Below are 115,343 nucleotides of genomic sequence, written 5' to 3'. Positions count from 1 at the left end.
TGATAGTGAAAGATACTGCCCAAAACGGTGCGGTTGTAAATCTTACCTGCGAAGTTCAACAATTATTAGGTGAAAACAGAGTGCGTTCTGTCGCAATGTCAAGTACAGACGGATTATCAAGAGGGATGAAGGTTATAAACACAGGCAACCCTATCAAAGTTCCCGTAGGAAACGCTACATTAGGTCGTATTTTAAACGTATTGGGCGAGCCTGTTGATGAAGCGGGTGAAGTTAATGCAGAATTGAGGCTTCCTATTCACAGAGAAGCACCAAAACTGGTTGACCAAAATACAGATACACAAATTTTTGAAACGGGAATAAAAGTTATAGACTTGCTGCAGCCATACCAAAAAGGCGGTAAAATAGGGCTATTCGGCGGCGCCGGTGTAGGCAAAACCGTACTAATTATGGAGTTAATTCACAATATTGCAAAAGAGCATGGCGGAGTATCCGTATTTGGCGGCGTAGGCGAAAGAACAAGAGAAGGCAACGACCTTTGGGAAGAAATGAAACAGTCCAAGGTTATAGACAAAGTTGCCCTTGTATACGGTCAAATGAATGAGCCTCCGGGAGCAAGGATGCGCGTAGGACTAAGCGCTCTTACCGTTGCAGAATACTTTAGAGATTATTCAAAACAGGACGTATTGTTATTTATTGATAATATCTTCAGATTTACCCAGGCGGGTTCTGAAGTATCTGCGCTTTTAGGCAGAATGCCAAGTGCTGTAGGATACCAACCCACATTGGCAACTGAAATGGGCGAATTACAAGAGCGTATCACAAGTACAACAGACGGTTCCATTACTTCCGTACAGGCAATTTACGTTCCGGCGGATGACTTAACCGACCCGGCTCCTGCTACAACCTTCTCTCACCTTGATGCTTCAACCGTACTTTCAAGACAAATTACGGAACTTGGTATCTACCCCGCGGTTGACCCTCTTGCTTCAACTTCAAGAGTGTTAGACCCCAACGTTATTGGAGAAGAACACTACAATACAGCACGTGAAGTTCAAAGAATTTTGCAAAAATATAAAGACTTGCAGGATATTATCGCTATTCTGGGTATGGATGAACTTTCCGATGAAGATAAAATGACAGTTAACCGTGCAAGAAGAATTCAAAAGTTCTTAAGCCAGCCGTTCTTCGTTGCTGCTGAATTTACCGGTTCTGACGGCAGATATGTTAAACTTGAAGATACTATAAGAAGCTTTAAAGAAATTTGTGAAGGCAAATATGATGACTTACCTGAACAAGCCTTCTATATGGCGGGTTCCATAGATGAAGTCGTAGAAAAAGCCAGAAAAATGGAGCAAGACGCTAAATAATGGAAGCTAAAAAATTAAGATTAAAAGTTATTACACCTGTCGGTATAACACTTGAGGAAGAATGTGATGCCGTATATTCTCAAGGGGTAGGCGGAGCTTTCGGAATTTTGCCGGGACATATTCCTATGACAACCTCTCTTGATTATGGTGTAACCAAATATATTAAAAATGGTGAAGAACATTACCTTACAACCCTCGGCGGGATTTTTCAGGTAGAAAACAATGAAGTAACCATCCTGTCTGATGCGGCAGAACGAGGTGAAGATATTGATGTAGCAATGGCTAATGCCGAAAAAGAACGTGCAGAAGCTATGCTTACGCAAAACCTACAAGATGATATCGTTATGGATGCAGCTCAGGCTTCTTTGGCAAAGGCTCTTGCAAGACTTAAAGTAGCGACAAAAATCAACAGCAAAAATAAATACAGATAGACTATGTTAACTCATCAAAAATTTTCCATAAACGACTGTCTATAGGCTGTTTTATAGAAAACGGGATAATTTTGTCCTGCAAAATATTTTCTGCTTCGGCTATAGTTTGTTTGGCTTGTGATTGCTTTAAATAGTCCATTTTAGTCAAAACCGTATAAGTTTTTATCCCATGGTAGTCTAACCATTCCCGCATTTGCAGGTCGTTATTCTGAACATCATGCCTGCCGTCTATAAACTGGATAACAAATGCAAGCTCGCTACGGTTAAGAATATAACTTTCAAGCTCTCTGCGCCATTTTTCCTGCTCTGTTTTGGAAACTTTTGCATAGCCGTAACCGGGCAAATCCACTATCGCAAATTCATCGTTAATAACAAAATAATTCATTAACCTTGTTTTTCCGGGGGTATTACTGGTTTTGGCAAGAGCTTTGCGCTGGCATATTTTGTTTATAAAAGAGGACTTGCCGACATTGGAACGCCCTAAAAGCGCAACTTCTTTCATATTCAGAGCAGGGCAGTTTTTTAGCACATCAGCGCTTTTAATGAATTGAGCGTTTTTTATTTTCATACTTTTCTCTATATTTCATATGGGTATACATCAGTAAATTGTAAGTTTTCGGGCGGTTAACGACATTGATATTAATCACATTAGCGGAGGTATTTACAGACACCCCGCTGTGGGTTTTGTCTTTTGTTTCCACCAAAAAAATGTTCAAAACCTTGTCGGTTAAGAATTTTACTGCTTGTCTGTTAAAAATTTCAAAAGTTTTTAGAATATTCATAACTTTAATATATCAAAGTTAAGGCAACATTGGCAAATGAGTTACTTACCCAAACAAAAAACACCCTCTAAAAGAAGGTGCTTTTGCAATAAAGGAACTGTTATTAACCTTTGTTAACCAATTCTTTGAATTTTTTACCGGCTGAGAAAGCAGGAACAGTTTTAGCAGCAATTTTAATTGCAGCGCCTGTTTGAGGGTTTCTACCTGTTCTTGCTGATCTTTTACGAGCTTCAAAAGTTCCAAAACCAACTAAAGTAACTTTTTTACCTTTAGAAACAGTTTTTTCAACTGTATCTAACATAGCAGCTAAAACATCTGCTGCTGCTTTTTGAGAAACTTTAGCTTTTTTTGAAATTTCTTTTACTAATTCTTCTTTGTTCATGGGGAACTCTCCTTTATCTAGTACATCTGTAATTATAGCTATATTTGAGATTTTGGCAAGTATTTATTAAAAACTGTTAATATTACTACAACCGAAGTAATCAACAAAGCTAAAACCCTAGTATTTCTTACCTATAACATTATTATGAGCAGCACGCTCCAAACTATCATCCAAATTAGGCAGCAAATAGTTGTTATCATTGAGCTTTCGCCTAATCGCCATTGTTAAAAGATAATCCGCAAAAGCGGGATTTTTAGGTAATAGTGAACCGTGGAGATATGTCCCGAATACATTATTGAATTTTGCGCCTTCCAACTTTTCTTTACAATTATTACCGTAACCGACCTTAACTTTTCCTATCGGGCATGCCTTTTCATTGAGATAGGTAAGACCGGAGTGATTTTCAAACCCAACCAAAGTTTTAGGTTCTAAAAAATCAACTTCCATGGTAACATTACCTATAAACCTTTTATCCCCTGCAACAGTATAAGCGTCCAAAATACCTATACCTTCTATTCTATCAGCATCCATGGGCTGGTAATAATGCCCCAAAAGCTGGTATCCGCCGCAAATTCCCAACATAACAACATTGTCTTGCGATAATTTATGAAAAGCTTCTTTATGTTTTTGCAGCTCGTTTGATACAATAATTTGCTGTTTATCCTGACCGCCTCCGATAAAATAGATGTCATATTTGTCATAATCTATTAAATCACCCTTCGAAACAGTATCAACATTAACTTTAATACCACGCCATTCCAAACGTTTTTTCAAAGTTAACACATTACCAAAATCGCCGTAAATATTTAACAATTCAGGGTAAAGATGTGCTATATTTATTTCTAAATCAATATTGTTCATAATCTAATTTATTTGAAGGTGTCATACTTTATAAATTAAGAGTATTATAAAAGAAAAAATTAAACCAGCATACAGATAACTAAAAAGACGGGGAGTTTATGTTTAACAGGAATATTGAAGCGCTAAAGCTTAAAAATGCGCCTTTGGCAGAAGAACTTGAAAAAATTTCACTCGAAGAAGCTTCCAATCACATAAAAGTATACGAAGCGGAAACAAAAGACCTCATTATAGCCTATGATGACTTGGCACTTGACGATATTTACGACCCGATAAGAGTTGCTAAAACCAATTGGAATAAGAATGTAACAACAATCTTAAACCCTCATGACATAGTAGTTGTCTACGGACTGGGATTGGGATATCTGTTTAAAAGAGCCTATGTAAGCTGTGAATGCAAAATTTTACTTTACGAGCCGAAACTTGATATTTTAAGGTACGTTTTAAATTATATAGATTTCAGTGCAGAAATAGCGGACGAGCGTGTATCTATAGCAAAAAATGACGAGGAATGCTTTGAATTCATTGCCAAAAATTATCTCTCACAGGACAAATTAAACTTTATATTCCCTGCCGCTTATCAAAAACTGCTTATAGATAACATGATTAACTTCACAAACAAGCTGGTTGAGGTTTGTAATTTAAAACAGCTTGATATCAAAACTGTAGCCAATTTATCAAAACAATGGGCGTTCCACGAAGTCAAAAATATCAATAACATGGCATCAACCCGTCCTCTTTGCCTGCTGGAAAACAAATATGAAGGCAAAACCGCGCTTATAGCAGGGGCAGGACCTTCTTTAGCAAAAGATTTCGATACCATTAAATCGCAGCGGGATAAATTCGTTATTTTCGCCGTTAACAAAAGCTTGCGGACGTTATTTGAAAACGGCATAATCCCTGATTTTGTAATGTTCAGCGATACCCAGGACATCAAATTTACAATTGACGGGATTGAAGAACTGCTCAAAAGCACTCAAATTATTGCTGATGTGCGCTCCAATCCTTTTGTATACGAATTAAACAAAGGTCAAATCTTAAATTATTATTCTCAAAATGATAATATTTCGCATTACTTCCATGAAAAAACAAAAGGTATGATAAAACTTTATGAAACAGTTGGAACAGCAACGGGACAAGCTTTTTTCAGCGCCAAAGCATTAGGTTTTAAAAAGATTATTTTCTCGGGGCTTGATTTGGCGTTCAAGGACAACATTATTTATGCGGACGGACAAAATATATCAGTCGATGAGAACAATATAATTATCTCTGATAAGGTCAAAAATAAAAAACTTGTACAAATCAAAGACCTGAACGGCAATATGATAAATACAAGGGATGATTACGCCATGTTTGTGCGGCAATTTAACGAACTGTTTGCAAAAGAAACGCAAGTCGAACTTTATAATACTACGGGCTTCGGGGCATTTATTTCAAATATGAAATATCTGGCTTTGGAAGAAATAGCAAAAGGGCTTGAGCCTGTTAACGTTAACATTGCGAAAGATATGGGCAGTTTCTTTAACGACACTGCAAAAAATTGGGCAAAAACATTTGCCGCTATCCAATCTTGTATGCTTGAGCAAAAAGAATTTTTTGAGAAAATAGCAGAAAGTATCGCTTTTTTAATTAAAAAAGAAGAACTATTACTCGAAAAAATAACTCCGGCAAACGATTTTCAGGAAGAAATGCTGATTCTTGCGGAAGAATTCTCTCAAATAATTAAACCGGTAATAGAAAATCATTTTCTCTCCCAGTATTTGCAAAATAATTTCATGACTTTTACAGCCGGTCATAATCAACCACAAGCAACATCTGTTGATGATATTATCAAGCTGAAAAATCAGGAAATTTCTCTGCTAAAAGCAATAGTAGCAGCAAGCAATAAGTTAGCATCAGCCATACAGTAAAGAACAATGGATAATTTAAAAGCTAATCTTGACATATTAAAACTAAAAAACCCGAAACTTGCAAAAAAAATATCGGAACACAACAAGCTGGCTTCCGAATTTGCACTTGATGAAACAAAGTCGGGAGAGCCGAATTTGCTTATAAACAATATTCCTGTTCATGACACAACGGATCCCGAGCAGGAGGCAATAGATTTTATGCGGGCAATAGCGGTCAAAAATTCCAATTCCATAAACTTTATATACGGTCTTGGGCTTGGTTTTTTGTTAAAACGCTTTGTAAAAGGTATAACAGGGCATATTATTGTCTTTGAGCCGGACCTTGATGTTTTAAGGCTTGTGTTTGAGCTGGTTGACTTTACGAATGAATTAAAATTATATAACGTTCATATAGTGCAAAATTTTGAAGAAACCGAGGAACTTTATAAGGATATATTTTGTCTTAATTATGCTATCTCAACAAGTATTCTTGATTATTATAAAACCCATCGTTATAAAGAAAGTAGCGAATTTATAAAAAATCTCGGATTTATACATGGTTTTTTCCAAAGTAACCATGAAACCTATTTCAAAAAAACAAAACCATGGGCAAAGTCATTAATCGATAACCTTGAGTATATTCCTGAATATGAAGAAGTTAAGGTTTTAAAAGATAAGTTTAAAAATAAGCCTGCATTAATTATTTCAGCAGGTCCTTCCTTGAATAAAAATATTCTGATTGCAAAACAGTACCGTGAAAATTTTGTTGTTTTTTGTGTATCAACCGCAATTAAAACCGCGGTTAAAAATGGCATTACTCCTGATTTTATATGTTTTGTGGAGCATGTTGAACATTCTATGATGTCAATAAAAGACGTAGATGTAAGCGACATGAACATAATTTTGCAGCCCATCACATACAAAGGGATGTTTGAACTTAAAGCAAAAAATAAATTTTTATTTTATGCGGATAATGACCCTGTGTCGGGCGTTCTTGCAAAAAAACTGGGAATTGAGCGCAAAGACTATATAAACCGCGGCACAGTATCTATAAATGCTCTTGTAGCCGCTAAGATTGCGGGATGTAATCCTATAGTGTTAATCGGGCAGGATTTGGCGTATACGGATTCAAAATGTTATGCGGAAGGCAGTCTTTACGATAATTTTAAAGTCGAAAACAATAAAGTATCATCGGATAATCTGCAAGCAACACTGGAAAAGACTAATTTTACGGAGAAACAGGCAAACAAAAGGCTCAATAATCTTACAGAAAAACTTTATAAGGTAAAGGGTCAAAACGGTGAAACCCTTTTATCACCGGGGGATTATGCAAGTTTTGTTAAATACTTTGAAGAAATAGCTCTGTTGTACGGTAAAGACACGAAACTTATCAACTCGACCGAAGGCGGCGCACAAATAAACGGTTACGAGAATATGCCGCTTGCAAAAGTAATAGAACAATATGCAAAAGAACCTGTAAATAAAGAGTTTCAAGTTACTACAAACAAAAAAGAACAACGAAAAAAAATCATAAGGGATGAAATTAAAATAAGTATTGAGCTATACGATAAGTACTTTAAGCCGATATTAGAGGAAGGTTATAATATTTTTGCGGGTATAGACTTTGATACAAAAAATCCCGACAACTTTAAAATATTTATTAAAGAATTTGAAACCCTGCTTAGAATTTATAAAAAGTTCAAAACAATGCCTTCAAGTGCATTGTTAACCCTTTTATGGGAAAGAAATATCTTTTTCACAGACTTTTTCATAAAACATATTGATGAAGATGATAAGCAAAAACAAAAATTATTTTTCTATTTACATTTGTTGTTTTACCGCGATTACCATAACTTCATCGCTCCACAGACAGAAGTCTTAAGGAATATTTTCAAAAATAAATTTACTTCTTAAGATAGTCCAAAATAGCCCCTCCTATTTCTTCATTCGGGTCAAAGTTTGATGTCTTTGGCGAAAAAGTATTCTTCATAAGCATTGACAGCAAAGGTCCGAATGCGTCAGGAACTTTAGTTTTCCTGTAAATTCCGGCTAAAAATGTTTGTATAACAGGGGAGTTTGTATTGTTAAACCTTGCAAAAACATGGTAATATTTGCCCATATCATTAACCCCCGCATCAATCATCCTGTCTGCAATGTATAATCCTTCTGCGATGGCTTTTTCGTCCTGTACAACAGCAAGAGTATTAATCAAATAAGGCAAAGACGTATCTTTTGTTCTTACATAACCGTCTACAAGATTTTCATCAAATATACAATAATTTCTGCCCTGCACGGGCATCTGCACATTAGCGCCTATACATCCGCAAATAGCATTCGGTGAAATCGGTGAAACAGCTTGAATCAAAATATATCTCCTTATGAATATACAAACGGCGCACCGTTCTTAATCTCGTACAAAATCTCTGTTGCCATAACCTTCAATTTATCGCAATCGCCTGTAGTTTTGGCTGTTTTCATAAATTCCGCCATCAAAATATCGATATTAGAACGTTTTTTGGCTTCAAAATTTCTCAATTCAACATCAACTAAACGCTTATGCAAGGATAAATCGGTTTGGGCATTAATCTTTTTGACCTGAATGTCTTTTAAGCCTTCAACAGTGGTTTTACCTGCGTACCCCAAGCCTGACACGGCAGCCAGCGCCAGGAATAAATTCCTCATTACTTTGCCTATCCCGGCATTATCTTTGTTCATAATCCAATTATAAAAATGTCCCTGTACATCATCAATATACGAATAGTACTGAACACCTTTCCTGCCGCCTAACGCCTCAGGCGCTTCTACAAAGACTTTGTAGCGCTCTTTAAGCCTGGATACAACTTCATCTATTTGTGCTTTTTCAAACCCTGCTTTTTGCATTTTTTCCGCAACATAATCCGGCTTGAAATTCAATGAAGAGAACATATCAAGCAGCGTTGATTGATTATTTTTAAGTGATTCGGGGGCAGCTTCGCGCAAGACATTATCTACATTTTGGTGCAAAGTTTTGTTGTAATTTGACATTTCTTTGGCAATATTTCTGATATATTTAAACGTTTTACGTGCAAATACAGCGGATAGCCCCAGTGTCGCAAGTCCTAAAACTATATATAAAGCGTTAAAAGACCGTTTTTTATGAGTTTGATATTCTTCATCCGGATTGTTATATTTGTTCCCAAATGTAACAAAACCTTTAAACACAGGCGGAAAATCATTTTTACACCTTAAAACATGTTCTATGGTATGGTTCATGATATCGGCCTTTTCTCTCATCATATTTCTTATTATGTTATTTTTACCTGCGAAGCTTTTTGTTTCCACTTCAATTAAATTTTCCTGCAAGTTTCTCTGTATATTGGTTTCCTGCTTTTTTACCCAAATATCCTTAAAGCCGTCAACAAAGTTCTTGACCACAAATACCACGGCAGCGAAAGATATAGCCCCCATAGCGCCGAGAATGTTTTTGACGCTGGGGTTTTGTACCGCCATATAAGTAACAAAATCATTCTCGCTAAGTAAGTTCATATTACGCGGCAAATCCGGCAATTGTTCAAACTTTGGCGCTTTAAGATTGTGTTTAACGGCGCTGTTCAAAACCTTGGCACTAAGTGCAACTCCGCCTAAAACTCCTACTGCGGTAAGGCATAAAGGTAAGATAGGGTTAGAGAGAAGGTTTTGTAAAAAAGAATCCGCTTTGTTATTATTTTTAAAAGCAGAGTCTATATGCGTTTTTTTAGGAATAATAAAGTTACCTTCAATATCTATCCTGTTGTTTGCTATGGAATCTTTTACAAAACTGTTTATTAAAACGCCTTCTTTAACAGTATCTAAACGTCTTTTTTGTGTATCAGTCTTTGACATGGAAGCACGGTAATTCTCTATGCTGTTAGGGTTGCCTATAGCATTAAAAGTAATGTTATGCCGGACGTATTTAAGTGGTGTAATATTACTAATCATCTTGTTCTTCTTCTTTTAGTAAATCAAATTTTTTGCGAAGCTCCGTTAAAATATTAACTTTTTTCGCTTCTTTTTTAACTTCTTCCGAATTTTCGGCTTCTTCGCTTGTTTCATCAACAAAACCAAAAAGTGAAAGTAATTTTTTCTTCCCTCTTTCAATAAATTCGCCGGCTTTTTTAAGTTTTGCCATATTTTCTTCACCAAGCAAAGCCGCTATTTTATCTGAAATATCGGCAACAAAACTCTTAACCGTATTTACCAATTTAGCCGTCATATTGCCAAATGTATCGGCTATAATTTGAACAGTTTTTAGCGCAATATTTTTTACGGTATTCACTGCAGCAGGTATCCCTGTTGCAGAAATAATGTTGCCTAAAAAATTAGCAACTGTGGCTGCCATGCCTGCAATACGCTGCACAAAAGCATTCTGCATTATATTATTAAGATTAATTTGTACGTCCGTTTGTTTATTCAAACGCTGGGCTTTCATCATCTGCCCGATAGCATAGCACTCATTCCACGACATTTCGTTAGACGTCCTTCTGATAGTATTGGCAGAGCCTCCGCCGCCGCTCATGCCTGCACAAAGCGGGCATGCTCCCATAGGCATTCCATGGGGACAGGTTCCTGCTCTTTGATTTGTAACTCCAATAGACATCTATACTCTCTTAAATACAAAAAGTACCGCGTTATCGGTACTTCAAAAGATTTTGAGTGTCTTCCCTTTAAGTGCGAAGTACGGACAACTATTTTACTTCTTTAAGTATTCCGGCTTTACGGCTGCGCATCAGCGAGGGAATCGCATGCAGACATCCTTAACAATATCCTGCTCACCCTGCTTTCCTTAAACAGTATATATATTCTAATTGGTAATAGCATTAAGTCAAGAAAAAAAAGGATTTGACGGTTTGCGAAAAAGAATTATTTACATTCTTAACATAAAAATAACCGCATAAAGGTAAAATCTTTATACGGTTATTTTTTACTTATTAATTGATAATGCTATTTTTTCTTATCGCCGAGCGTTTTGTAAGAAACTCCGTTAAGTTCTTTAATAACATCATTGGAAATATCGCTGCCGCCGAGAATAACAGCTGTTTTTTTCAATACTAAATCGTATTTTTTAGCTGTTACTTTTTCGATAGCTTTATAAACATCAGTTTCAATTTCCTGAAGTCTTTTTATCTGTTCCGCTTTAATTTTTTGAGCTTTTTCCTGTAATTCTTTTTCTAATTTTTTTTCTATATTAGTTCTTTCAATCTCGGTAGTAGCAGCCTTTACCTGACTTCTGGCATCTACCAGGAATTTTTCCAAGCCGACTTCTTCAGCTTTGAATTGCTGCGCAAAAGTCTGAGCTTTTTTATATTCAGCCAAAACTTTTTCAACATCAACGGTAGCGGTTGCAGCAAAAGATGGATGAATAGCAGCCGCTGCACATATAGTTAATACACCGACAGATAGTTTTTGTAATAGTTTCATAAAATCCTCCAATAAAATTCGTAACTAGTATGTTTCGCCGAAGAAGAAAGTAAATTGCCCGTTCTGAGAGTTGTTTTCTCCAACTCCGGTTAAAGGTATACCATAATCTAAACTCAAAGGTCCTAACCCGGGTATAAAAAATCTTACACCTACACCAGCCACTATAGCATAACCGGGGAAAGAGTACAATTTATTTGACAGGGTAGGAGAAAACATTTGACTCGCATCAACAAAAGCGGCAAGTCTTGTGCTGTTTAAGAACTCGTTTGAAGTAACTTTATCCAACAGAGGAATTGGTGTTCTATATTCTACAGAACCCATAACATAGCCGTATCCTCTGCCCATATGTCCTTCTTTGAACCCGCGGATGTTTCTTGCGCCGCCTAATCTGTATGCGGCAAATTCAGGCATATCTCCTGCTAGGTTTCCTGCAACTTTTGCCGATGTAATCAGAGTAGATGCTTTAGCTACAGGGAAAAATTTCTTTATGCTGCCTGTAACGGATGCATAACTTCCGGCATCACCTGCAATCTTTAACGCACCTTTAATTTTACCCATTGCAAACACACCGTTACGAGGTGCAATAGGATTATCTCTTGTATCATATATTAATGTCGGAGACAAAGATAAATATGTGCCTGACACTAACTGTTCAGCTCTTTCCGAAAAAGGAATACCATGTGCCAAAAATCTTTGTCTGGCTTGCGCTTCATCACCTTCTTCAACCTTATCGAACTCCATACCAAAGCCCAGACCCGCTATTAAGTGGGGATATTTTTTAAGAGGTTTAGCAAATTCGATACTGCCGCCAATTCTTTTTTCAATTGCAAGAGGGATTTGAAAACTGGCCCAGCTGCTGCCGTAAACAGTATTATCCATAGAAATCATGGTTCCCATCAAGCGAGGTTCGGTCAATTTGGCCTCAAATTGGAAATCAGCACGATTTAAAACATCGCTGCCGCTCATCATGGCTCCCGTACCTGTAGAGAAATTAACAGAAGTTTGCTGTCCTCTGCCGAGGAAATTTCTGTCGGCATATCCTACCGTACCGAACAAGCCTGTAGTAAGGTCAAGTCCGCCGCCTACAGAGATACTTCCCGTTCTTTTTTCTTCAAGTTCTACGGTCAGGCAATATTTTTCAGGGTCGTTTTCAGATGGCGATAAAGAGCGCTTAACATTCGCAAACGCTTGCGTATTATACAATCTCATAATATCCTTCTGCATAATATTATCGTTATAGATTGTATTTGGAATGACAGATATATTTCTTTCAATAACATAGTCTTTAGTCTTGGTATTACCGGTGTATCTGATTTCATCGATAATACCTTCATTAACTTCAACAAATACGGTACCGTCAGGTTCGTCATGAATATCTTTAACACGTGCTAATATGTAACCGTGTTCTGCATAATAATTTTCTATTGCGCCTATAACCTCATTAATTTCAACAATATTTTGAGGCATTCCCACCTGATTAGACAGGATTGCCTGAATTTCCGCGGTTGAAATTACTTCATTACCTGTTATAACAAAGCCTGTAATAGGAACGTTTTCTTCAACCTGAATGTTCAATACCACTCCTTCAGGTGTCATAACGGGACTGGCCTTAATCTTGTCGGAAAAATAACCCATATCATATATTTCTCTGAGGTTTACTTTGATTAAATCTCTGTCATAAAGCATGCCCGTTTTTGTCGAAATAGCGTTGAGTATATCTTCCTGACGAACGAGGTTATTCCCTGTAATTCTGATATCTTTAATATAGATACCGGGGTTTTCTTTTTTAGATTCTGTTTTTAACTGCTGAGGTGTTTCATTCTCCAAGGTCTGCAATGTTTTATCCTGAAGACGCGGAGTTTGCATTTCTTCGGCACAAACCGTATTCTGCCGCACTGCCAAGCCTAGTATTAGAAAGAATATAAATGCTGATAATTTATTGAATTTATTCATTAGCCACAAACTTCAGGTACAATATAACAACATAATAATTTAATATGAAAAAATATTCTACTTTTTTAATTACTTTAATTATAGACAATACAGAAAAAAAGGGAAGGCTTGAAGCCTCCCCTTTAGTGTTTATAGTAATTGTATATCCGGTCTGCTTTCCAAATTGTCTTTTAGTTTTTGTATAAATTGTTTGGCTTCGGGAGTTGCCTTACTCCAGTTAACGGAACAAATACCTCTTTGCACCCATAGCAGCTCTTTAAAGAAAATATACTGGGAATTCATAGCTTTCACTTTAGAGTCTAAATAGGTATGCTGTGCATCAACCATTTGTGCAATAGGAATGGAGCCTTTTAAGTACTTGTTCTTTACCAGATGATAATTTTCCTGTGAAGCATACATGGCTTTATAGTTCTTTTCAATACTAAAGTATCCTGCCAATGCTTTGTTAATTACTTCTCTGATGTGGGCTTCCAAGGTGATTTTAACTTCATCGCTATAGCGCTGTAATTCTTCTCTTTCCGCTTTAATTCTTGCGATTTCAGCTATTTTTGTACCGCCTTCAATAGGCTTCCATTGCGCAAAAATACCAAGCCTGCCGTTAGTTGCATTAGGCGGATTCATATTAACGGGAATATGCTTTCCTCCCGGTCCCAAAGGCTGAAGAATTTGAGTTGTACCGGTGAATTGTCTGTCCAATAAAGACGTATAATCCAAAGATAATTTTGCATCAGGCAAAATAAATTTTTGATAATACATAGACATTTCATGGTCTTTCATTTTAATTGCCGCTTTTAATTTAGCAAGTTCGGGAGAAACTCTGTAAGACTCCTCTATAAGCATTTGAGTGAATTTTTCAAGCATAACCGGAGTTGAAACATAGTTTATAATATGAATTTCGCTCGTATAAAAAGCGGGGTCGTTAGCTTTCAGCTCGGCAAGCTCAAAATTCTCTTTTTGGTCACTCGTCAAAAGTTTATTTACGGCTATTTTAAGATTTTTAAGTTCAGCTGTCATATCAAGTAAATGCTGCTCGTTTATACTAAGCTGCGAAGCCCATCTTAAAGGCTCTTCATAGCCGCATTTACCCAGTTTTTCACGTACTCTTGCGATGGCAAGATTTTCTCTTGATTCTTTTACATAATCTTTTTGGACTTTTATTGCATTTTCAAGCATTAAAATATCAAGATACATCAGTGCAATATCAATACCCATATTTTGTTCGGTAAGAAGTTGTTCCGCCTTTTGGAAGTTAACCATCTTACCTTTAACCAAAATATTGGTTACAAGAGCGGGAGAATAAATAATCTGCTCGATACCCATAGAGAATACCCCTGTTTTTTCGGGTACGGAAAGTTGGGCAGAGCGGGCAAAATCTTCATTGTACTGCTGATAGCCTAAAGTTATGCCAAAAGAAGGCAAATACTTCAAAATAGCGGCAGCAGAAGCTCTTCTCGCAGCTTTCACAAGCAGTCTTTTTCTTTCAATATCGAGGTTTTGCTTATCAAGCGTATCAAATACAGCCGTTAAGCTATATACTTTTGGGGCTTTATTGGTAATAACTTCCGCATTATTTAATACCCGTAAGTGCGGCTGATAGTTTAACAGCTCGGCAGTATCTTTATTGAAATACAATAACTCGTCTTCATAAAAATCCACTTTGCCGGTAAATGCTTTATTTCCGTTTAAAACCCCTTGAATACTAAAAGAAGTAGCCTCAGCCATTTTTCTGTCAAGGTCATATGCTCCTGTCCCAAACAGAACACCTGCTTCAACGTCTTCTTTGCCTACGGTTGAATATGTAGGCATTTTTTTTGAATTAAAGTTAGAAATCAATATTTCTTTTTGGTCTGAAGACATATTGTATAACGGGGTAAAAATAACCGCATCACAATCAGAAGGAATTTTGCCAAGAACTGCAGCTGCACCACCATTGACAGGCACAACCGTAAAGTTCAAACCCGGTAATTTGGACTCTAAGAATTTATTCCAATCTTTTTGTGTTTTGTAGTAGCTTTCTGTCATTAAAACAGCTGCTTTATTAAACGAAATAAGCTTCTTGAATAACAAAGCACCTTTTATAGACTGTTGAAGAGGATTAAAAAGTCCGTCCCCGAAATCTCTTAAACCGTATTGGTCAATAGTAACAACCATCTTCTTTTTGTTTTGTAATTGAGAAAAATATTTTGATGACAGATATCCCAAAGAAACCACCATCGTAGCATCGGAAGACAAGGCTTTTTGACTTACGTCTTTAACGGAATCAGACGTCCAGTTTCCTTCAAATACCAGATTTTTAGGAAATTCGGCTTTGTAATCAGGCGCTGTAGATTTTGTAATCTCTGTCTGAAATTGCTTTAAAACTTTTGCATTCTTGTCTGAAGGACCATCAAAAACAAACGCATATTTAATCGTTCTTGCATTTGTTTTGTAAATCGGAGCTTTTGCTTTTTGGGCAACTTCAGTGATTGCCAAAGCCGCTCCCGATTGCATGCCTAATATCATAAGGCACAACAGAAAACTCAATAACTTCTTCATAAATTCTCCACTCTATCTTATACGTCAAATCAGTTTGATAATTCACCAGGATGACTTCACACTGAAAATTCTAACCCCAAGATTTTAAACTAAAATTGTTGCATATGCAACAATTAAAATAGTTTGAAAAAATAATCAAGATAAATAAAGATTTTGCACCTGAAGTATTGTAAACAAATATAAAGTTAGGGCGAATTTTGCCCGTTTAAAAGCAAAAAAAATTGGATTTTTTACTTTATATATATAAGGTAAATTTTAAGGTCGGTTTATGTCACAAGCTACACCAACATCCATACCATACAACGGTTCAGGGACTATTAACATTCACATTAATAACCCTTCGGCTAATGTTGCGCCTGCGGGCATGCCTGTGTATAATCCGTATGCGTATGCATATCCGCCGGCATCTTACCCCGGTTTTGCATATCCGCCGAATTATTATATTTCAAATAACAATGTGCCTCAAAATACACAACCCCCGGTAACTATAGGGTCAACACCCGTAGCTGCCGCACCTGCCGCGACGGCAGACAATAAAAAAAGAGAGGTTGTTGTACTAACCGATAATTACATAAAAACACTTGAACAATGTTTGAAAAATAACAATGCGGAAGTCAGAAAGGATGCGGCAGCAAATCTTCTTAAAAGGTTTAAAGAAGACAAATCAAGAGCATCAGACCCTGCTTTAACGGCTCTTTTAAACATTGCGCTGCAGGACCAAAATCAGGCAGTAAAATCGTTGGCAATGGCAGCTGTGCAAACAGGCTATGCCAAGGGCGACAATCTAACCAAACAAATACTCGGTAATATAGAAAAATCAAAAAGCAACTACGGTCAGGATGCAAATCAATCAATATCTGCCATGTTAAAACTGGCGGAAGAAAAACAAACGGTGGATGACAATTCACATTATGACCAAAACCAACAAGTTAAAAATAAATCGAAAGGGTAATAAAAATGAGTGCAGGAAGTTTTATAGCAAAAACAATAGGTATAGCGGCTCTTGGTATAGCGGGTTATGATTCGCTCAGTTCCACTCACAGAAATGCGGTAAGAGATACTCAGGCTCAAACTATTAACCAAATAGAAGACGTTTACTTAAGAAATGATTCCATGGAAACCCAAAGCATAGCAAGTCATAAAATACGCAACTGGGCTCAGAATTGGTTCACAGATACAGGCATTATGTCAGTATTAATGGGCGTTAAGAATTATGTAACAGGATTTTTCGGAAATATTACCGATAATGCCATAACATTCGGATTAGGCTTCCTTGCATTATTTGCTTCCAAGTCAAAGCCGGGTATACTTGGCAAAGCCCCTATCGTAGGCAAACTTGCTGCAGGACTTCTGGCTCTTCAGGCAGGCAAATTCATTGTTTGTGATATGTTCGGTTTATTTAAAACTAAACCCCACCCTTAAATCAGGGCAGTAAAAAAGCAGGTTTTTAAAAAATCAAATCTCCCCTGCTTATAGAATTTTATACTCTCCATTATCAATAACACTATAACAGTATATTTTTTTGTTTTAATCCACCAAACAGATGATTTTCTAAGAATATGCTTGCCTTAATTAACTTTTGTAACTTTGTTGGTATTACTTTTAATTTTAGCATAAAAAATTACCTTTATTTATAAAGTGAGAAGAACGAGTAATTTTTAGAGCATGGCTGAAAATATTTTTACATCCAAGAGTACTTTAGGTTTTAATCAGATTCAAAACAGGTTAAACCCGTTCATTAACTTTGAAGATTTAGATTTTATAAGCACTGCAAGTGCCATTAATAATTTTAAACAAGGCGAAACCGGAGATTGCTGGTTACTTGGAGCGCTAACGTCCATAAACCAAATACCTAAAGGCAGACGGTTACTCCAAAACATTCTTAAGCCTCTGCCAAACGGCGATGTACAAGTAACCCTAATCGGCGCTGCCAAATCCTACATTATAACAAAAGAAGAGATAAGGTATATTCCGAAGCTGTCTTCAGGCTGTGAGAAAGTAAAGGCTCTTGAGATAGCCGTATTAAAACACCAGCGCAGCAACTGGTTGTTATCATTGAAATATACGATGTGTAATGCTCCATACGGAAAAAAGCGGGCAAATATGTACGATACTGGTTTTATGCCCAGCTCTTACGGTTCTTTGGATACCAATTATGATGAATATGCTATGTTTCTTTTGACAGGGTTCAAACCTAATGATTATTTCAATAAAGAAGATGAATTAGAAAAAGCTCTGCCTGAATTGGAAAAAAACAAAAAATCATACGCTATAACAGTTTCTTTTCATTCAGGCGAAGACGATTTTATATACAACGGTCAAATTTTTATGCCCCACCATTCTTATGCGGTAAAGGAGTTTAGAAATGAGTTTTTTGTACTTATAAACCCTTATGACACCTCAAAGGAGTGGTTTATTCCGTACAAAGAAGTTAAAAAGCACAAATCTTCTATCGTAGCTGTGAAGATTGCCTAGGTCTATAACTCAGGGATTGTACTATCTATAAGAGGTTTAAGATTTTCGTCTTTAATTTGAGATAAAACGAATTCTTTATCAACTCCGTAAAACTCACCGACGGAAGCCAATGTCATAACAGCCTGATAAATAACTTTTTCAGAGTTTTGACCTTTTAAAATATTTTTTATCGTATCGATATAATTTTCCAAATTCAAATCACTTATAAGTTCAAGCGCAAAACAAACCCTTGAATTTTCTTCCTGTATAAGCTCTACGGCGATAGCATCCTCGCAAATCTGCCAAAACGCATTATCCAAACTGCTTAAATAACCGAATATCTCCTCAAGCTCCTTTAAGGTTTCCTGCGTTTCATTGAACTTATAGATGTCATTCTCATAAAACATTTGGAAAAGATATTTGGTCTTTAACAACAAAACCGCATATCTCGATATCAGGTCTTTTTCGGGGTGGGCATTTATAATATCAATTAAAGCGCCTATACTCTCATAAATTTTGAAATCAATAATAGTTGATAACGGCCAAATTTCAGCTAAACTTGTGATTAAATGCTGGTAGCAATCCAAAGCAAACTCTCTTACACATTTGTCATCATCCGCATAATATTTGTTGGGGGCTTCAAGCATAGCGGCTGCACCTGCTATATGCTCGGGCATAGAAGATTTTGACATAGCTTTTAAAATGGGGATGAAGGCTTTTTTGTTGCCATACCATTGTAAAAACTGCGCTGCATCGGTTTTTTCCCAATCATCTTCCGCTTCAAGCTTATTCATGTAATATTCATAAGAATAATTATCTCCCATATCGCCAAGCGCTTTGGCACAATTGTACTTTAGCGGTTCATAATTGCCGGAATAGGCATCGAACAGATAATATGCCGTGGCATTATTTGTTATAAAAGAAAAAAACTTCGCCGCATAAGCCTTTTCATCCTCAGACCCTATCTTTAGCAGCTCAAACATCTTATCATTCAATTCTTTGTTAGAATAAGAAAATCTTAAAAGGATTTGCACAAAACATTCATCCCAATCCAACGAGTGGATTTTAAAAAGTTCGAAAAGGTTTTGATAATTATTTTCATCAATTACATCAGAAAAATAGCTTGCGATATTTTGTTTTATAAAAGGAAAAATATTGTCGGAATTTTCAACAAAACACCGCCAGGCTTCCATGTCTTTGTTATCAATTATATATTTAGCTGCCTGCCTTGCTTTATTTTTATCTTTATCAGTCAGGTCTGATGCAAATTTATTTGCTAACTTCATTCAGTTCTCCTTGTTTTAATATTATAGGATAACTTCCTAAAAATTGGTAGATAATTATTGTAAAGAAGCCGAAAATCTGCACGAAGAAATACATCATACTGCAGGCTTCCGCAGTATCTTAACTTCCAAGCTTTTAAGCGGCTAATTCTTTGCTCTGTCGATAATTTTTTCTCTGCCCCAGCTCATTCTTGAGCGAAGTTCATTACCTACTGTTTCAATAAGGTGTTCTTCACCTTCTTTTTCCATTGCTTTAAATTTTTGCATTCCGGAATTACATTCATTAATAAATTCGTTAGCAAAAGTTCCGTCCTGAATTTCTGTTAATATTTTTTTCATTTCAGCTTTGGTAGCTTCATTCGCAACCCTTGGTCCTCTTGTCAAATCACCGTATTCGGCAGTATTAGAAATAGAATATCTCATATCTGCAATACCGCCCTCCTGCATCAAGTCAACAATCAGCTTTAACTCGTGCAAACATTCAAAATATGCCATATAAGGAGAATATCCGGCTTCAACAAGTGTTTCAAACCCTGCTTTAACCAATGCCGTCATACCGCCGCATAAAACCGCCTGCTCTCCGAATAAATCTGTTTCTGTTTCTTCTTTGAATGAGGTTTCAATAATACCTGCTCTGCCCGCACCTATCGTAGAAGCATAAGCCAAAGCAACTTCTTTGCTATCGCCTGTTGCATCCTGATATATAGCAATAAGGGCAGGAACACCTTTGTTTTCAACGTATTGGCTTCTTACCGTATGCCCCGGACCTTTTGGCGCAACCATAATGACATTAACATCAGCGGGAGGCACAATTTTACCAAAATGAATATTAAAACCATGACTGAACATTAAATACTGTCCTGCTCTAAGGTTAGGTTTAATTTGCTCTTCATAAACTTTTGCCTGAGTTTCATCAGGGATAAGAACCTGAATAACATCAGCCCATTTAACGGCATCTTCTATATTCATAACTCTTAAGCCTTCCGCCTGAGCCTTTTTAGCTGAAACTCCGTCCGGTCTTAAAGCACTCACTACTTCAACACCGCTGTCTCTAAGGTTTAAAGTTTGACCGTAACCTTGAGAACCGTAGCCTATAACAGCTACTTTTTTATTTAAAATTTTAGAAGTATCAATGTCTTTGTCATAATAAATTTTCAATTGTGTTTCAGTAGTCATAATATTTCTCCTTTTTTATTTCATACTTGTTAAAAATTGATTTTCTTTGGTAATCACAACTAAACCGGAACGTACAAGCTCCTTTATCCCTATAGGTCTTAAAAGTTCAATAATTGAACGTACCTGCTCACCGTCTCCTATTATTTGCAGCGTATAAGTTTTCGGCGAAACATCGACAATCTTCGCATCAAAAATTTCCGCAATTCTCAGTATTTCGCTGCGGTCTTCATCTCTTGCCGTAACCTTAATCAAAACAAGCTCTCTGTCAATTGCATTTTCTTTTGAAACATCAACAACTTTGAGCGTATATATCAATCTGTGAAGCTGTTTGCAAATTTGTTCAACAACCTTGTCATCACCTGTAGTAACAATAGTTACGCGTGAATAATCGTTATCCAAAGTAGGCGCCACGGTCAAACTTTCGATATTATAGCCTCTGCCGCTGAAGAGCCCCGATAAACTGGATAAAACACCGGCTTCATTTTGAACAAGTACTGATAATGTATGCTTCATCTGATATTCTCCTTACGGCTCATCACAATCATTGGAAAGTAAAACTTTGTTTATCGGATTTCCCGCTAAAACCCAGGGGTAAACCATTTCAAACGGTTCGACCACAAAATCCACGAAAACCGGACCTTTGTGTTCCAATGCCTTTTTAATTGCAGGTTCTATTTCTTCTTCCCTTGTAACTCTTATACCCATAGCCCCGTAAGCTTCTGCCAATTTAAGGAAATCCGGGCTTGAAATGTGAGTTTGAGAATAATGTTTTTCAAACAGTTTTTCCTGCCATTGTCTCACCATTCCCAAATAGCCGTTGTTAATAATAAATGTTTTAACATTCAAATTATAATCTACGCAGGTCATAAGCTCCTGAATATTCATCTGAATACTGCCATCACCGGCAATATTAAGTATAGTTCTGTCTTTAAGAGCCACAGCTGCGCCCATTGCAGAAGGAAAACCAAATCCCATTGTTCCTAAACCGCCTGAGGTTACAAATCTTCTCGGTTTATTAAACTTATAAAGCTGTGCTGTCCACATTTGGTGCTGTCCGACTTCTGTACATACAATCGGGTCGATATCTTTTGTCAGTTCATAGATTTTTTGAATTACCGTTTGAGGAGAAAGCTTGTCAGAATTAACCACAGGCATTGCACGTTTTTGCTTCCATTCATCAATTTGTGCAAACCATAAATCTTTCAAATCCTGATTGATTTCATGTTCTTTCTTTTCAGCTTGAACAAGCATATCGTTTAAGATATTTTTGGCACAGCCCACTATCGGAATATCAACAGGAACATTTTTGCTGATAGAGCAAGGGTCTATATCAACATGAATAACCTTTGCCCCTTTGCAAAATCTCTTCAAAGACCCTGTAATCCTGTCATTAAAACGGGTGCCTACAGCTAAAAGCACATCACAGTGGGATACTGCATAATTTGCCCAATAATTGCCATGCATACCAAGCATACCAAGGGAAAGTTTATCATCAGAGGGAAATCCGCCAAACCCCATCAAAGTATTGGCAACAGGAATATGTAATTTTTTCGCTAATTTTGTCAATTCTTCGTGCGCGCCTGCAGCTATAACGCCGCCGCCTGCAATAATAACAGGTCTTTCCGCTTCATATAACAATTTCAAAGCATTAAGAATTTGTCTGGGATGCCCTTTGTAGGTCGGATTATATCCCGGCAGTGCAAGTTTTTCAGGATACTTAAATTTTGCTTTTTGCACAAGTACATTTTTAGGCAAATCAATTACAACAGGACCGGGTTTACCTGTTTTTGCTATATGGAAAGCTTCTTTTACTATACGGGGCAGGTCTTTTAAATCCTTAACCAGATAGTTATGCTTGCAGCAAGAGCGTGTAATGCCGACTATATCAGCTTCCTGAAACGCATCATTGCCAATAAGTTCAACAGGCACCTGTCCGGTAAAAACAACTATAGGATATCCGTCCAAGTAAGCGTTTGTGATACCGGTGATTGCATTTGTTGCACCGGGACCGGATGTAGTGATTGCAACACCTACTTTGCCCGTAACTCTTGCATAGCCCTCGGCAGCATGAATAGCAGCCTGTTCGTGGCGGACAAGGTAATGTTTAATAAAATCACACTTATAAAGTTCATCATAAATATGGAGAACGACCCCGCCGGGATAACCAAAAATCTCATCCACACCTTCTTTTCTGAGGCATTCTAAGAGAATTCTTGCACCTAACATTGTTTCATTATCTGCTTGAACTGCTGCCAATGTAGAAAATTGCTCTGCCATTTATTGTCTCCATGTACGAATAACTATTAAACTAACCTGTTAGATTACATATTATTACTAACAAAACAAGAAATCAAACAGATTTATAGCAAAAAATTGCCCATAAATTACTTTATGGGCAAAAAATCTTAAAAAAACGTCAATTTTAAGCAAAAAAGCTTTGAATTGTGTTAAATAAAACGTCTATCATGCTGCGGACAACTGCCACCATTTGTGCAACACCGCCAATCACTTTCTCAGCCATCATTTTAAACGAACCGACAAGCCCCACTGTGTTACCATGTTCATCTTCTACAAGATTTCCGTTTTCATCGTATTGATTTTCAAAAGAAAGTGACAGCTCGGTAATTTTTGCTTCATCAAGGGTTTTAAGTTCGCCCTCGTCAACTTTGCCGTTTTTATTCATATCGCACCATACTTGAAGTTCATAGAAAATACCATCAAGTTTATCTATCAATCCATCGTTATTGTCATCATATTTTGCAAGTTCATCAAATCCCTGCGGTGCACCGTTTTGATTGCCAAACATTTCCGCCCCGCTGTCAATCTGGCCGTTTTTGTTTTTATCATAAACTAAAAATGCGTCATCAAATTCAGTTTGAACATCAGTCCAGGCAGTGAGTTCAGCTTTACCGTCAGCATTCAAATCAAATACAACACCATTTTCTACAGGAACTAATTTTAATCCGTTTCCATAAAGGTCCAAAACAAGCGGCGTTTCTTTTCTGTAAATAGAATGAACCACATCATAAATCACACCGTCATACTCTATTTTTCCACCGCTGCCTTCTTCGTCCATCCTGCTATAACTGGTAGAAATACCTATAGGTTCTATCATTTTAAACTTAGGGTCAGCAACCGGAGAAGTTGCGGATACAGCATTTCTATCAACTTGTAATACCTGTCCTGAACTTATTGTAGCCAATAACGTCCCGTCTTCTCTTATTACATAAGCCTCGCCTTTATTAAAACGTTTATCTAACAAATCGGGCTGATTTTTTTCAATATTAGCCAAAAGCTGCATCCAATCAGCATCATTAGCAGCCACCCTATTATGAATCCAAGAACCTGATAAACCGCAATATCCTCCGCATACCGATGTTGCTACTATATAATTTGTTCTATCTATGTTACCCGAAGAGAAGTCACCGGCCTTTCCTGATGCAAAATCCAGAATTTGGTCTCTCACTGAAAGCGGTCTCATATTTAAATAAGTAATGACAAAACTATCAGCCCCGGCCGTATTGTAAGAAGCGATTATAAATACTTTCGGCGGAAGCTTTTGACAGGTCTTAGTCTGAGGGTTAAAAACCGGTTTATCTGAAGGACATTGACACCCTGAAACTGTTTTTACCATTTCGGGTATTAAACAAGATGTGCAGGTTTCACTCAAAGGATTGTAAACGGCATATTGCCCCGGTTCAATTTTATCTTTAGAAGGACAAGTACAACTGTCGGTTATTTTGTCGCCTTCAAACCTAGCTGTACCCGAACATGTTGTTTCATAAGTAATAGTGCCTACTTTAGGCGCGCTACAGGCTTTAACAATATTCGGACAAGTACATATACCATTTGTTAAAACAGGCAAATTATCGGGGCATTTACAAATATCATTCTCAAAAACCTGTTCTCCGCTGCAAGCTGCAACACAAGTCTTACCGTCACTTTTTAAATTCGGCAAATCAGAAGAACATTCGCATGTACTCTTTTTTAGTGTAAAAGTTTTTCCTTGAGCGCTGCAAACCCCGTCATAAATTATAGAGCCGACCATATTACCTTGGCAGGCTTCTGTTTTCCCTTCGCATACACAAATACCGTTTACATTTTCTTTATTATTTTTACAAGTACAAATATCGTCTACGAGTGCCATATCAGGATTTTTACAAACACATACATTACCATCGGGAGTTTTATCGGGAGGACAACAAATTCCTTCATAAGTTGTGGTGATAACCCCAAGATTGCAAGTTTCAATCTTTTTTTTATTGCCGTTAGGAAAATCTGCAGGGCAGTCAACATCCGTTACTTTACCGCCTTCGTAACCTTCGCAAAGTTCAAATTCGCTCACAGCTCTGTCGCGATAAATTGCCATCACAAATTGCGGTGTTTCATCACCTGAGGCTTTTTCATTAACATCAACATAAGCCAAAGCACAAGGCGCTCCGCCGCCGGACACCGTAGAGCAGGTTGCGTTTAACTTCTGAAAAGCTATTGTAGTACCGTCAACAAGTTCCACGGCAGGTAACGAGGCTGGTTTTGCGAAATTTTGCGGAGTATTGTATCCTGAAAAATCGTTCACAACGGCTTGGGCATTTTTAGTATTGAGTTTTAGAGCAAAACCATCTCTGAGGGTATCATCGTTTTGTGTTAATGCTGTTAAAGCTAAACCCGTTGTATCACCTGAGGCAATGGCTTTTGAAACGCTTACAATCAGACTTTCCGCCTGATGTTTTTTAGCCAGAATAATTTTTTCATCTTTGTTGGAAAAATGGGTAGCAGATAATATAATAATTTGCGAGTAAAATGCCTATAATACCCATTGAAATCATTATTTCAGCTAATGTAAAAGCGGTCTTCTTCTTACCTGACATATCTTCTCCTTAATAATTAATTTTAACCAAACCGAGCATCATGTTATATCGAAATTATATTAGCATGTTTATTATGTCCATATTTTAAGTTTTTTAAACAGAAAACTTAAAAACAATTCACAATACTTCATAATTATTTATTACTCACCCATAACTTTCACTATAACTCTTTTTCTGCGTTGACCGTCAAATTCTGCATAGTAAATTTGCTGCCATGTACCAAAGTCTAATCTGCTGTTAGTAACAGGAACTATAACTTCATGCCCGATTAAAAGACTTTTCAAATGACTATCTCCGTTAGTTTCTCCGGTTCTATGATGATTATAATTAATATCAAACGGAGCAAGCTCTTCCAACCATTTATCTATATCTTTAATCAAACCGCTTTCATCGTCATTAACATAAATTCCTGCCGTAATGTGCATAGCACTGACTAAAATCATACCTTCTTTAATGCCGCTTTTCTCCAGAATTGCTTCAATTTGCGGAGTAATATTAATATATTCACGATGGTGCGTCGTATTAAACCACAGATATTCCGTGAGAAATTTCATAATTTTACTTCCTATATCGTTACCGCAAATTATTATAGCATTAATTCTATGAAGATTAATATGCCAACGACCAAAAAAGGTGAGTAAGCTTAAGAGGTAAAAAAGTGAAGGGCTTAAAAATCATGCTCAAAAAAAAACCCTCGATGAGGGCTAAGGATAATTAAGAGAGAAATTAAGAGGAGAAATTTATAAGAGAAAATTTATATTGCTAATTTTTGCTGTATGGCAGTCTTGTTGCCGCCATAACCTGTCCATTTTTTATTAACATCATTTAACATCATTCTGCCCGTACGCCCTGTATATTCTTGATCTGCACAGTATGCAAATTCTTTTGTAAATCTTGAATCCAGAACTAATGAAGAAACGATATCTTTGTAAGTGCCCCAACCGTCAGTGGCATTTGCCATTGCTAACGCGAAGTTTCCGGGGTGTTCAAAAGCAACTTTATTCAAAAGACCTAACATTTCATCCGCTTTAGCCGTTCTGTTGCCCATCCAGCCAAATCCCCAATAATTGAAGTTTTTAACTATATCTTTTCTTAAAGAACTACCGGGGGTATCAGCAGCATAAAGAAGTTCTACCGCTGCCAATTCTTCAGGATTTTTAGCTAAATTGCGGAGCATTGCTTCTGCAACGCCTTCTTCGTTAGTTTCAAGCGCCAATTTTAATTTACTGACACTTAGTTTTATCTTTTGGTATTCGCTGCCGTTTGGATCTGTTAAACGGGAAATCTTTTCGTGCTTGGCAGCTATTGCTCTTTGTTCATCTGTTAAATTAGTACTTCTTCTGTAGGCTTCATACCAGCTTGTCGAAGCTTGACCGTTTTGAGATGTATTGTTTATAGGGTTATTCACCGTGGAACATGGGTTATTATAGCCATTTCTCGGCATTTCACTAACATTACCGCCATAGTATCCGTATCCGCCAAAACCGTTATATCCGTTCATCATCATAGTATTCATAGCACTTGCACTGCCGCCGAATGTATCAACCATTCCGCCGGAAGTAATTGAATTAATCATATTATACTTATCATAAGCGGGCATCATTTGCATAGAATTGGCAATACCTGCAAAAGTATTATCACTATACATAGCCCCAAAATTTGAACCATAACAAGGAATAGTATTAGCTGCATAAACAGGAGCAGGAACAGCGTAGACCGGTGCTTGTTGAGCATACAGAGCTAACGCGTATGGATTAGCGTAATATGCATACTGGTTTGGAGATATTGCCGCACCCAGATTCGCTGCTGTTTGTGCCAAAGGCGCAACTACTCTTGCAGTTCCGTCAAATATTGTCGATAATGTTTGGTTTGTATAACCGAAAAGATTGTTAACCGTATTATTAACGAAATCTAATGGCGGTTGAACCGCAACTTCTGTTATACCTTTTATCCCTTCAGTACCCATGACCATTTCCTTTATTCACCTTACTTATATAAAAACATTTTGAAAAAAAAGATTGCTTTTTCATGTCCACATGCCTGTATATATGCTTCAAATAAAGGCTTTAAGAAATTTAAACTTATAAGAAAGTTTTAAGAAATGTAAACTTTAGTATGATTTTTTTTCAAAACCCTTCAGTTTTTTTCAAATTTGCCGATAGATAAAAGTGTAAGGAATAGTTTTAGGTTTTAGGATGTCAACAAATCTTGGAGATAACATGAAGAGCAACCGTCAGCTGGAAGTAGACCCTATAGAAGCGATATTTGAGCTTAATATGGGAGATTTTCTGACAGAATATTTTATAAGCGATGAATTAGCACAGAAGATAGGCAATGCTGATAAAGACAACAGCGAAAAGCTAAAAACACAGTTGCAAGAGCTTATTTCAATATATTCCATTGACAACACTCTTAATTTGCTTGGCTTTAATAACAATGACGATTTTGTAATATACAACTCCATTGCAAAAACAACAGTAAACATGCTTGATATAGATGCCTGTCATATATTCTTGATGAACGAAAATACTAATCTTATAGACATAGAAAATGACCTGGTATTAGTAGGTACATCTATTGAAGATGCGCCAAAGATTTTCAACAAAAACATAGGGCTGAAGTTGACCGACATTGATAATGCAGTGATAGAAAGCTTTGAAAACAATGAGATTTTAGAACTGCATGACGTATCAAAAGCTCCCCACTGGCAGCCTGTTAAAGACTTAAAAGAAGACAAAGTAAAATCGGCAATGATAATTCCAATGAGCAGTAATTCAGGAAAAGTCGGAATAATAATCCTCGAATCATATTCTAAAAAAGTTATCGCAAAAGAATTTTTGGACCTGGTAAAAATAACGTCAAGATTATTTGTGACATCTATGAACATTCAAAAGTTAGTTGAAGAAACAACCGATATCCTGAAAGATGACGATGTAACCCCAATGGAATTAAGGCATTTGAGAACCGAGTTAACTGCCATTATAGGCGATTTAAGTGATGAACAGCAGACTTTTGTAGAAACTCTTGCCGCTTCCGTAGATAAAAAGAGCCACTACGGTAGCCAACACTCAATGAAAGTAGCCCAAACCACCAGGGATATCGGAGATTATCTTGAACTTAACGAAAAAACAAAAGAGTTAATATACTATGCGGGCATGCTTCAAAATATAGGTAAAATCACCCTGCCTGAAGAATTGTTTACAAAGAAACAAAAGCTTTCAAAAGAAGATTGGGAAAAGCTTCAAAACCACCCGAATGTAGGTGTAAATCTGCTTATGAAGATAAATTTCCTTTCAGAAGTTGTACCGTATATTCATTACCATAAAGAACGCTGGGACGGCAGAGGCGAACCGGAAGGACTTTGCGGTAACAGCATTCCTTTAGGCTCCAGAATTATAGCAGTAGCTGATGCTTATCAGGCATTGACTAATGAAAGACCGTACAGAAAAGCGTTAAGTAAAGAAGAAGCTTTAAAAATATTGAAACAAGAAGCGGGCATCAAGTGGGATCCTATCATAGTTGATGCGCTTGAACATGTAGTGAATGCTTAACATCCTTGCCTCCATTCATAATCTTTAAATATTATTACAAAATATTTTGGTTGTAACAATTTTTTTATGCTATTGTATTTTCTATGATATTAGAAAATCTATGTCGTATTAGATTAAGGATGATGGAGTAAAGACACAAATTGAACAATTACATGCAACACCCTGAAAAACAAGTCACCGGCTACTTAGGCAGACACATTTTGGCAGAATTTTTTGACTGCAACCCTAACGTTTTAAACAACTTAGAGCTTATTGAGAAAAAAATGACGGATGCCGCTGTGGCATGCGGGGCTACTGTAGTCCAAACTTGTTTTCACATGTTTAATCCGCACGGCGTAAGCGGAGTTGTGATAATATCAGAATCTCATTTGGCAATTCACACATGGCCTGAATTGGGCTATGCGGCTGTAGATTTGTTTACCTGCGGCGAAAATTGTGACCCTAAAGTTGCCTATGAGTTTCTAAAAAATGCTTTTAACTCTAAATCAGGTTCTTACTCGGAACTAAGAAGAGGTCTTCTTCAAACCTCTGATTTAGTGAGCAAAGCTCCCTTTTATATAAAAGACCAAATAGAGGTCTGATTAACTCAAAATGTAAATCATTGCTTGAAACTTTGTTTTTTGTGTTATGATTTACTAACATGGCAAGCAGCAAAGAGAGGACAAAAAAATGAAGGACGGAATACATCCTGAATATAAAAAAACTAAAATAGTTTGTGTATGCGGTAACGAAATTGAAACAGGTTCTGTAGAAGACAACCTTAGGGTTGAAATTTGCAACAACTGCCACCCTCTTTTCACAGGTCAACAAAAAATTATTGACACTGAAGGAAGAGTTGAAAAATTCAAAAAACGTTACCAAAAAAAATAGCCTGAATATAACGAGAGCTATTTTTAAAAAGCCGGCAAAAAGCTCACAAACTTATGTGAGCTTTTTTTCGTAAAATATTTAAACACAGGAGGAGTAAATATGAGTGAAAAATTCCCGATAGTAGATTTGATAACATATCCGCAAAATACTCTTAAAACAATCTATACAGCATGTCGTACATGTTACAGCGCCCTATATCCCATAAATATTTACAACGAAGATGTACCAAGAGAAAAAATGCTTGGTTTGGTTAAAAAGGTTTTGTCCTCGGGACACCACAGTACTATTGAGCATTGCCAATTTGTATTTGCAATAAGCGGCGTGTCAAGAGCCTGCACCCATCAACTTGTAAGACACAGGCATATGTCTTTTTCGCAAAAATCACAACGTTACGTTACGGAAAAAGAACAGTTCGAATACGTTACTCCGCCTAAAATAGCCAATTCTGCGCTAAAAGAAGAATATGACAAACTAATGACACAAATCTCCGAATTTTACGGCAAAATGGTGGAAGCAGGCATTCCTGCCGAAGATGCAAGATGTGTCCTTCCTAACGCTGCAACAAGCTCGCTTGTCGTAAGTTTAAATTTAAGAGAGTTAATTCATTTAGCGAATTTAAGACTATGCACGAATGCTCAGCTTGAAATAAGGACTTTGCTTAAAAAAATGTGTCAATTAGTAATAGCGCAAGAAGACTGGTTAAGCGAATACCTTGTACCAAAATGCGACATCAAAGGCTACTGCGACGAAATAAGAGGCTGCGGACGAGTTCCGCAAAGGGAATTGGCAGCTAAATAAAAGCAGCGCCCGGCAAATTTAATATCCTTCTAATCACTCCTCTCTTTGGCACAATCATAAATTCTATATTATTGTCTATTTTTTTCAGCTTTATATTTTATTAAAGTTGAATTTAACAAATCAATTTTTTTATATATGTATTCACTAAAAGAAGCAATATATAACATTTCTTCTAATTCTTGATGATACGCTTCACAATAACCTTTTAATATTGTACTTAAATTAAATATTTCATCAGACAGTTTTATTACTTTTTTCAATTTTTTATTCATCATGTTCTCTTTCAGGCTACATACTTATGCTGAATAATATATCAAAATATAAAATATGACAAATGAGACTACAAAATTAATTAAGTTGGGTAAGAATATAAGTTATTTTAGAAAATTAAAAAACTTATCTCAAAATGCATTGGCAGAAAAACTGCAGATAAGCAGAGAACATCTTGCCAAGTTGGAAACAGCAAAACGAAGAATAAGCCTTAAACTATTATTTGAACTTGCTGATATTTTGGAAGTTGAAGAAAAAGAATTATTGGATTTTAAATAACCCTTTGGGTGTTTTTAAAATGAAGTTTTGCCACGGTGTTCAATTTTTGAGCGCCGTATTTTCTCACAAACTCACGGGCCTGCTCATCGACTTTTTCATTGCCGCCTTTTAAAAACTCCATTTTATAAGCAAAACCAAGCTGCTTCATTCTGTTCAAATACTCTTCCCTTGCTAAAATTGACGCTGCAGCCACTGCTATATCACTTTCAGCCTTTGTTCTCTGGATTAAATTTATTGTTTTGCCTTTTTTAAAAAGCGCATTTTTAATAAGATTTTCATCACCGAATTTGTCTGAAATAACGTTTTGGCAGTCTTTTTTCTCAAGGATATTTTCTATCGCTCTGGCATGCGACCACGCCAAAAGCTTATTTAGATTTTTAAAACTGTCATAAAGCTGATTATATTTTTCAGGGCTGATGACCACAACGCTAAAAACGCAGTGTTTTTTTATTTTTGGTGCAATTTTAACAATCATACTGTCGCTGATTTTTTTGCTGTCCTGAATTTGAAACTCGCTTAAAACAGCTATTTGTTCCCTGTCAACCAAAACCCCTGCCGTTACCAAAGGTCCGAAGTAATCCCCTTTGCCTGATTCATCGGTCCCAATCCATGAGGTAAAACAATGCTCGGTATTTTCTGCGGCTAAATTTACACCCAAAGATAGCTGCCCCAAGGGTTTCAGATATTTACCCACAAAAGCTTCACATTCTTTGCCCTGCACCAAAAGCTTGGTACTTTTGTAGTATGTTACGCTTACGGCGGAACCTTTTGCCGACCAAAGCGCATTTTGCACGGAAGCAAATTCAAACCCGTCTGTTTCAAGCCGTTTTTTCAGCTCTTTTTCCTGTTTTGTCGTAAGTTTTCCGCTGTAACAGTTCATTATTACCTCTCTTAATTAATAAACATACAATCACCGTAGCTGTAAAAACGGTATTTTTTTTCTATAGCCTGCTCATAAGCTTCAAAGACGAAGTCCTTGCCCGCAAACGCGCTCACAAGCATCAAAAGAGTTGATTTAGGCAGGTGAAAATTTGTAAGCAGCTTATTTACTATTCTAAACTCAAACCCCGGATAAATAAACAATCCGCTTGCTTCATTGCAGGGAATAATCTTGCCGAACTTTTGCATAGTTGTTTCAAGCGTTCTTACGGTGGTAGTTCCGACCGCCGTAATATTTTTACCTTGCTCAATGGCGGTATTAATAGTGTCTGCCGCCTCTTTTGAAATTTCAAAAGTTTCGCTGTCCATTTTATGTTCAAGGATATTTTCACATTTCACGGGACGAAACGTGCCAAGCCCGACGTTTAAAGTAATATAAACAATCTGCACGCCTTTGTTTTTGAGTTTCTCAAGAATTTCCCCGCTAAAATGAAGCCCTGCCGTCGGTGCTGCCACAGAACCGTTCCTTTGCGCAAAAACTGTCTGATAACGTTCAAAATCAAGCTTCTTTATGTCTTTATCGGAAAGCTTACGTTCTATATAAGGCGGTAGTGGAATTTGCCCCACTCCGTTTAAAATTTCAAATATATCCCCGTCATAAATCAATTCGACCATCGCTTTTTCATCGTTTTTATCAAGCAATTTAACACCAAGTTCCTGATTTATCACAAGAATATCACCGATTTTAAAACGTTTGGCCGGCTTCAACAGCGCTTCCCATTTTTTAGCCTCCACCTGTTTAAGCAAAAAAACCTCTATTTTTGCTCCCGTAGGCTTGTAGCCTATAAGCCTTGCGGGGAAAACCCTCGTGTTATTCAAAACAAGAACATCATTCTCATCAAGCAAATCCACAATATCAAAAAAATTTTTATGGCTTACGGTTTTTTCGTGGCGGTTTAAAACTATCATCCTGGAATTTTCACGCTTGTGCGCAGGCAACTGTGCAATCAATTCTTCCGGCAAATTATAATCAAACTCACTTAATTTCATTTTTCTGACTTTTCTCCTGAAATTATGGTAGCATAAATTTATATCAGGGTGATTAAATATCGGATAAAATTTGATATTATATTAAATAACTAAAAGGAGGCAAAAATGAGCATAGAAAATTTAAAACTTCAAGGCATAGACAAAGACGGCAACGAAAAAGAATATTCTCTGGCGGATTTTAAAGGCAAAAAACTTGTACTATACTTCTACCCTAAAGACAATACCCCGGGCTGTACTCAGGAAGCCTGCGATTTCAGGGATAATTTTAATAGATTAACAAGTTTAGCGCAAGTAGTAGGCGTAAGCCCTGACAGTATAAAAAGCCATAAAGGTTTTCAGGATAAACACGAGCTTAACTTTACACTTCTATCAGACCCGGAACATAAATTAGCCGAAGCATTTGAAGCCTGGAGCGAAAAATCAATGTACGGCAAAAAATATATGGGCATAGTCCGTTCTACATTTTTACTTGATGAAAACAACAATGTTATAAAATCCTGGAAAGATGTAAAAGTTCAAGGACACGTTGATGAAGTTATAGACGAACTTCAACAATCAGTTTAATTTTATCGCTTCAAAAATTCCGTCAATAATAAACTGACACGCAAGCGCCGTTAAAAGGATACCAAAAATCTTTGTAACTACATTTGCACCGGTATTCCCCATCAGTTTGCTTATTTTTGAGGCAAATCTCAGGCATACCCACACAATTACCATATTTAAAAGCAGAGCCAAAAGAACAATTAACTTCTTCCAAATAAGACCGTTTGACTGTTTAATAAATAATATAAGCATAGTAATGGCGGCAGGACCGGATAAAAGAGGAATGGAAATCGGAAATACCGCAATATCACTGTCCGATTCTTCATTTGTGCCGGATTTTGTCTTGGAAAGAACCATTTCTATAGAAAGCAAAAGAAGCAAAATTCCCCCCGCAAGCCTGAATGCGGGAAGTGATATCCCGAATAAATCCAACAAAATAGAGCCTGTAAGAGCAAAAAACACTAATATTAAAAACGCAATCAATACCCCTTTGTTTGCTATTTGTTTGCGTCTTGCCGCGTCAATACCTGACGTTAAAGATATAAAAATAGGCGTAACGCCTATTGCATCTATAGTTAGAAACAACGCCCAAAATTGTATTACAAATATCGAAATTATACCTTCCATGTCTATAATTGTATTACTAAAATCTTTTGGTTTCCACTTAATATATCAACACCTGCTTTTTATCGGTTATTACTAAATTCATAAGTTAATGAAAGCACTTGTTGATTTATAGTCAATTTAGTTATATATTATAAGCTAGAAGAAGATTTTAAGGTGGATAGCAATGGGTTTAGTAGTACAAAAGTTCGGCGGATCGTCTGTAGCAGATGCAGATAAAATAAGAAACGTGGCCAATTGTGTTATTAAGGAAAAAAATAAAGGAAATCAGGTTGTAGTAGTTGTATCAGCTATGGGAAAAACCACCAACTATTTGATGGAACTTGCCAAAGAAATCTCGCAAAAACCTGATTTAAGGGAGCTTGATGTACTTTTAACCACAGGTGAACAGGTTTCTATAGCAATGCTTAGTATGGCATTAATAGAAAAAGGATATAAAGCAGTAAGCTTAAATGCTATGCAAATAGGTATTATTACGGAAAATATTCACAATAAAGCAAGAATTGTTGATGTAAAAACAGATAAATTAAAGCAAAAACTTAACGAAGATAATATTGTTGTTGTAGCAGGGTTTCAAGGGGTAACTCCCGAAGGAGAAATAACCACCCTCGGCAGAGGCGGTTCTGATACCTCTGCCGTAGCTATTGCAGCGGCATTAAATGCAGACAGATGTGATATTTATACGGACGTGGATGGTGTTTATACGGCAGACCCGAGAGTAGTCTCAAATGCAACACGTTTGGATAAAATTTTATATGCTGAAATGCTTGAGCTTGCAAGAGTAGGCGCAAAAGTATTGCATCCCCGTTCTGTTGAAACAGCAAAACAATTTGACGTTAAATTGCGTGTAAGAAGCAGTTTTAACCATGACGATTTAGGTACATTAGTAGTAGGAGCAGAAGATATGGAAATTTACAGACCCGTAAGCGGCGTCGCGGCAGACTTAACTCAAATCAGAATATCGGTAACACACATTCCCGACACTCCGGGTACAGCAGCGGCATTGTTTGGCAAACTTGCTGACAACAACGTCAGCGTTGATATGATTATCCAAACACATGCAAAAACAGACAGTACAAACGATATTGACTTTACGGTAGGTCAAAATGATTTACAAACTGCTCTTAGAATTGTAGAAGCATTTAAAAAAGAATTTAACTCCGGTGAAATTCTTATCGATGAAAATATTGCCAAAGTAAGCATAGTAGGCGCAGGCATGATTGACAGACCCGGGATTGCCGCTAATATGTTCAGGGCATTGGCAGAAGCTCAAATTAATATTAAAATGATTTCTACAAGTGAAATCAAAATCAGCTGTGTTATTGATAAACAACAGGCTGATAAAGCGGTAAAATCTCTTCATACAAAATTTGACTTAGACCAAAATCAGGAAATAGCTAAAGTTTACGGTTTATAAAAGAAAGGAATGTATGAAGAATGAAAGAGCAATATTATCCTCAGGAAATTGAAAAAAAATGGCAAAAAATCTGGGACGAAACCCAACTGAACAAAACTCCCGATGACTCGCCAAAACCAAAATATTATGCTCTTTCTATGTTCCCGTATCCTTCAGGCAGACTGCATATGGGGCATGTTCGCAACTATACCATAACGGATATGATTGCCCGTGTGAAAAGAATGCAAGGCTATAATGTGTTGCATCCTATGGGCTGGGACAGTTTCGGGCTTCCTGCGGAAAATGCCGCCATCAATTCCGGTGCAAACCCTGCTGACTGGACATATAAAAATATTGACTATATGAGAGAACAGCTTAAAACCTTGGGTTTAATGTACGATTGGGACAGAGAAATAGCTACCTGCTCGAGCGATTATTACAAATTCACCCAATGGTTATTTTTGCAGTTTTATAAAAAAGGTCTGGCTTATAAAAAAGAAGCCGCCGTGAACTGGTGCAACAAATGCGCAACCGTGCTTGCAAACGAACAGGTAATTGACGGCAAATGCTGGAGATGCGATGAAGTCGTAGAGAAAAAATACCTCTCTCAATGGTTTCTTAAAATCACAGAATATGCGGACAAATTGCTCGAAGACTTAGACAAGCTTGAAGGCTGGCCTTCAAGGGTAAAATTAATGCAAAAAAACTGGATAGGAAAGTCTTCCGGCGCAATTTTGAAGTTCAAACTTGCAGAAAACCCCGAGATTGAAATCCCTGTCTATACAACAAGACCCGATACGGCTTTTGGTATAACTTATGTTGTTGTAGCTCCTGAATATCCGGACATAGAAGCTCTTACAACAGCTGAAAATCTTCAATCAGTGAAAGAATATCAGGAAATGGCACGCAAAGCCAGTGAAATAGACAGATTATCGACCGAAAGAGTAAAAACAGGCGTTGCGTTGGGAACCCACCTCATCAATCCTTTCACAGGCGAAAAAGTACCTCTTTGGACAGCGGATTATGCCCTTTTAGAATACGGTACAGGCGCAGTAATGGCAGTTCCCGCACACGATATAAGAGATTTCGAATTCGCAGCAAAATTCAACCTTCCTGTTATAGAAGTAATTAAAAATCCCGATAAAAAAGATGATAAGCCGCTTGAAGACGCTTACGTCGACAGCGGTATTATGGTAAATTCAGGGCAGTTTAACGGAATGGATAACAACGAAGCTAAAAAGGCAATGACCGATTTTGCAGAGGCAAACGGCTTTGGATATCATAAAGTTCAATTCAGGTTGAGAGATTGGCTGATTTCAAGACAAAGGTACTGGGGAGCGCCAATTCCCGTAGTTTACTGTGAAAAATGCGGTGAACAGCCTGTCGGGGAAGAAGACCTGCCGGTATTGCTCCCTGAAGATGTGGATTTTAAAGCGGTAGGTAAATCACCGATATTAACTTCGCCGACTTTTGTAGAAACAACCTGCCCAAAATGTGGCGGGAAAGCAACCAGAGATTGCGATACAATGGATACATTTATTTGCTCAAGCTGGTACTACCTGCGCTATGCCGACCCGCATAATACAAAACTTCCTTTTGACAGAGATAAAGTCAACCATTGGCTTAGTGTGGACCAATATGTCGGCGGTATAGAACACGCTATTTTGCACCTGCTCTATTCAAGATTTTTCACAAAAGCACTAAAAGATTTTGGTTTGCTTGATTTTGACGAGCCTTTTAAAAATCTTCTTACCCAAGGTATGGTACTAAAAGACGGCTCAAAAATGAGTAAATCAAAAGGCAATACCGTTGACCCGGATGAAATTTTTAAAAGCTACGGTGCGGATACGGCAAGACTGTTTATCTTAAGCGATTCACCGCCTGAAAGAGATTTTGACTGGAGCGATGCAGGTGTTGAAGGCTGCTACAAATTTTTAAACAGAGTTTGGCGCTCAATCGCAAGCGTTCAAGACAAGCTTGATATCAACATCCAATCTTACAATTATGCTGATTTGGATTCTACAGCTAAAAACCTTGTCTTAAAAACCCATTTAACGATAAAAGGCGTAACCGAAGACATAGAGAACGCCTTCCAGTTTAATACAGTAATAAGTAAAATCAGAGAGCTTGTAAATGCAATAAATGATTTTACCGCAGTAAAAAACGAATATAGTGGAAATGATAAAGGCGTTTTAAACGAAGCTGTTATTACTTTAATTAAAATTTTAGCGCCTATTACTCCCCACTTGAGCGAAGAAGTATGGCAAAATTTGGGAGCGCAAGGCTCTATCCATGATGCACCATGGTGCAAATATGTTGAAGAATATACCGTTGCCGACAATATTACGCTTGTGCTTCAAATAAACGGCAAAACAAGAGATAAGCTTGAAGTACCCCAAAATACATCCAAGGAAGAATGCGAAAAAATAGCTCTTGCGAACGAAAGGGTGCAAAAATTCCTGGAAGGCTTAAGTGTAGTAAAGGTAATCGTTGTACCTAAAAAGTTGGTTAATATAGTAGCTAAATAGTTATAACTCGGGTAATGCCTGACCTGCTGCTCAATATGGCTGGATTTGGGTGCCAATCACCTCTTCACCTCTTAAACTATTAAATCTTTTGCACAAAAAAAGACCCAAGGTGTTTGTAATTCCGTTGGGTAAAAGGGTAAATAAGGTAAGGTAAGGTATGTATTTATGAGTTTCTCTATTATCTCTATTTAATTCTCTCTGATTTTCTCTTTGTGGTTTTTACTTAGCTCTCATACTTTAATAAAAACATTTGCCTTGAAAAAATTGCTATATTTTGTATATAAAAAATAATCCTCTCGTAATGAAAGGATATTTACGCAGTATTTACAGGACTTTAAGGCTAATCAATAAATCTGAAAAGATTTTTAAGTTTATCAAAAACGCTGTTTTTTTTAGGTAAAACTATTTCACCATGATACTTAATATACTCATCGAGCATGTTCTGAGGCATGTTTTTGCCCTGCGCAAGAATTTTGGCAATCAGCTCCAAATAAAGGAACTGCTGCTCATAATACAACTTATCCTTACTTTGCAAATCTTCATCCGCCTCAAAATGGACTAAAGCATGCCAGGCAACTTTAATTGAATCATCTTCAACAGATTTCGGAAATAATTTAAGCGCCTCAAGTGCGGTCATTTGCCTTGCAATGACATTATAGATTAAATTTCCTACAACTTCTCTTGCTTTTGATTTTAAAACTTCTTGTTTATCTAAAGACATGAACCAATAATTCTTGTTCTTTTGCTGCGACTTTTTCTACAGCTGATTTCATGGCGTTAATATCACCGTTAAAGAAATCTTTGGACAGTTTCAGAATAGCTTTTCTAACCAGGTCTTCTTTTTGAATAATAGATTTATAAAGGTATTTTTTACCAAGTTTAACTCTGTCTATAAGCCCTTTGTCCACAAGCCTGTCCATAACGGTTTTAACCGTTGTATATGCCCATTTTTTCTTAACATTGAGCTTGTTTAGTTTTTCCTGTATATTCGCTACAGATAACAAATTTATTTCCAAGTTATCATTGTTCCAAATTGCATTTAAAATAAGGTTTTCCAAACCGCCATGTGCTAAATTCAATAGTTCATCCTCATGTAACTACACTGATAGTATATTACAAAAATATAATTATATATACATATATTTACTGATATTCGAAAGGTATTATATAGCTTGTATTATCAGTTGCGTATTTTTTCTTGTCTTTATAAATATAAACCCCGTTCCTTGTTTGTTCTATAGAGTACTTATCTTCATGCACAATAGAGCTTACGCGGCTTTTATGCTTAATCATCTTTACATCATTGCACCCAGCCAACATAAAAATTACTACAATAAGCAAAATATTAATCAGCTTAGACATGCTACTCTATTCTTATTTAGTCTTATATACTACTTATGTAACATCTTTTATTTTTTTAAACGTATTTTTTGTAAATTTTTGTAAACCACTTGTTATTTCAGCTTTTAAAGGACTATTATGTCCATTTAAATCAAATAATTCTTCTATCCGTTATCTCTGTACATAAAAAGACCCAACCTGATGATTGGGTCTTTTTATGGAGCGGGAGACGAGGCTCGAACTCGCGACATCTTCCTTGGCAAGGAAGCATTCTACCACTGAATTACTCCCGCAACTTGCCTTTAAATTATAATTTGCTCAAAATCAAAATGCAAGAGGATTATTAAAAATTTTCGTATAATTATATTTATACTGCTTGGATTGGCAACTTTTAAACAGGTTCTGTTTTAATAATATTGTAAGGTAATTTTCTTGGTCTTTTATGATAATCAACTCTGTAAACAGCTATCAAAACAGTGCTATAAACCGTTATGAAAAAAGCATGGACAAGCCCCATGCCAGAAGCGCTGATTATAATACTGCAGCTCAGACAACGCCGTCTTTTAACGGCTTACTTTCGGATTTAGTCGGAACAAACAAATTCGCTACGGCACAAGAAAAACAAGCTTACAAAGAATTATCAGGCACATTAAAAGGCAAAGATAAAGCCAATTTTGAGTTACTTTACAAGACAGGAAGACTATCAGACAGAAATTCAAATGATAAAAGCTCAACCATAGAAAATCTTTACAGAATTTACAAAGAGCCGAGAATTATCGGACTAAGCAAAGAAAAAATTCTCTCGGAAACCGTCGAAAGATTGGCAAATCCTTTCATTATCAATCAAAAATTCAGCACAATCCCGGCAGAAATAGCCACGGAAGTAATCAAATCAAAACAACAGGAAAAGGTTATTAAAAGCACGCTTTCTTCCGGCATTGAGGACAAACCCAATGACCCCAAAGGGGTAGAAGATATCAATGTACAAAACAGCGCAAGCTGTGTTGCCGCAAGTATTGAATTTAACCTTGCGGATAAAAAACCGGCAGAATTTGCACGTTTAGCCCAAGGACTTACAAGCCCCAAGATGGGTGTTATATCAAAAGTAAAATATTCAGATGTAACGCCAAGTATAATAGATGCAATGCAGCTGTTCAAAATGTTTAACGTTGAAATAACGGATGCTGATTGGCATACAGCGGATATAAAAATAGCGCCTGACAGAGATGCCATAATACGGGCAAGAGTACAAAGCACCTACGGCAACAAAGAAAACGAGCGTGCCGCGGTAGACATACTTATGCAATCGGCATTTATGCAGGTGGGTTCACAATCAACCTACAACTCATTAACCGATAAAAGATACGGGCAGCTAAATACAAATAACACGGGTCTGACGGAGTTTGAAAAAACATTTACGGAAACTGTCATAAATAATGAGGGTGAAAAAACCTCTATGACTTACCAAAATGTAGATGAAAATGCTGTTTTACAAGGCTACAATACCGGTTTTGAAGTAATCTGCGATCACCTTTTAAAATCACTTTCATCAGGACATAATGTAATTATAGGTATTACCGAAACCGACTCTGACAAAAAAATCATAGGCGGTCATGAAATAACGGTTATTGCGGCTAAAACAGGGGCTGATAAAGAACTGTATTTTGTTTGCAATGATACTGACGATACACATAACGGACCTATAGAAATAAAAGCAAAAGACCTTATTCCTAAAATACATCATGCGGGTATCCCCACCAAAATTCTGGGACCTCAGCCTATAGAAAGCAACGGTTTAAATTTGCTCAGAGAATATTCAACTAAACTACAAAAATCAGCTTAGAGTTTACTTTGGAAGATTTGCACCATATGAAAATTTCAAAATAGACCATATGGTTAATAAGCTATAAGTCTTCGGGTCGATGTTCCTTGAACCATAAACGTTTATTCTATTCATATAGACGGGTTGTCTTGGGAGTAGTGAGGTTCTAATGGAAATATCGAGAGCAAAAATTAAAACAATATCACTTTGTGCAACAAGCATAGTATTTTTAGCGGTGAGTTCGGCTTGTGCTTATGAAAAAGCTATATTGTCAGGGGTAGAAATTAACCCATCCGAAAACGGCAGTTATGCAATAGTTTTAAACACTGATAAAAATGTAGCATACGAAAAGAAAATCACTTCAAAAAACAATATCGTTATAGATTTAAAGGACACTATAGTTTCAAAAAATTCAAACACTGTCTATAACAATGCAAAAGGTATTGAACATGTAATGCTTAAATCTGCTGATAAAGGACGTCTTCAGATTGCAATTCAGGGTAAAAATGTTTCAGGCAGCGAAGTAACACTTGGCGAAACAGCGCTGAATACCGTTCAGGAAGAAAAGAATTATGCAAACACTGTTTTTGTAAACAAACCTCTTAATGAATATGCTCCCGTATATGAAGAAGAAGCCGAAGACGCGGCTGCTACAGCAACATTAGCCGGAATGTTAAACAGACTTAAAAACTCAAATTTTATAAGAAGTTTAATTACACCTTCAAACTTCGGGTGGATGATGAGTTTTGCAATTATGTTCGCATTGCTTATTGCATCCCAACTAAAAACCAAAACTGCAAAGCCTGTGAGCATTAAAATAGCAGATGAAAATGAAAAGGAAGAGGAAATAATAAGAGCTAACCTGGAAAGAAGACGCGGTTTAATCGGCTCTGATATGGGAACAAAACAAATCCTTCCCAAAACAAATGTTTCCAGTCTAAATTACGGGTTAAGAGCCTACGGGAACAAAAATCCTTTCCCTGAAACTGACGCAAGAGTTTCAGGACTGCAAAGAAAAAATATACGGACTCAATACGACAGAAGTTTAGTTCAGCGTCCGTCAAATTTAACAAGAAAATCTGCAGGGTTAAGAACCAATAGTATTACACAAAGAGCATTGCAGGAAGATATTCAAAAAAATACAGTTCACATTGATAATGTAAAATTCCTGGAATCAATGGCAAAGATTTACGAGAAGAGTGGGAGAGTAGATTTGGCAAATGGATTGGCCAATAACATCAAGAGGGCAAGAGTGGTAGGGAAGTAATTCAATTAGAGAGAGAATTAGAGAGAAACTAAAAGCCGGTATAAGCCGGCTTTTTATTTTATTAATAATACCTCTTAAAAATATTTATCCTGTGTGTATCTCCGCTTCCTGTTTGATATAAGCCGTAAGCTTTGCCAAGCTCGTCTAAGATAGCTTTAGTTTCAGGTTTATGCTGCAAAACTCTCAAAGCCCCGTTGTAACTTTGGTAATAAGACTCTGCAAAAGCGGCTTTATCCCTTGCATGTTCCTTAAAATATTTATAAACTTCTTCCAAAACCTCATACTTCAAATCATCAGACTCAATCCTCTGCACGTAATCCAAAGGGTGCGCAAGCCCGATAAGAGAATCAGGCTGATTCTGCAACGCCGCATAAATATCTTGAATTTTAGGAACATAATGATACTGAGGCTCAAAAGTTATTTTGTATTTTTCCAGATTTTTTGTGATTTGCTTTATACAATCCTCGGCTTTTTGAGACAAAGGAACAGACGCTACCATATCTCTGATTGTATCCTGAGGTGCTACAGTAAACATACTTATTACCTCAATTATAGCAGCTGTGGGTTTTCTAAGTTTATTATTTTTATCATAAATATTAAAATACTCCTGCATCTCTTTCATAAAACCGTCTACCGTTGTATCAATACCGTGATATTCCAGTTCTTGCTTCAATTCAGGATTTTTCAGCACAGACTCTTTAACCAGCATTTTGGTCACCACATAATCATTAACGTAGTTATAAATTCCAACAATATTTTTTCTAACGGGAGTGTATTGTTCTCTTAATTGTTTAATGTTGTAAAAATCTCCTTCATCAAAAAATTCTTTGTAAACAGCATTAACATCATCTATCATACGTCCTGATAAGGTTTGTTTTAAAGATTTATAATGATTTATGAAGTTTTTAAAGTCTTTTTCACCAGGGTCTATACCATATAGAAGGATGTGAGTGCAGGTGGGTTTATCTTTAATATGAGCAGCTATGTTATTAAAGCTTGTAATTTCAGCGCCCAAAATCACTCTTAAATTCTTATATTTATCGGGATTTGCAAAAATCAATTTAATCGCTTCTTCTGCACTTTCTGTAGTATCATGGTCTGTTATTGCAATAGTAAAAGGGGCTTTATCTTTGTGAATTTTAGCAGCTTCATCAGCGTAAAGGCTCGCTTTTCCCAACAACTCTTCAATCGTTAAAAATCCGTCTGACGCTACCGTATGCATATGCAAATTAGCCCGAATTGTCCTGTCGGCAATATTAATATCATTTTCACCAACACTGTAAACTTCGGGCTTTTGCTGATAATCAGCCATAATATCTTTAATTTCTCCGCTGCCTATGACAGATCTTAACCTGTAATATAAATCAGGGTTTAATCCTGCATTTTCAAGTAGATTTCTGCGATACTCAATATCCCGAGGATAAGTCTGCATTTCAAGCTTTAATGCATTAATTTTATCAGAATATATCTTTTGCTGACCTGAAAATGCAGGAGCATAAGTATATTGCTGCCGGAATTCCCGTTCTGATATTTTAGAATGTTCGGCTTGACGGTGAAAAGAATTATTTTTTGCAATCGATACAGGTGTTATAAGCATAATGTTAAAATTTAAACAGGCTATACAGACTTATATTAAAGCCCGACAAAGATTTTTTTGCTATCTGTCATATTGACAAACAATCATATTTGAAAGAACAATAATCATAGATGGGGAAAAAGGGAAGAGGACATGGCATTAAAATCGAATATTAAACCTGTAGCACTGTTGGATAAATCGCTTATATTAATTGACCAGACACTGCTGCCTTATGAATATAAAAGCGTAGAATTAAAAACATACAAAGACGTTGCAAACGCAATCAAAACAATGGTTGTAAGGGGCGCTCCCGCAATAGGAATTTCAGGCGCACATGGCTTTACACTGGGTGCAATAGAAAATAAAAAAGAAAGAAATATGAATGTATTTCTTGATAAAATGTCGGACATAGCACAATATCTGATTTCCCAAAGACCAACAGCGGTGAACCTTGAGTGGGCGGTTAATAAACAAATGACTTTTGCAAAAGCCAACTCAAATCTTCCTGTAGAAGATTTGGTAAAGAAAATATGGGAAAATTCAAAAAAGCTGGAGCTTGAAGATATAGACATTAATATAAAAATAGGCGACAACGGCGCAGCCATAATTCCCAAAGGCGCTACCATTTTAACGCATTGCAACGCAGGTGCTTTAGCAACGGTAGGATATGGCACTGCATTAGGAGTAGTGCGCTCGGCGTTTGAAAAAGACAAAACCATTCAGGTATTTGCTGATGAAACCCGGCCAAGACAACAAGGCGCAAGGCTAACCACCTGGGAACTTATTGAGGATAATATACCCACAACTCTTATTACAGACGGTATGTGCGGATACTTTATGAAAAAAGGAATGATAGATGTAGTAGTAGTCGGTGCAGACAGGATTGCCGCAAACGGTGATACCGCTAATAAAATAGGAACTTATACCGTTGCACTTGCGGCTAAAGCCCACAAAGTACCCTTCTACATAGCTGCCCCTCTTTCTACCATAGATACAACTATTCAATCGGGTGATGAAATTGAAATTGAAGAGCGCGACCCTATGGAAGTAACCCACATTAACGGCAAAACTATTTGCGCTCAGGGTGTAAATATCATAAACCCTTCGTTTGATGTTACCCCTAATGAGCTTATAGCGGGTATAATTACAGAAAAAGGTATTTTAAAATCCGATTACAAAAAATCCATCAAAAACGCCTTCAAACAGATGTAAAGATTTATTTACAAACTGACAAATTTTTACCTTTAATTGCGTATAAAGATTTACAATGGACGAGCTTTAATGATATAATTTAGGCTCAATGAGGGAAGTGAGGTATTTATGAACGTTTGTCCAATTCCACCGACAAAATATAATGCGAACAATATTAACCATGTTAATAACGTTAATTTTTCCGGCATAAAAGAACAAAACACCGGCGGTTTTTTGCCTGCTGTGTCCTCATTGGTGCTTCCCGGCTTAGGTCAATATATGAACAATGACGGTTCAAAAGGTGCGTTTTATATGCTTTCTGCCGTAGCATCAACTATTGCGGCGGCATTTGCTACCAAATCAGTGATGAAGCGTCTTGGAGTAACAGCTCAACAAGTTCCTGAAATAGTCAGGGCAAATGCAAAAAAATTACCGGTAGTAGCAGCTATATTGACTGCTACCGGAATCATAGGTCCTACTTTAAGGCTGTTAAGCTTTGTAGATGCATATAAAGGCAAAACTTCCGCCGATATTAAAAAAATACCCGTACCTGTTCCTGTGCCTGTTTATGCAGGAGAGTCCGGCGCTCCCGTCTGCAGAGGCTGCGACTGCGAAGATTGCTAATCCATAATTGCCAAAAAGCCGACTAAAGCATTATCGATATCTTTATAATAAATTTTGAAGTATTTTTCTTTGTATACTTCTGTTTGTATGCAGTTTGTTTTTGTCGGGCAAAAGCTCATATAATTGACTTTTTGCGCCTTAACTTTTACCATATCGCTTTGTCCTTGTACAAGGTTAATATAAAAACCGTCTTCCTCTTTTTTGGCAGTGATTTTATAAAAACCGACAGGAACAATTTGCCCGTCATAATAAAGCCTTGATGTAACCTTGACTACATTAGTGTTATCAACCTGTATAGGTTCGTTAATTGCAAAAGGTTCAGGAAATTCGTCTTTTTTAAGCTTGGGTTTCTTCTTTTTTTTCTGCAAGCCTTTAACCGTATCAATAGCCTTTTCAAACTCTTTTTGTGTAACGGGCTTGTCCAGTCCTCCGCTGTCATAAACATCAATATACTTTTGCCAATTCCCTTCATCATCATCTGCAAAAGCACATGGTACAAATAAAACCGCTATAAAAAATAAAAGTAAAATCCGCTTTAGCATTATAGCTCCTCATATTTTTATTATAATGTTATTTTGGGTTTAGTACAAATTTATCAAAAATTATTATGGACAAAAATTATTTTTTGGTATAATGAGTACTGAACTACTTTAGTTTATGCCCTGATGGCGGAACCGGTAGACGCGTTGGACTTAAAATCCAATGGGGCTCACACCTCGTGCCAGTTCAAGTCTGGCTCAGGGCACCACATTTTGACCACTACTACGTAGTGGTTTTTTATTATCAATACCGCAACGCAAGTACGGGATTTTATTTTTTCAGCTCACGACCAATGTCATAAGACTTGCGCAAGTACATTTTTGTGCAAGAATAAACTTGTGGATTGGTCTTAATTAAGGATAAAGCTTATGACTAAAACCCTTGCCGTAAGAGGCGCTGTTACCGTTAGTGAAAATTCTGTTTCTGCCATTGAAGCTGCGGCTTTGGAAATGATGAGAGCGGTTATTTCAGAGAATGCTCTCAACCTGGAAGAAGTTTCTCACGTAATTTTCACAATGACAAAAGACTTAAATGCGGTCTATCCCGCAAAATGCGTCAGAGAAAAACTGAATTTTTCTGATATTCCGCTGTTATGCATGCAGGAATTAGACATAGAAAACAGCCTCCCTATGTGTATAAGAGTGCTGATGGTAATCAATTCCGATAAAGAGCGTACGCAAATCAAGCATATTTACCTGAAAGATGCTAAAAAAATAAGACCCGATATAAATTAGGATTATTTCAAAGAAGGATTTAGCTTGTATCCTCCGCCGTAAACTGTTTCTATGTAGCCGTTTTGTCCCGTAGTTTTTTCTATCTTTGAGCGAAGGTGTCTTATATGAACTCTTACCGTCTTTACCTCATCATCTTCGCTGTAGCCCCAAATTTCTCTTAAAAACACGGGAGCTTGTACGGTCTGCGTGTTATGTTGAACTAAAATACTCATAATATCAAACTCAATAGGCGTAAGTTTTATATTTTTGTTTTTTATAATCACAGTCAAATTATCAGGGTCTAAAGTAATGTCGCCGATTGATAAAATTTCCGGTTTAGCCAAAGAAGGCGGCAGCGCATTTGTCCTTTTGAGTAAAGCTCTTACCCTGAGTTTCAACTCTTCAAGTTCAAAAGGCTTGACTAAATAGTCATCCACTCCTGAATTAAAGCCTTTAACTTTATCATCCAACATACTCAAGGCAGTGAGCATCAAAATGGGAATGTGTTCTGTAGCGGGGTTATTTCTGATTTTTTGCGCTGTCGTAAAACCGTCCACGTTAGGCATCATTACATCCAGTATTATAAGGTCGGGCAATTCCTGCTGTGCAAGAGCATAGGCTTTTATACCGTCATATGCCGTAATTACATCATGTCCGATTAATTTTAAATTTATTTTGAGTAATTCTACAATCGATTCATCATCATCTACAACAAGGATTTTTGTCATCAAACACCTCTTAAAAATTTGCACAAAAATGGGCTACCCAAAGGTAGCCCATTAAAATTTTTCTAGCCAAGAGTTTTATTAACATGCTTAGTCAGGCGGGATTTTTTTCTGGCTGCGGTATTTTTATGAAGAATACCCTTGCCTACCGCTTTGTCAAAAAGTTTATATGCATCGTTTAATAAAGTTTTGACCTCGTCTTTATTAGCTGTTAATGCATCTAAAACCTTCTTAACCGCTGTTTTAATGCTTGATTTCATAGCAACATTTCTAAGTCTGTTGCGCTCGGAAACCAATACTCTTTTTTCTGCTGATTTAATATTTGGCAATTTTTTGCTCCTTTTTTAAAGTACTACTATACAGTAGCCAGAGAGAATGTTATTTTATTATAGCTCTTCAATTTTTCTTGTAAACTGTTTGTTTTGTTTTAAAAACTTGTTTTGTATAGAATAAAATAAAGCGACAATTTAGGAAAAAAAATGTTAGCAAAAAGAATAATCCCCTGTCTTGACGTAAAAGACGGGCAAACGGTAAAAGGTATCAACTTCAAAAATCTAAGGTACGCGGGCGACCCTGTGGAACTTGCCAAAAAATACAGTGATGAAGGTGCAGACGAGCTTGTATTTTTGGATATTACAGCTACAAATGAGGGCAGGGCTACAACATTAAAAATGGTTGAAAAGGTTGCAAATCAAGTATTCATCCCATTTACGGTCGGCGGCGGTATCAAGACCATTGGGGATATAAAAAATTTGCTCAGCGCAGGAGCGGACAAAGTTTCTTTGAATTCTGCCGCTGTTAACAACCCCGACTTAATATATCAAACATCAAGCCAATTTGGTTCTCAATGCATTGTTGTTGCTATAGACTCTAAAAAAATCGATGGTGAATTTTACGTTTTTATCAACGCAGGGCAAAAGAACACGGGTATAAAAGTTCTTGATTGGGTTGAAACAATCCAAAAGTTGGGTGCAGGTGAAATTTTGTTGACCTCTATGGATACAGACGGGACACAAAACGGGTTTGACCTTGAGGTTACCAAGCTTGTTGCCGATAATTCCAACATCCCGGTCATAGCTTCAGGCGGAGCAGGCGATGACCCTATGCACTTTGCGGATGTTTTTCAAAAAGCTAACGCCGATGCGGGGCTTGCGGCTTCAATTTTTCATTACAACACACTGCCTATCCCCGAGCTAAAAGCCGCCTTGCGTTCATTGGGTATTTCCGTAAGATAGTTTTTACAAAATACAAATTAAAGGCTAGAATATTATTAAACGGTTGAAAGGGTTTCTAATGCAAAACGATATTAAACAAACAGCAAAACTGGCTAAAGAGGCGTCTTTGATATTAGCGTCTTTGGGTGAAAATATAAAAAACAAAGCGCTTGAGAAAATTTATGAAGAATTAATCGCAAATAAAGATTACATTATTGCGCAGAATAAAGAGGATTTAAAAAACGCTCAAACTCTTTTAGACAATGGCGAAATTTCAAGGGCAATTTATGACAGGCTTGAGCTTAGTGATTCCAAGTTCGATGCTATGGCAGAGGGGATTTTGGATGTTAAGAACTTAAAAGACCCTGTTAATCAAACAACTTGGGCTATGAAACTTGATGAGGGGCTGGAGCTTTATAAAGTAACTTGTCCTATCGGCGTAATAGGCGTGATATTTGAAGCCCGTCCCGATGTAGTGGTTCAAATAGCCGCTCTTGCCATTAAATCAGCTAATGCCGTACTTTTAAAAGGCGGCAGAGAAGCGGTTCTGACAAATGAAGCGCTTGTAAAATTTATTCATCAGGCGCTTGATAAAGTGGCAGCTTTCCCCAGAAACGTAATAAACTTTTTCAAAAGCAGAGAAGATGTCAGCAAAATGCTTGAACTCGACGATTGCATAGACCTGATTATCCCAAGAGGCGGCAATTCTCTGGTGAAATTCATCCAATCAAATACAAAAATCCCCGTCTTAGGACATGCTGACGGGATTTGTCATATTTATATCGACGAGAATGCGGACTTCGAACTTGCGAAAAAAGTTTGCGTTGATTCAAAAATTCAATACCCAAGCGCCTGCAACAGCGTTGAAACTATCCTGATATCAGAAAAAATAAGCAAAGAGTTTTTACCTGAATTGACCGCGGCATTAAAAAATGAAGGGGTTAAAGTCAAAGGCTGCGAAAAATGCCTGGAAATAGATGATACTTTAGAACCTGCCAACGAAGATGATTGGAAAAGCGAATACGGCGATAAAATCGTTTCAGTCAAAACAGTAAAAGACTCAGATGACGCCATAGCCCACATAAACCGCTACGGTTCAGGACATACCGACTGCATAATTACTCGGGATAAAACTTCTGCAGACAAATTTATGGACCTGATAGATTCTGCAGGGGTTTATCACAATGTTTCGACAAGGTTTGCCGATGGTTTCAGGTACGGTTTCGGGGCAGAGGTAGGAATCAGCACCAACAAAACCCACGCCAGAGGACCTGTAGGACTTGAGGGTTTAACTATTTATAAATATAGGCTGTTTGGCAACGGTCAAATTGTTGCAAGTTACAGCGGTAAAGATGCCAAAAAGTTTTTGCACGAAAGGATAGTTTAGGTTGATTATAGGGGCTTTTGCAGAAGCATTAAATTTACAAGAGAAAAAACCTTCGCCATTGATATTTTTAGACAAATGGCTGAAAGAAATTCTTGCAAAAAAACCTGAAAATCATGTTGAAAATATTATCCACACAGAGCTTTGCGTTACAAAAATAACGGAAAATTCAAGCATTATAACAACAAATTCCGAATCGGGAGAAGTTTTGTTAAATGCGCTGTATCAATTTTGTTTGAGCTACGAAAACTTTTTATTCGCACGCTGGCTTCACGAAAAAAACAGCAGCAACCTTGGTTGTGAAGGGCAGTAAGGTACTTTTTCTACTTTATCACGCTATTTTGAACTTTGCCTTCGGCAAAAGCGGCTATGTTGCTTATTGTGGTGGATAAAATTCTACCTATGGCTTCGTGAGTGTTGTAAGCAATATGCGGAGTAATAATAACGTTATCCATTTGCAAAAGCCTGTTGTTCAAGACCGTATCTTTCAGTGCATTGCCGTGAAGTCTGTTAACATCTATTAAATATTCAGGGTCTGAAATTGCTTCTTCGGACTCCAAAACATCAAGCCCCGCGCCTGCAATTTCCTTTTTGCTCAAAGCATTATAAAGCGCCTGTGTATCAATCAATTCACCTCTTGCAGTATTTATTAAAACACATTCGGGTTTTATTTTTTTAAACGCTTCTTCGTCAAAAACATGATAAGTTTCTTTGGTTAGCGGTGCATGCAACGAGATAAAATCAGACTTTTCAAGCATAGTGCCAAAATCAACGTATTCAACGTTATATTTTTCCTTCATTTCCTGATTTTCAAACATATCAAAACCGAGAATATTCATTTCAAAACCGTAAGCAAGTTTTGCAAACTCCCTGCCTATAGCGCCAAGCCCGAAAACACCTATCGTTTTACCGCCAAGTTCATAACCTGTTGTACATTTATGACAGGCGTTTAATTCTTTAAATGCCGAATAGGCTTTTGAGATACGTCTTGTAACATCAAGCATAAGCCCGAAAGCAAATTCTGCAACGCTTTTGTTGCCATAGTTTGGTGTATTCTCAACCGTAATACCATTCGCCTGACAATATTCAGTATCAACATGGTTAAAGCCGACCGAGCGCAAGGCGATAAGTCTTAGTTGTGCGAATTGTTCAAGAACTTCTCTTGTAACCCGCGAAGTGGTAAAACAGGAAATCACATCAGCGTCTTTTATTTCATCAGGTATTGTTTCCAGGTCGTTAAGCGGGTTATGTATGAGCGTGTAGTTATACTTCCCCTCGCAAGCTTGCCGCAAAAATTCCTTTTCATAATCTTCTACATCAAAAAATACCAGCTTTAGCATACCATGCCTCCTTAACAGTTAATTGCATTCTTTTATTATACCTATGATATATTAAGTTTTTCAAAAGCAAAATTAATAAATTTATTTAATATATGAATTTTTCTTGTTGTTAAGTTCCTAAACAGGATTTTTTTCATATAAACACCTCTATAACTGCCTAATCGCTTGCTTAAAAGATTGACACGCCTTGTAATTCCGTTCATTTCAACTTTTAGCGCACAAACCGCAGGGTCTTTGAATTCGCTGCCGCTGACGAACTTTAGACCGCCCAAAGAAACGTTCAGCACTCTTGCGTCATACTTGTTGCCTTTGCAATCAGTCAACACTATACGTTTATCAATAGGCAGCCTTATATACTTGCGGCTTTCATCTCTGTCAAAAACAACCCTGAGCGCCATAATAATCATAATAATATTCATTAAATTCCAAAATAAATTAACATATACTGCAGGAACGCTATATACATTACCGTATATAAGGTCATAAACACCCTGTATCTGAGCATAAATCAAAACAAAAAGAATAATAGTTAACACTACCTTGTACTTGATATTTTTATTTTTAAACTCTATATTTTTGTTTGTAACCCTAAAAGATAAATCCTGCAATTTTTTAGGCAGGAACAAAGTCTTGAAAATCACACCCAAATTAAATATAGAAACGATAAGCTCATACATATCCGCTAATAAAACATTGCCCCTTTTGACTTTATCGGTAAAAAGAAATATAAATTTGAGCAGAAGATAAGAAACCTGAAATAAAAACACCTGATAAAATACTATCAAGATTGTTGAAACATTAAACACCAGAAAAAAAACAGGTGTCAAAAGTAAAATCATTCTTACAACAGGGTTTAAAAAATACAACGCGCTTAAAAAATAAAAGAATAGCTGTCCGAAATTCAAATGCAAATAATATTTCCAGTTTGCAGGGTTTTTAACTATCTGCAGGTTGCCTTTTGTCCATCTGTTTCGCTGCTGCATATATTCGTTAAAACTTCCTGCGGCAATCCCTACCGCTAACGGCTTATTATAATAAATAACTTTCAGCTTTTTTGCGTGAAAAATCAAGCCTAAAAGAGAATCCTCGGTAACGCTGCCTGAAGGAAATCCGCCTATGTCTTCCAGTGTTTTTCTTCTGATGATAATATTGGTTCCGCCGCAAAAAACCGCATCAAATTTACTTAATCCCGGCTGCATAACATTATAAAATATATCCTGTTCATTAGATAAAAAATTCGGCATATTAAGATTTTTCTGAACAGCATCCAAATTCAAAAAATATTGAGGAGTCTGTACCAACGCTACACTTTCATCAGCAAAATAATAAACTGTTTCCCTTAAAAATGTAGATACAGGCTTATGGTCAGCATCAAATACCACAACTAAATCAGAGTTTGTTTGGGCAAGAGCGTTGTTAATGTTTCCTGCCTTATAATCCGTATTCTTATCTCTTGTTATATAATTGCACCCCAGCTTTTTACATAACTCTTTAATTTCTTTTCTGTTTCCGTCGTCTAAAACATAAACTTTTTTGTCGGGGTAATTTATATTATTCGCTGCCATAATAGTAGGCACAAGGATATATTCATCTTCGTTATAGGTACAGATAAATATATCAACAGACGGTTTATAATTTTTGAAAGATATAAGCTCTCCGTTATGGTAAAAATCTTTATAATAATCCTGCTGCAGCTTATTATCAATTTTAGCGGGTTCTACTTCATCGGCTTTAATCATTAATAAACTGAAACCTGTAAAAACAAACATAATTACAGCTTCAGCAAAAAGAAGAGCATAACTCCAAAAAGTAGTAAACGGTGAAGTCATTAAATTAAGCGTAAAAAGCCAGCGCCATCCTATATAAAAAAGACCAAAAACCAGAAGCATATAGAAAAATATAAACCCATGGTGCCCCAAAAAATGATGTCTATGTTTGTCTTTATTTGATTTCATCTACATATTCTCCGAACCATAACAGATTTTTGCCGTAATAATCATTATTAGAAGCCCAATAATAAGGGTTTTCCAGATAAGATTTTATTTCCTGTTCATAAATCTCTTCTGCCGTATGTTCATCATAAAGCTTTATTGCAGGATAAATCATAGCCGCAGCGCCTACAAACTTGTCCTTATCCCTAAGCTCTCCGTTAGCCTGATAATTTATATAAAGTGGCTTGCCTTTTTCCCATTTGTCTATAAAGAATTTAGACTTCTTCAAAACCTGCAAGGCTCTTTTATCTTTTGTCATCTTATAGTCCAATAATATCCTGTTAAATACCCTTATTGCATCATAAGAAAAATCCCCTTTTTTGTCCGATGAAATAAAAACCTTCCCGTCTTTTATGCTGAAAAAGTTAGGCGGCAAACCCGTTGCAGTAGCATTCATCACTTCCGTTAAATAATAATACATATCATCTCCCACACTGCGCCAATTGTGATGAGAATCGTATATTTGAAACTTTTTCATATAATACGGTGAAAAATAAGACGGGTTAAACTCCATATCATGATTTTGAGCCTGAACTATCCCGGGGGCTAAAAGCTTTTTACCGTTAACATTGATTATCTGTGTATCCCATAATCTGTACAAAATTTGCCGCGCCAAGTCTAAATAATAAGGGGATTTCCACTTTTCATATGCCAAAATGAGCGCAAAAGATATGTCCATTTCTGCGTCTGATGCATTGTTATAATCTAAAACGGTATATTTTCCGTAGTTATTTTCTCCCCACAGCCAGCTGTACAAAGCATCCCTGCGTCTTAAATTATTGTTAGACCATTTTAAAACAAGGTCAAAAGTTTTTTTATCATTCATAAGCACGCTTCGCAAAAGCATATATGCCTGCCCTTCGGAAGTAGTAACATTATTTCTTGAAGGGTCAATAATACGTCCGTCACGTGTAATATAATGATGTTTGTAACTTTCATACTGTTCTTTCAAAGATAACTGTTTGGAGCCTGAGCAGGCAGAAAACAGGAAAAAACCGGCAAAGATAACAAAAATATAAAAAATTCTTCTGAAGTAAAAAATCATCAAAACCCCCTTATCGTCATATTAACGCCGAATTGATTACGTTGGACATCAGCATAATTAAAGTACCTGTAGTTTGTATTAAAATCCACATGGTCATTTAGCCTGTAACCCACATAAACCTCCGCTCCCCAGACGAACATTGATTGGGAAGGTCTTTGGGCGTACTGCCAGCCGGCAAATCCCCCGCCGCCGTAAGTTAATTTATTCTTATATATCCCTTCATAGCGTAAATCTGCCGTATTAGCCGTAAAAAAAGCAGGACTCCAATATCCGCCGTACAAATTACCGCGCTTATCGTAGAGATTGAGCAAATTATCTCTCCAGCCGGCATTATAAGATACTAAATTTGAAGATAATTTTTTCTTATGTTTCGGATTGGAAAAATCATGATAAAGCAGCTTTCCAAAACCTGCCATTCCTTCCAAATAAGGGTTATTTGGAAGATTTTGTGCATCCATAATGCCGCAGCCCAGTCTGCCAAATGCATAATATTCTTTAGGCAGTCTGTATTCATATTCCAAATAAAGCCTGTTATCCGCAACCTGACCCGTAAAAGCGCCGTCTATATCAAAACCTACCGCAGAAAGATATGACTGTTCAAGGTTATCTCTGTAAAAACCCAATTTAAGATTAAATTTGTCATTTACGTAATATTTAAGCCAGCTGTTTGTGTTTAACATAGCACCTGCATTTTGGAATATTTTAGCTCCTATATCGGCTTTAAGTTCAAGATGCTCTGATACTCTGCCTTCTGCGCCTATTCGGATTTCGTTGGTAAAATTAGTATATCTTCTGTTATATGGAGGGAAGACTCCGGACGAATATAAATACAAAGTATAATCAGTAAAAAAGTTAAGGTTCTTGCCTATAGGCGCTGAAGCATGAACACCCCATTTATTCGCGTTTAACTTAAATTCTTCGGACAGGGTTTGTATTAAGAATGAATAGCTTGGCGTAATAATATAAGCTCTTTCCCTTTTTATAGCCTGTTTTAGTTTTTCGGCATCGGGAGTATTGATATCTTTTATGTAACTTTTTGATTTATTAAACAATCTCATATCATAATAAATTTGTGCCTTTAAAAAATCAGTTTCATCGTTTTGAGGAAGTTGCCTTGCTGCTTTAAGCGCATTTAAAAAATCATTGTAAGCGCTGTAAGAATTAATAATACCGGTATGGGCATCTATATCCTCGGGGCTTTCATCGAGAATTTTCTGAAAATATCCTCTGGCTTCGTTAAACTCCCTTTGTTCCACTCCGGCATAGCCCATTCCCATCAAACCTTCTTTGTCGGTTAAATCTTCCTCCAAAAAAGATTGGTATATTTCCTTTGCTTCTTTGTGTCTTTTTTGCGCTCTGTAGGAATCTGCCAGCTTGTTTTTTAAAAATTTATCCTCTTTGGAAAAGCTCAGGGCATTTTTATAATAATTCTCTGCCTGAGAATATTGTTTTTCTCTGAAGGCTATATCACCCTGAATTTCGTACCCTTCTTTTGTTTGCAAAAGATTATTTTCTACAGCGACTTTATAAGCTGATTGGGTATCTTTCAAAGTCATTAATATATGCAAATACTCCCGAGTGATTTTTTGATTTCGCTCAGGAGAATTGTATGCCTTTTCAATCGCAATTTTAGCTTTTGGAAAATCGTTAACCGCCATATAAAAACCGGAGAGGTTAAAATAATATTCAGACTTGGGGTATAATTTTACCAACTTCAAATATGTATTAATTGCTAAGTCATACCTGCTTTCCATAGAATACAAATCCCCTGACAATTTAAGTATTTCTTCATTATCAGGTTCTGATTGCAGCAATTGATTCAGATAAGACCTTGCTTTTTTATAATCTTTTTGCGCCATCGAATATTCTATCGCCTTAGGCAGCAAAGCCTTTTGGCTCTTTCCTTCTTGCAGCAGCTCTTCTATTATCAAAAGGGCGGAATTAAAATTCTCTGTCTTAGAATAACAATAGGCAAGTGTCATCTTATCATGTTCATTCAAACCGGACGGGTTAAGTGATTTGAGTTTTTCAAGACAGATAATTGCGCTTTTGCAGTCTTGCTGCTCCAAGGCTATATCGGAACGGGCTTTAAGAACCTTTAAATTATCAGGTGATTTTAGCAGTATTTCATCTGCAAGACTTTGGGCCTTTTTGTAATCTTTATCTTCCATAGCTTTATACATCAGGTCTTCTTTGGTCGGAACATAAGGCTTGTTGTTTTCAGGCTGAGGCTTGGAACTTTTTCTCAGGCGCTGTTCGTTTAAAATCCTTAATACTGCTGCATAGCTTGTCTTTAGATGTTCACTGTTATCTCCTTTTTTTATAAGCTCTTCATAAATTTTTTTAGCTTCTTTAAAACGTCCCTGACTTTCATAAAACCCTGCAAGCCTATAGCCGATACCAAAATCATTCGGGCTGAGCGATTGGAATTTTTTTAAATATTTCTCGTGGGTGGCAGGGGATTTGGATGCAGGTTCTAAATCTAAAATAATTTTTACGGCTTCGATATTATAGGGTTCAAAATCAACAAGCCGCTGATAATATGCTGATTTCCTACGGTCATTTTTAACATAAGAAGCGGCATTCATACACTCTTGCAAAGTTTTCAAATCCAGGTCCTTAACTTCAACAGACATACAAACTTTATCAGTTTCGTTCCATTTTTTGGAGCCGGCAAGTATTTTAATAATTTCTTTTGCCAGCCGGGTTTTTGAGTATTTTGAAAGTTTTTTATCACTCATAATTTTAGAGTAGGTTACATCAAGCTTTGTCGAAATTCTGACCTGCATTAAATATTTTTTTTCTAAATATTCATATTTTGAAGTAACTTCATAAAGTTTTGAATATAGCAAAAAACCCTTTTCGTTATAGTTATGCCGTTCGCAAAATTCCGCATAAATTTTAATGGCATTTATGTCCTCAGGATAGTAGAACATTAATTTTTCAAAATTAAAAAATGCGGATTTGTAATCTTTATGCTTTTCTGCGGCTAATGCCTGATTGATTATTTGTTGTTCCAAATCTTTTTCAAACAGTTGATTTGCCCCTCTACAAGGTTGAATTAAAGAAAAACATATAAGTAAACAAATAAAAAAATACCTCATAGAATCCCCAACTTTAAGATATATAACCATCATAGAATTTTGTAGTATTGAAACAATTGCCCGATTTACTATCCTTTATAGCAAGTAATAGAAATTGCAGCATATTCTAAACCTGCCGAAAACGTATTTGATATATTATTAATCCTTTGTAAAATCTTTTTTAGCGGGTTATAATGGTTGGAATAGCTGATATAAGAGATTTAAAATGAAAGAAGAACCTAAATATACCCCTATGGAAGAATTTGCCAATGCATTTTCTCATGCGATAGGAGCCTTGCTTGCTATATACGGGATAGTTTTATTGGCAGCTGCGTCTAAAACTCCCGTACAAACAGCATCTGTTACCATATTTGGAGCAACAATGTTTATCCTGTTTCAATCATCAACCTGCTACCATGCAATGGTGAATGAAACAGCTAAAAAAGTATTCCGCAGAATTGACCACAGTTCAATATTTATGCTTATAGCGGGAACATATACCCCGTTTTTGCTTTTGGTATTCCCGTTTCCCCACTCTATAGCGCTTCTTGCCATAGTTTGGTATCTGGCAATTATAGGTATAGTCTTTTCCTGCATGACATTGAAGTTTAAATACCTGTCAACCGGACTATACCTGCTTATGGGCTGGCTGTCATTATTTATGTGCTACCAAATCTGGACAACAACAAGTCATTTAGTTGTATGGTTCCTGTTAGGCGGCGGGTTGCTTTATTCTTTGGGCGCAGTATTTTACTTGCTGAAATACAAATTCATGCACAGTATTTGGCATTTGTTTGTTATAGCAGGCGCTGCAATGCATTACTTAGCTATCATGGAATTGTTAAAAGTCAGCTGATTTTTAAATATTTTTATACCAAACGTTCATTGTTTCGATGCTTCCCGAAATATTGGTATTGTTTACCAAAGCACCGCTGTATGTATAATTGCTCTTAGCAAAAGTAATATTCATTCCCGCGCTTTTTGCCCTTGCTATTGTATAAAAAGTTTTTATCCCTTTTGATTTTGCCGCTGCTTCCATACTTTGCAGCAGGTAATAAGCAATATTATGCCCCCTGTATTCGGGTAAAACGGCAAAATCTGTCATTTCCGAATTAAGATTTTCTAAATCCATTTCGCAGGATGAAACGGCAACGAGTGAATTACCGCAAAAAGCCCCGAAATAATCAATATTTTCCGCCATTGTCTTTTTTATATAACCGGGGTCAAAAATCGGAAACGGGTAGCTTTTGAAAATTGTCTTATAAATTTTAGTCATTTTCACTGCGTGATTTTTTGCAAGCTGTTTTATGGAAAATTTGCCATCAAGTTTCAATGGTTGAAAATCTCTCTCTTTTTCAAAACAAATTTTCTTTATTTTTTCAATCTCTTCTTTGTCATAAAACTCCTGTCTGTCAGATGAAAAATATTTGCACAAAAAATGGCAGTTCTCTTCACCTTTGAAAAATTTTTTAACAAAGGCTTCTTGTATATAACCGTCATTAAAAAAATCGCCCTGCAAAGAGGTCGGAACTTTTGCAAAAATTTTAGTAAGTCCTTCCTCCAACGCCAAATTATTCACATATTTTAAAATATACGAACAGTCAGACTTTGATAATTTCATAAGGTAAACACGATTGTTTTCTTTCCCGTACTGTATTACGGAGTTTCGGACTTTTATGATTTCATCAGTCATTATTTCTGTTTTCAATCCTTTCCATATCATTAGGAATCAAAGATATAACCTCATTAGAATCAAATAATAATTTGTTTATCCCTACGGCATCAACTTCTTCCTGCGGGTCCATTTTTAGAGATAAAACACAATTATCACAATCCAGATTACAGTATTTATGCTCATATTTATCAGGCTCTTGATAAGAAGTGATTATACCCTCAAAGTTGCGCAAAATAACTTTATTAGTGGAGCAGGAAATCATATAACTCGGCATAATCGGGATTTTGCCGCCGCCGCCCGGGGCGTCAATAACAAAAGTAGGCACAGCAAATCCGCTTGTATGCCCCCTTAAGCCTTCTATGATTTCAATACCTTTGCTAACAGGGGTTCTAAAATGGGATAACCCTATACTTAAATCACATTGATAAAGATAATAAGGCCGTACCCTGTTTTGCACAAGTTTGCGTACCAATTTTTTCATGATATGAACACAATCATTAACCCCTGCAAGCAAAACGGACTGGTTTCCAAGCGGAATACCGGCATCAGATAACTTATCTAGAGCTATTTTTGCATCTGATGTAAGCTCTTTAGGGTGATTAAAATGCGTGTTAATCCAGATAGGCTTATGCTTTTTAAAAACTTCAATAAGCTCATCCGTAACTCTATATGGCAATACAACGGGAACTCTCGTACCTATCCTTACAACCTCTACATGCGAAATTTGTTTAAGCTCTGTCAAAATCCAGTCCAAAAAAGCATCGGGCAGCATAAAAGGGTCACCGCCCGAGAGCAAAACATCTCTCACTGCAGGAGTGTGTTTTATATATTCAATTCCCTCTAAAATTTCATCTTTTGTAGGGATAAAATCAACATCCCCGACCTTTCTTTTTCTTGTACAATGTCTGCAATACATTGCACATTTATTACTTATATGAAAAAGGACTCTGTCGGGATACCTGTGTGTAATTCCTTTTACAGGGCTATCCGCATCTTCGTACAAAGGGTCTTGCATATCGGCAGAAGTAATGTTTAATTCCTCAGGGCTGGGAAATGCCTGTTTAAATATGGGGTCATTTTTATAGTCATTTATATCTATCTGCGACAAGTAATACGGTGTAATTGATAATGGAAACTGCTGCGCCGTTTTCATCAGTTCAAATTTTTCATAAGGGGCAAATTCTATCCCCAAAACCATTTCAAAATCATCTACGGTTTTAATTGTATTTTTAACCTGCCATCTCCAATCAAACCACACCTCAAAGTTTTCATTCGGAGAAATCTTTTTCACAATTTTCTCGATTTTACTGTTTTTACTTCGGATAATTACGTCTTTGAGCATTTATTCGTTCCTTATATTCCACAATTTTTTAGTAAGCAAAATGGAATATTGTTTTTACAATATTTACCACTGCATTAATATATACAAACTTTTTGTTACCTTATAAATGATTTATCAATAAAAATCAAAATCAAATTTTCAATAAAAAATATAAAAGCGTCGGTTTTTATAACACTAAAAATACATCCGACAACTCTATTATTGCACATAAATTGCCGTCAGTCAAGACAAATGGAAGTCTAAAAGCGTTGTCCTTGGCTCAAAAGCACCTATTGTAACCGATTAATAGTACCTATAAGAAGGTTTTTATTTATTAAAATTCGTTTAAATATGATATAATTCCCTCATGCTAAAAGAAAAAATTATACGAGTCGCCAAAGGCGAAAAAAAGGCAGATTTAGTTATCAAAAATGCCAAAATAATAAACGTGCTTTCCGAAGAAATTCATGAAGATGATGTTGCAATATTCGGCGGAATTATTGCCGGCGTCGGCGCAAACTATGAAGGCGAAACCGTATTAGATGCAAAAGGCGCATACTTATCACCCGGTTTCATAGACGGACACGTTCATATAGAAAGCTCTATGCTTTTGCCGAAAGAATTTGCAAAAGCAGTTGTTCCGTCAGGGACAACAACGGTAATCACAGACCCGCATGAAATAGCAAATGTGCTTGGGCTTCATGGTATAAGTTTCATGCATGAAGCCACAAAAGGACTGCCGCTAAGTGTTTATACAATGCTACCATCATGCGTTCCTGCCACACCTTATGAAACTTCGGGGTTTGACCTTACACCTTATGATTTATCCATGTTAATAGACAGCCCTTGGGTTTTGGGGCTGGCGGAAATGATGAATGTTCCCGGGGTTTTGAATATGGACAAAGATGTGATGGCAAAAATCAAAATGATACAAGATAAAAACAAAAGGATTGACGGACATGCACCTTATCTTGAAGACAAAGACTTATGTGCATATATCGCAAGCGGTGTAACATCAGACCATGAATGCACCACTCCCAAAGAAGCTGTTGAGCGGATAAGAAAAGGGATGTATCTTATGGTAAGAGAAGGCAGCGCCGCCAAAGACCTTGAAGCCTTGACCCCTGTGCTGTTATCTTCAAACACAAGAAAGTGTATACTTGTAACGGATGACAGACACCCTGAAGATTTGTCCCCTCATATAAACGGAATGGTAAAAAGCATTGTAAAATCAGGTTTAAACCCTATTAAGGCAATACAGATGGCAAGTTTAAACACAGCAGAGTATTTTCAAATTCCTAATTTAGGCGCAATAGCTCCGGGATATCGTGCGGATTTAGCGCTATTTGATGATTTAGAGAACTTTGAACCTAAAATAGTCTTAAAAGACGGTAAAATTGTTGCCGAAGAAGGAAAACTGATCTTTGAAACAGATACTCTGCAAACACCCTCAATAAGAGGTTCTGTAAATGTAAAGTGGATTGAGCCCGAGGACTTTAAAATGGAGGCAAAAAATAAAAAAGCCAAAGTTATAAAAATAATAAAAAATTCACTTATTACAAAGTCTGAAATATGCAATATTAAAACAGAAAAGGGTTTAGCACAAAGCGACACGAATAATGATATTTTAAAAATAGTTGTAATAGAAAGACATAGGGCAAGCGGCAATATTGCAAAAGGTTTTGTGAAAGGTTTCGGGTTTAAAAACGGGGCTATAGCCTCAACCGTCGCCCACGACTCCCATAATATGATAATTATAGGCACAAACGACAACGATATGCTGACTGCCGCAGTTGAACTGGTTAAATCACAGGGTGGCAAAGTCGTTGTAAGTGAAGGCAAAGTAATCTCCAAACTTGCCCTGCCGATAGCAGGGATTATGTCAGATGAAAGCCTTGAAGTTGTACTTGAAAAATCAAAATCACTCAACCACGCAGCAAAATCTATCGGCTGTACCTTGCCAAATCCTTTTATGACCATGGCGTTTTTGTCTCTGTCAGTGATACCTGAATTAAAAATAACGGATAAGGGCGTCTTCGATTTCGCGAAATCAGAGTTCATAGATATTTTCGAAGTTGGCTAGACAGGTAGGTCAGGCTAAAGAAATGGAGGTTAATTACAACAAAAAAACAGTTAGGGTATAGTACTGTTTTTAAAGGAAAGAGGTAAAAATGAAAGAACTGATTTTAGAACAATTAGACGCAAAAGGCAAAAACGGGCAAATTACGGTTTATGGGAACAGAATTAATATAACGAGAAAAGGCTTCGGTGGATTTATGCAACATGGCTTTGACGGTACTAAGACTATCTTTATAAATAAGCTTTCAGGCTTACAATTCAAAGAGGCAGGCAATATTACAGCAGGCTTTATTCAGTTTATCTTTTCGGGCAGTGATGAGTCTAAAGGCGGTCTTTTTGGTGCAGGAAAAGATGAAAACACTGTTCTTTTTGACCAAAATAACCAAGATAATTTTGCCAAAATCAGGGATTATATTTTTGAAAAATTAGGATAACGTAAATGACCGTCAGAAAAAGGAAAATAAGTGGTTTTGTAGGTTTTAAATAGACGGCATTCGCTATGAGCGTGCTTGCAAAAGTGCTACAACTCAAAAAAGACACCGAAAAATGCAAAACAATTATCAAATCTGAAATAATGCACGACAATTATAATCCAAGCGGTTACTTACTATGACAGAAAAGTCTATCGTCATCTATTAGTTCAGGTTCTAAATTGGCAATTATTTCAACCAATTCTTTTACAGATATCGTAGGTGCTTTATATGCTTTGTTATTTTCAGAGATACCAAAACCTTTGAATTGCGTTTTTTTTTTGAGGATTAGTTAGCCTATCGTATAGTTTTTGTAATGCTGATAAAGATGGGAAATCTTCATAAGCATATCCACATTCTAAAGCTATTTTTTCAAATTCCTGAAAAACTGCATCTTTTTGATTTTTAATTTCAGGTTTATTTTCAATAATTTTTTCTAAAATTTCTTTAACGCTAGGGATATACGTAGCATTATTTTTTGTCTTAAACAATATTGTGGGGCATAATTTCTCATGCAAGTATTCTTCTTCTACGAAATCTTTTAAATAACTTAATCTTCTACGATGTCTCAATTTTTTTAAAGCTTTAGCTTCTATTTGTCTTATTCTTTCTCTAGTTACACCAAAAAGTTTACCTATCTCTTCTAAAGTCCTTTCTCTACTATCGTCCAGACCGAATCTTAATCTTAAAATATCACGCTCTCTAGGAGATAAACAGCCTAATAATTTATACAATGTCTCTCTTCGAACTTTAAGTTCATAATCATATATAGAATTATTTTTAGCGTCTAGATTATCTTCGATAGTTAAATCAGTATTACCCAAGTTATCTCCCAATAAGTATACTGACAAATCATAAGTTTTTAATTCATTTAATCTTTCTACTGATATACCCAAATGAAGAGCCAGCTCTTCATTTGTCGGCTTTCTTTGTAAATCAAACTCCATTTTACTTGAAATTATTCTGATTTTATTTATCTTCTCATCTATATGAACAGGTAATCTTATTATTCTATTTTGGTCAGCAATAACTCTAGTTACAGCTTGTTTTATCCACCAAGTTGCATAAGTGCTGAATTTACAACCTTTTGTATAGTCAAATTTTTCAACAGCCTTTAAAAGCCCTAAATTGCCTTCTTGAATAATATCAATAAAGTCCATGTGTTTTAATTGCCAATCATATTTTTTAGCTACATAAATAACTAAACGTAAATTACTGTGAAATAATTCTAATTCTTGAAGATTTGATATTTTTCCATCATTTTCAATATATTTGGCTAGCTCAATTTCTTTTTCTGGTGACAATAATTTGTATTTGCCTATATTTTTTAAATAGGTCTTAACAACATCATCTATATATGATTTTTGTTCTTGTGTATAAAAGTCTTTTTCTTCATCAAAGTCATAAGCCTGCTTTTCAGCAGCCTTTTTAATATATTCTTCCAAGGTCTTTATGCTAATTTCCGCATCTATTTTATCTTCAATGACTTGTTTTTTGTAGAAATCTTTTTCATTAATTTCTTTATTTTGATTCTCTTGTTCATCTTTTTTTTCTAATTCAATGTCAAAATCAAATTTTTGTTGCACATATTTTTCTTTAGATTCTTCAATATTAAGTTTTTGCTTAATAGGTTTGTTTACATTGGATATTTGAGTATCTGTAATAGAAACAGTACGCGGTTTTTTATCAACTGAAAACTCATATAATTTTTTAGCATCAACATCAGTTGCATTTTTAAACTCAGTTATTACAAAATAAGTATCACCAAAAACATCTTTTTCTTCATTAATCTTATTTTTTCTACGCTCTATAAAAGTAAGAGCTAGATTTCTTCCATACTTAAATAAAATAATTATCGGATTTAAAGAATATTTATTTATTTCTTTTGAAATAGCTCTTAACTCATTTTCTTTATAGAAAAAACCTGATAATTTAATACTCATAAAAATATAATTTTGGTCATATTCTTTTGAGATTTTTAACTTGTATTCTTTTAACTTTTCATTTAAGGCTTCTTCTGTATATTGAAATAAAAAACTTGCTTTTTGCCATTTATAATACAAAGCTTTTTCTTTATTAAAATTCAACTTTTGATATATTACTTGTGGGTTATTCAGGTGCGATATTTTATATTCTGATGAATATCCTAAAGAATTAAGCAATTTAATACTAGCATCAAATAAAGTAGCTTTATCAAAATCAGACAAAGCTTGTTTTATTTTTTCAATTTCTAAGTTTGATGTTTCCATAAAACCTCAAATAATTACAAGCCACGTGATTAGTTCAAAATCCTCGTTACTATTTATTAGTTCATTGAATTTGGGGATTTTCCCTCCTCTTACATTAAACAAATTATCATACATTTTATGTTCAAATTTTTCTTTTATTTTTCTTAAGGCTTTGTTTAATAAATCGTTAAAAAGTTCCATATCTTGACCATTGGAAGTTTGTTCATCAAACAATTCATATAAGGATTCATCGAGTTCAGTTCTGTTGGAGCATAATGCTCTATATATCTCTAATATTTTTTTTGTATTAACAAAAGTGTATTTTATTACCCCTTCCATAGTTATATAAACTAAAAAATACGGTTGTAATGGATTTATATTTTCTTTGTCTTTAGGCTTGTTTAATTGTTTCAAACAGAAAATAACTCCTTGTGATAAATTGTGCTTATCGCCACTTAACGATAAGATTTCTCGTGAAGTAACACCATTTATTCCTAGAGGCATTTTTTCTAATAATTCTTTATTGGTTTGAATAAAACTTATTAATTCTAATCTGAAATCTTCCAGGGTAAAATCGGTTAAGGATATTCCTTCCTCAAAATCTTCCAAATCAAGAATTTCATCTTTCATTCTTTTTAATTGTTTGTCTCTATATTTTAAATCCGATTTAATTACCTCCTCAATTTCATCAGGGCTAAGAATGTTATCTGCATTGGTTGCTGATACGTCAACTAATGTCATTCTTTCTTCAACCCGGTTTTTTAATTTTATATATTTATTTAAGTCATCAGTGGGCCAGAAATTAACAAGTTGAATTTCATTATGAATACTTCCAATCCTATCTATACGTCCAAATCTTTGAATAAGTCTAACCGGATTCCAATGAATATCATAATTAATCAAATAATCACAATCTTGTAAATTTTGACCTTCTGAAATACAATCAGTTGCAATCAAAATATCAATTTCTTCTAATATATTGTGATTGGCTCTTTCTTTTGAAATAGGTGAAAAATTAATTAAAATTTCATCATAATCATTTTTGCCCAAAGTTGTATTTGAGTCACTGCCAGTAACTAAAGCTATATTAACATTTAAATCATTTTTTATATAATCTTTTATGTTGTCATAAATATATTTTGCAGTATCACTAAATGCTGTAAAAACAACAACTTTTCTATTTCCTTTGTTAAATTTATCTAATGTAGGATTTTTAATTTTTTCAGAAATTAAGTTCTTTAACTCATTTAATTTTGCATCTCTTTCGGGAGTTATTTTTAAAGCTTTTCTATATAATTTTTCTAATTCATTTCTATCTTTATTTAGAGCATATTTCCAGTCGTCTAAATCGATATCTTTTAAGTCATATTTTAATTTTTTACCAACTCTTAACATCTCATTTAATTCATTATCTTCATAATCTTCAAAAACGAAGTCATCAAAATCATATTTTTCAAACTTATCAATTTTTCCAATTAAATTATCTATTTTCTGAATTGTGTTACCAAGAGTTATTTTAAAAGAATATACAGAGCTTTCTAACCGTTTCAAAAAATTCGATTTCATCATCCCAATTAGAAATTTTTCTCTACTCTCTTGAGTAAATTGAGCTATCTTAGACTGTTCTGCATATTCTTTTTTATGCTTTTCTTTTAAGAAAACTGCGGGTGTGAACAAAGATAATTTATAATTCAATATAGTATCATTAATATCATCGTAGTGGGGAAATTCATCCAATAAATCTATTTTGGAATAAATTGACTGAGGTTTTTTTCTTTTAGGAAAAGCTCCTATTTCTTTCAAAGACTCAGGATAATGATTTTTGATATGTTTTCTAGAACGAGCAATTGTCAAAGCATCTAAAAGTTTGAAAAAGGAAGGATTTAATTTGTCAAGTAAGGTCATTTGTGTTTTATTTTCTTGTTTTGACCATTCTAAAAACTCTCTTTTAGATTGTGATATTAGGCTTTTTAAATTCAAAATTTCAAGATTTTCTTTAAAAGCACCATCTTTACCTGCTGTTATGAAATATAACTGATTTTGTAAGTCATCAAGAGTATTATTTACAGGAGTTGCAGATAATAACAAAACCTTTGTATTTATACCTTTTGTAATAACATCATCTAGAAGTCTTTCATATCTGCTTTTTTTAACTTCACCGTATTCATCCTTTCTGCCTTTTGTATTGTTTCTAAAATTATGCGATTCATCAATTACTATTAAATCATAATTTTCCCAGTAAAAATTTTCTAAATTAATGCTATCTACCCAACCTGTTTCTCTACTTAAATCGGTATGGCTTAGTACTGTGTATCTAAATTTATCTCCCAAAAACGGATTGGTTCTATCGTTATTTTGAACCTGATATTTAGTCCAGTTTTTCCTGAGTTTTTTGGGACAAATTACTAAAACATTTTGATTTCCATATTGTTCAAAATATTTAATGACAGCTAGAGCTTCAAAAGTTTTTCCTAATCCAACACTATCAGCAATTATGCAACCATTATATTTATTTATTTTATTGATAGCTGTTTTTACACCATCTTTTTGGAATTGATATAATTTTTTCCATATCATTGTTTCGGTAAATTGTTTTTGGTTCTCTAAATCTTTTAGGCTACTTTCTTCATTTAAAAAATTTTCAAAAAGATGGTAAAGAGTTTTAAAATATACTATTTGAGGAGAATTATTTTTATATAATAATTCTAGATGTTTTAATACTTCAGATTTAACATCAGTAACTAAATTAGAATCATTCCATATTTCATAAAACCATTTTTTTAACTCAACGACATCTCTTTTGCTATCAATTTCAAGATTTAGTTCAATGTTAGAATTTTGTGCTAACCCCAATCCTTTCATTGTAAAATTAGAGCTTCCTAAAATAGCATCTTCTTGTTCTTGAGGAGTTGTAATATGATACATTTTTCCATGCAATAAACCGCTTTGCTTTATTGATTTTATTTTTACCTTTTCCTTTATCCACATAGCGCATTCTTTTGCAATATTTTTTTGTGTTAATTTGCTTGCTAATTGTATTTGGTCATTTTCTATTTTGTAGACTTTAGATTCCGCATTTTCAGGCTTTACAGTTTTTATGAAAGCAGGTTCACCAAACAAAAATTCGACTTGTTTTAAACTTCCAAGCTTATCTTTTAATGCATCAAAAGCATAAACTGTAAAATAAGCTGTAACAATGCAGAGCTTAGAATTTTCTATCATTTTTTCTTCAAGAAACTTAGCAACAGAACCTCTTTTTCTATTATCTTTTATGTTGGAAGAATTCAAATGCACAATTTTTCTTTCGTAAACTTCATAACAAATTATATCATGTAAATTTATAATTTACTGACCAGACAAAGTTTTTTCGACTCGACGCCAATTCTTCCAAATATTTTAAGAACAAAAGCCAAGAAGTTTGTTCCAAATAATTATCCTTTTGGTACCACTAAGCCACTCGTTAATTCCATGAAGAATTATAACTTGGAATTAAAAGTCCATTTTTATTGTAAAATAATTGTAATAAGAATTTACTAAGGGGTTTGAAATTGATTAAATCGTTTAAATGTAAAGAAACTGAAAAAATTTATAATGGTAAATTTTCAAAAAAAATTCCGCATGAAATTCAACGCAGGGCTTTAATAAAACTATATAGTATTGATGCTGCTGAAAGTATTGATGATTTGACAACTCCACCGGCAAATTTTTTGGAACAGCTTCAAGGTGATAGAAAAGGGCAATATTCTATTAGGGTTAATCAGCAGTACAGAATTTGTTTTAATTGGGTTGACAATGACGCTATTAATGTAGAAATAATAGACTATCACTAATTTCCAAATACTTCTTCAAAAAACTTCATGCAAGGGGTTGATTATATGTTGTACGTAGTGTATAATATAAATATATAATTAAAATAGGAGAAATTATTATGAAAGAAGAATTAATTCCGATTCCACATATTGGAGAAGTTTTATTTGAAGAGTTTTTAGAGCCTTTGAATATTTCTCAAAATGCCCTTGCAGTTGCTATCAATGTTCCTTCAAATAGAATTAATGCTATTGTAAGAGGACAAAGAAATATTACAGCCGATACAGACCTAAGACTTACAAAATATTTTGGGCTTTCAAAAGGTTACTTTTTGCGTTTGCAAGCTAATCTTGAATTACTTGAGCAAAATCGTAAGATTGAAAAAGATTTGGCGAAGATTATTCCGTTTAAATCCACAAACATGGATGTTGGCAAAAAAACAGCAAAAAGGACAGCAAGAGTTGGAAGAAATCCTTCAAATGGCGAAAGCATAAAAAGCCCTGAAAATAAGGTAAATAATGTTAATATCCAAGCATTAAATTTAAAACGAGGATAATATGATTAAAGCCATAATTTATGCAAGAGTTTCATCAGAAGAACAGGAAAAGGAAGGGTTTTCTATTCCTGCTCAAATTGATTTGCTTAAAAATTACGCTAAGAAAAACAATATTGAAATAGTAAAAACCTTTGAAGAATCACAAACAGCAAAGCAAGCCGGACGAATAAAATTCAATGAAATGATTAAATTTTTACAGTCTAGCAAAGACGTCAAAACGATACTTGTAGAAAAAACTGATAGATTTTACAGGAACTTTAAAGACTATGTGGAAATTGGCGAAGATGATTTTATAATTCATTTAGTCAAAGAAAATGAAGTAATTGGCAAAAATGCAACTTCACACCAAAAGTTTGTTCATGGCATTAAAGTCTTAATGGCAAAGAACTTTATTGATAACTTACGAGAAGAAACCCAAAAAGGACGATTAAAAAAAGCACAAGAAGGTTATTTTATTGGGCAAGTTCCATACGGCTATAAAAAGATTGACCCCAAGACAACCATTGTTGATGAAGAAAAAGCTCCCTTTGAAGACGTGCCTTTGAATTATATTCTCAAGGTGATTTATCTTTAGAAAAAGTAAGACAAATTCTAGTTGATGAAAAATATACTTATACTCCAAGTTCTCCAAAAATTTCCAAAGGACAACTTGAACAAATTCTTAAAAATATTAACTATGCAGGAGTATTAAAATTCAAGGATGAAATTTATAGGGGCAGGCATGATGCGATTATTTCAGAAAAACTATTTGATGATGTTCAAAGAGCGTTTAAGAAAGATAACAAGCCATTATATAGAAATGACCATGATTTTGCATTTGCAGGCTTATTAAAGTGTGCAGAATGGGGATGTGCAATAACAGCGGAAATAAAAAAGGGGAAATATATTTATTATCATTGCACAGGACACGACAAAACCTGTTCCCAAAAGAAAAACTATATCAGAGAAGAAGAACTTGAAAAACAATTTGATACTGCCGTCAGAGCCGTTACATTAGATGATAAACACCGTGAATATATCAAAGTAGGCTTAAAAGAAAGTTTAGCTGACAAAATAAAATTTAGCGAAGAAAGAATTACCAGTCTGCAGATACAACATAAAAAAATCAAAGGCAGATTAGATAAATTATACATAGACAAGCTTGACGGTATTGTTGATAATGAATTTTGGCTTGAGAAAAAACAAGAATGGACAAATCAAATTGAAGAAATAGAAAATTCATTGCAAGCATTTCATAATGCCGATAAAAAATATTACGATGAAGGAGTTAAAATTTTAGAATTTTTGAAAAACGCTTATGGTAAGTATTTATCCCAAAATAATAAAGAAAAGGGGAGAATGCTTAAATTTTTATTATCGAACTGTACCATAAAAGACAAAAAAGTAAGCTATGACTATACTTTGCCGTTTGCTTACTTCGTTAATTTTGACTCTTGCCAAGAAAAATACCTCGTATGCGATTCGCCAGCCGCAGCTTTGCGGAGGCATTATAAATTCTGTTCGACCGTAGGTCAGGCGTTCGCAATTTTTTGCATAAAAAATACCTCGGATGCGATTCGCCAGCCGCAGCTTTGCGGAGGCATTATAAATTCTGTTCGACCGTAGGTCAGGCGTTCGCAATTTTTTGCATAAAAAATACCTCGGATGCGATTCGAACGCATGACCTACCGCTTAGAAGGCGGTTGCTCTATCCGGCTGAGCTACCGAGGCATAGTTTTAATTATTATTCTTTTTTCAATTACCTCAGCCGGATAGAGCTATATTTATAGCCCTCGCCGCTGGCTCGCCGGAGCTGAGCTACCGAGGCATAGTTTTTAATTATTATTCTTTTTTCAATTACCTCAGCCGGATAGAGCTATATTTATAGCCCTCGCCGCTGGCTCGCCGGAGCTGAGCTACCGAGGCATAGTTTTTAATTATTATTCTTTTTTCAATTACCTCAGCCGGATAGAGCTATATTTATAGCCCTCGCCGCTGGCTCGCCGGAGCTGAGCTACCGAGGCATAGTTTTAATTATTATTCTTTTTTCAATTACCTCAGCCGGATAGAGCTATATTTATAGCCCTCGCCGCTGGCTCGCCGGAGCTGAGCTACCGAGGCTTAAAGAAATTGTAGCATAAAAAAAGAAAATGCAACAAGGTTTTCAATCAGTCACACAAACACCTTTGAGGCTTTCACGTTTTAAAGTCCTAAAGATAATATTAGGTTCTAAATCTAACAAGCATAGGATTTTAAAGACATTTCTAACAGATATATTGTCCTCGTCAAGCTTAATTACTAGTTACTTACTGGTCATGTATCGAGTTTTGATTTATACTGGTTTATATAAATTAAAGTCTAAAATTAAATTGAACTGTTTATGAAAAAATTAAAAGTATCAACAATCCCCCAACTCCATAAGGCCTTCACATTAGCGGAAGTTCTTATAACCCTTATGGTTATAGGTGTTATTGCCGTAGTAACCATACCAAGCCTTCTGCAATCTTGGCAAGAAAGAGAAACTGTCACTAAGTTAAAAAAGACATATTCTATACTTCAGCAAGCTTATAAGCTAGCCGAAATAGAAAATGGTGATCCAACCAATTGGAATGGTGATTGGAAACACTTGTTTAAAAACATTAATATTATTGAAGAATGTGGTACGACAAAACAGGGCTGTTTTGGTAGTTCCACGTACAAATCCCTTTCAGGTAATGTTTATGCCACTGCTGTCGAACCTTCAGGAGCTACCAATTATAAATATTTGACCAATGATAACGTTGGAATTTCTTTTTCTACAAATTTTCGTGCAAATAATTGCCAAGGTAGCTACACTGTTAATGGTTTACCTTACTGCGTTTGGCTAAATGTGGATATTAACGGAAGTAAACCACCAAATCAATGGGGGGTTGATACTTTCGTTTTTTATCTCACAAAACAAGGTATTTTCCCCTTGGGAGGAGCAAATTCCAGCGGCACGACATATCCTCATTCTTTTTGCCAAAAAACAGATGACTACCATAGCACCTACGGTTGTGCGCGGTGGGTAATTGAACGTGGAAATATGGATTATTCAACAACTTGGTAGTGTCACTGAGTACAGAGCCTAAGCTTTTTACCCGCTCAAGGCTACACAGAAGCTTGAGCCTTCGCTTTTTTGGGTATTAAAGTAAATTTTTCCGTGGTGGGCGCTAATAATCAACTTCGCTAAATACAAATTCATGCCCGCACCAATTTTTCTTTCAAGAAAATTAGACATTGCATTTCGCTGAAAGATTATCTTTTTAATATCTTCAGAAATCCCCTCGCCCTGGTCGGTAATACAGGTAATCAGAACATTATCTTTACGTTCAAATGATATTACAATATCGCTGGCATATCGTGTATGGTCAATAGCATTCATAAATATAATTTCAAAAACCTTTTGAATCTCCGCCATATCCCCATGGACTATAAGTTCATCCGTGCGCATCTCTTTTTTTATGTTCAAATGTTTTTCCTTTATAAGTGGCGCATATTTTGCCTCTATTTCATTAATAACGTCAAGCAGGTTAAAATGGCGCTTATAAAGTTTATATTTGCCTGCCTCAAAGTTATAAATACTAAGCAAATTTTTCAGCATATTAGTAAGGTTTTGGTTTGTCTCAAGCAATTCTTCAACAATTCTGTATTCACCGTTATGTTGTTTTTCTTTCTTGAGAAGATATTCGATAGCATTTCTTTGAGCAATCAAAGGGATTTGTAAATCATGCGCCAAAGTAGACAGGAACGCCTCTCTAAGTTCGATAATTTCAGAGTTTCTGGTTAATTCTTTAACAATATGAGAGGTACTGTCTATAATATTTGAGAGCAAATCTTTTTGATAAGCGGAAAGCACAACATCCCGCTGATAAATAAGCCCCAACGCACTGTAATGTTTGGGATTGCGTGTTATAAAAGGAAATATTGCAGCAAGTTTTATATTATTTTCTTCAAAAACAGCCTCTAAATTATTCGCCTTTAAATATTCTCTGATTTCTTTTATAAAACAGGGGCGCTGATTAACACTTACATCATAAAAAAGCTTAAATAAACGGTCAGGAAATGTATCTTCTTTAATGTTTACTGTATTAGGTTTGTAATAATTGTATATTTTATAATCCAATGAAGGGCTTTCAGGGTGAAATTCTACTATAATAGTACCTGTTGCCTTAAACAAATCGGTAATTTTTTCAAGCAGGTATTTATAAATCTGTGTAGTGTTGGGTAAAATTTTAGTTTCAGAAATTATGCCTCTAAGCGTCTTTTCTTTTTCCATAAGCATTTTCATCCTGGAATATAATTCAGCCTGCTCTAGAGCTATATTTATTTGTTTAGCAAGCAGTTCAAGTATTTTTAAATCGTGCTCATCCATTATATTTATTTCACTTATATATTGAAGAAAAAGATACAAGACTTTATCGTCATTTTCACGAATTCTAAACGGATAACTGGACTTGACCTGTGTTTTTATAAAAAATTCTTCAAGTTCACTGCCTTCAAGCTTATTATCCTTAAGAAACTTTTCTGCGGATTCAACGACAAATATAGGAGGTCTTTGAGGTATTGCTTTTAATAAGACTTCCCAAATTTTTTTAATATCATATCCGGATTCCTTGATAGGTCTTAGATAAGGATTTCCTATATATTCCTTGATAAAAGAGGGGATATTTTCGGTATTTTTTTTATCATATTCTATCAGGACAACTCTGTCTGCTTTAAACGCTCTGCCTATTTCTTCCAATATTTGACGTTTGATTTCTTTTTCATCCAAAGTGTTGCGGATTTTATCGAGGACTTTGATAACAAGCTCATCACGTCTTATACGGGCATTTGATTTAGAAATATAGTTCAAGCTGCGGTAAGCTTTTTCGAAAAGATATATAATATGCCTTAACAGTTTTTTATCAAACTTGCCGGGTTTGTTGTCATAATAAAGCTCCATTACCATTATATGATAGTCATCAATAAACACAGGCACTACATAAAAATTTTCGTAGTTTAAAAAATTCAAGTATTTTCTGACTGTTTCATTTTTGAAAGCATTGTGGTCAAGAATATGTGTAACCGATTTTAACAAATTCTTTAAAATCATATAGCTTTCTTTATGAAACTGATTTTTTGTATAGCTGTCTATCGTTCTTGTAGAAGCAATAACCTTGGTACCGGTATAAGAATATTCAACTAAAACACAATCTGACGGATTAAACATTTCTTCTGTTTCTTTCATAAGAATAAAAGATAATTTTTCTTTATCAAATATATTCTCAAATTTTGATTGAATATTCCGCAATAACGAGTTAAAGCTGTTTTGCCTGTAAAGCACGGCAAGATAACCAAGCAATAACGAGCTCAGAGATAATAAAAAAATCAGTAAAATATAAAGATATGCACTCTTCATACCACAACTTTAACCGATTATTGATATTTGTAATCGGATAAACGGGCAAATCTGCAAGTTAATTCATATAAAAAAGACCCTCGAATGAGAGTCTTTTTTTGTATAGAATCTGAATTTTTACTAAAATGGAAGAAATGCATCAACTAAACCAAATGCTTTGTCTTTGAAGAAATTCCCCCATCCGGTATTTCCGGCAATTTCGCTCGATCCGTACCTATCCGCAGAATTAGCTGAACGAGGACCAAAACCTGACAGAAATGCAACTTGATTCATTTCTCTATTTATGCCATAACCGCCGCCGTATCCATAACCGCCGCCGCCAAAAATAGGGAAGCAACCGCCGCCACCTCCGGCAAAACCGCCGCAATAGTTTGGGATACCGCCACCTATTCCCCATAGGCTTGAAGCCCCGCTAAACTGAGGATTATGGCTAAATCTCATCATATCATTAGCCATAATATTATCTAACTTCATAGAATAAAAATTAGTACCGGGAAATCCTGAATAACGATTACATGAAGGCACTGCCATGACATTTCTCCTTTGTTCTTAATTATCTTATCTTAATAAAAACAATTTGATATAAAAAATTGCGGGCATGGATTTAATAAGAAGCTGGGAAGCTAGGCGGCTGGGATTAAGTTGGAGAGGTGAAGAACTTAAGGGTTGATAGCCCAGTCCTACGGTTTTCCTCTGCTTAAAACTCCAAGCTTATTTGTGATGAGAACTGTTTGAAGCCCAGCATTCTGTAACCTTCGGGTGAAACTCTGCGTCCTCTTGCTGTTCTTAAAATCAAACCCGACTGAAGCAAGTACGGCTCATAAACATCTTCTATGGTTTTAGCATCTTCGCCGAGTGCAGTTGCCAATGTTTCGATACCTACAGGTCCACCGTCGTATTTTTCTATGATAAGTTTCATCAAATCTCTATCGGTCGTATCAAGCCCGAATTTATCTATCCTGAGCATATCGAGTGCTTCATTTGCAATTTTGCCGTCAATTTTGCCGTCATAGCGCACAATCGCATAATCACGAACCCTTTTTATTAATCTGTTTGCTATACGAGGGGTACCTCTCGAACGTATTGCAATTGATTCCAGACCTTTATCATCAATCCCAATCGTCAGAATATCGGCAGTTCTTTTAATAACCCGCATAAGTTCTTGTACGGTATAAAACTCCATTCTGTGGATGATACCAAATCTGTCACGTAAAGGACCTGACAAACTTCCCGCTTTTGTAGTTGCGCCTATAAGAGTGAATTTTGGAACAGGCACCCTCAAGTTTTTAACTGTTTGTGCTTTGCCGGTTGTCATATCAATAAAAAAATCTTCCATAGCGGGATAAAGGATTTCTTCCGCTATCTTGCTAAGCCTGTGAATTTCGTCTATAAATAATATCTCACCTGATTTTAACCCCATCAAAATCCCTATAATATCACGAGGACGCTCAAGCGCCGGAGCTGATGTAATTTTTATATTAACGTCCATTTCATTAGCAACAACGGAAGCAAGGGTTGTTTTGCCAAGTCCCGGGGGACCGTAAAATAACATATGGTCTATTGACTGCATACGTTTTTGAGCTGATGTAATGGTGATTTGCAGAGTTTCTTTTAAATGAGCCTGACCTATATAATCACAGAACTTCTGCGGTCTTATAGACTGTTCAAAACTTTTATCACTGACAGCTTCTTGAGCGTCAACAGCCAATCTTGACGCAGGCTGTTTGTATTTAGAATTCCCCTCTACTATAGCCAATTTTTATCCCCATAAATTCATTATATTTAATTATAACAAGTATAATTTGATAATGAAAATTTATTAAGCTAAATCTTCGGGAAAATATTTATCCACTTCAATAATTATGCCTTCTTTTTTCTTTTTGATGAATTTATGGATAAAAGAAATGAGTTTTTTGCCTGTGATTTTATAATTCTTGATATATGGATGAGGCTGCGCATCAACCAAAACTTTTACAATATATTCACAATCATTGGCATTTTTTATAATCTCATCCTTGTCAAAGGTTTTGCCGTATTTATCAAGTTTGATGGTGATACATTGTACCCCGTCGCCGCAATCAACAACTTGGCTCTCATCTTCAAGCGGCTTTTGCGCTTTATGTTTTGAAAAAATATTTATAACTTTTTGATTTATATCTTCTGTCATTTTTATTTTCCTTGGTTAATTAAGGGCAAGCGATTGTGGCAATTTCACCTTGCTTAGTGATACTAATGCACTTAATATCATTGATGGTATCTGCATTTCTATCTAAATCCATTTTTATTATTGCTTGGTCTGCGACATAGCCTTGTACAGTAAGCATGACACCATTAGTCAATCTTAGTTTACCCTGGGCTCTGCAAACCTGACATCGCCACTTTTCTTCAGCAGTAGCAATCGAATTACAGTCTGCGATTACTTCCGGATTATCAGGCGTTACATGGTTTAAATTTTTAAATATACCTACACAAAGTTCTGACTCTGCGTTTATCCTTTCCTTATAAGACAAATCAATATTTCCGTCAGGACAAGCTTCGCCCTGTAAAGACTCTTTTAACACCGGCATAGGAATATCGCATGTATAAATATCCTCTCCTGCGCCTGTTTTTCTTGCTGCGTAAGTTTCATCCGTATTACAAGGAGTACCTTGTGCAACTTTCCTGCCGCAAACAACTTCAGAGCCTGTAATATACCAACCATATTCCGCAGGGGTTGTAGGGCAATTACATAACATCGGAGTTTCACAAAAACCTGCGGAATTAATAACCCCCAGCGTACACTCAGCTTGGGTTGTCGTAACATTAGATACACAAGTATCTGCAGTTGTATTGTGTGTATATCCGTCGGGGCAAACAGGCGCTGCATAAGCTTCACATATAGGTACTGTAGAATTACATACATCTTTAATTGTCTGGTCTACCGCTTTTTGAATTGCATCTCTGGTAGGGGCTTCCAGCTTAGAATCAGTATCCAGCCGTCTGAAAAATGAAATAGACAACCCTGCTATAATCCCAAGCAGAATAACCGTCTGCATAATTTCAATCAGAGAAAAAGCTTTTTTGTTGTATTTTTTCATAATCCAATCACCTTAAGTACAGTTTGACTTGCAAAAAGCAACTTCCAAATCGGGCAAAATGCTTGTATAAGTCATCTCAAATGTTACAGGAGTAATTGATATTTTGTTATCTCTTACGGCATAAATATCAGTACCCTTTTCCTGGCTGTCGTGCTTAACTTCGCCTGCAAGCCAGTAATATACTTTACCTCTCGGGTCAAGTCGTTTTTCATATTCATCGGTATAAACTTTTGTACCCAGTCTGGTAACTTCTATCCCGTTCATATCTTCAAGCTCTGCAGCAGGAATGTTAATATTGAGAATGGTTTTTTTAGGGAAGTTAATGTTGTCTATTTTGTTAATAAACTTTGCCATAAATTCAGCTGCAGGGTTAAAGTTATAAGAATTGCCGTACAAATCCGCCAAAGAAACCGCAATACTGGGGAAGCCCAACACAGCGCCTTCCATAGCAGCGCTTACCGTGCCTGAATATAAAACATCCGAACCCAGGTTGGGACCATGGTTGATACCTGAAATAATCAAATCCGGCTTCTCATCCAAAATGGCTGTAACTCCTATTTTTACGCAATCGCCGGGGGTTCCTGATATTGCCCAGGCTTTTTTTACATCTATACCAATATTGACATCGACTACCCTCAAAGGCATATTAAGCGTCAATGCATGCCCTGCCGCACTGCGTTCCTGGTCCGGTGCTATTATATAAACTTCATGTTCTTTACATAACGCTTTTGCAAGGGTCGCAATCCCTAATGCCTGTATTCCGTCATCGTTTGCTATTAATATTTTCATACTTATCCTTTCAATAATAATTCCCGGGCTTTGTCAAAATCAGCCTGTGTATCTATATCAACGGTTTTAGGGATTTCTAATATAAATGGTTTTTCTCCTATAAAATCACTATACTTTCTGAATGAATCATATCTTATTGCATAAAATGCCCCGTCTTCCGCCATTATTTTTTCGTTGGTTTCAACATCCTGCCATCTCGGGCGCAAATGATAATCATACAAATTCAAAGCTTCATTTGAATGTGTGAGTTTCCATAATGCCATAGTATAGCATTTTTGAAACCCTGTGAAAATACTGTCATATTGTTTATTTTCAAGTAAAATCCTTAACGCTTCATCAACAAGCCCGCCTTCTCTGACAGGACAAGTAGGCTGCAAAAGAATAATAATATCAGGCTTGTAAGAATTTATCTCCAGCATATTAACAACATCAACCAAGACAGGGGCTGTTTTAGTAGTATCCTGCGCAAGTTCCCCGGGTCTTATATGAACCTGTGCTCCGTACTGTTTAGCTGTATCGGCAATTTCAGGGCTATCTGTCGAAACCACTACTTTATTGATAAGTTTTGATTTTAGGGCAGATTCAATAGACCAGGCAATTAAGGGCTTGCCCAGCAACAACTTGATATTCTTATGCGGAAGTCTTTTAGACCCACCTCTTGCAGGAATTATTGCTACTATGTTCATACCTTTATTTTAATCTATTTTTCAGGTTGATACAAGAGGATTAAATTAAGAAGCCGGGATTAAGTTGAAGAGGTGAATGGGTGAAGAACTTAAGGAAGCTTGGCAGCCGGGAGGCTGGGAAGCTGAGAGGGCTAGGATTAAGTTGAAGAGGTGAAGGGGTGAAGAGCTTAGGGAAGCTTGGAAGATTTTACTCAATAAAAAGCGGGGCAAATGCCCCGCTTTTGAAGTTATGTTGTTTTTAACTGTTTTCCTACGTTCATATAAGATGTTTCTTTACGGTTTAGATAATGTGTATGCAAATTGTGGTGGGCTTCTTCGCTGTTTGGAGCGCCAAGCCATTTTTCATAAACAGTTTGAACATCCTGATTTTCATGGGAGCGGCGTATAGCTAACTTTTGGTCGCAGCAATATAAGCCTTCGGAGCGTTGTTTCTTGATGTTTGGATTTTTGCAGCTTACGGGTTGTCCGCCGCCTGCTATACATCCGCCCGGACAAGCCATTACTTCTACCATCGCATAATCCGCTTTGCCTGCAAGGATATCTTTAATTACCTTATCTGCCGCACTTAATGTGTTTGCTACAGTAAATTTCAAATTATTGCCCGCTATATCAACAGAAAATTCTTTAACAAAATCAAGTCCTCTTGCGGGTGTGATATCAATACTTTCAAGCTCTGTTCCCGTGATAATTTTGTATGCTGTTCTGAGTGCGGCTTCCAAAACACCGCCTGATGTTCCAAAAATCACACCTGCACCTGAATACAAGCCTAAAGGATTATCCGGAAGTTCACACATAACGTGCTGGAAGTCAATCCCTGCTTCTTTAATCATCCTGACTGCTTCTTGTGTAGTTAAAACATAATTTATATCAGGGTCATCATCAACCGCAAATTCAGGACGTTTTGCCTCAGCTTTTTTAGCGGTACAAGGCATGATGGACACAACCGTAAGGTCTTTTCTGTCTATGCCGAATTCTTCCGAAATAAGCTTTTTAGTTACGGAGCCGAACATTTGTTGGGGTGATTTACAGGTTGAAAGATATGGTAAAAGTTCAGGATATTTTGTTTCTGCAAATTTTATCCATGCAGGACAGCAGCTCGTGAACAGAGGAAGTTTCCCCCCATTTTTGAAACGGTTTACGAACTCTGTGCCTTCTTCCATAATCGTTAAATCCGCGGCAAAGTTTGTATCATATACTCTGTCAAACCCTATTTTTCTCAGTGCGGCAACAATTTTACCGGTTGTATCTTCACCGGGGTTAAATCCGAAAGCTTCACCTATTGCAACCCTTACGGCAGGCGCTATTTGGGCAACTACTTTTTTCTTAGGGTTGGTAATTTCATTCCAAACCTGCTCTACATCATTTTTAATTGTTAATGCGCCTACAGGACATACTGCTACACATTGTCCGCAGTAAACGCAGTCGACTTCGGGCATTGTTTTATTAAAGGCGGGTGTTACAACAGAGTTTGAACCTCTTTTTGCAATACCCAAAATTCCTAAACCCTGAATTTCTTCACAAGCTCTTACACAAGCGCCGCAAAGAATACATTTATTTACATCTCTTACTATAGAAGGGCTGCTTGCATCGATAGGCACAAGTTCTTTTTGTTTTTCAAACCTGATATCTCTTATACCGTATTTTTTTGCAAGACTTTGCAGCTCGCAGTCTTCCGATTTTTCGCACATTGTACATTCTCTGTTATGGTTTGCAAGCAAAAGTTCTAAAGAGATTTTTCTTACACGTCTTGTTCTTTCTGTGTTAATGTGGACTTTTAAACCGGCTTCGGGAGGCATTGTACAGCTCGATTGAATTCCTCTGCCTTCGATTTCTACAACACACATACGGCAAGAACCATATAGTGTAAGGTCGGGGCGGTAACACAATGTTGGAACTTCAATACCTGCCTTCCTTATTACTTCAAGCAAGTTTTTTTCATTAGTGAATTCAACAGGGTTGCCGTCTATGTATAAAATTTTCTTATCTTCTGACATTTTAATTAAACCTCCTTGATGGCCTTGAACGGACAAGCCGCCAGACAAGAGCCGCACTTGATACAAGCTTCTTGTTTGATTTTGTGAACTTCTTTAACTTTACCTTCGATTGCATTTACAGGGCATACACGAGCGCACTTTGTACAGCCTTTGCAAAGGTCTTCTTCTATTATTATAGTTTTGAAGGCTTTGCAAACCCCTGCAGGGCAGCGTTTTTCCAAAATATGCGCTTCATATTCATGTCTGAAATATTTTAGCGTTGATAAAACGGGGTTTGGAGCAGTTTTGCCCAAACCGCATAAAGAACCGTCTTTTACCGCAAGAGCAAGCTCTTCAAGCAGCGCCAAATCTTCCATTACAGCCTGACCGCCAACGATTTTCTCAAGAAGTCTTAACATGTTTTTTGTACCTTCACGACAAGGAACACATTTGCCGCAAGATTCGTTTTGGGTGAAATTCATGAAAAATCTTGCGACTTCTACGATACAAGTATCTTCATTCATTACAACCAATCCGCCGGAACCTACCATAGCGCCTGCTCTGATAAGTGAATCGTAATCAAGGGGCAAATCCAGATGCTCTTCTGTCAAGCACCCGCCCGAAGGTCCTCCGATTTGTACGGCTTTGAATTTTTTGTTGTTTCTGATTCCGCCGCCGATATCGAATATGATTTCCCTTAAAGTTGTACCCATAGGTACTTCAATAAGGCCTGTATTGTTAACTTCGCCTGTAAGCGCAAACGTTTTCGTTCCTGCGCTTGTTGATGTTCCGAAACTCTTAAACCAACCTGCGCCCTTTTTTATAATCAAAGGTACGTTTGCTAAAGTTTCTACGTTGTTAATAATAGTCGGTTTTCCAAATAACCCTTTTACCGCAGGGAACGGGGGTTTGGGTCTTGGCATACCTCTTTCGCCTTCTATTGAAGCGATAAGAGCTGTTTCTTCTCCGCAAACAAATGCTCCTGCACCTTCTTTAATGTGAAGGTCGAATGAAAACCCTGTACCCATTATATTTTTACCGAGCAGGTTTCTTTCCTCGGCTTCTTGTATAGCGGTTCTTAACCTTGCGATAGCAAGAGGATACTCCGCTCTGACATAGATATAACCTTCGTCCGCTCCTGTTGCAAAAGCGGCAATAGCCATACCCTCCACTAATTTATGAGGGTCGCCTTCCATAATACTTCTGTCCATAAAAGCGCCCGGGTCGCCTTCATCACCGTTACAGATTACGTATTTTTTATCGCCTGCTGCCATTAATCCCCATTTTCGTCCGGTAGAAAATCCGCCGCCGCCGCGACCTCTTAATCCGCTATCCGCTACGGTTTTGATAACATTTTGAGGATTGTTTTCTTCAAGAACTTTCGCTAACGCTTCGTATCCGCCTACCGCCAGATATTCATCAACCGATTCGGGGTTGATTTCACCGCAGTTTGCCAATGATGTTCTTGTTTGTTTTGCGTAAAAATTAATATTTTCATTTTTAAACACGTGTTCGTTTGTTTTTGGGTCTGTATAAAGAAGCCTTTCAACAGGTTTTCCGCCTTTTATGTGGCTTTCTACAATTTCTTCAACATCTTCAACTTTGACCTTAACATAAGTAACATCAAGGCTTGGGATTACAACCAGTACGCCCTGTTCACAAAAACCGTGGCATCCTGTTATAACCGTTGAGAAAGTATTGCTGCTGCAATTGCACTCTCTGTCTGCACATTCGCATCCTAATTCCTGAAACTTTTTAATAACATTTTTTGAACCGTTAGCTACACAGCCCGTACCTGCACAAATCAATACCCTTGTAGGCATTGCATTGATTTTTTCTTTTGCCTTTTGTGCTTCTTTTTTTATATCCGTCATAACTGCCATTTTAACCCTCACTGTCTTCTTTAATAAGAGTATCTATAACTATTTTTATTGCTTCGGCTGTCATTTGAGGGTAAACTTTTTCATTGATTACTACTACAGGCGCCAGACCGCAAGCCCCAAGACAACTCACTGTTTCTACCGTGAATTTGCCGTCGTCCGTGGTGATTTTTTTATCCGTTAAATTTAATTTGCCTCTTACTGCATCTAAAACAGGAAGACTTCCCCTAACGTGGCATGCTGTTCCGTCACAGATTTTTACTTCGTATTTTCCTTTAGGGTCAAGACTGAACAAGCTGTAAAATGTTGCGACACCATAGACGCTTGCAGGCGAAAGTCCTATCTTTCCCGCTACATAAGTCATGGCATCTTCAGGAAGGTACTTATAAGCTTCTTGAATTTTTTGCAGTACTGCAATAAGATTGGATTTTTTTGTCCCGCATTCCGATAAAATTTTATCTATCAGGTCGAAATCAACTGTTGCAGCAGACTTCAATTGTGTCATTATTTCTCCTTTTCATATACTTCGTGATATTTTTATTTTATATGTGATTTTTTTCACGATTAACCTTTGATAATAAGTTAACAAAAACATGGTTTAAATTCAAGGGATGTTTTGGTGTATTTTTTCAAAGAGGATTAATTAAACTTTTGAAAATTATTACTTTCCTTGTATAATTAAATTAACTATATATTTCAATGGAGATTATCATGTTTGAAAGATTTACCGAAAAGGCAATAAGAGTGATAATGTTAGCGCAGGAAGAAGCGAGGCATTTAGGTCATAATTTCGTTGGTACAGAACAAATTTTACTCGGTTTAATAGGCGAAGGCACGGGTGTTGCCGCTAAAACACTTAAAGCAATGGGAGTTACCCTTAAAGATGCCAGAGCCGAAGTTGAAAAAATTATCGGCAGAGGGTCAGGCTTTGTTGCCGTTGAAATTCCGTTTACCCCTCGTGCTAAACGGGTTTTGGAATTGTCCTGGGATGAAGCAAGACAGCTTGGGCATAGCTATATAGGAACGGAACACTTGCTTTTAGGATTAATAAGGGAAGGCGAAGGGGTTGCTGCAAAAGTTATAGAAAATCTCGGGCTTGACCTGAATAAAGTCAGAAGTAATGTTGTTAAAATGCTTGGTGAAACAAAATCAACTTCAGCAGGAGGCGGTTCTCAGGGTTCAGGTCCTGCAACGGCTGCCACCGTATCCGGAGGCAAGGCAAAGACACCTTCTTTGGACGAGTTTGGAACTAATCTTACATTAGCTGCACAGGAATTGCGTTTAGATCCTGTTGTCGGCAGAGAAAAAGAGATAGAAAGAGTTATTCAAATTCTGGGCAGAAGGACAAAAAATAATCCCGTTCTTATCGGTGAGCCCGGCGTAGGTAAAACTGCCATCGCAGAAGGGCTTGCACTTAGAATTGTAAACCATGAAGTACCGGATATTTTGGAAGATAAGAAGCTTATCCAGCTTGATATGGGGCTTTTGGTTGCAGGTACAAAATACCGCGGCGAATTTGAAGAACGTTTAAAGAAAATAATGGATGAAATCAGAGCTAACGGCAACGTTATTTTGATTATAGATGAAATGCATACTTTAATAGGCGCAGGCGCTGCAGAAGGCGCCATTGATGCCGCTAATATTTTGAAACCCGTGTTATCAAGGGGCGAACTGCAGGTTATCGGGGCAACTACTCTTGATGAATACAGAAAGTACGTTGAAAAAGATGCTGCTTTGGAAAGAAGATTCCAACCTGTTTACGTAGAGCAGCCTTCTGTCGATGATACTATCGAGATTGTAAGAGGATTAAAATCCAAATACGAAGAACACCACAAATTATATATTTCCGACGAAGCCATTATTGCGGCAGCTGTTCTGTCCGATAAATATATTACTGACAGATTTTTGCCCGATAAGGCAGTAGATTTGATTGACGAAGCAAGCTCAAGAGTAAGATTGAGAGCTTCGGGGCTTCCCCCTGAAGGCAGGGAACTTGAGAAAAAATTAAAAGATATTTCAAGACAAAAAGAACTTGCAATCAGAAATCAGGAATTTGACAGGGCAAGCCAGCTGCGTGATGAAGAAGCTGATTTAAAAGAACAGATAAGAGATTTGCAGGCAAAATGGAAACTGGAGCAGGAACAAAATAAAGCTACGGTTACGGCAGAAGAGGTTGCCAATATTGTAAGCACCTGGACAGGTATTCCCGTCCAAAAAATTACCGAGGGCGAAGGCGAAAGATTGCTTAAACTTGAAGATACCCTCCACCAAAGAGTTATCGGACAAGACCAGGCTGTTATTTCTATTGCCAAAGCCATAAGAAGAGCCAGAGTCGGTTTAAAAAGTCCTAACAGACCAATCGGAAGCTTTATTTTCTCCGGTCCTACGGGGGTTGGTAAAACAGAACTTGCAAAAGCTTTGGCAGAAGCAATGTTTGGCTCTGAAGATAATATGGTGCGGGTTGATATGTCAGAATTTATGGAAAAACACTCTACCAGCAAACTTATCGGTTCTCCTCCGGGTTATGTCGGCTACAACGAAGGCGGACAGCTAACAGAAACCATCAGGAAAAAACCTTACAGCGTTATTTTATTTGACGAAATTGAAAAGGCACACCCCGATGTGTTTAACTTAATGCTGCAAATTCTTGATGACGGCAGATTGACCGATTCAAGAGGAAGACACGTTAACTTTAAAAATACTATTATTATTATGACTTCAAACGTTGGTGCAACAATGATAGAAAATAATTCACAGCTTGGTTTTGCCGTTGCAAACGATGAGGCTAAGAGCCGCTATGAAAGACTTAAAGATACGGTAAGCGAAGAAATGAAGAAGTTCTTTAAACCTGAATTTTTAAACAGGCTTGATGATACTATTGTATTTGCTCACTTAACAAAAGAAGAAATCAGGAAAATTGTTGAGATTATGCTTAAAGACCTTGTTAAACGCTTGGGCGAACAAGAGCTTTGCCTGCAGGTTCCTGATGAAGTAAAAGATTGGCTTGCAGAAAAGGGCTATAGTCCTACATACGGTGCAAGACCTTTAAGAAGGGTTATTCAAAAGAAAATTGAAGACCCCATTGCAGAGGAGATATTGACGGGGCATTACAGGCATGGGGACTGTATCGGTTTAAACATTGAGGACGATATGATTAAATTCGGACATATATATTCCGAATCAGAGTCGGAGCCTGTCACTGCAGAAAAGAAAAAGAAGGAAAAAGAGATAAAAGAAGCAGAAATGGCAGAAGAGAAGAATGATTAAAAAAGAAGAATTTATAAAGACAAAAATCGTGGCAACCATAGGTCCTGCCAGCGATAGCGAAGAGGTGATTAAAGAATTAATTTTGGCGGGAACTACGATGTTCCGCCTGAATTCATCGCATGAAACTCCTGAGGTACATTTACACAGATTACAAACCATAAGAAAAATATCAAAAGAACTCGGAAGGTTTATTCCGGTTGTATTGGATTTACAAGGACCTAAAATCAGAGTCGGAAATCTTGACAATCCTATCGAACTTAAGGTTAATCAGGAATTGATTATAAAACCCCAGATGGAACAAAAAGGTGAAAATATAATTCCGGTTGATTATGAAGGTATTGTAAAAGACGTAAAATCCGGTGATAGATTATTGCTTGATGACGGCAGGCTTGAATTCAGAGTTACCGGTACAGAGCCTGATTATGCAAAAGCCGTTGTCGTTAACGGCGGTATTTTAAAATCAAGGAAAGGGCTTAATATCCCGGGTTCTACTTTGAGTATTTCAGCTATTACAAAGCGTGATGTAGATTATATTAAATTCTCGGTTGATAATGAAGTCGATTATATTGCGCTTTCTTTTGTCCGCTCAAAAGACGATGTAATTAAGGCTAAAAATATACTGGAGGTTTTTGGTAAAAACATTCCCATCATATCAAAAATTGAAAAACCGCAGGCAATAGACAATCTTGACTCTATAATCACCGTATCTGAAGGTATTATGGTGGCAAGGGGTGACCTTGGCATAGAAATTTCACCCGAAAAGGTGCCTTTGGTACAAAAAAAGATTATCAAAGCAGCTAATGCGCAGAAAAAAGTAGTTATTGTAGCAACCCAAATGCTTGAATCAATGGTAGAGCAGCCTATGCCGACAAGGGCAGAAGCTTCTGACGTTGCAAATGCTATTATTGACGGTACTGATGCCGTGATGTTGAGTGAAGAAACAACCATCGGCAAATACCCTGTTAAAGCAGTGGAGATGATGGCACAGATTGCTAAAAACGTTGAAAACAGCGATGTTATCAGCAGAAACTATTACCCTGCCGAAATGCGGCAGATTAATAACCCTGATGCACAAGCAATTTGCTCTGCTATTATGAAGATGATTGAAAAAATTGACATAAAAGCAATCCTGGCGTTTACAGCTTCAGGGTACACTCCAAGTTTACTTTCAAAAGGGAAGCCGTCTGTACCGATATATGCGCTTTGTGAAAATGAAGCAGCTTGCCGGCAAATGAATTTATACAGAGATGTATTCCCTGTATTATTTGACTGTAAGATTGAAATGAACCGCGAAACTGTTAAACTTATTAATAATTTACTGGTTAAGACGCTGGGATACAAATCCAATGACAAAATTATTATCACGGGTTCTATCCCTGAACTTGCAAGAGGCAAAACAACAAACTTTATAAGGTTGCATGAAATCCCCGGAGTATAGCGGATGATAAAAGCCCAAAAAATATCCCTGATATTAAATAAAGATGTTATTGTATATGACACTTTGCGAGACGGCACTGAAAATGTCATTAAAACTCTTTTTGTTGATGCGGAATATGACAGGCTTTTTTTGAAATTCCCTGTAGATAAACGCGGGTATTCCCAATACTTTTATGAAGGTAAAGAAATAAAAGTTCGTTTAGAAACTATTAACGGAACTTTGGTTCTTAACTCTATAATTATTTCTGCTCCCGATGAAGACGGGGTGATAATCGTAGAGTATTATGAGGATGAAGATTCTGTTGTTCAACAAAGGCAGTTTTTAAGGGTTAATGCCCGTCTTAACATGCAGATTGAAACGGGTAAATTTTCTATAAAGGCGAAAACAATTAACCTAAGCGGTAACGGTATTAAATTCATTACATCGGAAAAATTCAATATTGCCGATGAACTTAAAATCAAGCTTACCCTGACAGACAATACCTGGCCTATTCAGGCGGTTGTTAAAGTTCTTAATACCGCTTTAAACGATGATAATGAGTTCGAAATTATAACGCAATTCACTACAATTTCGGAAAATGACAGAAAAAGAATAATGCGCTACTGCTTTGAGGTGCAACAAAACTCAATAATGTAGCAAATTCCTCTTTTATAGGGTTTAATATAAATACTAAAAAGTACAGGAGCTTATTATGCAAATAAATTCAGTTTCATCACATTGCTCTGCCAAGTCTGCCCAATCATTCGGGATGAAGTTCAAGCAATCGCCCGAGATGGAGTATTTTTTGAAAGAATCAATTCACGGGCATGGTAAAGAAGACTCAAGGGCATATATTGAAACGCTGCGTAATTTTCTGCCTGACATATATATGCTGGCAATTCAAAAAGCACGGCTTAACCAATACGATGTTTTTATTTTGAGAAAAAACAAGAAATGTCTTTGGTCTGTAGAAACAGTTGACAGAAAAGATAATTCTACAAGCGAAGATGTATTCCAAATGCTGGCAGGTCAGACCGATGATATTTCGAGAAAAACTATTATTGAAGAGTTAAGTCATAAACGACCTGAAACTATTATAGATGCGGAAATTATTTCAGAAAGCAACACCCCTTTAAAAAGACCTGCAATTTCCAAAGATGCAATAATTCCTGAGATATTGCCTTATGATGAAGCCCTCAGACCTCCCGTTGAAGAACAGGAAGATGTTATTGTTGATGCGGAAATTGTTGATTAATTATTGTACAAAAAACAGGCTGCACAGTGATTAGGTTCAATTTCCGTTAAAACGGGGATGTGATGTTCGCACATCTGCATTGCGTGTTTACAGCGGGGATGGAATTTGCAGCCCGTGATTAATTCTTTAATTGATGGCGGCTGCCCTGAAATAGCTTTAATTTGAGTGTTTTTATCGGTAGGCAGAGAATTTAAAAGAGCTTGCGTATAAGGGTGAAGAGGATTGGCAAAAAGTTCTCTCGTTGATGTTTGTTCAACAATACTGCCTGAATACATTACACAAATATTTTCACAAACGTTATACACGACGCCCAAATCATGCGTAATTAAGATAAGGGCGGTTTTTCTCTCCTGTTGAATAAGGTTAATTAAATTCAAAATCTGCGCCTGAACAGTTACATCAAGGGCGGTTGTCGGCTCATCCGCTATTAATAAATCAGGTTCACAGCTCAATGCCATTGCGATGATTACTCTTTGCCTCATTCCGCCCGAAAGCTGGTGCGGGTAAGAATAATATTTTTCGTACGCATCGGGGATTTTTACGCTTTTCAATGCGCTTATGACGGTTTCTTGCGCTTCTTTACCTTTTAACCCCTGATGAAGCTCTACCACTTCTTTTATTTGCTCGCCTATTGTGTATAGAGGATTGAGCGCTGTCATAGGGTCTTGAGGGATAAAGGCTATTTTCTTTCCTCTTATTTGGCGGAGCAGGAAGTCCGACATTTTCAGTATGTTTTGACCTTCAAACATTATATCGCCTTGAGTTACTATTGCATTCGGCGGAAGCAGGTTAAGAATTGACATTGCCGTTATTGATTTGCCGCAGCCTGACTCACCCACTAAAGCTAACGACTCGCCTTTTTTTAGGGAAAAACTCACATTAAATATCGCAGGCAGAATATATTCATCCACCCTGAAGGAAATATTCAGGTTTTTTATTTCTAAAAGCTCCATAAGTTTATTATATGTGCATAAATGCTTTTTTGCCATAGTCTGATGATTAAGCAGTCGACACTTTACAAAATTAATCTATTTGTATATTTAAAATATATGGTATAAGCTGTTATTAGTTCAGCGGGGATTGAGTTTTGGATAGAGAAAAGAGCAAAGTCTTGATATTAGATGATGATAAGCTTGTAACAACAACGCTTTCATTTCTGCTCCAATCCCAGACTGATTATGAAATTTTCGTTTTTAATTCACCTTTTGAAGCCTTGAGTTACGTTCAGGAAAATGATGTAGACTTAATTATTTCCGATTTTTTAATGCCCGAGCTTAACGGCATAGAATTTTTAAGCGAAGTTAAAAAAATCAGACCTTCTGTTACTATGATACTCCTGACCGGATATGCCGACAAAGAAAATGCCATTAAAGCAATTAACGAGGTCGGGCTTTACAAATACATAGAAAAACCATGGGATAATGACGAGCTTTTAATTAATATTAAAAACGGACTGGAGCGCAGTGAGCTTGTTGCAACGATTAAAATGCAGAAAGAAATAGAAAGACTGCGCAACGATTTTATTGCTACGCTTACCCATGATTTAAGAACCCCGCTTTTGGCGGCAATTCAAACTTTGGAGTATTTTTTAGACGGGTCGATTGATACTGTTACGGAAAAACAAACCAAATTCTTAAGTACAATGCTTCATTCCAATCAGGATATGTTGGGGCTGGTTAACGCCCTTTTAGAGGTTTACAGGTATGAATCGGGGAATTTTAAATTATACAAGGATAAATTCAACTTGTCAGAGCTTACGCTGCATTGCTGCGAAGAAGTTAAATCACTTTTAGAAAAGAAAAATCTTAAACTTATTAAGGATTTTCCCGATAATATTACCGTAAATGCGGATAAACAGGAAATAAGAAGAGTTATAGCGAATTTTTTAGGCAACTCTATCGTTCATTCCCCGGAAGACGGTGTTGTGACGGCTAAAATTCAGGAGGAATCCAAATATTTAACTTTTAGTATTCAAGATACCGGCAGAGGTATCCCCAAAGAAGATATCCACAAAATTTTCAACAGATTTTCGCAGGGAACATCCGCAAAACGCTCCAGCGGTACAGGCTTGGGGCTATATTTAAGCAGACAAATCATAGATGCGCATAACGGCGAAATTTGGCTTGAAAGTGAAGTTGATAAAGGCAGTACTTTCTATTTCAAATTACGCAAATAAATAGTATAATAAGGTTATAAGAAGGAGTGAAAATGAGTAATATTAAAGTTCTTTTGGTAGAAGACCATGAAATGACCAGAATGGGATTATCGGTTGCCCTTGAAAAAGCTGAAGGTATTACTCTTATAGACGAAGCGATTAACGGCGTGCAGGGTGTTGAAAAAGCACGCAAGCTCATCCCTAATGTAATCCTTATGGATATAGGTCTGCCTGAAATTGACGGTATAGAAGCCACAAAACGTATTCGTGCGCTTAATATTGATACAAAAATTCTTATGTTTACATCAAGAGAGTCGGAAGAAGATGTTTTTGCGGCTTTAGGCGCGGGCGCGGACGGCTATATTATGAAAGGCGCTAATGCTGCTCAGCTTGCCAATGCAATCATTGCGGTTAATGACGGTACGGCATGGCTTGACCCTGCTATTGCAAAGCTTGTTTTGAATAAAGTTGTAAACGTAGACACAACCGCGGCGCAAGAAAAAAACCCTACCCAGTTTGTTAAGGCCTGCGGACTGACTGCAAGGGAGATAGAAGTTTTGGCTTTGATTGTCGAAGGGCTTAACAACCCTGAGATTGCAGAGCGTTTAATAATTTCAAGGGCAACGGCAAAAGCTCATGTCCATAGTATTTTGCAAAAACTATGCGTCAATGACCGAACGCAAGCTGCTGTTACCGCTATGAAAGAAGGTATTGTTTAATGAGATATTTATTGGCTTTTATAATGGTGATAATGCTTATATCGCCTTGTTTAGCCAAAGATAAGGCTTATGACAAAAATATAATTTATGACGAAATTCTTGATGCTTCCAACTATGAGGTTGTTAAGTATAATTTTCCGCCGGGTTCAAGGGAATTGAACCTTTTCGGACTTAGAAACGCAGGGCAGTATAATCTTAATGCTGTCGCTTCGCCTGATTTTCAGTACTTGGCTTACAGCGAAATTTACTACTACGGTCAGCCTGAAATCACCGCTTCAAGCCTTTATTTAATCGTACTTGATACCGCTCTGTCACAAAAGGATGCGATTTTAAGCGTATCTACGGCTGATAAAGAACTTGACCCTGTTATAAAAACGAATATGATTGCTGCGATACCGTATAAATTCAACACTTTTACGGTTGTTGATTGGAACGGCGCATCAGATAAAATTTTAATCAAGGAAAAAATGGGCAAAAACAGGGACCAAGTTTATGAAACAAGAATATACGTTTATGACCTCACTACAGCACAGTTATATGATTTAAATCCTTTGCGCGAAGCCGTAAAATATTTTTGGGAAAACAGAAAAATATTCCTTGACGATTACAAATGGGATATTAAACCTCTTGGTTTTGATTCTGTCAGCCAGGAGCAGATAGTTGCTCTTGCGTACGGATATCATGGCGATGAGCGCAAGTTTTTGGGAGCCTGGTCTATAGATTATCAAGGCACAAAAACAAAACTCATTTCTCTTACAAAAGAAGACCCTCCCGTTTCTTCAAACGGTTTTTGTTTGAAGTTCTTAAAAGATATGAGTGATTTAGAAAAACAGCAGAAAAAAGAAGATGAAAAAGAACCCTCAACACTTGTTCCGGCACAACCACAAAAAAATTAAAGAAATACTTCTGAGCGGAGGAGTAGTGGCATTTCCTACCGATACGGTATGGGGACTCGGCTGCTGCCCGTCCAGTAAAAAAGGTGTTATGCGTATCTATGAATTGAAAAAGCGCGACCCCCAAAAACCCTTAATTCTTATGAGCAGCCAATTGGATTATTTGCTGCCGTACGTTAAAGGATTGAATGAAGAAGAAAAAAGAATAATCGGGAAGCATTTCCCCGGGGCTTTGACCCTGATTACACAAAAGTCCGGTTTAACCATGGATTATATGACCTCTGATATGGATACCGTTGGTATTAGAATTCCAAACCATAGAGTTTTTGCGGAGCTTGCGGAATTTGCTTCGCCTTTGCACCTGCTTGCTACCACAAGCGCCAATATTTCCACCCAAAAATCACCGCTATGCAAAGAAGATGTGATAAATTATTTTGGAGATGAAATTGATTTTATAATTGATGATTACGGGTACTATGCAGAAGGCTTGGAATCTACTATAATAAAGTATACTGACGGATGGCATGTATTAAGACAAGGAGCAGTTAGTGTCTGAGAGTTTTGATTTTAAAAAGCAAAAAGTTGCAATTGGTACTGACCATGCGGGTTTTGAGCTAAAGCAAGAGTTAGTTGCCATGTTGGATAAACTGGGCATAGAGTATTATGACTTCGGTGTTTATGAAAAATCACCTTCCGATTATCCTTCTATAGCAAAAGAAGTTGCACTTGCGGTTGCTGATGGCGAATTTGACAAAGGAATAATTCTTTGCGGAAGCGGATTGGGTGTTTGTATTACCGCTAATAAAGTTGTAGGAATAAGAGCCGTAACTTGTCATGACACATATTCAGCAAGAGTCAGCCGAACTCACAATGATGCCAATATTTTGACTATGGGCGCTCGTGTAATCGGTGTTGATTTGGCAAAGGAAGTAGCCCTTACCTGGTTAAAAACGGGGTTTGAAGGCGGCAGGCATCAGGTCAGAGTGTCTATGATTGAACAATAGTGGTATAAATGGGTAAAGCAAAGCAAAGAAGTTTCGCAAGAGCCAGAAACAGTTATAAAAAATACGATATGACAAGAGAACAGGCGGTTGATTTTGTTGTTAGTGAGCTTATTATTAACAACAACTATGATAATGCCAAAGAATTTATTATGTTATTTGGACTGACAGCTGATGAACTGGGTGAAGCAGGGCTCTCGTATGAACACTTGCGCTCTTTGGGAAGGATAATTAAGTGATTGCTTTTAATACCCCTTCAAAAAGATGATTTTTATATAATTATTGCCTAACGTATAAAATTCTTGATATACTATACTTAGATATTATGCGTTTAAGAGAGTAGAAAATTGATTGTCGCCGAGGATTATAAAAAATTAATCGAAAAGTTGGTAACGGCAAATAAGAGGTTTTCAGGCAATGAGGACTTATTTGAGGATTTTTGTGCCGAAACTTTAAAGCGCTCTTTTAGTATTATCAAAAATATCAAAGACCCTCAAAAAATTAACAACTACTTAAACAAAGTAATATCTACCTCTATTATCCACGTTTTGCGCACATCGGGAAGATTAACAAAAGCAGCGGGCAGCTATCAAAAAATCATAACCGCTCCGATTGAAACAGGCGAAAATCCTTCTGACAACGGGATTTTAGAACTGCAAGACCCCGCGGTTAATTTCGTTGAAACAATTAGCGCACGCGAAACTCTCAAAGAAATTTATGACAAAGTGATTGAAATAGACAGCCAAGAACCAAATGAATATTATTACAAGATTTTTGAACTCAAATATCTAAAACACAAAAGACAAAAATTCATAGCGGATTTTTTAGGAATAAGCCAAGGTGAAGTCAGCAAAAGGCTTTTTCAGTTGACAAAAAAAATAAACTTGATTGTAAATACAGATTGAGGAATAAAATATGACTTTTAAGATAACTTACTTTGGGCATAGTGCTTTTGAAATAGAAACTCCTCAAGGCAGTATTCTGATTGACCCGTTTTTATCTCAGAACCCTCATTTTAAAGGTGATATAAGCAAAATCCGCCCTGTGGATATTTTGCTGACGCACGCACATTCAGACCATACAGGTGATGCTATTCCGATTGCAAAATCAACAGGTGCAACTATCACCGCCATATTTGAGCTGGCTTTGTACTGCCAAAAGAAAGGCGCGAACGTTAACCCTGTAAATACCGGCGGGACTTTGAACTTTGACTGGGGAACAGCCCTATTTTTACCTGCAAACCATTCAAGCAGCACGCCGGAAGGTGATTATGGCGGAATTGCAACAAGTATATTGCTTGAAATTCAAGGCAAAAAAATTTACCATGCCGGTGATACCGGACTTAGCGCCGAATTAAAAATGGTAGGAGAGCTTTTTGCTCCCGATATTTGTATGCTTCCTATCGGCGGACACTTTACATTGGGGCAAAAAGAAGCTTTGCAGGCTGCAAAATGGCTCAATGCAGGAGAAATAATCCCCATGCATTATGATACTTTTGCGCCCATAAAAACCGATGTTAATGACTTTAAATTCAAAATTGAAAGCGAAACCAATTCCAAATGCCGGATAATAAAACCTCACGAGAGTTTGACTTACTAAAAGATAAAAACATTTCATCAGGCGCTGCTTTTGTTATCAGAACAATGTTCAAGCTGCTTGATTCGCCTGCTGAAAAAGAAGAGCTTCTAAACGGATTATCCGATGATATGCTGGGGATTTATATTAATTCTTTGCGAAAACTCGGCTTCAAGATAAAATCACCCAACAAATCCTGCCGCGAATATTCCCTGCGGGAGCAAATCGACTTATTAAAAATCACTGTTGAAGATGTCAAATTTTTAATCGGGATTAAAGAAATAATAGCGAACTTCAGAGAATACAAGTCAATTTACCATTTCAATAATCTTGCAAAGAAAATAGCTGATATAAGCAGCCCTCAAACCAAAAACCTGCTTTATACAAAAGTCATTAACACGGAACCGTTCGGGCTTGAATTGCATCAAAAAATAGAAATGATTGAAGAATTTTTAAAGTCAAAATTTGTGCTTGAAGTTAATTATCTTTCACCAAATTCAGGGCATAAAAAATTTTTAGTTGAAGCAATTTCTATAAAACTTGAAAACGATAAACTTTACTTTTGGTGTTATAACATTGAATCCGAACAGATACAGTATTTGAGAACAGACAGAATTTTAGATATTAAGCAATCAGATATTAACTGCGGAAAGGAATATAAATTGCAAAGCGCTGTTTGTGAATTTTATAAAAAACAGGCTATTTTATTTACGGGAGTTAAAGGCAAAAAAATCACGGAAGAAACCCCGCAAAAAATAGTGGCGCAAATTGATTATGAAAATGAATTTCATTTTTTGCAGTATCTTTCCTCATTAGGTGATGATGTCAAAATTATTGCACCTGAAAATCTGGTAAACACCTATGCCAATATTTTAAAAGAAACAGGGGCGTTTTATGGTGAATAATTATAATCAAACTTCTTATAACGCGCTGTTATGTCTTGATTATATGCTTGAGCATCCTGACTTTGATATAGATGAGGTATCGGAATTTTTAGAAAAATCCAACGATGTTTTTTATTCTAAAGAAACGATTTTAAAATATATCAGAACATTTAAACTTTTCGGAATAGATATAAAACGTAAAAATGCTGAAAATAATTTCAATAAAAGCTATAAGCTTGTTGATTTCCCCGTCAAAATCCGCTTCAATAACGGTGAAGTCGATATTTTAGAAGATATTTTTACTACTCTTAAGAGTTTTTACTTTAGCCCGAATGATTATAATGTTGAGGAATTTGCTGACAGAATAAAGCTGTTTCTGGAGGCTGATAAATTGGTTTTTGAACCAAAAATGCAGCAAGCCCTAAGAGCAGATAATTTTAATAATGTATTGTTAGCTAAGCTCAAGGATTTGTGCAAAGCTAACCAAAGACTGTTTGTTACAAAATCTGATGGTACCCGGATGGAATTTGAACCTGTCGGACTTACGGTGCTGAAAAACCGTTTATACTGCGCAGGTATGTGTCTCAAAGAAAAATCAAATATGCTTATTGATATCTCTGACATAAAAAGCGTAGTACGTTTGCCTGTTAAAAACAAATTTTCCCAATATAAAGTTACGGTTGAATTTAAACTTTACGGAAAACTTGCAAACTCCTATACTCTTAAAAAAGGCGAAAAATTCCTTGAAAAAACACCTTCATATACTTCGGTTCAGGGGAAATTCAATGATAAAAAACTCTTTTTTAACAGAGTTTTAAGGTATGGCAAAAACTGTGAAATTATTTCACCCGATTTTTTAAGAAAAGATTTTTATTTGTATATTAAGAAAATTCAAAGTATGTATTAAAAAACTCGTAAAACACCTACTGTTTTCATCCCTGATTGCAATAAAATCAGGCAATTATTTAACATTGATTGTTTTTATTTTAATATAACTTGTTTAAGCATGGAGAAAAATAGAGAAGGATAAAAGATTTTTATCACAACTAATAAACTATTTTATTGTATTGCAATGAAATAAACTCCTTGCGAAATGAAAAGGAAACTGGTTTAACAGAGGGAAAAAGATGGAAATTTCAAAAGTATCTTTATCGTCAGATGAAATAGAATATCTTGAAGAACAAGAAAAGACCGCTCCTGCAAAATCTGCGGAAGAAAAAGTTTCTATTCATGAAGAACCTTCTAAAAAACCTGCCGCAACAGACCCTATCTCTATCCACGGAGATAGAAGTGCCGCTCCTGCGGAAGATTCTCTAAAGATAGCCAAGAAAAAAGAAGAAGCTAAAACAGAAGAAAAGAAGGAAGAAAAAAGCTGGTGGCAAAGAACAAAAGAGTTCTTTTTGGGTTCTTCCAAAAAGCCTGCCGCAACAGAAACCGAAAAACCAAAGACCGAAGAAAAACAAACAGAGAAGGGGTTTTGGAGCAATTTAAAAGATATACTATTCGGCAATAATACCAAAGCTGAAACTACCGGTATTTCTTCCGATAAAAGCGTTTCAAATGATTTAGCCGTCAAACCGGCCGTTGATTTAAACGAAATATCACAACTTAAAAATAAAGAAATCAGCAGCGAATTGGCAGCAAAGATAAAAGCAAGCGATAGTTTAACAGACGAACAAAAAGTTGAGTTAAGAAAAGAAATTATCGCGGAAATGACGGAAATGGGCATTAATGTCAACGAACTTACCGAAGAAAAATTCGACGCCTTCGTCAAAATAATGCAATTCCAAAATCTGGACCACAAAACCGTCAAAGGTCGCCGTGCAGACTTAAGAACTGAAGTAACAAGACAAAATTATAAACGATTTATCGCTAAGAACCCTAACCTGACAGAAGAACAGAAAAAACAGCTGGAACGTCAGTTTAGCATAGACGGCGCCTTGGAAAAAGTAGCTTTAAGAAGAGCAACTTTGCACTGCACCAACGAAGAAGCGGCAGAAGTTTATCTTCAAGCCTCAAAAGATACAGAAGAGCTAAGAAAAGCATCTATCGAAGCTTTGGCGGAAGAAATGCAAAAAGACAAAATAAGCGATGAAATGCGTGAAATATTTGTAACTTCAAGCGAAAAGACCAGTGAAGTCGTATTAGATTCTGTTGAAGTTTTTGCAAAAAGCGACAGATGCCCCGAAAGCTTTAAACAAAAACTCCTAAATAGCATTGCAGAAACAAGAGCCGCTATCAAAGCCAATTCTTCCGCATTGGTGCAAACACTAAGAGAAAGGGCAGAAGAAGACAAAATTCATTATGCGGAAGAATTAAGAAAAATAACAATAAAAAAAGAACAACAACAAGAAGAACGTAAAATTTCTAAAACTAATTTGGAAAATGCAAAATGGAAAATTTGGCTTGTAGCAAGAAAAATTTATGCCTTCATAAGTGAAATGACAAAAAAAATGGGGCAATCCTATGTATTAAAAGATGAAGATTTAAAGGCTCTTGCCCCTGAATTATTTGCCGAAAGGCAAAATGCACTATCATCCAAAGAGCTTGCCTATTGGGAAGATTATGATATTGCATCAAGCGGCAGGTTGCTTGATAATGATTTTGAAATAGCTGCAATTAATTTTTTCAGTGCCGCAACAACATCGGCAATATTTTCATAAACTAAACAAGCTCAATATGTTTAACATTTGATACTTTATCAAAGAACAACTTGCCTGTTGTTTCAAAAACATCAGCATCGCCCGTTGTTAAAAATTCAATGCTTCCTTTGCCCTGTAAAAGCAGTTTATTATCTTCGAGGTATTTTTTAGCATCATTTTTGATACAATCCGCAGGGTCAATAAAAAATTCATCCCTTAAACCTTCTTCTTTCATAACAGGAACTAAAAACGGATAATGTGTGCAGCCTAAAATCAACCTTTGAATATCCTTCGCAAGAAGTTGATTAAGGTATTGTTTCACTGTTTTTTTATTCTGTTCATCAAAAATCATGCCTGATTCAACTATACCGACTAACGGCGGACAGGCAAGGTCAAAGACTTCTTTGCCAAACACTTCAATCGCTGTTGGATAGGCTTTTGAATTAACGGTGGCCGACGTAGCCATAAGCCCTATTCTTTTATCGGGGAGCGTACTTATATATTCAGCCGTAGGCTTGATAAGCCCGAAGATTTTAAAGTCGTATTCGCCTTTCACCACATCAAGCGTGTTAGCTGATGAGGTGTTGCATGCCATCAAAACCAGCTTTACTTGTCTTTGCTTAAAATAATCAAGAATTTCTCTCGAAAATGCCGTGAGTTCTTCTTTTGTCTTTTCACCGTATGGGACGCGGGCTGTATCGCCTAAATAAATGTAATTTTCGTCAGGCAGAATTTCAACCATCTTCTTAAGAACACTTAAGCCGCCCACTCCGGAATCAAAAATCCCAATGCTCATTATCTATTTATCTTTCACTTTAAAATATTTAACTATACCTTCGGTAAGTGCCTTTGCCGTATCCTGCTGCCGCTTTTGCGCAAACAGCTGTTCTCTTTCCGCAGGGTTTGAAATAAATCCTACCTCGACTAAAATGGCAGGTGCTTTAGTATGATTTATAACATAAAAACAAGAATTAAATAAGCCCCTGTCATTTGCAGGAACAGCCTCGGCAAAAGCCTGATGTATAATACCTGCCGCTTCTTTACTGTCGGGCTTATACCAATGGGTTTCTATCCCGTTAATATGGCTTTTTTCCGAGGAATTGAGATGGATACTTATAAAAAAGTCCGCATTCTCATAGTTAGAAATAGCAACCCTGTCTTGCAGTGTAACAAACGTATCATCATCACGTGTCATAATGATTTTTGCTCCCTGATTTTGCAGATTTTGTGCAAGCATTTGGGATATGGACAACGCAGGAATTTTCTCATAACACTTACCTGCACACGCGCCGGCATCTTTGCCCCCATGTCCTGCATCAACAATGATAACTTTGCCGTCCAGCGGTTTGGGCGCCAAGGCAGGTGCTTTATTTTGAACAGGTTTGGGGCTTTCATAGGTTCCCGAGATTTTTAACGCGATTGTTTGGGCATCTCTTGTCATACCCGTATCGATTTTTAAGCTTTCTCTGACAGGAAACGTTAAGGTTGTTGAGTTAGCGCTGCCGTTAAGTTTTTGCACGGTAAAACCTTTAAACTGGTTTGACTTCGGACAATCAAACAAATTTTTATTGGTTTCATAATCCACATTCAACAAATCAATAATAAATTTGTTATAAGTACGTCTCAGCGAATGAATAGTGGGGTTATTAAATTTAAGCGTCATCATAGTATCATTGGAATTCGGCTGCTTAACCGTAATATTCTCAAGCTTAGACGGAGTATTGGCATCCAGCAAATCTTTGTTGTCTATATTGAGGACGTCCGCAAACAACACAGACTGCAAATCCGTTGATACAAAAGCCTTATAATTATCAGGTTTTGAGGTTGTAATAACTATTCTGAGTATGTCGCTTTCAAACTGTCCTACCTTGATTTTATCTCCGTTCTCAAGCTCATAATCACCATAAAAGGAGTTATCTTTTACAATGGCATTAGGAATGTCATAAACAAGTCTCATCGGATTAATCAGGATAAACGGGCGATTAAGCTTCAAAGTACCCACGCCGCTCACCAAAAGCTGTGATTTACGGTCGACAATATTAGTAAGAATATATTTAGAATACTTTGCCTTTTCTATAGGTATTTCAATTTTTTGCTGTTCGTACTCTTTTGGGAGGATATCGCTGTATATTACAGGGGTTTTATTATCAATAAATTCCACGTCTTTTAACCTGAATACCAAAGAGTTTTGAAACTTAAACAGCTTAATATCTTTGATAACTTTATCGTCATCTGTATAAAACACCACTCTTACAGTATCGGTGGAATTCTGGGCAATAATCACCCTTGAAATAGGTCCGGTCTCAAAATCCAATGTTTGCTTGGGAATACTCAAGACGGTATCTTTAATATCAATATAAGCTCTTTTGGGGTTTTGAAGGATATCAACTTTGTACTCGGCATCTCTTACGTCTTGATTAGAGTTTAAAAATATTAAGTTGGAAGAATCATCCACCAGAATATTAGTTATCTTTAAGTCCGCACAGAAAGATGGAGTCATAAAAGAAAATAATGCACACCAAACCAAGATTATGAATTTTATTAAACAATCTCTTCTCATAAGAAGATTTTACTACAAGCTTAGCTGAATATGAATTTCTTAAGAGTTCGTAACAAATTTATTTGTTGATTTGCGAAGCATTTCAGCAAGCGCTTTGGCACCTTCAAAATCCTGTTTAGCAAGTTTTTCGGCAGCTTTTTGCGCATCGTATTTGATAAACCTGTGCTCAAGCGAGAAGGAATTTTCTTTTTCTTCATCAGCATTGATGACCAGATAGCACGAGCGTTGGTCTTGGGTAAAAGGTCTGCCTACACTGCCGACATTGACGACGGTTTTATCCTCTATTTGATATCCCGCGGGAAAATGTGTATGTCCGCATAAAATCAGCGCCTCTTTTACTCCCTCTATCATAGGAATTATTTCTTTTATATCTTTGCCGGGTAAAATACTTTCGTCGTTTTTTCTCGGGGAGCCATGGACCAGAAGAATACTCGTTTTGCCAAGCATAACGCTCATGGTCTCAGGCAGCCCCGCTAAAAATTCTACGTTATCGGAGCGCAAAATCTTTCTGTCATAATCAAGCGCATTTTGCATAACAGAAGGCAGGCTTGCACCTTGAATAAGCATTAAGTCGGTATTTCCCTGAATAATTTTTGTATTGTATTCGTTTGATAAACCCCTGATAAAATCAATGGCTTCGTTGGGTTCGCCGCCAAAAAGCGCCAAATCTCCAAGCACAAAAATATTTTTAATTTCCTGCGCCCTGATATCTGCAAAAACCGCTTCCAGAGCCTCCATATTACCGTGAATATCAGAGATAACCGCTGCTAAAACCATAAAAAACCCTCCTGTTTTTTGTGGTAAGATTATAACATAAATACACTATTGACAGAGATTAGAATAAAATGATTACAAGAAGAACTACGAAAAAGATAAATATCGGCGGGGTTGAAATAGGGTCTGACGCTCCTGTCAGTGTCCAATCAATGTGCAACACCGATACAAGAGATGTTAAATCAACGGTAGAGCAGATTTCACGACTAGCGGAAGCAGGATGTGAGCTTGTAAGAGTGGCGGTACTTGATAAGCAGGCAGCAGAAGCCATCGGAGAAATAAAAAAACATATAAAAATCCCTCTGATTGCTGATATACATTTTGACTACAGACTTGCCACAGAAGCCATAAATCAGGGAGTAGACGCATTGCGGCTTAACCCCGGAAACATAGGGCGCAGAGAATTTGTCGAAAAAGTCGTCAATCTTGCAAAAGAAAGACAAACCCCCATCAGGATAGGCGTAAATTCAGGCTCGTTAGAGAAAGAGTTTCAAGCGTTGAATTTGCCGCTATATGAAAAAATGGTTTTGAGCGCAAAAAAACACATACAAATCCTTGAGGATTTAGATTTTGACCTGATAAAAGTTTCGCTAAAATCCTCAAACGTAGTAACGATGATAAAAGCTTACGAACTCCTTGCGCAAGAGATAGATTATCCGCTGCATTTAGGTGTAACAGAAGCCGGTACAATAAAAGGCGGGCTTATAAAATCAGCGGTCGGCATAGGAACACTCTTATATCAGGGCATAGGCGATACTATAAGAGTTTCGCTTACAGATAAGCCCGAAGAAGAAGTCTACGCAGGGTTTGAAATCCTAAAATCTCTGGGTTTGCGCAAAAAAGGGATTAACTTTGTCAGCTGCCCGACCTGCGGAAGGTGTCAATATGACCTCATAACTCTTGCAAAAACGGTAGAAGATAAATTCAAGCACACGGAAAAAACCTTTACACTGGCAATTATGGGCTGCCCCGTGAACGGACCGGGAGAAGCCAAACATGCTGATATAGGAGTAGCCGGCGGAGCGGGGTTTGCGTATATTTTTAAAAAAGGCGAGGTAATAGCGCAAGTTCAGGAAAATGAAATTTTAAACATTCTTGAAAAAGAAATCGAAAAATTATAAACTTAAACAAAAAAGGGGGAAACAATGCACAAAATAACTTCTACAGTATTAATAGCCGTTTTTGCAATACTTTTAAGCGCCTATGCTTTCCCTGAAAAACTCCCTGAAGCCTACGACTTAAACAGATTTCAACTGGAAAAAATTAAATTTCAAAATACAACCATAGCCCAATTCCAACAAATTGCACCAAAATACCCGACCCCCGAATACGAAGGTATATATGCGATTTTTAAAGAAAAAGACTTGGACACAACTTATAAATCAGTGAGAATAGGCTTTAAGGACAATTATTTAGACTGGATTGAGTTTGATTTTGCCGTACCTCAAACTTACTCTAAATTCATAAAAACTTACGGCAAACCGCTAAGTGTCAATACTGAATACAGCAAGAAGTACAATTACCACGACTACAATTTTTATAATATAGTAACGGACAAAAATAACGTCAGTGTTTTCAGCATAACTCTCTACGGAACTTCCGATTACAATTCCAGTATAGGCGCCGTAATAAATAAACTGCCTGACTATAAATCATTCAATTTTATAAATGAATTCATTCCGGGGAAATATCTTGAAAATGACTTTAAGGCATCATACTCCAAATTTCAGCCGACAAATGCCTCTGTCAAAACCGATAAAACAGAATACAAAATCCCGCCTGAATATATGGTTGCGCACCCGTTATATAAAAGCGCATCTTTGGTATTTCATAACGGGATATTGAATTTCATCAACTTAGAACCCAAAAACCTTAGTATTACAGAACTCAAAACCATTTACGGCAACGGGAAGCTCGTTCGCAGCAGCAATCCTAATATAGTATTTTTTGAATATCCGAATTTTGTCGCGACTCTAAACCAAAAATCCACTATGATAACAAACATCGGTATAATCGGGGCTAATTAGCTTAATATCTTCACCTTTCACCTGTTAAAACCCCTAACCGGACGCTTTCTTTTCCAGAAAAAAAGCTTTCTTTTGGTGATATTCGCTGTTATTTTCATCTTTATCTATAGCAATATCAATTTTTTCAATCGCACCGTTAACATCCTTGTCTGCAAACAAAACATCAGAGTACAGCGCATTGATTTTCGCATCATTAACTTTTAACTTATTAGCCGCCCTGATTGAGCGCAGGGCATTTCTAACGTCATTTAGCCGCTCAAGATAAAGTTTTGCAAGCTCATAATGAGGTTTATAATCATGATTGTTATATTCAAAAGCTAATTTATAGTATTCTATTGCCTTTTCATAGTTACCTGTTTGAGCATAACAGTTTGCAATATTTATAAAATTATTCGTAAATCTTTTGGACTTTGAAAAAAGCTCAAGAAACGCTTTAATAGCATTATCCCAGTCTTCGCAAGCTTCATAAACAAGCGCCAGCTGCAAAAGCGCATCCAAAAATCCGGAATCCTCCTCCAAAATTCCTGCAAAAATAGCTTTTGCCTTATCGTACTGTCCATTACCCAGGTATGAAATTCCAAGATAATATTTTGCCAAAATATCATTACTTTGCAAAAGCAGAGCCTTTTTCAAATTATTTATGGATTTAGGGTATTTAGCAACTTTCTGATAAAAAATGCCTGAAGAAATCAACAATGTATAGTCGTGAGGGTTGTATGATTTTGCAATTTTATAGCTGCGCAAAGCATTCCTTATTTGCCCCAAGTCATAGTAGCACTCCGCAAGATTTACCAAAAAATCAACCCTGTATGGTTCTAAACGATGTGCATTAAGCGCACAGTTAAGCGCATCTTGAAACTTTTCGGTTTTGGTATAGCTCAAAGACAAATAATAAAAAGCCATAGAATGCTTAGGTTCCAGCTTTACCGCAAAAAGAAATTCATCTATAGCTTCTTTAAGTTTATTTTGCTCATACAGAACAACCCCAAGCAAAAATCTTGCATTAACATTCAGAGGCATTACCTTTATAGCTTTTTTAAACTGCTCTTGTGCTTTTTGTTTTTGATTTAAACGGGCAAGAACTATCCCCCAGTTTGTATAAATTTCAGGGTCGTCAGGTGATAATCGGATAGCATTATCATAAGCTTCCTGAGCTTCATCAATACGGTTCAATTCTACCAAAGCCGCTCCTTTTAAAGAAAAAGCCCGTGTATAAAGCTTATCTATTCTTAAAGCTTCGTCAAATTTATCCAACGCTTCTTCAAACCGCTTTAATTTTGCCAGCGCTATTCCCCAGTTCAGGTAGCTTTCCGCATCGGAATATGCCATAGAAGCAGACATTTCAAACTTTTCTATAGCTTCATTAATACTTCCCGAAAGAGCAAGGTTCATTCCCCAGTTCAAGTATGCCTTAGACGGCATAAAAACAGCATTGGTATTAACCTTGTAGTCATTTACAAAGTTATCGAGGTTTTTTATCTTTGCTAAAAATTCCGTAAAAAATTTCTTCATAACATCACTATTTTAGCACAAAATTCGATAATTTTTGTCTAGAAAAATAAGGCATTTTAATCTTGTGCTGCATATAGCTAAACAAATAGAATAAGCTTTGGCAAAACAGTCTTGTCATTTCAAAATGTATTAACGGAACAAAATTTTTGTTCTATACTATTGTTATAGTTTTTATTTAAAGAAGGCAGTATTATGACAGAAGTAGAGAAAAAAGATTATAAAACAAGCTTAAATTTACCGCAAACAGACCTTCCGATGCGTGCCAACGCTAACGTCAGAGAAGTCGAAATCCAATCGTTTTGGGAAGAAAACAAAATATATGAAAAAAACATAGCCCAAAGAAATAAATCAAAAGCCTTTATTCTGCACGATGGACCGCCATATTTAAGTTCTGATAAAATTCACATCGGTACAGCTTTAAATAAAATTTTAAAAGATATTTTAATAAAGTATAAATCACTTTCGGGCTACTACGCACCCTACATCCCCGGGTACGATGCGCACGGTCTTCCTATAGAAAATGCCGTTGTAAAATCAATCAAAGGCGGAAGAGAAGCCCTTACGCAAAGTGAGCTTCGCAAACTGTGCAGAGAATTTGCGGCTAAAAACTTAAAAGGTCAGGAAGCAAACTTCAGGCGTTTAGGCGTATGGGGGGATTGGGAACACCCTTATTTAACAATCGCACCTGATTTTGAAGCGGAACAGGTAAGAGTTTTCGGGCAAATGTACGAAAACGGCTACATTTACAAAGGGTTAAAGCCCGTATATTGGTGCGCGGATTGCGAAACAGCGCTTGCAGAAGCGGAAGTTGAATACGATGACCATACTTCTTCAAGCATATTCGTAAAATTCCGTTTTGTTCAGAATGATGAAAAAACAGCTTACTCAAAAGCAGGCATATCAAGCGACCTGCCATTGTATGCAGTAATCTGGACTACAACCCCTTGGACAATTCCCGCCAATTTAGCTATTTCTCTAAATTCAAGATTTGAATACAGCTTTGTAAAACACAACAACGAAGTTTATGTAATAGCAACAGACCTTTTGGGCGATTTCCTTAAAGACACCGAAATAGAAGAAGAAAACATAACTATTTTAGGAACCTGCACAGGTCAAGACCTTGAAAAGTTAAATACAAAGCACCCTCTATATGACAGAAGCAGTTTAATAATCCTGGGCGACCACGTTACCTTGGAAGCCGGTACAGGCTGTGTTCATACAGCACCGGGGCATGGGCTTGAAGACTATGAAGTAGCCCAAAGATACAAAATCCCTGTCTTATCTCCGCTTGATAACAAAGGAGTCTTTACGGCAGAAGCAGGTGAATTTGAAGGGCTAAAATATACAGAAGGCAACAAAAAAGTAATAGAGCGCCTAAAAGAAGAAAACGCACTTATTACTGAGAGAAAAATCACACACAGCTATCCTCATTGCTGGCGCTGCAAAAAGCCTGTTATTTACAGGGCTACAGCCCAGTGGTTTGTAGATGTAGGCGCTTTTCGCGATAAAGCAATGGCGGAAATAAAAAAAGTAAAATGGATACCCAAAAGCGGCGAGCAAAGAATAGGTAACATGGTAGAAAACCGTTCTGACTGGTGTATTTCAAGGCAAAGAGCGTGGGGAGTACCCATCCCTGTTTTCTACTGTGAGGACTGCGGCGAAGCTATCGTTACCTCTGAAACTATTAAAAAAACAGCGGATTTATTTACGGTAAAAAGCTCTGATGCATGGTGCGAAAATTCTGCCGCTGATATTTTAGGAGCAGACTTCGTATGCCCTAAATGCCAAAGCAAAAGCCTTACCAAAGAAACAGACATTATGGATGTTTGGTTTGACAGCGGAGTTACACACAAAGCGGTTGTTGATGCCAGAAAAGACGAGCTTTTAGGCGCGCCCGCCGATATGTATCTGGAAGGTTCAGACCAGCATAGAGGCTGGTTCCAGTCTTCGCTTTTAACAAGTGTCGCAACCAAAGGCGAAGCTCCTTATAAAGAAGTCCTAACCCATGGTTTCGTGCTTGACGGCGAAGGGCGCAAAATGAGTAAAAGTTTGGGAAATTTTGTAGAACCCCAAAAAGTCATTAACGTCTTTGGTACGGATGTCTTAAGGCTTTGGGCTGCAAGTGTTGATTATAGAAACGACGTTAAAATCGGCGATAATATTATTAAACAGCTTGTTGAAGTCTTTAAAAAAGTAAGAAATACATCAAGATTTCTACTCGGAAACCTATACGACTTTGACCCGGCAAAAGACTACGTACAATATGAAGATTTAAAAGAAATCGACAAGTTTGCCTTGCATAAACTTCAGGTTCTAATCCAAAACGTAACGCAATCATTTAACGATTATGAATTTTATAAATATTTTCAATTCCTGCAAAACTTTGCGGCAGTGGATTTGAGCGCTTTTTACCTTGATATTGTAAAAGACAGATTATATACCGCAGGTAAAAAATCACTTTCAAGGCGCGCTACTCAAACCGTTCTGTATGAAATTATGCAAGCCTTAATCAGAATGCTTGTGCCGGTAACCCCTCACCAAGCGGAAGATATTTGGAGTTTTGTACCTGAAAATCAAAGACAAGGGCTAACGAGTATTCTGCTCTCTGACTGGTGTCAAGGCAGCGAACAATGGCTTAACAATGAACTTGACGACAAATGGAGCAGTATATTAAAAGTCAGAGAAATTACAAACAAAGCAATTGAGCCTTTAAGAGCGGACAAAAAAGCGGGCAGTTCGCTTGAAGTTGCAGTATATGTAAACACCTCTAACCAGTCCATCAAAAACTACCTTGAAAGTGAAAAAGACGAACTTTCAAGCATCTTTATTACTTCACAGGTATTTTTAACCACTCCCCGGGATGTTGAGGTTCTAAGTTCTTATGAAGAAGATGAAATCAAGATAGACGTGACAAAAGCTCAAGGCGAAAAATGCGAACGTTGTTGGAAATATAGGGAACTAAACCAAAATGTTTATCATCCTACACTTTGCAATGATTGTATTGAGGCAATTTCGGGTTAAAATATTATTGTCATGAAAAAATCAATTCTAATAATATCCATGTTAATGGTGTGGTTTGCTACGCCGCTTGTATCAGCGCAGGAAGCGGAAAAATCTGCGAAAATTCCTGTTGAAGAAATAACTGTCTATGATGAAACCGCAGAAGAAGCAGAAACTGAACCTATAGATGAGATTTTGTTTGATACCTCCAATAAAAACAGGTACAAACTCCATAAGCCCAAAAATATTAAAGGCGAAAATAACGCCAAAAAATCTGCTGACAGCTCAAACCAATTTAATATGAAAAAAGAATTTAAAAATACAAATACAAAAATCGAAAGCTCTCACAAGCCCATAACAAAAAATCAGTCAGAAAGCAGCCTGCTTCTTTCAAATACACTTGTACAATCAAAGTACGGATTGATTAACATAGGTTCTGCGTTAAATGCAAAGCAGAAAAATGCTTACGAAAGTAATTCTTCGTTGGGTATTTTTAGCGAATACAAATTCAAACGCTATCAGTTAAAAGGGCAGATAAATAATAACAACCAATTCGACGGGACAGCAGTTACAAGAACCTCACCAACCTATACTGTCGGGGGGAAAGTAGGTATTACAAAAGATATTTATGTAGGTACTTCTTTTACCCAAAAGCTTGAACAAAGCTGGAATGAAAATAAAGTTTCTATTGAATATGCGCCAACCAATAAACGTTTCTCACTGGGTGTGGATGCATCGCTTGTGGAAGAAGCTGACAAAAAAAATCCGCGCAGTAAATTCGGCTTCTATACAAGATTCGATTTATAAACGAATTTTATTAAAATACTTGCCATGCCTGAATTTTAGAGTATAATAATTCTGTTACATTTACTGGAAGGAGTTTTCCATGAATAAAGAAGAATTAGTACAAGAAATTTCAAAAAAAGCAAAATGTACTCAAAAAGAAGCCGCTGAAGTATTAGGCGCTTTCGTAGAAACAGTTCAAAAATCTGTATCTAAAGGTAAAAAAGTTACTTTAGTAGGATTCGGAACTTTTGAAGCTCGCAAAAGAGCTGCTAGAAAAGGCAGAAATCCTCAAACAGGCAAAGAAATCAAAATCGCTGCTAAAACAGTTCCGGCTTTCTCTGCAGGTAAAAAATTCAAAGAATTGGTAAATAAATAGAAATATTTATATACTTATAAATAAAAAGGAGTTTCCCTCAAAGAGAAGCTCCTTTTTTATATATGATTAAAAACCTACCTTACCAACTGTAAATTAGCCGTAGACCTGCCTGAAGACGAAGGTCTTAAATCCCTTAACCTTGTTTGTACAAATTCTCTCTGACCTGAAAACGGCTTTAATTTCAAGTATTTTTTATAATATTTCCGCGCTTCAAAATTAACACCCGCTTTATCATAAGCAATCGCCATACCCAAATATGCTTTGTAGAATTCAGGATTAATGGAAATAAGCTTTTTATAAGCTTCTATAGCCTTTTTATACTCTTTCATTTTTACATATAAATTGCCTAAATTATTATAAGCCTTTATATAGGACGGGCGCTCCTCAATAATCTTGGAATAAATCATACTTGCCATTTCAAACTCTTCAATAGCTTCATGTGATTGCCCCAAGGCATAAACAGCTTCATAATACTGCGGCGAAAGCTTAATCGCCTTGATAAAACATTTGATAGAACTGACATAGTTCTCAAGCTCATATTCCAAACAACCCATTTGATAATAAACTTTTTTATCGAAAGGAGTTAAGCGGCGCAATCTATTGCAATATTTCAACGCTTCTTCTTGCTCCTGTGCTTTTTGACAGCAAAAAATTAATCCGTTCAATGCATCAATATTTTCAGGCTCTACCTGCAGCGCTCTTTTATATTCATTGACAGATTCAATAAATCTTTCATTAATACGCAGCGCATACGCTCTTACGCAGCACTCATAAGCCTCATTAGTTTTAGGCTTATTAATTTTATTATTCAGTTTATCAAGCTTCTCTTTAGAAGATTCATAAATCAGCATATCTCTCCCCTTAATCCCGCAAACAACAATGCCTACTATTATATTTTAAGGGTTTGAGCGTATGAATAAATCAACCTTTTGGATTAAAGAAACTAGTCCAAAAGGTCAATTAATAAAACCAGCCTGATTATTTGACTATAATCGTTTTTCTACTTCCAGCAACGCCTCGTTGCCGACCATTTGTTCAAGAACAACCCGTTTCATAAGAAATTCCTGCCGCAATTTATATTGATTGTCCAATGCTTCACGATAAAAAGAATCCGCTAATTCTATGTTAGAAGAGTTTTTTCTGTTCATTTCTTCGTATTTTTTTTGCGCTTTGTCTGATAATTTAACAGAGTAATCATACTCCCTGTAAGCATTAATGTAACCAAAATAATTGTAAATCAAATCCTGCTGCAAATTATCCACCGCTTTAGCCAGAATAATCAAGTCAGCATCGTTAACTTTAGATAATTTAGCGTTAATATCGTCGCTTAAAACCGTTCCCAATAATCCACCGCCTATGATTGAACTTGCACTGAGTGCAGGGTTCATAGCCGCCTGCCCAACCATTGGCATAACACCGGCGATAGGCGCCAGAACTTTTTTAATGCCCGATTTTTTGACCTCTTCGCCGTTAGGATTTGATAGTTTCATAATTGCATAACGGATAGTTTCACTGCGCTCAACGGCATTAACCCACAATATGTTTAAATCCGCCAGAACTTCGGGTCTTTGTTTTTCCAGCTCTTTTTCAATTTCAACGGCAATCGCTCTGTTTTCTTTATCAAAAATACGCTTCTGCTGTTTTTTTTCTTGAGAAATAATATTGTTTACTTCTTCCTTTGTAAAATAAGGTTCAAAAGTGGTTTCTTTAACCCCAAATCTTCCCATCGGCTGTTTTAATACATTAGAAGCAGCCGCAAACGAACTCTCCGCTTGCAAAAATAAAACAAATATTAAAATAATCCAAAAAATCTTTTGCATAGTTACTTACTCACCATTTTAATGTTAGCTAAATTTAAACTATTCAGAGCCTCTTCCCCCGCAAAACGCTCAAGCTCTATTCTTGCCAGTTTAATTTGATTTTTAAGCCTTACTTCCTCTAAAAGCTGTTTATCAAGCATCATTTGAGCCAAAATAGTATTAGATTCACTTTTTTCTGCAGCTGCTTTATTGTAATTTTTGCGATAAAGCGCTATTTTAGCACGGCAATCTTTAAGCGCTTCAATTGAGCCTTTATAATTATAATAATTTTTAATCAAGCGGTTTTGCAAATCCTCAACCAAACCGGCAAGCTGGATAAGCTCCGTATCTGAAATAGGAGCAGAACCTATCCCGTAGCCAAGTTTGTTTTTTGTCGCCTGAGTAGCAAGCGAAGCACCCGCAAGCGTAGAAGTAGCAAGATATGCGTCCATTCCGAAAACGTACGGCAATATAGCTGCACCATTAATTAATGTAGCAAGAGTTCTCGCCATTTTAGAAGAGTGCTTTTTGCGCTGTTCGGGGTTCATATCTATCTTGTTAATGGCGAATTTAATAACGCTGTTGCGCTCAACTGTAGCGTTCCAAAGGTTTGTAATATCTTCTACATCCTGCTTTTTTTGAATTTCAAAAGCCTGCTTTTGAGCTTCAATGGTTTTTTCATTCACTTCAGCTGTTATATCTTTGATATCATCAGTTTTCTTTACCTGAAGTTTTTCGGTTTCTTTAATCTGCAAATCAACTTCTTCAAGCTCCTGTTCTTGAACTTCTTTCTTTTTAAATAAAGAAAAAGCATTTGCACTGGGTATCACCGTAAAAGAAGTAAGAAAAACCAATAATATATAACAAACAATTACTTTTTTCATAGTAAACAAATTATCCCTATAAACGATACATTACATGTTAGCACAAATTTAAAAGCATACCCACAAAAAGCAAAGGCTTATTTCTTTAACAATTTTATACTTCTTTGTGCTTGTTCAAGCAGCCCAAGATAAAAATTTAACTCAATTTCATTGGCATTGTTTATAATTTTTATAATTTTTGTCTTTAACGGGTTTGCATGAACTTCAAAATCAAATTCATAACCAACTTCATTTAAGTTTATATCAAGGCTTTTAAAAATTTTCACCAAATTTTCAAATGTTGGCAAATATTTGCCCATCTCAATTCTTGAAATATGTTTTTCATGCATATCAACCATTTCGGCAAGTTGAGCTTGCGTAAAACCTTTTATTCTTCGCACTTCTTTTATTTTTTTACCGACAAAACTTTTATTCATATTTAAAATCCCACAAATATGTTACCTTTATAATGAATAAATCTCATCCCGGTGTAAACTCTATAAGCGTTTATATTATAGACTAATTAAAGTAACGTTATTGTTAATATTTCTTAATAAAAACAGCGTAAATACGCAATTTTTCTTTAAATATTTTTTTCATTAGAACATAGCAAAAAACTTAAAAGAGAAATAAAAACGTTACAAATTGAGGCACAAAATTAGGAGGAAAAAATTATGTCAGATTTAACAGTAGGTCAAGTAAACAACAAAGGACTTGTAGGCAGTGTAAAAGATGTGGCAGCAGCCATTTGGAAAGCACAAAAAGAAACCCTCGGAAACATTGGGACGGGGATAGTAAATACGACCCCTCTCTTAAGAATGTTTGTTTTTGAGGAATCAATAGGAACTGCACTTGTAAATGGACACAAACAAAGCGTAAAAGACATTACATATGGTGCATATAACCCTGACATTCCATCGCTACCTTACGAAATAAGTGCCCATAGAGCGCTCCGAAAGGCAATTATCGGCTCAGAAGAGCCTATTGGTCTTGCAAAAGGGATTGAAAGCAAATTAAAAGACAAAGGAATCGTTACATATTAATATAATATTATTAGCAAATATTGAAAGAGGTGGAAAAAACAATAATTTTTCCACCTCTTTTCAATTAATTTAAAATTAGAAGAATAATCCGCCTTCTCTTGCTGCATCAGCAAGGGCTTTAACTCTTCCGTGGTATACAAATCCGCCGCGGTCGAATACTGCACATTCAACGCCTTTTTCTTTGGCTCTTTTGGCGACCAATTCACCAACCGCTTTAGCAGCTTCAACATTACCGCCGTTTTTATCGAATTTACCTTTCAATTCAGGATCTAAAGTACTCGCGCTTGCCAATGTAACTTTAGCTACATCATCAATCAGCTGGGCATAAATATGCTTGCCGCTTTTGTAAACGGCTAATCTTGGTCTTTCTGCGCAACCTTCAAGCTTCACTCTGATTCTTTTGTGTACTCTTCTTGCTTGTTCTTTTGCATTTTTCTTTTTAATCATTTCATTCACCTAAGCTTTCTTTTTTCTTAATTTCACAAGGGACTTACCTGTACTATACAGCACCCAAGTGGCTCTTTGTGGGCTACTACCTATTGGCTCAAATTATCGGTCAGCCTACCGAAAATCCGCTATCTTGTATTTTCGGGTCGTCGGAAAACTCTTCATTTACCTCCGACTTACGGGCTGGGTTCGGCTTTCGCCTCACTCGGCGCCCTACCGAAAATCCGCTGTCTTGTATTTTCGGGTCGTCGGAAAACTCTTCGTTTACCTCCGACTTACGGGCTGGGTTCGGCTTTCGCCTCACTCGGCGCCCTACCGAAAATCCGCTGTCTTGTATTTTCGGGTCGTCGGAAAACTCTTCGTTTACCTCCGACTTACGGGCTGGGTTCG

The 115,343-nt window shown here is 36.5% G+C and carries 109 protein-coding genes and 3 tRNA genes (1 of these 112 only partly in view); 54 read left to right on the top strand and 58 right to left on the bottom strand.

Annotated features, from left to right (window positions below):
* Together atpD and atpC are read left to right on the top strand one after the other, a co-directional pair.
* Positions 1-1,328: the 3' portion of a F0F1 ATP synthase subunit beta gene (gene atpD / locus PHX18_02180; protein ID MDD3593413.1), read on the top strand. It extends 106 nt beyond the left edge of the window; only the last 1,328 of its 1,434 coding nucleotides appear in the window; its start codon lies beyond the left edge, outside the window; it ends in the stop codon at positions 1,326-1,328.
* The gene (gene atpC / locus PHX18_02175; protein ID MDD3593412.1) at positions 1,328-1,759 is read left to right on the top strand and encodes an ATP synthase F1 subunit epsilon; all 432 of its coding nucleotides are present in this window, start codon (positions 1,328-1,330) and stop codon (positions 1,757-1,759) included. The genes atpD and atpC overlap by 1 nt, the downstream gene beginning before the upstream one ends.
* A 1-nt stretch (position 1,760) precedes the next feature.
* Here the strand turns inward: atpC and yihA are convergent, their stop codons facing one another.
* The 4 genes from yihA to PHX18_02155 form a co-directional block, all read right to left on the bottom strand.
* Positions 1,761-2,327 carry a ribosome biogenesis GTP-binding protein YihA/YsxC gene (yihA, locus tag PHX18_02170; GenBank protein MDD3593411.1) on the bottom strand — a complete coding sequence of 189 codons (567 nt, stop codon included), beginning with the start codon at positions 2,325-2,327 and terminating at the stop codon, positions 1,761-1,763.
* The gene (locus PHX18_02165; protein ID MDD3593410.1) at positions 2,299-2,541 is read right to left on the bottom strand and encodes a hypothetical protein; all 243 of its coding nucleotides are present in this window, start codon (positions 2,539-2,541) and stop codon (positions 2,299-2,301) included. Before PHX18_02165 ends, yihA begins: the two co-directional genes overlap by 29 nt.
* 103 nt (positions 2,542-2,644) lie before the next feature.
* Positions 2,645-2,923 (bottom strand): HU family DNA-binding protein, encoded by a 279-nt coding sequence (locus PHX18_02160; protein ID MDD3593409.1) that lies wholly within the window; start codon positions 2,921-2,923, stop codon positions 2,645-2,647.
* Between the two features lie 117 nt (positions 2,924-3,040).
* A complete protein-coding gene (locus tag PHX18_02155) occupies positions 3,041-3,784 on the bottom strand; it encodes a hypothetical protein (GenBank protein MDD3593408.1) in 744 nt (247 codons plus the stop codon).
* A 98-nt stretch (positions 3,785-3,882) separates the two neighbouring features.
* On the opposite strand from PHX18_02155, the gene PHX18_02150 reads away from it, so the two are divergent.
* Entirely contained in the window at positions 3,883-5,691 is a 1,809-nt protein-coding gene (locus tag PHX18_02150) for a DUF115 domain-containing protein (protein MDD3593407.1), read from the top strand.
* A 6-nt stretch (positions 5,692-5,697) separates the two neighbouring features.
* Positions 5,698-7,584: a DUF115 domain-containing protein gene (locus tag PHX18_02145; protein MDD3593406.1), complete on the top strand. Its 1,887-nt coding sequence runs from the start codon at positions 5,698-5,700 to the stop codon at positions 7,582-7,584.
* Here PHX18_02145 and PHX18_02140 read toward each other — a convergent pair.
* The 6 genes from PHX18_02140 to PHX18_02115 all read right to left on the bottom strand — a co-directional run bounded on the left by PHX18_02140 (position 7,574) and on the right by PHX18_02115 (position 15,594).
* Positions 7,574-8,035, bottom strand: a complete 462-nt coding sequence (locus PHX18_02140; protein ID MDD3593405.1) for a hypothetical protein — start codon at positions 8,033-8,035, stop codon at positions 7,574-7,576. The two genes, PHX18_02145 and PHX18_02140, sit on opposite strands and share 11 nt — an antisense overlap.
* Positions 8,036-8,046: 11 nt before the next feature.
* On the bottom strand, positions 8,047-9,627 hold the full coding sequence (locus tag PHX18_02135; protein ID MDD3593404.1) for a hypothetical protein: 1,581 nt from the start codon (positions 9,625-9,627) through the stop codon (positions 8,047-8,049).
* The gene (locus PHX18_02130; protein ID MDD3593403.1) at positions 9,620-10,285 is read right to left on the bottom strand and encodes a hypothetical protein; all 666 of its coding nucleotides are present in this window, start codon (positions 10,283-10,285) and stop codon (positions 9,620-9,622) included. Before PHX18_02130 ends, PHX18_02135 begins: the two co-directional genes overlap by 8 nt.
* A 344-nt stretch (positions 10,286-10,629) precedes the next feature.
* A complete protein-coding gene (locus PHX18_02125) occupies positions 10,630-11,106 on the bottom strand; it encodes an OmpH family outer membrane protein (GenBank protein MDD3593402.1) in 477 nt (158 codons plus the stop codon).
* Positions 11,107-11,130: 24 nt separating this feature from the next.
* A complete protein-coding gene (locus tag PHX18_02120; GenBank protein ID MDD3593401.1) occupies positions 11,131-13,059 on the bottom strand; it encodes a BamA/TamA family outer membrane protein in 1,929 nt (642 codons plus the stop codon).
* Between the two features lie 129 nt (positions 13,060-13,188).
* Positions 13,189-15,594: a TolC family protein gene (locus PHX18_02115; protein ID MDD3593400.1), complete on the bottom strand. Its 2,406-nt coding sequence runs from the start codon at positions 15,592-15,594 to the stop codon at positions 13,189-13,191.
* Between the two features lie 268 nt (positions 15,595-15,862).
* Between PHX18_02115 and PHX18_02110 the strand changes: the two genes are divergently transcribed.
* The 3 genes from PHX18_02110 (at position 15,863) to PHX18_02100 (ending at position 18,069) form a co-directional block, all read left to right on the top strand.
* The gene (locus PHX18_02110; protein MDD3593399.1) at positions 15,863-16,546 is read left to right on the top strand and encodes a hypothetical protein; all 684 of its coding nucleotides are present in this window, start codon (positions 15,863-15,865) and stop codon (positions 16,544-16,546) included.
* Positions 16,547-16,551: 5 nt separating this feature from the next.
* On the top strand, positions 16,552-17,016 hold the full coding sequence (locus PHX18_02105) for a hypothetical protein (protein ID MDD3593398.1): 465 nt from the start codon (positions 16,552-16,554) through the stop codon (positions 17,014-17,016).
* 243 nt (positions 17,017-17,259) lie between these two features.
* Positions 17,260-18,069, top strand: a complete 810-nt coding sequence (locus PHX18_02100; GenBank protein MDD3593397.1) for a hypothetical protein — start codon at positions 17,260-17,262, stop codon at positions 18,067-18,069.
* A gap of 2 nt (positions 18,070-18,071) precedes the next feature.
* Here the strand turns inward: PHX18_02100 and PHX18_02095 are convergent, their stop codons facing one another.
* From PHX18_02095 to PHX18_02065, 7 genes are all read right to left on the bottom strand, one after another.
* Complete coding sequence (locus tag PHX18_02095; protein MDD3593396.1) at positions 18,072-19,334, bottom strand: hypothetical protein; 1,263 nt, start codon at positions 19,332-19,334, stop codon at positions 18,072-18,074.
* 141 nt (positions 19,335-19,475) lie between these two features.
* Entirely contained in the window at positions 19,476-20,507 is a 1,032-nt protein-coding gene (gene ilvC, locus PHX18_02090) for a ketol-acid reductoisomerase (GenBank protein ID MDD3593395.1), read from the bottom strand.
* A gap of 15 nt (positions 20,508-20,522) precedes the next feature.
* Positions 20,523-21,020, bottom strand: coding sequence for an acetolactate synthase small subunit (gene ilvN, locus PHX18_02085; GenBank protein ID MDD3593394.1), 498 nt, complete (start codon positions 21,018-21,020; stop codon positions 20,523-20,525).
* Between the two features lie 12 nt (positions 21,021-21,032).
* Entirely contained in the window at positions 21,033-22,784 is a 1,752-nt protein-coding gene (gene ilvB / locus PHX18_02080; GenBank protein ID MDD3593393.1) for a biosynthetic-type acetolactate synthase large subunit, read from the bottom strand.
* Between the two features lie 145 nt (positions 22,785-22,929).
* Positions 22,930-25,083, bottom strand: coding sequence for a hypothetical protein (locus PHX18_02075; GenBank protein ID MDD3593392.1), 2,154 nt, complete (start codon positions 25,081-25,083; stop codon positions 22,930-22,932).
* 432 nt (positions 25,084-25,515) lie between these two features.
* A complete protein-coding gene (locus PHX18_02070) occupies positions 25,516-25,929 on the bottom strand; it encodes a secondary thiamine-phosphate synthase enzyme YjbQ (GenBank protein MDD3593391.1) in 414 nt (137 codons plus the stop codon).
* A gap of 200 nt (positions 25,930-26,129) precedes the next feature.
* Entirely contained in the window at positions 26,130-27,341 is a 1,212-nt protein-coding gene (locus PHX18_02065) for a hypothetical protein (GenBank protein ID MDD3593390.1), read from the bottom strand.
* 253 nt (positions 27,342-27,594) lie between these two features.
* Here PHX18_02065 and PHX18_02060 point away from each other — a divergent pair, with 253 nt between their 5' ends.
* The 4 genes from PHX18_02060 (at position 27,595) to thyX (ending at position 30,594) form a co-directional block, all read left to right on the top strand.
* On the top strand, positions 27,595-28,926 hold the full coding sequence (locus PHX18_02060; GenBank protein MDD3593389.1) for an HD domain-containing protein: 1,332 nt from the start codon (positions 27,595-27,597) through the stop codon (positions 28,924-28,926).
* Positions 28,927-29,066: 140 nt separating this feature from the next.
* On the top strand, positions 29,067-29,507 hold the full coding sequence (gene speD, locus PHX18_02055; GenBank protein MDD3593388.1) for an adenosylmethionine decarboxylase: 441 nt from the start codon (positions 29,067-29,069) through the stop codon (positions 29,505-29,507).
* A gap of 88 nt (positions 29,508-29,595) precedes the next feature.
* Positions 29,596-29,796, top strand: coding sequence for a 50S ribosomal protein L31 (gene rpmE / locus PHX18_02050; GenBank protein MDD3593387.1), 201 nt, complete (start codon positions 29,596-29,598; stop codon positions 29,794-29,796).
* A 99-nt stretch (positions 29,797-29,895) separates the two neighbouring features.
* Positions 29,896-30,594 carry an FAD-dependent thymidylate synthase gene (gene thyX, locus PHX18_02045; protein MDD3593386.1) on the top strand — a complete coding sequence of 233 codons (699 nt, stop codon included), beginning with the start codon at positions 29,896-29,898 and terminating at the stop codon, positions 30,592-30,594.
* Between the two features lie 68 nt (positions 30,595-30,662).
* Here thyX and PHX18_02040 read toward each other — a convergent pair whose 3' ends face one another.
* A complete protein-coding gene (locus PHX18_02040) occupies positions 30,663-30,869 on the bottom strand; it encodes a hypothetical protein (protein MDD3593385.1) in 207 nt (68 codons plus the stop codon).
* A gap of 52 nt (positions 30,870-30,921) precedes the next feature.
* Here PHX18_02040 and PHX18_02035 point away from each other — a divergent pair, with 52 nt between their 5' ends.
* Positions 30,922-31,143, top strand: a complete 222-nt coding sequence (locus tag PHX18_02035) for a helix-turn-helix transcriptional regulator (protein MDD3593384.1) — start codon at positions 30,922-30,924, stop codon at positions 31,141-31,143.
* Here PHX18_02035 and rnhC read toward each other — a convergent pair.
* Together rnhC and queA are read right to left on the bottom strand one after the other, a co-directional pair.
* Positions 31,136-32,023: a ribonuclease HIII gene (gene rnhC, locus PHX18_02030; protein MDD3593383.1), complete on the bottom strand. Its 888-nt coding sequence runs from the start codon at positions 32,021-32,023 to the stop codon at positions 31,136-31,138. The genes PHX18_02035 and rnhC overlap by 8 nt on opposite strands.
* Positions 32,024-32,034: 11 nt before the next feature.
* Positions 32,035-33,072 (bottom strand): tRNA preQ1(34) S-adenosylmethionine ribosyltransferase-isomerase QueA, encoded by a 1,038-nt coding sequence (queA, locus tag PHX18_02025; protein ID MDD3593382.1) that lies wholly within the window; start codon positions 33,070-33,072, stop codon positions 32,035-32,037.
* Between the two features lie 105 nt (positions 33,073-33,177).
* On the opposite strand from queA, the gene bcp reads away from it, so the two are divergent.
* Complete coding sequence (bcp, locus tag PHX18_02020) at positions 33,178-33,636, top strand: thioredoxin-dependent thiol peroxidase (GenBank protein MDD3593381.1); 459 nt, start codon at positions 33,178-33,180, stop codon at positions 33,634-33,636.
* On the opposite strand, the gene PHX18_02015 is transcribed toward bcp, so the two are convergent.
* On the bottom strand, positions 33,628-34,242 hold the full coding sequence (locus tag PHX18_02015; protein MDD3593380.1) for a MarC family protein: 615 nt from the start codon (positions 34,240-34,242) through the stop codon (positions 33,628-33,630). The genes bcp and PHX18_02015 overlap by 9 nt on opposite strands.
* A gap of 163 nt (positions 34,243-34,405) precedes the next feature.
* Here PHX18_02015 and PHX18_02010 point away from each other — a divergent pair, with 163 nt between their 5' ends.
* Both PHX18_02010 and leuS read left to right on the top strand, forming a co-directional pair.
* The gene (locus PHX18_02010) at positions 34,406-35,656 is read left to right on the top strand and encodes an aspartate kinase (protein ID MDD3593379.1); all 1,251 of its coding nucleotides are present in this window, start codon (positions 34,406-34,408) and stop codon (positions 35,654-35,656) included.
* Between the two features lie 20 nt (positions 35,657-35,676).
* On the top strand, positions 35,677-38,163 hold the full coding sequence (gene leuS, locus PHX18_02005) for a leucine--tRNA ligase (GenBank protein ID MDD3593378.1): 2,487 nt from the start codon (positions 35,677-35,679) through the stop codon (positions 38,161-38,163).
* Between the two features lie 340 nt (positions 38,164-38,503).
* On the opposite strand, the gene PHX18_02000 is transcribed toward leuS, so the two are convergent.
* The 4 genes from PHX18_02000 to PHX18_01985 all read right to left on the bottom strand — a co-directional run bounded on the left by PHX18_02000 (position 38,504) and on the right by PHX18_01985 (position 39,797).
* Positions 38,504-38,884 (bottom strand): hypothetical protein, encoded by a 381-nt coding sequence (locus PHX18_02000; GenBank protein MDD3593377.1) that lies wholly within the window; start codon positions 38,882-38,884, stop codon positions 38,504-38,506.
* Positions 38,871-39,242: a BlaI/MecI/CopY family transcriptional regulator gene (locus PHX18_01995; GenBank protein MDD3593376.1), complete on the bottom strand. Its 372-nt coding sequence runs from the start codon at positions 39,240-39,242 to the stop codon at positions 38,871-38,873. Before PHX18_01995 ends, PHX18_02000 begins: the two co-directional genes overlap by 14 nt.
* A gap of 64 nt (positions 39,243-39,306) precedes the next feature.
* Positions 39,307-39,525, bottom strand: coding sequence for a hypothetical protein (locus tag PHX18_01990; protein MDD3593375.1), 219 nt, complete (start codon positions 39,523-39,525; stop codon positions 39,307-39,309).
* Positions 39,526-39,722: 197 nt separating this feature from the next.
* Positions 39,723-39,797 (bottom strand) — tRNA-Gly (locus PHX18_01985).
* 149 nt (positions 39,798-39,946) lie between these two features.
* Between PHX18_01985 and PHX18_01980 the strand changes: the two genes are divergently transcribed.
* Positions 39,947-41,347, top strand: a complete 1,401-nt coding sequence (locus tag PHX18_01980; GenBank protein MDD3593374.1) for a hypothetical protein — start codon at positions 39,947-39,949, stop codon at positions 41,345-41,347.
* A gap of 148 nt (positions 41,348-41,495) precedes the next feature.
* Positions 41,496-42,593, top strand: a complete 1,098-nt coding sequence (locus tag PHX18_01975) for an AMIN domain-containing protein (GenBank protein ID MDD3593373.1) — start codon at positions 41,496-41,498, stop codon at positions 42,591-42,593.
* A 61-nt stretch (positions 42,594-42,654) separates the two neighbouring features.
* On the opposite strand, the gene PHX18_01970 is transcribed toward PHX18_01975, so the two are convergent.
* Positions 42,655-44,190 (bottom strand): hypothetical protein, encoded by a 1,536-nt coding sequence (locus tag PHX18_01970; GenBank protein MDD3593372.1) that lies wholly within the window; start codon positions 44,188-44,190, stop codon positions 42,655-42,657.
* Positions 44,191-44,322: 132 nt separating this feature from the next.
* On the opposite strand from PHX18_01970, the gene mtnA reads away from it, so the two are divergent.
* Together mtnA and PHX18_01960 are read left to right on the top strand one after the other, a co-directional pair.
* Positions 44,323-45,381, top strand: a complete 1,059-nt coding sequence (mtnA, locus tag PHX18_01965) for an S-methyl-5-thioribose-1-phosphate isomerase (protein ID MDD3593371.1) — start codon at positions 44,323-44,325, stop codon at positions 45,379-45,381.
* 108 nt (positions 45,382-45,489) lie between these two features.
* A complete protein-coding gene (locus PHX18_01960; GenBank protein ID MDD3593370.1) occupies positions 45,490-45,984 on the top strand; it encodes a hypothetical protein in 495 nt (164 codons plus the stop codon).
* Here PHX18_01960 and PHX18_01955 read toward each other — a convergent pair.
* Positions 45,981-46,526, bottom strand: a complete 546-nt coding sequence (locus PHX18_01955) for a hypothetical protein (GenBank protein MDD3593369.1) — start codon at positions 46,524-46,526, stop codon at positions 45,981-45,983. The genes PHX18_01960 and PHX18_01955 overlap by 4 nt on opposite strands.
* Positions 46,527-46,643: 117 nt before the next feature.
* Between PHX18_01955 and PHX18_01950 the strand changes: the two genes are divergently transcribed.
* Positions 46,644-46,732, top strand: a tRNA-Leu gene (locus tag PHX18_01950).
* Between the two features lie 160 nt (positions 46,733-46,892).
* On the top strand, positions 46,893-47,258 hold the full coding sequence (gene aroH / locus PHX18_01945; protein MDD3593368.1) for a chorismate mutase: 366 nt from the start codon (positions 46,893-46,895) through the stop codon (positions 47,256-47,258).
* A 2-nt stretch (positions 47,259-47,260) separates the two neighbouring features.
* Here the strand turns inward: aroH and PHX18_01940 are convergent, their stop codons facing one another.
* Entirely contained in the window at positions 47,261-47,965 is a 705-nt protein-coding gene (locus tag PHX18_01940; GenBank protein MDD3593367.1) for a response regulator transcription factor, read from the bottom strand.
* Positions 47,966-48,027: 62 nt separating this feature from the next.
* Complete coding sequence (gene rpsT, locus PHX18_01935; protein ID MDD3593366.1) at positions 48,028-48,291, bottom strand: 30S ribosomal protein S20; 264 nt, start codon at positions 48,289-48,291, stop codon at positions 48,028-48,030.
* Between the two features lie 150 nt (positions 48,292-48,441).
* Between rpsT and hisF the strand changes: the two genes are divergently transcribed.
* The 3 genes from hisF to PHX18_01920 are packed head-to-tail and all read left to right on the top strand — an operon-like array spanning position 48,442 to position 50,873.
* A complete protein-coding gene (gene hisF, locus PHX18_01930; GenBank protein MDD3593365.1) occupies positions 48,442-49,197 on the top strand; it encodes an imidazole glycerol phosphate synthase subunit HisF in 756 nt (251 codons plus the stop codon).
* 58 nt (positions 49,198-49,255) lie between these two features.
* Complete coding sequence (locus PHX18_01925; protein ID MDD3593364.1) at positions 49,256-50,563, top strand: glutamate-5-semialdehyde dehydrogenase; 1,308 nt, start codon at positions 49,256-49,258, stop codon at positions 50,561-50,563.
* Position 50,564: 1 nt separating this feature from the next.
* A complete protein-coding gene (locus PHX18_01920; protein MDD3593363.1) occupies positions 50,565-50,873 on the top strand; it encodes a hypothetical protein in 309 nt (102 codons plus the stop codon).
* Positions 50,874-50,883: 10 nt separating this feature from the next.
* Here PHX18_01920 and PHX18_01915 read toward each other — a convergent pair whose 3' ends face one another.
* Genes PHX18_01915 through PHX18_01900 form a run of 4 tightly spaced genes read right to left on the bottom strand, consistent with a single transcriptional unit; the run spans position 50,884 to position 57,956 of the window.
* On the bottom strand, positions 50,884-51,900 hold the full coding sequence (locus PHX18_01915; protein ID MDD3593362.1) for an NAD(P)-dependent oxidoreductase: 1,017 nt from the start codon (positions 51,898-51,900) through the stop codon (positions 50,884-50,886).
* Positions 51,901-51,941: 41 nt separating this feature from the next.
* On the bottom strand, positions 51,942-53,855 hold the full coding sequence (locus tag PHX18_01910; protein ID MDD3593361.1) for a glycosyltransferase: 1,914 nt from the start codon (positions 53,853-53,855) through the stop codon (positions 51,942-51,944).
* Positions 53,842-54,936 (bottom strand): glycosyl hydrolase family 8, encoded by a 1,095-nt coding sequence (locus PHX18_01905; protein MDD3593360.1) that lies wholly within the window; start codon positions 54,934-54,936, stop codon positions 53,842-53,844. The genes PHX18_01910 and PHX18_01905 overlap by 14 nt, the downstream gene beginning before the upstream one ends.
* Entirely contained in the window at positions 54,936-57,956 is a 3,021-nt protein-coding gene (locus PHX18_01900) for a tetratricopeptide repeat protein (GenBank protein ID MDD3593359.1), read from the bottom strand. The genes PHX18_01905 and PHX18_01900 overlap by 1 nt, the downstream gene beginning before the upstream one ends.
* A 289-nt stretch (positions 57,957-58,245) precedes the next feature.
* On the opposite strand from PHX18_01900, the gene PHX18_01895 reads away from it, so the two are divergent.
* Entirely contained in the window at positions 58,246-58,875 is a 630-nt protein-coding gene (locus PHX18_01895) for a hemolysin III family protein (GenBank protein ID MDD3593358.1), read from the top strand.
* Positions 58,876-58,878: 3 nt separating this feature from the next.
* Here PHX18_01895 and ablB read toward each other — a convergent pair whose 3' ends face one another.
* The gene (gene ablB / locus PHX18_01890) at positions 58,879-59,712 is read right to left on the bottom strand and encodes a putative beta-lysine N-acetyltransferase (GenBank protein MDD3593357.1); all 834 of its coding nucleotides are present in this window, start codon (positions 59,710-59,712) and stop codon (positions 58,879-58,881) included.
* On the bottom strand, positions 59,705-61,036 hold the full coding sequence (ablA, locus tag PHX18_01885; protein ID MDD3593356.1) for a lysine 2,3-aminomutase: 1,332 nt from the start codon (positions 61,034-61,036) through the stop codon (positions 59,705-59,707). The genes ablB and ablA overlap by 8 nt, the downstream gene beginning before the upstream one ends.
* A 346-nt stretch (positions 61,037-61,382) precedes the next feature.
* Between ablA and ade the strand changes: the two genes are divergently transcribed.
* Both ade and PHX18_01875 read left to right on the top strand, forming a co-directional pair.
* Entirely contained in the window at positions 61,383-63,098 is a 1,716-nt protein-coding gene (ade, locus tag PHX18_01880; GenBank protein ID MDD3593355.1) for an adenine deaminase, read from the top strand.
* An 88-nt stretch (positions 63,099-63,186) separates the two neighbouring features.
* Positions 63,187-63,528, top strand: a complete 342-nt coding sequence (locus PHX18_01875) for a hypothetical protein (protein MDD3593354.1) — start codon at positions 63,187-63,189, stop codon at positions 63,526-63,528.
* A 281-nt stretch (positions 63,529-63,809) separates the two neighbouring features.
* Here PHX18_01875 and PHX18_01870 read toward each other — a convergent pair whose 3' ends face one another.
* Positions 63,810-65,813, bottom strand: a complete 2,004-nt coding sequence (locus tag PHX18_01870) for a sigma-70 family RNA polymerase sigma factor (GenBank protein MDD3593353.1) — start codon at positions 65,811-65,813, stop codon at positions 63,810-63,812.
* 6 nt (positions 65,814-65,819) lie between these two features.
* Positions 65,820-69,080 (bottom strand): helicase-related protein, encoded by a 3,261-nt coding sequence (locus tag PHX18_01865; GenBank protein MDD3593352.1) that lies wholly within the window; start codon positions 69,078-69,080, stop codon positions 65,820-65,822.
* Positions 69,081-69,340: 260 nt separating this feature from the next.
* Here PHX18_01865 and PHX18_01860 point away from each other — a divergent pair, with 260 nt between their 5' ends.
* The 5 genes from PHX18_01860 to PHX18_01840 all read left to right on the top strand — a co-directional run bounded on the left by PHX18_01860 (position 69,341) and on the right by PHX18_01840 (position 71,760).
* The gene (locus PHX18_01860; GenBank protein ID MDD3593351.1) at positions 69,341-69,622 is read left to right on the top strand and encodes a type II toxin-antitoxin system RelE/ParE family toxin; all 282 of its coding nucleotides are present in this window, start codon (positions 69,341-69,343) and stop codon (positions 69,620-69,622) included.
* A 98-nt stretch (positions 69,623-69,720) separates the two neighbouring features.
* Entirely contained in the window at positions 69,721-70,155 is a 435-nt protein-coding gene (locus PHX18_01855) for a HigA family addiction module antitoxin (GenBank protein MDD3593350.1), read from the top strand.
* A 1-nt stretch (position 70,156) separates the two neighbouring features.
* Positions 70,157-70,729 (top strand): recombinase family protein, encoded by a 573-nt coding sequence (locus tag PHX18_01850; GenBank protein MDD3593349.1) that lies wholly within the window; start codon positions 70,157-70,159, stop codon positions 70,727-70,729.
* A 126-nt stretch (positions 70,730-70,855) separates the two neighbouring features.
* Entirely contained in the window at positions 70,856-70,987 is a 132-nt protein-coding gene (locus tag PHX18_01845; GenBank protein ID MDD3593348.1) for a hypothetical protein, read from the top strand.
* A gap of 389 nt (positions 70,988-71,376) precedes the next feature.
* Positions 71,377-71,760: a hypothetical protein gene (locus tag PHX18_01840; protein MDD3593347.1), complete on the top strand. Its 384-nt coding sequence runs from the start codon at positions 71,377-71,379 to the stop codon at positions 71,758-71,760.
* A 31-nt stretch (positions 71,761-71,791) separates the two neighbouring features.
* On the opposite strand, the gene PHX18_01835 is transcribed toward PHX18_01840, so the two are convergent.
* Positions 71,792-71,865 (bottom strand) — tRNA-Arg (locus PHX18_01835).
* A 649-nt stretch (positions 71,866-72,514) separates the two neighbouring features.
* Between PHX18_01835 and PHX18_01830 the strand changes: the two genes are divergently transcribed.
* Positions 72,515-73,222 (top strand): type II secretion system protein, encoded by a 708-nt coding sequence (locus PHX18_01830; GenBank protein MDD3593346.1) that lies wholly within the window; start codon positions 72,515-72,517, stop codon positions 73,220-73,222.
* 27 nt (positions 73,223-73,249) lie between these two features.
* On the opposite strand, the gene PHX18_01825 is transcribed toward PHX18_01830, so the two are convergent.
* From PHX18_01825 to PHX18_01780, 10 genes are all read right to left on the bottom strand, one after another.
* Complete coding sequence (locus tag PHX18_01825; GenBank protein ID MDD3593345.1) at positions 73,250-75,553, bottom strand: GAF domain-containing sensor histidine kinase; 2,304 nt, start codon at positions 75,551-75,553, stop codon at positions 73,250-73,252.
* Positions 75,554-75,673: 120 nt separating this feature from the next.
* Complete coding sequence (locus tag PHX18_01820; protein ID MDD3593344.1) at positions 75,674-76,084, bottom strand: hypothetical protein; 411 nt, start codon at positions 76,082-76,084, stop codon at positions 75,674-75,676.
* 166 nt (positions 76,085-76,250) lie between these two features.
* Positions 76,251-77,309, bottom strand: a complete 1,059-nt coding sequence (ruvB, locus tag PHX18_01815) for a Holliday junction branch migration DNA helicase RuvB (GenBank protein ID MDD3593343.1) — start codon at positions 77,307-77,309, stop codon at positions 76,251-76,253.
* Between the two features lie 63 nt (positions 77,310-77,372).
* Complete coding sequence (locus PHX18_01810; GenBank protein ID MDD3593342.1) at positions 77,373-77,720, bottom strand: hypothetical protein; 348 nt, start codon at positions 77,718-77,720, stop codon at positions 77,373-77,375.
* 19 nt (positions 77,721-77,739) lie between these two features.
* Entirely contained in the window at positions 77,740-78,630 is an 891-nt protein-coding gene (locus tag PHX18_01805) for a hypothetical protein (GenBank protein ID MDD3593341.1), read from the bottom strand.
* A gap of 12 nt (positions 78,631-78,642) precedes the next feature.
* Positions 78,643-79,419 (bottom strand): 5'/3'-nucleotidase SurE, encoded by a 777-nt coding sequence (gene surE / locus PHX18_01800; protein ID MDD3593340.1) that lies wholly within the window; start codon positions 79,417-79,419, stop codon positions 78,643-78,645.
* 2 nt (positions 79,420-79,421) lie between these two features.
* On the bottom strand, positions 79,422-80,105 hold the full coding sequence (locus tag PHX18_01795; protein MDD3593339.1) for an acylneuraminate cytidylyltransferase family protein: 684 nt from the start codon (positions 80,103-80,105) through the stop codon (positions 79,422-79,424).
* 227 nt (positions 80,106-80,332) lie between these two features.
* Positions 80,333-82,099 (bottom strand): NADH-dependent [FeFe] hydrogenase, group A6, encoded by a 1,767-nt coding sequence (locus PHX18_01790; GenBank protein MDD3593338.1) that lies wholly within the window; start codon positions 82,097-82,099, stop codon positions 80,333-80,335.
* A 5-nt stretch (positions 82,100-82,104) separates the two neighbouring features.
* The gene (gene nuoF / locus PHX18_01785; GenBank protein ID MDD3593337.1) at positions 82,105-83,961 is read right to left on the bottom strand and encodes an NADH-quinone oxidoreductase subunit NuoF; all 1,857 of its coding nucleotides are present in this window, start codon (positions 83,959-83,961) and stop codon (positions 82,105-82,107) included.
* A 1-nt stretch (position 83,962) separates the two neighbouring features.
* Positions 83,963-84,463 (bottom strand): NAD(P)H-dependent oxidoreductase subunit E, encoded by a 501-nt coding sequence (locus PHX18_01780; protein MDD3593336.1) that lies wholly within the window; start codon positions 84,461-84,463, stop codon positions 83,963-83,965.
* Between the two features lie 206 nt (positions 84,464-84,669).
* On the opposite strand from PHX18_01780, the gene PHX18_01775 reads away from it, so the two are divergent.
* From PHX18_01775 to PHX18_01760, 4 genes are read left to right on the top strand one after another with little or no spacing between them, the layout of a single operon-like run.
* The gene (locus PHX18_01775; protein MDD3593335.1) at positions 84,670-87,225 is read left to right on the top strand and encodes an ATP-dependent Clp protease ATP-binding subunit; all 2,556 of its coding nucleotides are present in this window, start codon (positions 84,670-84,672) and stop codon (positions 87,223-87,225) included.
* Entirely contained in the window at positions 87,218-88,663 is a 1,446-nt protein-coding gene (pyk, locus tag PHX18_01770) for a pyruvate kinase (GenBank protein ID MDD3593334.1), read from the top strand. Before PHX18_01775 ends, pyk begins: the two co-directional genes overlap by 8 nt.
* 3 nt (positions 88,664-88,666) lie before the next feature.
* Entirely contained in the window at positions 88,667-89,299 is a 633-nt protein-coding gene (locus PHX18_01765; protein ID MDD3593333.1) for a PilZ domain-containing protein, read from the top strand.
* A 55-nt stretch (positions 89,300-89,354) separates the two neighbouring features.
* Positions 89,355-89,897: a hypothetical protein gene (locus PHX18_01760; protein MDD3593332.1), complete on the top strand. Its 543-nt coding sequence runs from the start codon at positions 89,355-89,357 to the stop codon at positions 89,895-89,897.
* Here PHX18_01760 and PHX18_01755 read toward each other — a convergent pair.
* The gene (locus tag PHX18_01755; protein MDD3593331.1) at positions 89,894-90,850 is read right to left on the bottom strand and encodes an ABC transporter ATP-binding protein; all 957 of its coding nucleotides are present in this window, start codon (positions 90,848-90,850) and stop codon (positions 89,894-89,896) included. The two genes, PHX18_01760 and PHX18_01755, sit on opposite strands and share 4 nt — an antisense overlap.
* 134 nt (positions 90,851-90,984) lie before the next feature.
* Here PHX18_01755 and PHX18_01750 point away from each other — a divergent pair, with 134 nt between their 5' ends.
* From PHX18_01750 to PHX18_01700, 11 genes are all read left to right on the top strand, one after another.
* Positions 90,985-92,073: a hybrid sensor histidine kinase/response regulator gene (locus PHX18_01750; protein ID MDD3593330.1), complete on the top strand. Its 1,089-nt coding sequence runs from the start codon at positions 90,985-90,987 to the stop codon at positions 92,071-92,073.
* Positions 92,074-92,105: 32 nt separating this feature from the next.
* Positions 92,106-92,771, top strand: coding sequence for a response regulator transcription factor (locus PHX18_01745; GenBank protein ID MDD3593329.1), 666 nt, complete (start codon positions 92,106-92,108; stop codon positions 92,769-92,771).
* Entirely contained in the window at positions 92,771-93,667 is an 897-nt protein-coding gene (locus PHX18_01740; GenBank protein ID MDD3593328.1) for a hypothetical protein, read from the top strand. Before PHX18_01745 ends, PHX18_01740 begins: the two co-directional genes overlap by 1 nt.
* On the top strand, positions 93,618-94,220 hold the full coding sequence (locus PHX18_01735; protein ID MDD3593327.1) for an L-threonylcarbamoyladenylate synthase: 603 nt from the start codon (positions 93,618-93,620) through the stop codon (positions 94,218-94,220). The genes PHX18_01740 and PHX18_01735 overlap by 50 nt, the downstream gene beginning before the upstream one ends.
* Positions 94,213-94,668: a ribose 5-phosphate isomerase B gene (gene rpiB, locus PHX18_01730; GenBank protein ID MDD3593326.1), complete on the top strand. Its 456-nt coding sequence runs from the start codon at positions 94,213-94,215 to the stop codon at positions 94,666-94,668. Before PHX18_01735 ends, rpiB begins: the two co-directional genes overlap by 8 nt.
* An 8-nt stretch (positions 94,669-94,676) precedes the next feature.
* On the top strand, positions 94,677-94,904 hold the full coding sequence (locus PHX18_01725; GenBank protein MDD3593325.1) for a hypothetical protein: 228 nt from the start codon (positions 94,677-94,679) through the stop codon (positions 94,902-94,904).
* 108 nt (positions 94,905-95,012) lie between these two features.
* Positions 95,013-95,570, top strand: a complete 558-nt coding sequence (locus tag PHX18_01720) for a sigma-70 family RNA polymerase sigma factor (protein ID MDD3593324.1) — start codon at positions 95,013-95,015, stop codon at positions 95,568-95,570.
* 10 nt (positions 95,571-95,580) lie between these two features.
* Positions 95,581-96,264, top strand: a complete 684-nt coding sequence (locus PHX18_01715; GenBank protein MDD3593323.1) for a metal-dependent hydrolase — start codon at positions 95,581-95,583, stop codon at positions 96,262-96,264.
* Positions 96,225-97,145 carry a WYL domain-containing protein gene (locus PHX18_01710; GenBank protein MDD3593322.1) on the top strand — a complete coding sequence of 307 codons (921 nt, stop codon included), beginning with the start codon at positions 96,225-96,227 and terminating at the stop codon, positions 97,143-97,145. The genes PHX18_01715 and PHX18_01710 overlap by 40 nt, the downstream gene beginning before the upstream one ends.
* The gene (locus PHX18_01705) at positions 97,135-98,031 is read left to right on the top strand and encodes a WYL domain-containing protein (protein ID MDD3593321.1); all 897 of its coding nucleotides are present in this window, start codon (positions 97,135-97,137) and stop codon (positions 98,029-98,031) included. Before PHX18_01710 ends, PHX18_01705 begins: the two co-directional genes overlap by 11 nt.
* A gap of 220 nt (positions 98,032-98,251) precedes the next feature.
* The gene (locus PHX18_01700) at positions 98,252-99,787 is read left to right on the top strand and encodes a hypothetical protein (protein MDD3593320.1); all 1,536 of its coding nucleotides are present in this window, start codon (positions 98,252-98,254) and stop codon (positions 99,785-99,787) included.
* A 1-nt stretch (position 99,788) separates the two neighbouring features.
* On the opposite strand, the gene murI is transcribed toward PHX18_01700, so the two are convergent.
* From murI to PHX18_01685, 3 genes are read right to left on the bottom strand one after another with little or no spacing between them, the layout of a single operon-like run.
* Positions 99,789-100,562 carry a glutamate racemase gene (murI, locus tag PHX18_01695; GenBank protein ID MDD3593319.1) on the bottom strand — a complete coding sequence of 258 codons (774 nt, stop codon included), beginning with the start codon at positions 100,560-100,562 and terminating at the stop codon, positions 99,789-99,791.
* Positions 100,563-100,565: 3 nt separating this feature from the next.
* Positions 100,566-102,326, bottom strand: coding sequence for an N-acetylmuramoyl-L-alanine amidase (locus PHX18_01690; GenBank protein ID MDD3593318.1), 1,761 nt, complete (start codon positions 102,324-102,326; stop codon positions 100,566-100,568).
* A 39-nt stretch (positions 102,327-102,365) separates the two neighbouring features.
* Positions 102,366-103,103, bottom strand: coding sequence for a metallophosphoesterase family protein (locus PHX18_01685; GenBank protein MDD3593317.1), 738 nt, complete (start codon positions 103,101-103,103; stop codon positions 102,366-102,368).
* Between the two features lie 68 nt (positions 103,104-103,171).
* Between PHX18_01685 and ispG the strand changes: the two genes are divergently transcribed.
* Positions 103,172-104,221, top strand: coding sequence for a flavodoxin-dependent (E)-4-hydroxy-3-methylbut-2-enyl-diphosphate synthase (gene ispG / locus PHX18_01680; GenBank protein MDD3593316.1), 1,050 nt, complete (start codon positions 103,172-103,174; stop codon positions 104,219-104,221).
* Between the two features lie 24 nt (positions 104,222-104,245).
* Positions 104,246-105,127: a hypothetical protein gene (locus PHX18_01675; protein ID MDD3593315.1), complete on the top strand. Its 882-nt coding sequence runs from the start codon at positions 104,246-104,248 to the stop codon at positions 105,125-105,127.
* A gap of 33 nt (positions 105,128-105,160) precedes the next feature.
* Here PHX18_01675 and PHX18_01670 read toward each other — a convergent pair whose 3' ends face one another.
* A complete protein-coding gene (locus PHX18_01670) occupies positions 105,161-106,639 on the bottom strand; it encodes a tetratricopeptide repeat protein (GenBank protein ID MDD3593314.1) in 1,479 nt (492 codons plus the stop codon).
* A 192-nt stretch (positions 106,640-106,831) separates the two neighbouring features.
* Here PHX18_01670 and ileS point away from each other — a divergent pair, with 192 nt between their 5' ends.
* The 3 genes from ileS to PHX18_01655 all read left to right on the top strand — a co-directional run bounded on the left by ileS (position 106,832) and on the right by PHX18_01655 (position 110,801).
* On the top strand, positions 106,832-109,660 hold the full coding sequence (gene ileS, locus PHX18_01665; GenBank protein MDD3593313.1) for an isoleucine--tRNA ligase: 2,829 nt from the start codon (positions 106,832-106,834) through the stop codon (positions 109,658-109,660).
* Positions 109,661-109,672: 12 nt separating this feature from the next.
* The gene (locus PHX18_01660; GenBank protein MDD3593312.1) at positions 109,673-110,446 is read left to right on the top strand and encodes a hypothetical protein; all 774 of its coding nucleotides are present in this window, start codon (positions 109,673-109,675) and stop codon (positions 110,444-110,446) included.
* A 79-nt stretch (positions 110,447-110,525) separates the two neighbouring features.
* Complete coding sequence (locus PHX18_01655) at positions 110,526-110,801, top strand: HU family DNA-binding protein (protein ID MDD3593311.1); 276 nt, start codon at positions 110,526-110,528, stop codon at positions 110,799-110,801.
* Positions 110,802-110,875: 74 nt separating this feature from the next.
* Here the strand turns inward: PHX18_01655 and PHX18_01650 are convergent, their stop codons facing one another.
* From PHX18_01650 to PHX18_01635, 4 genes are all read right to left on the bottom strand, one after another.
* Positions 110,876-111,652 (bottom strand): tetratricopeptide repeat protein, encoded by a 777-nt coding sequence (locus tag PHX18_01650; GenBank protein MDD3593310.1) that lies wholly within the window; start codon positions 111,650-111,652, stop codon positions 110,876-110,878.
* A 135-nt stretch (positions 111,653-111,787) separates the two neighbouring features.
* Positions 111,788-112,621, bottom strand: coding sequence for a hypothetical protein (locus PHX18_01645; GenBank protein ID MDD3593309.1), 834 nt, complete (start codon positions 112,619-112,621; stop codon positions 111,788-111,790).
* Positions 112,622-112,623: 2 nt separating this feature from the next.
* Positions 112,624-113,484: a hypothetical protein gene (locus tag PHX18_01640; GenBank protein ID MDD3593308.1), complete on the bottom strand. Its 861-nt coding sequence runs from the start codon at positions 113,482-113,484 to the stop codon at positions 112,624-112,626.
* A 77-nt stretch (positions 113,485-113,561) separates the two neighbouring features.
* Positions 113,562-113,900: a helix-turn-helix transcriptional regulator gene (locus PHX18_01635; protein ID MDD3593307.1), complete on the bottom strand. Its 339-nt coding sequence runs from the start codon at positions 113,898-113,900 to the stop codon at positions 113,562-113,564.
* A gap of 237 nt (positions 113,901-114,137) precedes the next feature.
* Between PHX18_01635 and PHX18_01630 the strand changes: the two genes are divergently transcribed.
* Positions 114,138-114,506, top strand: a complete 369-nt coding sequence (locus PHX18_01630) for a hypothetical protein (protein ID MDD3593306.1) — start codon at positions 114,138-114,140, stop codon at positions 114,504-114,506.
* A 75-nt stretch (positions 114,507-114,581) separates the two neighbouring features.
* Here the strand turns inward: PHX18_01630 and rplR are convergent, their stop codons facing one another.
* Positions 114,582-114,953, bottom strand: a complete 372-nt coding sequence (gene rplR / locus PHX18_01625; protein MDD3593305.1) for a 50S ribosomal protein L18 — start codon at positions 114,951-114,953, stop codon at positions 114,582-114,584.
* Between the last annotated feature and the right edge of the window lie 390 nt (positions 114,954-115,343).

Source organism: Candidatus Gastranaerophilales bacterium, from assembly GCA_028696075.1.
Lineage (GTDB): Bacteria > Cyanobacteriota > Vampirovibrionia > Gastranaerophilales > JAILCC01 > JAQVHS01.
Note: the sequence above shows the minus strand (reverse complement) of the source record. Positions and strands in the feature narration are given on the sequence as shown.

Coding starts and splice junctions, on each gene's coding strand:
- PHX18_02095 (MDD3593396.1), bottom strand. CDS start 19,334: ATGAAGTTAGCAAATAAATTTGCATCAGACCTGACTGATAAAGATAAA.
- leuS (MDD3593378.1), top strand. CDS start 35,677: ATGAAAGAGCAATATTATCCTCAGGAAATTGAAAAAAAATGGCAAAAA.
- PHX18_01960 (MDD3593370.1), top strand. CDS start 45,490: ATGAACGTTTGTCCAATTCCACCGACAAAATATAATGCGAACAATATT.
- PHX18_02060 (MDD3593389.1), top strand. CDS start 27,595: ATGAAGAGCAACCGTCAGCTGGAAGTAGACCCTATAGAAGCGATATTT.
- PHX18_01925 (MDD3593364.1), top strand. CDS start 49,256: ATGCAAAACGATATTAAACAAACAGCAAAACTGGCTAAAGAGGCGTCT.
- ilvB (MDD3593393.1), bottom strand. CDS start 22,784: ATGGCAGAGCAATTTTCTACATTGGCAGCAGTTCAAGCAGATAATGAA.
- PHX18_01650 (MDD3593310.1), bottom strand. CDS start 111,652: ATGCTGATTTATGAATCTTCTAAAGAGAAGCTTGATAAACTGAATAAT.
- PHX18_01670 (MDD3593314.1), bottom strand. CDS start 106,639: ATGAAGAAATTTTTTACGGAATTTTTAGCAAAGATAAAAAACCTCGAT.
- PHX18_01905 (MDD3593360.1), bottom strand. CDS start 54,936: ATGATTTTTTACTTCAGAAGAATTTTTTATATTTTTGTTATCTTTGCC.
- PHX18_01990 (MDD3593375.1), bottom strand. CDS start 39,525: ATGTCTAAGCTGATTAATATTTTGCTTATTGTAGTAATTTTTATGTTG.
- ablA (MDD3593356.1), bottom strand. CDS start 61,036: ATGCTCAAAGACGTAATTATCCGAAGTAAAAACAGTAAAATCGAGAAA.
- rplR (MDD3593305.1), bottom strand. CDS start 114,953: ATGATTAAAAAGAAAAATGCAAAAGAACAAGCAAGAAGAGTACACAAA.
- PHX18_02015 (MDD3593380.1), bottom strand. CDS start 34,242: ATGGAAGGTATAATTTCGATATTTGTAATACAATTTTGGGCGTTGTTT.
- PHX18_02070 (MDD3593391.1), bottom strand. CDS start 25,929: ATGAAATTTCTCACGGAATATCTGTGGTTTAATACGACGCACCATCGT.
- PHX18_01630 (MDD3593306.1), top strand. CDS start 114,138: ATGTCAGATTTAACAGTAGGTCAAGTAAACAACAAAGGACTTGTAGGC.
- PHX18_02150 (MDD3593407.1), top strand. CDS start 3,883: ATGTTTAACAGGAATATTGAAGCGCTAAAGCTTAAAAATGCGCCTTTG.
- PHX18_01915 (MDD3593362.1), bottom strand. CDS start 51,900: ATGCTAAAGCTGGTATTTTTTGATGTAGAAGATTATGAAAAGGAATTT.
- PHX18_01875 (MDD3593354.1), top strand. CDS start 63,187: ATGAAAGAACTGATTTTAGAACAATTAGACGCAAAAGGCAAAAACGGG.
- PHX18_01685 (MDD3593317.1), bottom strand. CDS start 103,103: ATGGTTTTAGCAGCGGTTATCTCTGATATTCACGGTAATATGGAGGCT.
- PHX18_01740 (MDD3593328.1), top strand. CDS start 92,771: ATGAGATATTTATTGGCTTTTATAATGGTGATAATGCTTATATCGCCT.
- PHX18_01655 (MDD3593311.1), top strand. CDS start 110,526: ATGAATAAAGAAGAATTAGTACAAGAAATTTCAAAAAAAGCAAAATGT.
- rpmE (MDD3593387.1), top strand. CDS start 29,596: ATGAAGGACGGAATACATCCTGAATATAAAAAAACTAAAATAGTTTGT.
- mtnA (MDD3593371.1), top strand. CDS start 44,323: ATGGCATTAAAATCGAATATTAAACCTGTAGCACTGTTGGATAAATCG.
- PHX18_01675 (MDD3593315.1), top strand. CDS start 104,246: ATGCACAAAATAACTTCTACAGTATTAATAGCCGTTTTTGCAATACTT.
- PHX18_01975 (MDD3593373.1), top strand. CDS start 41,496: ATGGAAATATCGAGAGCAAAAATTAAAACAATATCACTTTGTGCAACA.
- PHX18_02155 (MDD3593408.1), bottom strand. CDS start 3,784: ATGAACAATATTGATTTAGAAATAAATATAGCACATCTTTACCCTGAA.
- PHX18_01640 (MDD3593308.1), bottom strand. CDS start 113,484: ATGAAAAAAGTAATTGTTTGTTATATATTATTGGTTTTTCTTACTTCT.
- PHX18_01700 (MDD3593320.1), top strand. CDS start 98,252: ATGGAAATTTCAAAAGTATCTTTATCGTCAGATGAAATAGAATATCTT.
- PHX18_01660 (MDD3593312.1), top strand. CDS start 109,673: ATGAAAAAATCAATTCTAATAATATCCATGTTAATGGTGTGGTTTGCT.
- PHX18_01765 (MDD3593333.1), top strand. CDS start 88,667: ATGATAAAAGCCCAAAAAATATCCCTGATATTAAATAAAGATGTTATT.
- PHX18_02165 (MDD3593410.1), bottom strand. CDS start 2,541: ATGAATATTCTAAAAACTTTTGAAATTTTTAACAGACAAGCAGTAAAA.
- PHX18_01850 (MDD3593349.1), top strand. CDS start 70,157: ATGATTAAAGCCATAATTTATGCAAGAGTTTCATCAGAAGAACAGGAA.
- PHX18_01970 (MDD3593372.1), bottom strand. CDS start 44,190: ATGCTTATAACACCTGTATCGATTGCAAAAAATAATTCTTTTCACCGT.
- PHX18_01775 (MDD3593335.1), top strand. CDS start 84,670: ATGTTTGAAAGATTTACCGAAAAGGCAATAAGAGTGATAATGTTAGCG.
- PHX18_02065 (MDD3593390.1), bottom strand. CDS start 27,341: ATGGGTACTGAAGGGATAAAAGGTATAACAGAAGTTGCGGTTCAACCG.
- PHX18_02040 (MDD3593385.1), bottom strand. CDS start 30,869: ATGATGAATAAAAAATTGAAAAAAGTAATAAAACTGTCTGATGAAATA.
- ade (MDD3593355.1), top strand. CDS start 61,383: ATGCTAAAAGAAAAAATTATACGAGTCGCCAAAGGCGAAAAAAAGGCA.
- PHX18_01645 (MDD3593309.1), bottom strand. CDS start 112,621: ATGCAAAAGATTTTTTGGATTATTTTAATATTTGTTTTATTTTTGCAA.
- PHX18_01820 (MDD3593344.1), bottom strand. CDS start 76,084: ATGGCAGTGCCTTCATGTAATCGTTATTCAGGATTTCCCGGTACTAAT.
- hisF (MDD3593365.1), top strand. CDS start 48,442: ATGTTAGCAAAAAGAATAATCCCCTGTCTTGACGTAAAAGACGGGCAA.
- PHX18_01715 (MDD3593323.1), top strand. CDS start 95,581: ATGACTTTTAAGATAACTTACTTTGGGCATAGTGCTTTTGAAATAGAA.
- PHX18_02010 (MDD3593379.1), top strand. CDS start 34,406: ATGGGTTTAGTAGTACAAAAGTTCGGCGGATCGTCTGTAGCAGATGCA.
- PHX18_02160 (MDD3593409.1), bottom strand. CDS start 2,923: ATGAACAAAGAAGAATTAGTAAAAGAAATTTCAAAAAAAGCTAAAGTT.
- PHX18_01705 (MDD3593321.1), top strand. CDS start 97,135: ATGGTGAATAATTATAATCAAACTTCTTATAACGCGCTGTTATGTCTT.
- PHX18_01910 (MDD3593361.1), bottom strand. CDS start 53,855: ATGAAATCAAATAAAGACAAACATAGACATCATTTTTTGGGGCACCAT.
- PHX18_01940 (MDD3593367.1), bottom strand. CDS start 47,965: ATGACAAAAATCCTTGTTGTAGATGATGATGAATCGATTGTAGAATTA.
- PHX18_01690 (MDD3593318.1), bottom strand. CDS start 102,326: ATGAGAAGAGATTGTTTAATAAAATTCATAATCTTGGTTTGGTGTGCA.
- PHX18_02135 (MDD3593404.1), bottom strand. CDS start 9,627: ATGATTAGTAATATTACACCACTTAAATACGTCCGGCATAACATTACT.
- PHX18_01855 (MDD3593350.1), top strand. CDS start 69,721: ATGAAAGAAGAATTAATTCCGATTCCACATATTGGAGAAGTTTTATTT.
- murI (MDD3593319.1), bottom strand. CDS start 100,562: ATGAGCATTGGGATTTTTGATTCCGGAGTGGGCGGCTTAAGTGTTCTT.
- ablB (MDD3593357.1), bottom strand. CDS start 59,712: ATGACTGATGAAATCATAAAAGTCCGAAACTCCGTAATACAGTACGGG.
- PHX18_01870 (MDD3593353.1), bottom strand. CDS start 65,813: ATGGAAACATCAAACTTAGAAATTGAAAAAATAAAACAAGCTTTGTCT.
- PHX18_01980 (MDD3593374.1), top strand. CDS start 39,947: ATGATAATCAACTCTGTAAACAGCTATCAAAACAGTGCTATAAACCGT.
- PHX18_02115 (MDD3593400.1), bottom strand. CDS start 15,594: ATGAAGAAGTTATTGAGTTTTCTGTTGTGCCTTATGATATTAGGCATG.
- PHX18_01755 (MDD3593331.1), bottom strand. CDS start 90,850: ATGGAGCTTTTAGAAATAAAAAACCTGAATATTTCCTTCAGGGTGGAT.
- PHX18_01810 (MDD3593342.1), bottom strand. CDS start 77,720: ATGACAGAAGATATAAATCAAAAAGTTATAAATATTTTTTCAAAACAT.
- PHX18_01635 (MDD3593307.1), bottom strand. CDS start 113,900: ATGAATAAAAGTTTTGTCGGTAAAAAAATAAAAGAAGTGCGAAGAATA.
- surE (MDD3593340.1), bottom strand. CDS start 79,419: ATGAAAATATTAATAGCAAACGATGACGGAATACAGGCATTAGGGATT.
- PHX18_02125 (MDD3593402.1), bottom strand. CDS start 11,106: ATGAAACTATTACAAAAACTATCTGTCGGTGTATTAACTATATGTGCA.
- PHX18_02000 (MDD3593377.1), bottom strand. CDS start 38,884: ATGTCTTTAGATAAACAAGAAGTTTTAAAATCAAAAGCAAGAGAAGTT.
- ileS (MDD3593313.1), top strand. CDS start 106,832: ATGACAGAAGTAGAGAAAAAAGATTATAAAACAAGCTTAAATTTACCG.
- PHX18_02035 (MDD3593384.1), top strand. CDS start 30,922: ATGACAAATGAGACTACAAAATTAATTAAGTTGGGTAAGAATATAAGT.
- ilvN (MDD3593394.1), bottom strand. CDS start 21,020: ATGAAGCATACATTATCAGTACTTGTTCAAAATGAAGCCGGTGTTTTA.
- PHX18_01710 (MDD3593322.1), top strand. CDS start 96,225: ATGCCGGATAATAAAACCTCACGAGAGTTTGACTTACTAAAAGATAAA.
- PHX18_01955 (MDD3593369.1), bottom strand. CDS start 46,526: ATGCTAAAGCGGATTTTACTTTTATTTTTTATAGCGGTTTTATTTGTA.
- PHX18_01760 (MDD3593332.1), top strand. CDS start 89,355: ATGCAAATAAATTCAGTTTCATCACATTGCTCTGCCAAGTCTGCCCAA.
- bcp (MDD3593381.1), top strand. CDS start 33,178: ATGAGCATAGAAAATTTAAAACTTCAAGGCATAGACAAAGACGGCAAC.
- PHX18_02100 (MDD3593397.1), top strand. CDS start 17,260: ATGGCTGAAAATATTTTTACATCCAAGAGTACTTTAGGTTTTAATCAG.
- PHX18_02105 (MDD3593398.1), top strand. CDS start 16,552: ATGAGTGCAGGAAGTTTTATAGCAAAAACAATAGGTATAGCGGCTCTT.
- PHX18_01745 (MDD3593329.1), top strand. CDS start 92,106: ATGAGTAATATTAAAGTTCTTTTGGTAGAAGACCATGAAATGACCAGA.
- ilvC (MDD3593395.1), bottom strand. CDS start 20,507: ATGACTACTGAAACACAATTGAAAATTTATTATGACAAAGACATTGAT.
- PHX18_01780 (MDD3593336.1), bottom strand. CDS start 84,463: ATGACACAATTGAAGTCTGCTGCAACAGTTGATTTCGACCTGATAGAT.
- rnhC (MDD3593383.1), bottom strand. CDS start 32,023: ATGAACTGTTACAGCGGAAAACTTACGACAAAACAGGAAAAAGAGCTG.
- PHX18_01735 (MDD3593327.1), top strand. CDS start 93,618: ATGAAAAAGAACCCTCAACACTTGTTCCGGCACAACCACAAAAAAATT.
- PHX18_01790 (MDD3593338.1), bottom strand. CDS start 82,099: ATGTCAGAAGATAAGAAAATTTTATACATAGACGGCAACCCTGTTGAA.
- PHX18_02130 (MDD3593403.1), bottom strand. CDS start 10,285: ATGTCTATTGGAGTTACAAATCAAAGAGCAGGAACCTGTCCCCATGGA.
- ispG (MDD3593316.1), top strand. CDS start 103,172: ATGATTACAAGAAGAACTACGAAAAAGATAAATATCGGCGGGGTTGAA.
- PHX18_01895 (MDD3593358.1), top strand. CDS start 58,246: ATGAAAGAAGAACCTAAATATACCCCTATGGAAGAATTTGCCAATGCA.
- PHX18_01805 (MDD3593341.1), bottom strand. CDS start 78,630: ATGAAAAAATACAACAAAAAAGCTTTTTCTCTGATTGAAATTATGCAG.
- yihA (MDD3593411.1), bottom strand. CDS start 2,327: ATGAAAATAAAAAACGCTCAATTCATTAAAAGCGCTGATGTGCTAAAA.
- PHX18_02145 (MDD3593406.1), top strand. CDS start 5,698: ATGGATAATTTAAAAGCTAATCTTGACATATTAAAACTAAAAAACCCG.
- queA (MDD3593382.1), bottom strand. CDS start 33,072: ATGAAATTAAGTGAGTTTGATTATAATTTGCCGGAAGAATTGATTGCA.
- aroH (MDD3593368.1), top strand. CDS start 46,893: ATGACTAAAACCCTTGCCGTAAGAGGCGCTGTTACCGTTAGTGAAAAT.
- nuoF (MDD3593337.1), bottom strand. CDS start 83,961: ATGGCAGTTATGACGGATATAAAAAAAGAAGCACAAAAGGCAAAAGAA.
- atpC (MDD3593412.1), top strand. CDS start 1,328: ATGGAAGCTAAAAAATTAAGATTAAAAGTTATTACACCTGTCGGTATA.
- PHX18_01825 (MDD3593345.1), bottom strand. CDS start 75,553: ATGAAGAGTGCATATCTTTATATTTTACTGATTTTTTTATTATCTCTG.
- thyX (MDD3593386.1), top strand. CDS start 29,896: ATGAGTGAAAAATTCCCGATAGTAGATTTGATAACATATCCGCAAAAT.
- PHX18_02120 (MDD3593401.1), bottom strand. CDS start 13,059: ATGAATAAATTCAATAAATTATCAGCATTTATATTCTTTCTAATACTA.
- PHX18_01795 (MDD3593339.1), bottom strand. CDS start 80,105: ATGAACATAGTAGCAATAATTCCTGCAAGAGGTGGGTCTAAAAGACTT.
- PHX18_01845 (MDD3593348.1), top strand. CDS start 70,856: ATGAAATTTATAGGGGCAGGCATGATGCGATTATTTCAGAAAAACTAT.
- PHX18_02110 (MDD3593399.1), top strand. CDS start 15,863: ATGTCACAAGCTACACCAACATCCATACCATACAACGGTTCAGGGACT.
- pyk (MDD3593334.1), top strand. CDS start 87,218: ATGATTAAAAAAGAAGAATTTATAAAGACAAAAATCGTGGCAACCATA.
- PHX18_01725 (MDD3593325.1), top strand. CDS start 94,677: ATGGGTAAAGCAAAGCAAAGAAGTTTCGCAAGAGCCAGAAACAGTTAT.
- PHX18_01830 (MDD3593346.1), top strand. CDS start 72,515: ATGAAAAAATTAAAAGTATCAACAATCCCCCAACTCCATAAGGCCTTC.